The sequence below is a fragment of the Geomonas silvestris genome, from assembly GCF_014193515.1.
In the GTDB taxonomy this organism is placed as follows: domain Bacteria; phylum Desulfobacterota; class Desulfuromonadia; order Geobacterales; family Geobacteraceae; genus Geomonas; species Geomonas silvestris.
This window is the reverse complement of record NZ_BLXX01000015.1, coordinates 1-87,290: the sequence shown is the minus strand read 5'-3', so window position 1 is coordinate 87,290 and position 87,290 is coordinate 1. Positions and strand designations below refer to the sequence as shown.

73 protein-coding genes and 1 tRNA gene are annotated in these 87,290 nt (G+C 64.9%); 25 read left to right on the top strand and 49 right to left on the bottom strand.

Annotated features, from left to right (window positions below; genetic code table 11):
- Positions 1 to 223 precede the first annotated feature (223 nt).
- The gene (locus GMST_RS19370; protein ID WP_183356355.1) at positions 224 to 412 is read left to right on the top strand and encodes a ferredoxin; all 189 of its coding nucleotides are present in this window, start codon (positions 224 to 226) and stop codon (positions 410 to 412) included.
- Positions 413 to 545: 133 nt separating this feature from the next.
- The gene (locus GMST_RS19365; protein ID WP_183356354.1) at positions 546 to 941 is read left to right on the top strand and encodes a pyridoxamine 5'-phosphate oxidase family protein; all 396 of its coding nucleotides are present in this window, start codon (positions 546 to 548) and stop codon (positions 939 to 941) included.
- Between the two features lie 5 nt (positions 942 to 946).
- Here GMST_RS19365 and GMST_RS19360 read toward each other — a convergent pair whose 3' ends face one another.
- The 10 genes from GMST_RS19360 to GMST_RS19315 form a co-directional block, all read right to left on the bottom strand.
- Positions 947 to 1,129, bottom strand: a complete 183-nt coding sequence (locus tag GMST_RS19360; protein ID WP_183356353.1) for a putative signal transducing protein — start codon at positions 1,127 to 1,129, stop codon at positions 947 to 949.
- A gap of 66 nt (positions 1,130 to 1,195) precedes the next feature.
- Positions 1,196 to 2,095 (bottom strand): heme o synthase, encoded by a 900-nt coding sequence (gene cyoE, locus GMST_RS19355; protein ID WP_183356352.1) that lies wholly within the window; start codon positions 2,093 to 2,095, stop codon positions 1,196 to 1,198.
- Positions 2,092 to 2,946, bottom strand: coding sequence for a COX15/CtaA family protein (locus tag GMST_RS19350; RefSeq protein WP_183356351.1), 855 nt, complete (start codon positions 2,944 to 2,946; stop codon positions 2,092 to 2,094). Before GMST_RS19350 ends, cyoE begins: the two co-directional genes overlap by 4 nt.
- 112 nt (positions 2,947 to 3,058) lie before the next feature.
- Positions 3,059 to 3,325 (bottom strand): cytochrome C oxidase subunit IV family protein, encoded by a 267-nt coding sequence (locus GMST_RS19345; RefSeq protein WP_183356350.1) that lies wholly within the window; start codon positions 3,323 to 3,325, stop codon positions 3,059 to 3,061.
- Between the two features lie 7 nt (positions 3,326 to 3,332).
- Complete coding sequence (locus GMST_RS19340) at positions 3,333 to 3,914, bottom strand: cytochrome c oxidase subunit 3 family protein (RefSeq protein WP_183356349.1); 582 nt, start codon at positions 3,912 to 3,914, stop codon at positions 3,333 to 3,335.
- Complete coding sequence (gene ctaD, locus GMST_RS19335) at positions 3,907 to 5,526, bottom strand: cytochrome c oxidase subunit I (protein WP_183356348.1); 1,620 nt, start codon at positions 5,524 to 5,526, stop codon at positions 3,907 to 3,909. Before ctaD ends, GMST_RS19340 begins: the two co-directional genes overlap by 8 nt.
- A gap of 46 nt (positions 5,527 to 5,572) precedes the next feature.
- On the bottom strand, positions 5,573 to 6,520 hold the full coding sequence (gene coxB, locus GMST_RS19330; RefSeq protein ID WP_183356347.1) for a cytochrome c oxidase subunit II: 948 nt from the start codon (positions 6,518 to 6,520) through the stop codon (positions 5,573 to 5,575).
- A 38-nt stretch (positions 6,521 to 6,558) separates the two neighbouring features.
- Positions 6,559 to 7,401 carry an SCO family protein gene (locus GMST_RS19325; protein WP_183356346.1) on the bottom strand — a complete coding sequence of 281 codons (843 nt, stop codon included), beginning with the start codon at positions 7,399 to 7,401 and terminating at the stop codon, positions 6,559 to 6,561.
- 441 nt (positions 7,402 to 7,842) lie between these two features.
- Complete coding sequence (locus GMST_RS19320; protein ID WP_183356345.1) at positions 7,843 to 8,559, bottom strand: PilZ domain-containing protein; 717 nt, start codon at positions 8,557 to 8,559, stop codon at positions 7,843 to 7,845.
- A 27-nt stretch (positions 8,560 to 8,586) separates the two neighbouring features.
- Positions 8,587 to 8,982: a response regulator gene (locus tag GMST_RS19315; RefSeq protein WP_183356344.1), complete on the bottom strand. Its 396-nt coding sequence runs from the start codon at positions 8,980 to 8,982 to the stop codon at positions 8,587 to 8,589.
- A gap of 589 nt (positions 8,983 to 9,571) precedes the next feature.
- Between GMST_RS19315 and GMST_RS19310 the strand changes: the two genes are divergently transcribed.
- Both GMST_RS19310 and GMST_RS19305 read left to right on the top strand, forming a co-directional pair.
- The gene (locus tag GMST_RS19310) at positions 9,572 to 9,934 is read left to right on the top strand and encodes a response regulator (RefSeq protein WP_183356343.1); all 363 of its coding nucleotides are present in this window, start codon (positions 9,572 to 9,574) and stop codon (positions 9,932 to 9,934) included.
- 369 nt (positions 9,935 to 10,303) lie between these two features.
- The gene (locus tag GMST_RS19305; protein WP_183356342.1) at positions 10,304 to 11,185 is read left to right on the top strand and encodes a hypothetical protein; all 882 of its coding nucleotides are present in this window, start codon (positions 10,304 to 10,306) and stop codon (positions 11,183 to 11,185) included.
- A 12-nt stretch (positions 11,186 to 11,197) separates the two neighbouring features.
- Here GMST_RS19305 and GMST_RS19300 read toward each other — a convergent pair whose 3' ends face one another.
- The 3 genes from GMST_RS19300 to GMST_RS19290 all read right to left on the bottom strand — a co-directional run bounded on the left by GMST_RS19300 (position 11,198) and on the right by GMST_RS19290 (position 15,081).
- A complete protein-coding gene (locus GMST_RS19300) occupies positions 11,198 to 11,602 on the bottom strand; it encodes a bacteriohemerythrin (protein ID WP_183356341.1) in 405 nt (134 codons plus the stop codon).
- A 93-nt stretch (positions 11,603 to 11,695) separates the two neighbouring features.
- Positions 11,696 to 13,702, bottom strand: coding sequence for a cache domain-containing protein (locus tag GMST_RS19295; protein ID WP_183356340.1), 2,007 nt, complete (start codon positions 13,700 to 13,702; stop codon positions 11,696 to 11,698).
- A complete protein-coding gene (locus GMST_RS19290) occupies positions 13,702 to 15,081 on the bottom strand; it encodes a sigma-54-dependent transcriptional regulator (protein WP_183356339.1) in 1,380 nt (459 codons plus the stop codon). The genes GMST_RS19295 and GMST_RS19290 overlap by 1 nt, the downstream gene beginning before the upstream one ends.
- Before the next feature lie 425 nt (positions 15,082 to 15,506).
- Between GMST_RS19290 and GMST_RS19285 the strand changes: the two genes are divergently transcribed.
- From GMST_RS19285 to GMST_RS19265, 5 genes are all read left to right on the top strand, one after another.
- On the top strand, positions 15,507 to 18,062 hold the full coding sequence (locus GMST_RS19285) for a PAS domain-containing hybrid sensor histidine kinase/response regulator (RefSeq protein ID WP_183356338.1): 2,556 nt from the start codon (positions 15,507 to 15,509) through the stop codon (positions 18,060 to 18,062).
- Between the two features lie 279 nt (positions 18,063 to 18,341).
- Positions 18,342 to 21,038 carry a UPF0182 family membrane protein gene (locus tag GMST_RS19280; RefSeq protein ID WP_183356358.1) on the top strand — a complete coding sequence of 899 codons (2,697 nt, stop codon included), beginning with the start codon at positions 18,342 to 18,344 and terminating at the stop codon, positions 21,036 to 21,038.
- A gap of 72 nt (positions 21,039 to 21,110) precedes the next feature.
- A complete protein-coding gene (locus tag GMST_RS19275) occupies positions 21,111 to 23,816 on the top strand; it encodes a cation-translocating P-type ATPase (protein WP_183356337.1) in 2,706 nt (901 codons plus the stop codon).
- A gap of 133 nt (positions 23,817 to 23,949) precedes the next feature.
- Entirely contained in the window at positions 23,950 to 26,460 is a 2,511-nt protein-coding gene (locus tag GMST_RS19270) for a glycogen/starch/alpha-glucan phosphorylase (protein ID WP_183356336.1), read from the top strand.
- A 237-nt stretch (positions 26,461 to 26,697) separates the two neighbouring features.
- Entirely contained in the window at positions 26,698 to 27,192 is a 495-nt protein-coding gene (locus GMST_RS19265) for a chemotaxis protein CheW (RefSeq protein ID WP_183356335.1), read from the top strand.
- Positions 27,193 to 27,587: 395 nt separating this feature from the next.
- Here the strand turns inward: GMST_RS19265 and GMST_RS19260 are convergent, their stop codons facing one another.
- The 7 genes from GMST_RS19260 to GMST_RS19230 all read right to left on the bottom strand — a co-directional run bounded on the left by GMST_RS19260 (position 27,588) and on the right by GMST_RS19230 (position 32,746).
- Positions 27,588 to 29,150, bottom strand: coding sequence for a Ppx/GppA phosphatase family protein (locus GMST_RS19260; protein WP_183356334.1), 1,563 nt, complete (start codon positions 29,148 to 29,150; stop codon positions 27,588 to 27,590).
- Entirely contained in the window at positions 29,147 to 30,127 is a 981-nt protein-coding gene (locus tag GMST_RS19255) for a CHAD domain-containing protein (protein ID WP_183356333.1), read from the bottom strand. The genes GMST_RS19260 and GMST_RS19255 overlap by 4 nt, the downstream gene beginning before the upstream one ends.
- Before the next feature lie 53 nt (positions 30,128 to 30,180).
- Positions 30,181 to 30,702: a helix-hairpin-helix domain-containing protein gene (locus GMST_RS19250; RefSeq protein WP_183356332.1), complete on the bottom strand. Its 522-nt coding sequence runs from the start codon at positions 30,700 to 30,702 to the stop codon at positions 30,181 to 30,183.
- Positions 30,703 to 30,730: 28 nt separating this feature from the next.
- Positions 30,731 to 31,240, bottom strand: a complete 510-nt coding sequence (locus tag GMST_RS19245; protein ID WP_183356331.1) for a SixA phosphatase family protein — start codon at positions 31,238 to 31,240, stop codon at positions 30,731 to 30,733.
- A gap of 257 nt (positions 31,241 to 31,497) precedes the next feature.
- Positions 31,498 to 32,109, bottom strand: a complete 612-nt coding sequence (locus GMST_RS19240; protein WP_183356330.1) for a hypothetical protein — start codon at positions 32,107 to 32,109, stop codon at positions 31,498 to 31,500.
- Positions 32,110 to 32,186: 77 nt separating this feature from the next.
- Entirely contained in the window at positions 32,187 to 32,480 is a 294-nt protein-coding gene (locus GMST_RS19235) for a hypothetical protein (RefSeq protein ID WP_183356329.1), read from the bottom strand.
- 17 nt (positions 32,481 to 32,497) lie between these two features.
- Positions 32,498 to 32,746: a DNA-binding protein gene (locus GMST_RS19230; RefSeq protein ID WP_183356328.1), complete on the bottom strand. Its 249-nt coding sequence runs from the start codon at positions 32,744 to 32,746 to the stop codon at positions 32,498 to 32,500.
- 272 nt (positions 32,747 to 33,018) lie between these two features.
- On the opposite strand from GMST_RS19230, the gene GMST_RS19225 reads away from it, so the two are divergent.
- From GMST_RS19225 to GMST_RS19215, 3 genes are all read left to right on the top strand, one after another.
- The gene (locus GMST_RS19225) at positions 33,019 to 34,338 is read left to right on the top strand and encodes an amidohydrolase (protein WP_198424583.1); all 1,320 of its coding nucleotides are present in this window, start codon (positions 33,019 to 33,021) and stop codon (positions 34,336 to 34,338) included.
- A 255-nt stretch (positions 34,339 to 34,593) separates the two neighbouring features.
- The gene (locus GMST_RS19220) at positions 34,594 to 35,898 is read left to right on the top strand and encodes an Nramp family divalent metal transporter (protein WP_183356326.1); all 1,305 of its coding nucleotides are present in this window, start codon (positions 34,594 to 34,596) and stop codon (positions 35,896 to 35,898) included.
- Positions 35,899 to 35,902: 4 nt separating this feature from the next.
- Positions 35,903 to 36,808 (top strand): universal stress protein, encoded by a 906-nt coding sequence (locus GMST_RS19215; protein WP_183356325.1) that lies wholly within the window; start codon positions 35,903 to 35,905, stop codon positions 36,806 to 36,808.
- Between the two features lie 86 nt (positions 36,809 to 36,894).
- On the opposite strand, the gene GMST_RS19210 is transcribed toward GMST_RS19215, so the two are convergent.
- The 3 genes from GMST_RS19210 to GMST_RS19200 form a co-directional block, all read right to left on the bottom strand.
- A complete protein-coding gene (locus GMST_RS19210; protein WP_246399898.1) occupies positions 36,895 to 37,815 on the bottom strand; it encodes a DUF2950 domain-containing protein in 921 nt (306 codons plus the stop codon).
- A gap of 114 nt (positions 37,816 to 37,929) precedes the next feature.
- The gene (locus GMST_RS19205) at positions 37,930 to 39,480 is read right to left on the bottom strand and encodes a DUF3300 domain-containing protein (RefSeq protein ID WP_198424582.1); all 1,551 of its coding nucleotides are present in this window, start codon (positions 39,478 to 39,480) and stop codon (positions 37,930 to 37,932) included.
- 269 nt (positions 39,481 to 39,749) lie between these two features.
- Complete coding sequence (locus GMST_RS19200; protein WP_198424581.1) at positions 39,750 to 41,516, bottom strand: SulP family inorganic anion transporter; 1,767 nt, start codon at positions 41,514 to 41,516, stop codon at positions 39,750 to 39,752.
- 228 nt (positions 41,517 to 41,744) lie between these two features.
- On the opposite strand from GMST_RS19200, the gene GMST_RS19195 reads away from it, so the two are divergent.
- Positions 41,745 to 42,560: a hypothetical protein gene (locus tag GMST_RS19195; RefSeq protein WP_183356322.1), complete on the top strand. Its 816-nt coding sequence runs from the start codon at positions 41,745 to 41,747 to the stop codon at positions 42,558 to 42,560.
- Positions 42,561 to 42,865: 305 nt separating this feature from the next.
- On the opposite strand, the gene GMST_RS19190 is transcribed toward GMST_RS19195, so the two are convergent.
- The 10 genes from GMST_RS19190 to GMST_RS19145 form a co-directional block, all read right to left on the bottom strand.
- On the bottom strand, positions 42,866 to 45,283 hold the full coding sequence (locus GMST_RS19190; protein WP_183356321.1) for a PAS domain-containing hybrid sensor histidine kinase/response regulator: 2,418 nt from the start codon (positions 45,281 to 45,283) through the stop codon (positions 42,866 to 42,868).
- Between the two features lie 3 nt (positions 45,284 to 45,286).
- The gene (locus GMST_RS19185; RefSeq protein ID WP_183356320.1) at positions 45,287 to 46,126 is read right to left on the bottom strand and encodes a substrate-binding domain-containing protein; all 840 of its coding nucleotides are present in this window, start codon (positions 46,124 to 46,126) and stop codon (positions 45,287 to 45,289) included.
- 109 nt (positions 46,127 to 46,235) lie between these two features.
- Positions 46,236 to 47,234 carry a hypothetical protein gene (locus GMST_RS19180; RefSeq protein ID WP_183356319.1) on the bottom strand — a complete coding sequence of 333 codons (999 nt, stop codon included), beginning with the start codon at positions 47,232 to 47,234 and terminating at the stop codon, positions 46,236 to 46,238.
- A complete protein-coding gene (locus tag GMST_RS19175; RefSeq protein WP_183356318.1) occupies positions 47,231 to 47,956 on the bottom strand; it encodes an ABC transporter ATP-binding protein in 726 nt (241 codons plus the stop codon). Before GMST_RS19175 ends, GMST_RS19180 begins: the two co-directional genes overlap by 4 nt.
- A gap of 1 nt (position 47,957) precedes the next feature.
- The gene (locus GMST_RS19170) at positions 47,958 to 49,094 is read right to left on the bottom strand and encodes an ABC transporter permease (protein ID WP_183356317.1); all 1,137 of its coding nucleotides are present in this window, start codon (positions 49,092 to 49,094) and stop codon (positions 47,958 to 47,960) included.
- Positions 49,091 to 49,396, bottom strand: a complete 306-nt coding sequence (locus GMST_RS19165; protein ID WP_183356316.1) for a hypothetical protein — start codon at positions 49,394 to 49,396, stop codon at positions 49,091 to 49,093. Before GMST_RS19165 ends, GMST_RS19170 begins: the two co-directional genes overlap by 4 nt.
- Before the next feature lie 34 nt (positions 49,397 to 49,430).
- Positions 49,431 to 49,943, bottom strand: a complete 513-nt coding sequence (locus tag GMST_RS19160) for a nitrous oxide reductase accessory protein NosL (RefSeq protein WP_183356315.1) — start codon at positions 49,941 to 49,943, stop codon at positions 49,431 to 49,433.
- Between the two features lie 322 nt (positions 49,944 to 50,265).
- A complete protein-coding gene (locus GMST_RS19155) occupies positions 50,266 to 50,760 on the bottom strand; it encodes a TlpA family protein disulfide reductase (protein ID WP_183356314.1) in 495 nt (164 codons plus the stop codon).
- A 327-nt stretch (positions 50,761 to 51,087) separates the two neighbouring features.
- Entirely contained in the window at positions 51,088 to 52,038 is a 951-nt protein-coding gene (locus GMST_RS19150; RefSeq protein ID WP_183356313.1) for a metal ABC transporter substrate-binding protein, read from the bottom strand.
- A 254-nt stretch (positions 52,039 to 52,292) separates the two neighbouring features.
- Positions 52,293 to 52,733 carry a Fur family transcriptional regulator gene (locus GMST_RS19145; RefSeq protein ID WP_183356312.1) on the bottom strand — a complete coding sequence of 147 codons (441 nt, stop codon included), beginning with the start codon at positions 52,731 to 52,733 and terminating at the stop codon, positions 52,293 to 52,295.
- 268 nt (positions 52,734 to 53,001) lie between these two features.
- On the opposite strand from GMST_RS19145, the gene GMST_RS19140 reads away from it, so the two are divergent.
- Genes GMST_RS19140 through GMST_RS19130 form a run of 3 tightly spaced genes read left to right on the top strand, consistent with a single transcriptional unit; the run spans position 53,002 to position 55,608 of the window.
- Complete coding sequence (locus tag GMST_RS19140; protein ID WP_183356311.1) at positions 53,002 to 54,057, top strand: energy-coupling factor ABC transporter permease; 1,056 nt, start codon at positions 53,002 to 53,004, stop codon at positions 54,055 to 54,057.
- The gene (gene cbiQ / locus GMST_RS19135; protein ID WP_183356310.1) at positions 54,044 to 54,856 is read left to right on the top strand and encodes a cobalt ECF transporter T component CbiQ; all 813 of its coding nucleotides are present in this window, start codon (positions 54,044 to 54,046) and stop codon (positions 54,854 to 54,856) included. The genes GMST_RS19140 and cbiQ overlap by 14 nt, the downstream gene beginning before the upstream one ends.
- Positions 54,853 to 55,608 carry an energy-coupling factor ABC transporter ATP-binding protein gene (locus GMST_RS19130; RefSeq protein ID WP_183356309.1) on the top strand — a complete coding sequence of 252 codons (756 nt, stop codon included), beginning with the start codon at positions 54,853 to 54,855 and terminating at the stop codon, positions 55,606 to 55,608. Before cbiQ ends, GMST_RS19130 begins: the two co-directional genes overlap by 4 nt.
- Before the next feature lie 115 nt (positions 55,609 to 55,723).
- On the opposite strand, the gene GMST_RS19125 is transcribed toward GMST_RS19130, so the two are convergent.
- Positions 55,724 to 56,089: a hypothetical protein gene (locus GMST_RS19125; RefSeq protein WP_183356308.1), complete on the bottom strand. Its 366-nt coding sequence runs from the start codon at positions 56,087 to 56,089 to the stop codon at positions 55,724 to 55,726.
- A gap of 199 nt (positions 56,090 to 56,288) precedes the next feature.
- Between GMST_RS19125 and lhgD the strand changes: the two genes are divergently transcribed.
- Positions 56,289 to 57,488 (top strand): L-2-hydroxyglutarate dehydrogenase, encoded by a 1,200-nt coding sequence (lhgD, locus tag GMST_RS19120; protein WP_183356307.1) that lies wholly within the window; start codon positions 56,289 to 56,291, stop codon positions 57,486 to 57,488.
- Between the two features lie 214 nt (positions 57,489 to 57,702).
- On the opposite strand, the gene GMST_RS22750 is transcribed toward lhgD, so the two are convergent.
- From GMST_RS22750 to GMST_RS19060, 12 genes are all read right to left on the bottom strand, one after another.
- Complete coding sequence (locus GMST_RS22750; RefSeq protein WP_183356306.1) at positions 57,703 to 58,590, bottom strand: FAD-dependent oxidoreductase; 888 nt, start codon at positions 58,588 to 58,590, stop codon at positions 57,703 to 57,705.
- Positions 58,587 to 59,180 carry an FAD-dependent oxidoreductase gene (locus GMST_RS22745; RefSeq protein WP_183356305.1) on the bottom strand — a complete coding sequence of 198 codons (594 nt, stop codon included), beginning with the start codon at positions 59,178 to 59,180 and terminating at the stop codon, positions 58,587 to 58,589. The genes GMST_RS22750 and GMST_RS22745 overlap by 4 nt, the downstream gene beginning before the upstream one ends.
- Positions 59,181 to 59,282: 102 nt before the next feature.
- Positions 59,283 to 63,863, bottom strand: a complete 4,581-nt coding sequence (gene gltB, locus GMST_RS19105; RefSeq protein WP_246399889.1) for a glutamate synthase large subunit — start codon at positions 63,861 to 63,863, stop codon at positions 59,283 to 59,285.
- Positions 63,864 to 64,286: 423 nt separating this feature from the next.
- Positions 64,287 to 65,726 (bottom strand): sigma-54-dependent transcriptional regulator, encoded by a 1,440-nt coding sequence (locus GMST_RS19100; protein WP_183356303.1) that lies wholly within the window; start codon positions 65,724 to 65,726, stop codon positions 64,287 to 64,289.
- Between the two features lie 31 nt (positions 65,727 to 65,757).
- Positions 65,758 to 66,912, bottom strand: coding sequence for a sensor histidine kinase (locus GMST_RS19095; protein WP_183356302.1), 1,155 nt, complete (start codon positions 66,910 to 66,912; stop codon positions 65,758 to 65,760).
- Between the two features lie 2 nt (positions 66,913 to 66,914).
- The gene (locus GMST_RS19090; RefSeq protein ID WP_183356301.1) at positions 66,915 to 68,267 is read right to left on the bottom strand and encodes a hybrid sensor histidine kinase/response regulator; all 1,353 of its coding nucleotides are present in this window, start codon (positions 68,265 to 68,267) and stop codon (positions 66,915 to 66,917) included.
- Positions 68,268 to 68,278: 11 nt separating this feature from the next.
- Positions 68,279 to 69,346 (bottom strand): chemotaxis-specific protein-glutamate methyltransferase CheB, encoded by a 1,068-nt coding sequence (gene cheB, locus GMST_RS19085; protein WP_183356300.1) that lies wholly within the window; start codon positions 69,344 to 69,346, stop codon positions 68,279 to 68,281.
- A gap of 29 nt (positions 69,347 to 69,375) precedes the next feature.
- Entirely contained in the window at positions 69,376 to 71,637 is a 2,262-nt protein-coding gene (locus GMST_RS19080; RefSeq protein ID WP_183356299.1) for a hybrid sensor histidine kinase/response regulator, read from the bottom strand.
- Positions 71,638 to 71,699: 62 nt separating this feature from the next.
- Positions 71,700 to 73,556: a methyl-accepting chemotaxis protein gene (locus tag GMST_RS19075; RefSeq protein ID WP_183356298.1), complete on the bottom strand. Its 1,857-nt coding sequence runs from the start codon at positions 73,554 to 73,556 to the stop codon at positions 71,700 to 71,702.
- A gap of 49 nt (positions 73,557 to 73,605) precedes the next feature.
- Positions 73,606 to 74,223 carry a chemotaxis protein CheW gene (locus GMST_RS19070; RefSeq protein WP_183356297.1) on the bottom strand — a complete coding sequence of 206 codons (618 nt, stop codon included), beginning with the start codon at positions 74,221 to 74,223 and terminating at the stop codon, positions 73,606 to 73,608.
- Complete coding sequence (locus tag GMST_RS19065) at positions 74,210 to 75,709, bottom strand: CheR family methyltransferase (protein ID WP_183356296.1); 1,500 nt, start codon at positions 75,707 to 75,709, stop codon at positions 74,210 to 74,212. Before GMST_RS19065 ends, GMST_RS19070 begins: the two co-directional genes overlap by 14 nt.
- Entirely contained in the window at positions 75,706 to 76,167 is a 462-nt protein-coding gene (locus GMST_RS19060; protein WP_183356357.1) for a chemotaxis protein CheW, read from the bottom strand. The genes GMST_RS19065 and GMST_RS19060 overlap by 4 nt, the downstream gene beginning before the upstream one ends.
- Positions 76,168 to 76,534: 367 nt before the next feature.
- On the opposite strand from GMST_RS19060, the gene cysD reads away from it, so the two are divergent.
- The 7 genes from cysD to GMST_RS19025 all read left to right on the top strand — a co-directional run bounded on the left by cysD (position 76,535) and on the right by GMST_RS19025 (position 84,539).
- Positions 76,535 to 77,332 (top strand): sulfate adenylyltransferase subunit CysD, encoded by a 798-nt coding sequence (cysD, locus tag GMST_RS19055; RefSeq protein ID WP_183356295.1) that lies wholly within the window; start codon positions 76,535 to 76,537, stop codon positions 77,330 to 77,332.
- 130 nt (positions 77,333 to 77,462) lie between these two features.
- Positions 77,463 to 78,812 carry a sulfotransferase family protein gene (locus GMST_RS19050; RefSeq protein WP_246399886.1) on the top strand — a complete coding sequence of 450 codons (1,350 nt, stop codon included), beginning with the start codon at positions 77,463 to 77,465 and terminating at the stop codon, positions 78,810 to 78,812.
- Between the two features lie 62 nt (positions 78,813 to 78,874).
- Complete coding sequence (locus tag GMST_RS19045) at positions 78,875 to 79,837, top strand: lysylphosphatidylglycerol synthase domain-containing protein (protein ID WP_183356294.1); 963 nt, start codon at positions 78,875 to 78,877, stop codon at positions 79,835 to 79,837.
- A gap of 64 nt (positions 79,838 to 79,901) precedes the next feature.
- Positions 79,902 to 81,146: a BamA/TamA family outer membrane protein gene (locus GMST_RS19040; protein ID WP_183356293.1), complete on the top strand. Its 1,245-nt coding sequence runs from the start codon at positions 79,902 to 79,904 to the stop codon at positions 81,144 to 81,146.
- 32 nt (positions 81,147 to 81,178) lie between these two features.
- Positions 81,179 to 81,469: a hypothetical protein gene (locus tag GMST_RS19035; protein ID WP_183356292.1), complete on the top strand. Its 291-nt coding sequence runs from the start codon at positions 81,179 to 81,181 to the stop codon at positions 81,467 to 81,469.
- A gap of 212 nt (positions 81,470 to 81,681) precedes the next feature.
- Positions 81,682 to 84,114 carry a PAS domain S-box protein gene (locus GMST_RS19030; protein WP_183356291.1) on the top strand — a complete coding sequence of 811 codons (2,433 nt, stop codon included), beginning with the start codon at positions 81,682 to 81,684 and terminating at the stop codon, positions 84,112 to 84,114.
- A 5-nt stretch (positions 84,115 to 84,119) separates the two neighbouring features.
- Positions 84,120 to 84,539 (top strand): response regulator, encoded by a 420-nt coding sequence (locus tag GMST_RS19025; protein ID WP_183356290.1) that lies wholly within the window; start codon positions 84,120 to 84,122, stop codon positions 84,537 to 84,539.
- Between the two features lie 278 nt (positions 84,540 to 84,817).
- Here the strand turns inward: GMST_RS19025 and GMST_RS19020 are convergent.
- Together GMST_RS19020 and GMST_RS19015 are read right to left on the bottom strand one after the other, a co-directional pair.
- Positions 84,818 to 84,904, bottom strand: a tRNA-Leu gene (locus tag GMST_RS19020).
- 375 nt (positions 84,905 to 85,279) lie between these two features.
- Positions 85,280 to 85,768, bottom strand: a complete 489-nt coding sequence (locus GMST_RS19015) for a ferritin-like domain-containing protein (protein ID WP_183356289.1) — start codon at positions 85,766 to 85,768, stop codon at positions 85,280 to 85,282.
- Between the two features lie 188 nt (positions 85,769 to 85,956).
- On the opposite strand from GMST_RS19015, the gene GMST_RS19010 reads away from it, so the two are divergent.
- Positions 85,957 to 86,616: a hypothetical protein gene (locus GMST_RS19010; RefSeq protein WP_183356288.1), complete on the top strand. Its 660-nt coding sequence runs from the start codon at positions 85,957 to 85,959 to the stop codon at positions 86,614 to 86,616.
- Positions 86,617 to 87,191: 575 nt separating this feature from the next.
- On the opposite strand, the gene GMST_RS22675 is transcribed toward GMST_RS19010, so the two are convergent.
- A partial coding sequence (locus GMST_RS22675; RefSeq protein WP_371873112.1) for an IS3 family transposase occupies positions 87,192 to 87,290 on the bottom strand: 99 nt, incomplete at its 5' end.

The window sequence follows — 87,290 nt, the reverse complement described above, 5'->3', positions numbered from 1 at the left end:
GCTGGAACTGAAGACGGTTCATTTTCACGGCACACTCCTATGAGGAAAATTGCCGTGATTATGCATGCTACCAATGGCAGAGAATGTCGCACTAGCCGCAGCAGCGGAAGATTCGCGCTAATCAGGAAACAGTTTAAGATTTTTTCGTTACGGCTGCGATTCTGCTCGCGGCCCAATCAGCTGCAGGCGGGACTGTCAAAGGGCCCGCCAAGGGGGAGAGGAAATGGCACGAGAACCGTACGTCGACAAGAACGTGTGCATCAGTTGCGAGCTGTGTGTCAACATGGTGCCGGACGTCTTCCAGATGGGGGAGGACGGCTTTGCGGAAGTACACGATCCCACCGGTGCTTCGGAAAAGGAAATCCAGGATGCCATCGACAACTGTCCGGTCAACTGCATCCACTGGCAGTAAGGGGAGGGGCTCGCATGGGCGGGCCCTTTCCGCTTTCCTGCTGCAGCGCTCCCGGCACCCTTCACGGAGGTGGCCCATTCGGCTGCGCTGGCACCGGCGGCTCTGCCGCCTGGGAAAGAGGAGATACGTCTATATGGTAACCGACAGCATCAGGTCGTTCGCGGCATCGCTGGGCCATGCCTTCGTGGCCTCCACCGATTCTGAGGGGAACCCCCACCTCGCTGCCGGCCGGGACATCAGGTTTCCCGAGGCGACCCGGCTGGTGTTCGAGGCCTGGTTCTGTGCGACCACGCTGCGCAACATCCAGGCGAACCCGCACATCGCCGTGACCATCGTGGACCCGGCGACCGGGAAGGGGTACCAGTTCCTGGCGCGGGTGGAAAAAAACGAGGAGACCGCGCTTTTGGACGGCTACGCCCCGGAACTGGAGCCCCTGGAACTCCCTCAAGCCCAGTGGCGGCTGGAGGCGCGCATCGAGCAGGTCCTGGCCTTCAGCGCCGAGGCGCACTCAGACCGCCCTCTCGGCTGAACACGCTACCTTGTCTGCTCGCTCAGCAGCAGCTCTTCGGCCTTCGGCACATCCTCTTCTGCCACCTCTATCTCCCAATCACCCCCTCCAGCCGTCCCCGCCAGAAAGAATTCCACTCCCGCCCGCGTCAGCAGGGCCTCGACCCGGGCCAGGTCCTTCTCGTCCTTGGGATCGTAAAAGCGCACCATGGTCGACCTCCTTTTCCTGGAATACCCCTATTCTAATCCTTTTAGGGGTGAGACCCAAGGCTTGCATCAGGGGAAGGCGCGATCGACGATGATTAGGGTAAGGAGGCAGACCAGGTACAGGATGGAGACCGCGAAGGCCGGACGGGTGTCTCCGCCAGGTAACCGCTTCTTAGCCGTGGCCAGGAACCAAGCGCCGAGAACGGCGGCGCCCGCCCCGTAGCCGAGCGAGCAGGGACCGAACCAGCAAAGGCCCAGCGAGGTGGGGATCAGGGCCAAGATAGCGGCAAGGATGGCGCACCTGGTAACGGCGCTGCTGGTGACCAGAGGCAGGACCGGGATCTTCGCGCTGCGGTAATCGGAGAGGTGGGCGAGGGCCAGAAGCCAGAAGTGCGGTGGCTGCCAGCACAGGAGAACCAGGAACAACCAGAACGCCGCGGGGCTGAAATCGGGGGACACCGCCGCACTCCCGATGAGCACCGGCAGGGCTCCGGGGATCCCTCCCAAAACCGCAGCCCAATGACTCGCGGGCTTGAGGAGGCGGGTGTACAGGAGGGCGTAGCTTACCACCGCCACGAGCACCAGGAGCGTCACCTGCGGGTCGAGGGTCTGCCAGGCGAGCACAAGGCCGGCGCAGCAGGCGGTTACCGCTGCGGCGGCCACGGTAGGCACCCCCACAAGCTGCAACGCCGCACTGCGCTGCGCCAGGCGCTGCATCGAGCGGTCCCGGCGGCGGTCCCCAAGGGAGTTGAACAGCGCGGCGCCGAGCGCGGTCAAAAGAAGAGAGGTCGAACCGTACAGGGCGGGGAGGGGATCCGGCAGGCGGTCCCCGGCGAGGACCATTCCCGCGTAGCCGCTCAAAACGACGGCAAGGACGATCCCCGGCTTGGCCAGAAGTAAAAAAGCGCGGCACACCTGGTACGGGTGGCTGCGCTTTTTTGCTGCCGCGCGGGTATCCAGGGCGGTCATGCCGAGCCGGAAGACTGCGTCTGGCCGAGCCACAGGCGCAGCGAGAAGCCGATGATCCCCAGGGTGAGCGCCAGGTGCAGCGAGGTGATCGGGTAGCTCAAGCCGGACTTGACCGTCGCGATCCCGACGCAGACCTGCGCCGCGACCAGGACGGCGAGGACAAAGAAGTGGGACCTGCGCTCCCTTAAACGCCGGTCCACCAGCGAGGCGAGGTAGAGCAGGAGCACGCTCCCCAGGGTCCCCAGCCCGAGCAGGCGGTGGCTTATATTGGTGATAGTCGGCTTGTCCCAGTAGCTGGGGATCAGTTCGCCCCGGCAGGTGGGGAAATCCGGACAGGCGAGGCCGGCTGCCGAGTGGCGCAGGTAGGCACCCAAGGAGGCCTGGGAGAAGACCAGGAGGGTGATGCAGAAAAGCGCCGCCGCGTACCCGGAGAAGCTGAGCTCAACCGGATTCGTGCCGTCGTTGGTCGCCATGTAGAGGACCAGCAGGAAGACGGCCAGGGCGATCATGAAATGGACGGTGGTCGGCTGCACCGGGAGTTCCAGGAGAACCACAGCGGCACCCAGGCCGATCTCGATGGCTACCAGCGCCAGGGCGAGGAGAGGGATGGCGCGCTCCCCGCCGCGGTAGGTACCCAGGCGGCGCCGGGCCAGAAAGAGAAGCAGCACGGTGGCGAGGGCGGCCAGCACACGGTGCAGGAACTCCATCCAGACGTCGAGCCGCAAGGGGGGGAGCACCTCCCCCCGGCAAAGCGGCCAGTCCGGACAGGCCATGCCGGCGTGCATCCCAGCCACCAGGTTCCCCCAGATAAGCAGCACGAAAAATAGTCCAGCTGTTGTGGCGCCGAGCATAAAACCTCCTATGGTAGCCGGAAGGGCGGTGGTGATTTTGAGCGGTCGCCCCACCAAGGTGTCGATCCCCTGCCTCCCGGTGCTCCCTTTCGGCCCCGAAGGCGGGGCGAGGTCAGAAACGGTAGATCGCGTCGACCAGCGTGCCCACGAGGATGAGACCCAGGATCAGAAAGGGGAAGATGGCAAAGCCGAGCACCAGCTTGATCTCGTGGCGCAGGTGCATGAAATAGAGCGCCACCAGCCCGGCCTTCAAGGACGCTATGGCAAGCGCCACCGTCGCGTTCCAAAGCCCCAGGTTTAGGTAGGAAACCGCCACCGTCACTGCCGTGAGAACCAGGAGCGCCCCCCATACCACGAAGTAGATCTTGTACGCTGCCATAGTCACCTCAGCCGATCAGGTAGAGCAGGGGAAACAGGTAAATCCAGACGAGGTCCACGAAGTGCCAGTACAGACCGGTGATCTCCACCGGCGTGTTGTACTCGGCGCTGAAGCTGCCGCGCTGCGCCTTGTAAAGGAGCCAGATCATGACCCCCATGCCGGCCAGGACGTGCAGGCCGTGCAGCCCGGTCATCATGAAGTACAGGCCGAAAAACAGGTTGGTCCTCGGGAACCACCCCATGTGAAAATCGTGGCTCCACTCCAGGTACTTGATGAACAAAAAGCCGCAGGCGAGCGCCAGGGTGAGCGAGAGGCAGACCTTCAAGAGCTTCTGCAGCCCGCGCCGGATGGCCGCGATCCCAATCGCGATGGTGAGGCTCGAGGTCAACAGCACCAGGGTGTTCAGGGCACCCAGGACCCGGTTCAGTTTCAGGTGCTCCTGGTGGAAGAGCTCGGCGTGGGTGATCCTGAACTGGGCGTAGGCGGTGAAAAGGGCGCCGAAGAGGAGCAGTTCGGTGGCCAGGAAGGCCCAGATCCCCAGGCGTGCCGACACCGGTGCGCCGTTGGGTGCTTCGTGGTTATCACTCACGGGGGGCCTCGTTCCTGCTGCCGTAGCCGTAGGGCCAGTCGGTCACCGTCGGGATCTCGTGGAAGTTCTCCTCGGGCGGAGGCGAAGTGGTCTGCCACTCGAGGGTGAGACCGCGCCAGGGGTTGTCCGGCGCCAGGGGACCGTTACGCAGCGACTTTATGAAATTGGCGAACATGATGATGACGCCCAGGGCCAGGAACCAGGAACCGACCGTGGCTACCACATTGAGCGCCTGGTACTTGGCGGGGTACTCGGCGTAGCGCCGGGGCATCCCCTGCATCCCCAGGATGAACATGGGGAAGAAGGTGACGTTGAAGCCGGAGACCACAAGCCACCAGGCGCTTTTGGCCCAGGTCTCGTTGAACATCCGGCCGGTCATCTTGGGAAACCAGTAGTGCAGTCCGGCAAAGAGCCCCATCACGGTCCCCCCCATCATGGTGTAGTGGAAATGCGCCACCAGGAAGTAGGTATCGTGTACGTGCACGTCGGTGGCGAGCGCCCCCAGGAAAAGCCCGGTCAGCCCGCCGATGATGAACAGGAAGATGAAACTCAGCGCGTAGAGCATGGGGGACTCGAAGGTGATGGAGCCCTTGTAGAGGGTGGCGATCCAGTTGAAGATCTTCATCCCCGTGGGCACCGCGACGAAGAAGGTCAAAAACGAGAAGATCACCCCTGCGACGGTGGACATGCCGCTGACGAACATGTGGTGCCCCCAGACCAAGAAGCCGATTAAGGCGATGGCCAGGGCGGAGTAGGCGATCGCCTTGTAGCCGAAGATCGGCTTGCGCGCGAAGACCGGTACCACCTCGGAGACGATACCCATGGCGGGGAGGATCATCACGTAGACCACGGGGTGGGAGTAGAACCAGAAGAAGTGCTGGAACAGCAGGGGATCGCCACCCTTGGCGGGGTCGAAGAAACCGATGCCGAAGACCCGCTCGGCGGCCAAGAGCAGGAAGGTGATGCCGATGACCGGCGTGGAGAGGACCTGGATCACGCTCGTCGCGTACATGGCCCAGATGAAAAGCGGCATCCGGTACCACCCCATCCCGGGAGCCCGCATGGTGTGGATGGTGACGATGAAGTTGAGGCCGGTGAGGATGGAGGACATGCCGATCAGAAAGAGGCCGAAGCTGAGCGCGGTGACGGCTGCCGAGGTCTGGGCCGAGTAGGGGGTGTAGAAGGTCCACCCGGTGTCCATGGGGGCGGCCAGGGTCCCGACCGTCACCGCGATACCCGCCACGAAGATCCAGTAGCTGAAGAGGTTCAAGCGGGGAAAGGCCACGTCCCGGCAGCCGATCAGGAGCGGGATGAAGAAGTTCCCCAGGGCGGAAGGGATGGCGGGGATGATGAAGAGGAAGATCATCATCGCCCCGTGCATGGTGAAGAGGACGTTGTAGGTGTGGTCGCTGAAAAGGGCAGGGCCGGGGACCAGGAGCTTCAGGCGCAGCAGCAGGGCGAGGATCCCTGCGACCACGAAGAAGCCGAGGGTGGTCCAGATGTACATGACCCCGATCCGTTTGTGATCCATGGTGAGGGCCCAGGAGCGAAAGCCGTGCTCGCTCAGGTAGCCCCGGTCCTCGGGGAGGCTCGTATTCGGGTGGTCTGCCATGTGGGTACCCCGTGCCTGTCGGGTGCCGCCGGGTGCGCGGAACCGGTTACTTGAGTGTCTTCATATAGGCGATGAGCGCCGCTATCTCGTCCTGCTTGAGGCTCCCCCTGAAGGAGGGCATGATCGGCTGGAACCCCTGCACCACCTGCTCGTTGGGCTCTTCGAGGGACTCCCTCAGGTACTCCTCGTCGGCCACCACGCTCTGCCCGGTCGTCAGGGTCACCCGACTGCCGAAGATCCCCTTGAGGGTGGGGCCCACCTTGGGCGAGCCGTCGATGCTGTGGCAGCCGCCGCCCCCCGCGCTCTCGAAGAGCGCTTTGCCGCGCTCCGCCGGGGATTGGGCGCCCGCTTGCTGTTTTTGCAGCTCGGCTGCAACCCAGGCCTGGTACTGGGGCTGGGGCATCACGATGAGCGTCGCCCGCATCAGCGAGTGGCCGGTGCCGCAGTACTGGGAACAGTAGATGTCGTAGGTCCCGGCCTGTTTGGGGAGGAGCCAAAGGTAGGTGTAGCTCCCCGGCAGGACGTCCTGTTTCTGGCGGTAGGCGGGGATGAAAAAACCGTGGATCACGTCGCGCGAGATCATGATGAGCTTGACCGGCTGCCCCAGCGGGAGCCGCAGTTCGTTGGCGACGCTGCGGCCGTCGGGGTACTTGAAGCTCCAGGTGAACTGGGAGGCGGTCACCTGGATTTCGGCTGCGTTGGGGAGCGGGGTGCGCATCTTGATAAAGACGGTGAGGCCGTAGACGAAGATGGCCACCAGGAGCAGCGAGGGGATCACGATCCAGACCACCTCGAGTGCGTGGTTCCCGGTGATGTAGGGGGTGGCTTCCTCGACCCCCTTTTTCTTGCGGTAGCGGATCGCGAAGTAGATCAGGAGCCCCTGGGTGAGCACGAAGAAGAAACCGGCGATGGCCAGGATGAAGATGAACACGGCATCGACATCGTGGCTTGCCAGCGAGACTTCGCTTGCTTTGAGGGTTGTTGGGTAGGGCATGCAGCTCCCCTTGGTTCGGGTTGTCTTCGATTAAGCAGTCAAGTGGTCGGCTTCGACGGTCCCGGAGCCCGCGGGCCCCGTTCCTGTTTCCAGAGGAGCGCGATGAGAAGGCCGGTTAGTGCCAGTACTGAAAGCATCACCCAGCTCATCAACCGCGAGGCGAAGAGGACGTACTTCTTGCCGACCGGGTCGTAGTGGAAGCAGTACAAAAGCAGGCGGTTTGCGGCCTGGGAGGAGCCGATCCTGCCGTCGGCCGCCTCGACCAGGGCAAGCTGCAGGTCGCGGGGCCGGACCTCCAGCCCGTACAGGTACCGGGAGACCTTTCCCTCGGGGGTGAGCACCACCAGGACGTTGGGATGGGCGTAATCCCCGCCCTCCTGCCTCAGGTAGCGCACCCCGACGCTGTCTGCCACGGCTTCGATCTCTCTTTGGTTCCCCATCAGGAAGGGCCAAAAGCGTGCCGGTTCCCGCACCTCGTTGAGCATCGCGTAGGTCTTGGTCGCTTTGTCGTGCGCCAGGGCCGCCGATTCCTGCGGGTTGATGCTGAGGGTGACGATCCGGAAATCCCTGCCGAGCTTCAGGTCCCCCAGTCCCGCCAGGGTCGCCGCGAGGTTGCGGAACACCAGCGGACAGAGGGTAGGGCAGGCGTAGTAGTTGAGCGATAGGACCACCGGGACGCCGGCGAAATTATCGGCCAGGCGCACCGGCCGCCCCTGGGGATCCCGGAAACCGGTCTGCAGCGGGACGCTCGCACCAGGGTGCTCGTCCACCCCGATCTGGCCCAGCACCTGGTCCGCCGTGCTGTGCCCCCAGGCAGGGGCGACGAGCAGGGGGAGCTGTAGAAGGACGCCGAAAAGCAGTAGGCGAAAGGCCGGGGTCATCCGCGCCCTGCCGGCTTGTCTTGGACGCCGTAATTCGTCTCGGGCTCTCTCATGGGAATTCCCTCTGCCCCGGCGGGTGCTCAGGCCTTTGCTGGCGCGGCTTGACGCCTAGGTTCGATACCATCAGAAAAAAACTTAGAGTATTCTAATTGACGAGAAGGCATTTGCAAGCGGGTGAGCGGCGCTGAGACCAAAAAAAAGTGCGGCACAAAGGGAGCCGTAATCCGGCAGCGCTTCGTTTGGAACGCAGCTGCTGCAAGCCGGAGCTGGGCCGTGCGAGCCGGAGCGGGGCCGGGCGGGGTGGATGGAGACGGGACTGCGGAGGGGACGGAAGGGGACGGAAGGGGACGGAAGGGGACGGTCCGCGGCAGTGGGAGCCGGGGAAGTGGGCCGGGGTGCGTCGTCTCAGCGCAGCGACCTCGCGCAGGGGCCGGGGTGCGCTCAGCTTGCGTCCTTCAGTTCTCGGACGATTTCCACCTGGCGCTGAAAGGTGTACCGCGAGATTACGGTCTCCTCGCTACCGTCGGAACAGAAGACGAAACTGCAGATGTCGTTTTCGAGGTTGCTGGTTACGTCGAGCAGGCGGGCCGCGATCTCTATATTCTGCAGGGTGTTTTGCAAAAGGTTGGGGATCTTGAGGCGCAGTTTGTACTCGCTGCCTCGTTGGAGCCGGATGTGTCGCTCGGTGCGGATGCAGCACCCCCCAAGCGAGATGTCCGAAAGTTCGCCGGAGCGTTCCCAGGCGCCGAGGATCTCGGCGGGAGTTCGGGGCTCGAGCTGCAGGCGCAAAGACTCCCGGCGCTCCGCCATCACGTCGACAAAAGAGAAATTCTTGAGGGCGGCACTTCTTCGCCTCACGTCGACGTTGACCACGTCGCAAAGAAGCGAGCAGTCGAACTGGTCGCAGGTGATGAAGGCGCGCCGGGCGGCGTCCAGCGCCACGGCCTGTTGCTGGTGCACCTCGAGGTTCAGCACCCCGAAACCGAAGTCGTCGATGGTCGCCGGATAACTGATGGGGAGCCCCTTGTAATAGGTGGAGAGTCGGAATGTGGTGGCCAGCCCCTCCCGTACCAGTTCCTGAAACCTGCTGTTGATCTTGGCGCGGTCCGCGTCGACCGTTTCCTTGGTCCTGGGGCGGTAGTAGTGTGAAAAGTCCATGTCTTCCTCTGTCGCAAGAGTGCCCGGCTAGTTGCTCACCCCGTACCTGCGCAGCATCGCCATCAGGTCAGCCCGCGCGATCGGCTTGACGAGGTAGTCGGTGCAGTCCCCCTCCCAGAGCGCCTCCTCCATGTTCTCGGCGGAGTTGAGGGCGGTGGTCATGATGATGACGGCTTTGTGCTCGGCAGGTCTTTTTTCGCGCTCCGCCTGCCGGATCAGCTTCAGGGCCTGCTGCCCGTCCATCTCGGGCATGACGATATCGAGCATGACCAGGTCGAACGGGGCCCCTTGGTCCAGGGCCTGCTGGAATAGCTGCACCGCCTCGCGCCCGTTGACCGCCTGCTCGATCTCCCCCTGATCCGCCAGAAAGAGCCTGAGCGCTTCGCGTGAAAAGTCGTTGTCTTCGACGATGAGACACCTCATAAATCTGAACCTCTCCTGGTCTGGTTCGTTACGACGAACTGGCCGGGCAACTAGTTGATGGGTAATTCGGGCTGCTGCGGAAGGTTGCCGACTCCCGGCGCACCTGACACCCGCTTTGCCCGCCTGGTGCGCGGACACCTGAAAGAGCGTGCACCTAGGCCTCTCTTCGGTGCGCACCGGGAGAGCTTGAGCGAAAACGGCAGCGTTGCCGCGATTTTACGTAACCGTACAGGCGGAGCTTACGCCAGTACACGGAATTTCGTGGCCCCCATGGCGCAGATCCGGCTATTTCACGGTCCGGCGGTTATTTCGCCGGCCCGATCGGTGGATAACCCGGGGGCTTTTGCGGCGGTTATTCATGATAAACGCCGGCAAGATAATAATGAGAACGCTTGGGCGCTGATGCTCATCAGTCGTGATATCCGCAGTTTGCCGAAGACTGCTGCGGGCAGGGCGCTGGCGTTTGTGCTTAACGAGCGGGTTGTCGGGCCTCTTGGAGGACTTTGGGCATGTTTTAGGCATTGTAGCTGGCAAAGCTTGTGTGCTGGTCGGTCAGTGAATGTGTAGTTGAATGGGAGGGAACTTCGTTGTGAAAAGACGAGTCCTTATTGTTGATGACACGGCTGACATCAGACTCATGCTTCGCTACCTCATAGAGCGTGAGAACTACGAGATCGTCGCCGAGGCGGCCGACGGTGTGGAAGCGGTCGAGCGGTTTTTCGAGTGCCGCCCCGACATAACCATCATGGATATCGATCTCCCCTTCAAGTCCGGGGTCCAGGCGGCCCGGGAGATCCTCTCCCGAAACGGAGGGGCCCGCATCATCTTCTGCAGCGGCACCGCGAAGCACCAGGAACTCTCCGAGCTCGGCTCGGGGGGCGAGTTGCCCAGTTTCATCAGAAAACCGTTTCTCCCGGCACAGCTGTACCGTGCCATGGATATGCAATGCTGATCTTGTTATCTGATGTCATGTAATGCTGTGATGTAGTGCGATGTGATCCTATTGATGTGATGTTGGAGATCCTGCTGTCGTCCTGTGGTGAGTTGTGTGATGTGCAGACCTTTTCAACTTTTTTGCCTGTGATGCTGTGCAATGGTGTCTGCGAGATTTTTTGTAGTTGATGTGCAATGTGATATTGCAGAAAGAAACGGGGGCCTGCGCGGGCCCCCTTTTTTTATAGGCGCCCTAAGCGCTTCTTGGCTCCCGCTGTGCTTGCCGGGGAGCCGGCAAAAAACTTAGTATGAACTTTGCCCCGGCTTGTGGTAGGGTAGAAGGCCGCAAACGGTCCGTTCAAATCAGTAGAATCACAGGATGAAGATCATGACAGCACAGGCCCCGACAACCATTGGCACTCTCTTAGAGCAACTGCACGGACACAGCTACTTCCGGCCCGGCCCCGGCCCGCTGCGCGAGCGCCTGTGCGAGGCGTTGGCCGCGACCATGAAAGAGGAGGAGCTCGGGCGCCTGGAAGATCCGGCGCTCGACCTGGAGGTCAGTGTCGGACGTCACGAGGGGGCCGACGAGATCTGGCTGGGAGCCAGGGCTTCGCTCTCCGGAGCGGCGTACAGCGCCGAACTGGCCCTTGAGGTGCTGGCCGAGCCGGCCCTGCAGGACCTGACCCGCTACCTTGCCGAACTCTTACAGGCGGCACCGGCTCCCCAGGTCGCCGAACCGGGGAAGGCGCCGCAGCACCCCAAACTCGAGGGGGACTACCACGAACAGGCGGCCGCAGCGGCGCGCCTGAAGGTCACCCCGCAGTGGCTCAAGAGCGTGGTTCCCTGCACCGAGTACACCTACGAGGAGATCGAGGGGAAGAAGTACATCCGGGACTACTACTGGTCCAAGGAGCTCATCGAACGCCTGTTCAGGATCAAGTCCTCCAAGACCACCCCGGAAGACCTGCAGTATGTGGCCTCCGAGTGCTGCGAAGGGGACCAGGAGTGGGCACGCGACCTGATCGCCCGCTTGAAGTCGCCGCAGCGCGCCGAGCACCCCCCGCGCGAGCAGGGGGCGAAAGGCCAGGGCCACCAGGCACAGCAGGGGCATGCGAAGGGGGGAGCAAACCCGGCGCAGGCGCAGGGGCAGGGGCAGGGGCAGCAGAAGCAGGGTGAGAAGAACCGCCGGTCCCGGCACCGCAGGGGGCGGGACGGCAACAAGCGCGGCCAGCAGGGGGCGCCGGGGCCCAAACCGCCCCAGCAGTGAGCGTAGCGCTCGCTAGGCCGCCCCTTTGAGGTAGGCGGCGAGTTCCATGTCCACCTTGCTGATGTGCTGCACCAGCCAGGCGGTCAGGGTCTTGTTGGTCATGATTACCAGCGACAGGGTGGCTCCTTCCTCACGGAAGGTGCTGGCCAGCCGCTCCAGGTCCGCGATGAAACGCGCGTGCATGGCCTTGTGCGCCGCGTACTCCGGATACCCCTCGCGAATCTGCAGTTTCTCTTCCGCGGCGAAGTGTTCCCGTACGTAATCCTCCAAGAAATTCAGAAGTTTGAGAACCTCTTCCTTTCCTTTCCCTTCGGCACACGCCTCCGAGAGCCGGTTTACCCTGGCGAAGATCTCGCGGTGCTGGTTGTCGATATCTGCTACTCCGGTTGCGAGATCGTTGGTCCACGCAATTGACATCTGCATCTCTCCCTTTGGTTCTTTTGCCAACTCAAATCATGAGAGGCACGGCGACCGGTAGTGTAGCATACCGGACCTGCCCTGCAAGCGGAATCACTCGAGGATGACCGATTGCGGCTTCTCGGGGGGGAGGATGATCCGGAAGCGGGTTCCCAGCTGGGAACTGGTCACCTGGATGTCGCCGCCGTGGTCCTTGATGATCCCGTAGGAGACCGAGAGACCGAGGCCGGTGCCGGAGTCCTTGGTGGTGAAAAACGGGGTGAAGATCTTCTCCAGGTGCTCGGGAGCGATCCCGGACCCGGTGTCGGCCACGTCGATGCTGCAGCCGGCCCCCGGGCCGAGCGACCTGGTGGAGAGCGTCAGGGTGCCTCCCTCCGGCATCGCCTGGGTCGCGTTCAGGATCAGGTTGCTGAGCACCTGGCGCAGTTGGTCAGCGTCTCCCTTGATGGCGCCCAGGTCGGGGTCGTAGTCGCGCGCGATCCGGACCCGTTCCAGGGAGACCTGGTGGCCGATCTGGGCCAGGATGTCGTCCAAGACCGCGTGCACCTCGACCTGTCTGCGGTCCAGGGACTTCTGGCGGGCGAAGGCGAGCAGGTTCCCGACGATCTTCGCCATGCGCTCGGTCTGGCGGGTGATGATCTCCACCTCTTCGCGGTTGCCGTGCTCCGGGGGAAGGCACATCTCCAGGACCTCGGTGTTGCCGCGGATGATGGCGAGCGGTGTATTGATCTCGTGGGCCACGCCGGCTGCCATGATCCCCAGGTCGGCGAGCTTCTCGGCGCGCGCCAGATCGGCCTGGGTTTCCAGCAACTGCCGGTTTTTCTCGCTCAGCTCCGCGGTGCGTTCCTGGACCTTGAGCTCGAGGCCGCGGTGCAAGAGGTTGATCTCGGCCTCCTGGCGGGTGAGGGCCCGGGTCATCTGGTTGAAGGCCCGCGCCAGGTCGCCCACCTCGTCGGCTGACGGTTCCTCCATCTGCAGGTCGCGCTCGCCCAGGGCCACCCGGTGCGCCAGGCTCTCCAGCTCACGGATCGGCCTGGACAAGAGGGCACCGATGATGCTTGAGAAGGCGATGCCGAGCAGCGAGGTGACCAAGAGCACCAGGTACAGGATGGAGTTGACGTTCTTCTGCATCTGGGTGTAGGGCTTCTCCAGCATCCCCACGTAGAGCGAGCCGACCGCCTCCCCCTTGAGCCCGAGGATCGGCTCGTAGGCGGTGAAGTACCAGTCGTTCACCACGAAGGCCCGGGCGATCCACTTCTTCTTCTCCAAGAGCACCCGGTTGTAGACCTCCTCCGAGAGCCGGGTGCCGATGGCGCGCTGGCCGTTACTGGCCATGACGTTGGTGGCGATGCGGGTGTCGCCCAGAAAGATGGTGGCGGTCCCGACGTCGGTGCCGTGGAACTTCACCCCCTCGTAGACGATCTGCTTGATCCGGTCCACCAGGTGGTTGTTGTTGTTCAAGAGGGTAGCTCCGTACAAGGCGCCGATCACCTCGCCCGAGGCGTTGCGCACCGGAGCGGCGGAGACCATGACCATCCCCGAGTGTTCCTCGGTGCCGGCGCGCGGCCTGGCGTGCGGGGTGGAGACCACGGAGATGGCGGCGCGGCGCGCCAGATCGGGGCTCTCGGCGGCCAGCTGGTTGGCGGTGAGGACGCAGCTGCCGGTAACGGCCGAGCCGGAGAGGGCGCGCTGGACGAAGTAGCACTCCGGGCGGTCCCCCACGCTCACCGGGTTGTGGGCCCGGTAGAGCACCCGGCCCCGGGCGTCGACGGCGGTCAGGATGTCGAGTTTTTTCTGCTGCAGGGGGGTGAGGAGCTGGGCGATCACCCGGCGGTCGCCGGTGGCGAAGGCGGTGGCGGCAAAAGGGCTGCCGGAGGTGAGGTCCACCAGTTCGGCGATGCGGTCCAGTTCGTTCTGGTACACCTCGCGCGCCGAATTAAGGTCGGTGCGCACCTTCTCCTGGGCCTGGTTGGCGATTTTTGCCTTGATGAGGTAGAGGCCGGTGAGGGAGCAGAGGAAGCAGGCGAGGAAGAGCGGGGCCAGGGCGCCGATGGTGAGCTTGGCCCGGATCGGGAAGCGGCGGGGGAGGCGGGTCGGCATCAGAGGGCTCCGACGTCGTCGAGCCCGAACTCCTCGATCTTCCTATCCAGGGTGCGCCGGGCGATATCCAGGATCCGCGCGGCGCGGCTCTTGTTGTTGCCCGAGGCCTTCAAGACGTGCAGGATGTGCTCGCGCTCTATGGTCTCCAGGGAGACCAGCCGTTCGGCGGCCCGGGGCGCTTCGGCGACCGGCGGCAGTCCGTTGCTGCGCCACACCGGCAGGGTCTCGGGGCGGATCAGCGGCCCGCGGGTCAGGATGGCGGCGCGCTCGATGGCATTTTCCAGCTCGCGCACGTTCCCCGGCCAGTTGTAGGTGGTCAAAAGCTGCAGCGCCTCGGGGGTGAAGTCGGAGATGTCGCGCTTCATGCGGGCCGCGTACTTCCTCAGGAAGTGCCGGGCCAAAAGCTCGATGTCCTCGGCGCGCTCCCGTAAGGGCGGGAGGTAGAGCGAAATAACGTTGAGGCGGAAGTAGAGGTCCTCGCGGAAGCGCTTTTGGCGCACCTCCTCCTCGAGGTCCTTGTTGGTGGCGGCCAGAAAGCGGAGGTTCACCGTCTTCGCCTTGGTGTCCCCCACCGGGATGAAGTCCCCCTCCTGGAGGACCCTCAGGAGCTTTGCCTGGATGGCGGGGCTCATGTCGCCGACCTCGTCGAGGAAGAGGGTGCCGTTGTTGGCCGCGTCCAAAAGCCCCTTTTGGTGGTTGATGGCGCCGGTGAAGGCGCCCCGCACGTGGCCGAAGAGCTGGCTCTCCAGGAGGGTGTCGGAGAGCGCCGCGCAGTTGATGGTCAGAAAGCGCTCCGAGGCGCGCTGGGAGTTCTGGTGGATGAGGCTTGCCACCAGCTCCTTGCCGGTCCCCGATTCCCCGAGGATCACCACGTTCGAGTCGCTCTGCGCCACCAGAAGCGCCATGTCGTGCACCTCGGTGAAGCTCGGGCTCGCGAAGATGAGCGGGCTCGCCGCCGGATGCCCCAGTTCGTCCTTGAGGGCCGAGTTCTCCTTGAGGAGCTCCTTTCTCTCCAGCACCTTCTCCAGGATGCCGAAGATCTTCTCCTTGGGAAACGGCTTGGTTACGTAGTCGTAGGCGCCCAGTTTCATCGCCTCGATGGCCGAGTTGATCGAGGCGTAGGCGGTCATGATCACCACCGGGATCTCGAGCTTGAGCGCCTTGATGCGCTGCAGGATCTCGATCCCGTCCAGGTCGGGCATCTTCACGTCCAAAAGGAGCAGGTCGCACTCGTCTGCGCCGCGGTTCTCGAGGCAGGTCATCAGGGCGCTCCCCGAGCTGAAGACTTCCAGGTCGAGCCCCTTGGCCGAGAGAATCTTGCTCAAGTACCGCAGAATCTCGACTTCATCGTCGCAAATGATCACACGTCCGCTATACATACTACGCTGCCACCTCTGACTGCTGCCGCGTCCGGCAAGAGTTGTAACTAATAAGAAGGTTACCGGCTGACGCTCGGTATGCTGCCGCACCGACGCTGCTTGCGCTCGATGGGGCGTGGGGGCTGGCGGGGGTGCCGCTGCCGGGCCTACGTATACATCCGACACTATCTTTCTTCTAGAGCATTATTGTCAAGTACTTTCGCACTATGCAATGTCGTCACAACGCCGCCCGAAGTGACATTCGTTCTGTGACCGGCGTCGGTATGCCTGTTATAGCCGTGTTTCCATAGCGTCCCGTGAGTCCTTCGATGTGGAGTTTCTTAAAACGTAAGAACGTTACTACAGAGTTTACTCCGTCGCACAAGTGTGTTAGTCTCGCCTAACTCGTTCCAGCACCCTAGACTGACCGATGAAGGTAGCGGACCATGGACAGGCTCGTCGAAAAACTGTGGACCTTCGTGAAACACGGAGCTGACGAGATTTCCCTCGAGGTCCGCTTTTTCCGTCTGATCTGCCTGACGGTCTCCTTCGTCGCACTGGTTCTGGTCCTCCCCACCAACCTGATCCAGGACCTCTCCCCCTACCTCAACCTGGTCGTGGTCCTCTACGGCGCCGCGTCGCTCCTCATCTATTACCGCTCCTGGCGCGGCAGCCAGCACTTCGTCGGCTTCTACCTGCTGACCCTGGTGCTGCTCGCCATCGCCTGGTTCCTGAACGCCGGGTCGAGCGGCAGTATCGGCTATTATTTCTTCGCCTGCTCCATGTACCCGGTGATCTTCTTCAGGGGGCGCACCCGGCAGGCGATGTTCCTGTTGCTGGTCCTGGTCGTGTGCGGGCTTTTGCTCCTCGACTTCCGGTCGCCGCAGCTTGTGATCCCGTACAAAAGCGGGCTGGACCGGTTGCTGGATCTCTCCACCGGCTTTTCCTTCAGCGCCCTCATCTTCGCCCTGGTGTTCTGGGTCGTGATCACCACGCTCGAGCGGGAACTCGACGAGCGCCGCAAGGCGGAGGCCGCCGCCCGGCAGGAACGGGACCGCGCCCAGGGGTACCTGGACACGGTGGAGACGCTGATCGTCGCGCTGGACGCCGAGGGGCACATCAGCACCATCAACCGCAAGGCCTGCGAGGTGTTGGGCTACCAGGAAAAGGAGCTGCTCGGCCGGGACTGGTTTGCCAGCTGCCTCCCCCAGCCCTTGGGGAGCGAGCGTGCCGCGATCTACCGCAGGACCATGGCTGCGGGGAGCGCGGCCGAGGTGGCCCACCTGGAGAGCCCGCTTGTCACCCGCACCGGTGGGGTGCGCCAGATCGTCTGGCCCTACTCGGTGCTGCGCGACGAGGCCGGTAACTGTCTCGGCGCCTTAGGTTCCGGAGAGGACATCACCGAGCGCAAGCTGGCCGAAGAGGCCCTGCGCCAAAGCGAGCAGGCCTTGAGGCTCAAGACCGCGCTTCTCGAGGCGCAGTCCGATGCGACCCTCGACGCGGTGCTGGTGGTGGACAACGACAAGCGGATCGCCTTCTACAACCGGCAGTTCCTCGAGGTGTTCGAGGTGCCCGAGCGCGTGCTCGGCGAGCCGGACAACTCCGCCCTGCTCAGGCACGCCCTGGGACTGGTGCGCTGCCCGGATCTCTTCCTGAAGCGGGTCCTCTACCTCTACGATCACCCGCGGGAATCCAGCCGGGACGAGATCGAGATGAAAAACGGCCGGATCCTGGACCGCTACTCCGCGGCAGTCATCTCCAGGGACGGCTACTGCTACGGCAGGATGTGGACCTTCAGGGACGTGACCGAGCGGAGGCGCTTCGAGTCCGAGCGGGTAAAGATCGAAAAGCTCGAGTCGTTGGGGGTCTTGGCCGGCGGTATCGCACACGACTTCAACAACATCCTGGCCGGCATCATGGGGGGGATCAGCTTCGCCCAGGAGTTCATCCCCGAGGACCATCCCGCGCATGGGCCGCTGCAGACTGCCGAGCTCGCCTCGGTGCGCGCCGCCGACCTGGCCCGGCAGCTGATCACCTTCGCGCGGGGGGGCGATCTGGTGAAAAAGCCGGTCGCCCTGCAACTCGTCATCGAGGAGGCGGTTTCCTTTGCCCTGCGCGGCTCCAACGTGAAGGGGTCCGTTACCCTGACGGGCTCGCTGCACCCGGTTCTCGCCGACGAGGGGCAGCTCGGCCAGGCCATCTACAACCTGATCATCAACGCCAAGCAGGCCATGCCCGGCGGCGGCATCGTGACCCTGAGCGCCAACAACGAGACCCTCGGGCCGGATAACCCCTACGGCCTGCCGGGTGGCGACTACGTCAGGGTATGCTGCGCGGACCAGGGGTGCGGCATCGGCCTCGAGGACCAGGTGAAGATCTTCGATCCCTACTTCACCACCAAGAGCTGCGGTACCGGGCTGGGGCTCGCCTCGGCCTATTCCATCGTCAAAAAGCACGGCGGGAGCATCTCCGTCGCCTCCGAGCCGGGAAACGGGGCGGCCTTTACCGTGCTCCTTCCGGCCAGTTCGGCCCCGACGCACTCCCTCTTCAGTTCCCCTCCACCCCAGGAGCTGGTGAGCCACCCCGGCGGCTCGATCCTGGTCATGGACGACGAGCCCCTGGTCCGCGACCTGGCCCGGGAGATGCTGCGCTACATAGGGTACCAGGTGACCACCTGCGAAAACGGCAGCGAGGCGATCTCCCTGTACCAGGCCGCCAAGGAGGCCGGGCACGCCTTCGACGCCATCGTGATGGATCTCACCATCCCCGGCGGGATGGGGGGAAAGGAAGCTGCCCAGCGCATCCTGGCCTACGATCCCGACGCCTGTCTCATCGTTTCGAGCGGTTATTCCAACGATCCCGTCATGGCCGACCACCGCGCCTACGGCTTCCGCGGCGCCGTCGCGAAGCCCTACAAGAACCGGGAACTTTGGCAACTGCTAAGCTCGCTTCTGGGGGGCGCCGGGGGCGCCTGCGCTGGGGGTGGTGGCGAACCGGAATAGGAGAGGGCGACCTCGCGGCAGAGCGTCACGGGCGAGCCCGGTGATGCTCGCACCCCTGCGGGACTCGCGCGAAGCCCGGTTGCCGGCCCGGTCGTAGCTGGCATACTGAACCGGCCCCCGGAAGTGCCAGGGACTCCTGTCGGCCGTTTTGGTTCGCGCAGTCCGTTTGGCTTTTTTGGTCCTGGTGGTCCGCTCGCTCTGCTTGGCCTGCCTAGCCCGGGTAACCCCTGATCGTTCCGAAGTTCCGCTGGTTTCCTCGACACCTGGAGTTGCCCCATGCTGAAGAAAAACCGCTTCGTGGCCTCGCTGATCCTGCTCGCCATCCTGCTCCCCTTTGGCAGCTCCCTCATCGCCCTCTGCACCGACTGGCTCTTCTTCAACCAGACCGGGTACCGCGAGGTCTTTCTCACCAACCTGACCGCGAAATACCTCTCGGCCGGCGGCTTCGCGCTGGCGTTCCTTTTGGTCACCCTCACCAACATGCATTTCGCCAACCGGATCCAACTCCCCCAGCGCGGGGTCTTCTCCCTGGGGGGGAACCTGTACCGGTTGAAAAACGATGAGGCCGCGAAACTGGTGGCACCGCTCAGCATCCTGGCGAGCCTGCTGTTGGCGTTTTTGGCAGGGAAGTGGGGGGCGTTTCAGTGGCAGAACCTGCTCCTCTTTACGAACGCGGTCAAGGTCGGGACGGCCGACCCCGTCCTGGGGAGCGACCTCGGCTTCTACCTGTTTCGCCTCCCCTTGCTGGAGCAGTTGCGCGATTTCGCCGGGGCCGTCATCCTCGCCAACCTGGCGCTCAGCGCCGTGGTGTACTACCTGAGAGGGGGGATCGCCCTGGCGCCCCGCGGCGCCGGCATCGATGCCAAGGTGCAAAGGCACCTCGCGATCTTGGCCGCCCTGTTCTCCCTGGTACTGGCTGCCGGTTTTGCCCTGGCCGGCTACCGGCTCCTGATCGCCGGGCACAGCAGCTTCCAGGCCGCGGGGTACACCGACGTGAACGCCCGGCTGCTCACCTTCCGGGTGCTCACCTGGCTCACCCCGCTCGCGGGGCTGGTCTGCGCGGCCGGCGTCTGGAAAGGGAGGTGGCGGCTTTGCGTGGTTCCGGCGGCGCTCGTTTTCGTCCTCTTCGTGGCGGGGGTCGGCGTCTTCCCCGGGATGCTGCAGAAGTTCAAGGTGGCCCCGAACGAACTCGACCTCGAGGCCCCGTACCTCGCGAACTACATCAACTTCACCCGCCTGGGCTACGGGCTGGACCGGATCGAGACGGTCCCCTTCGACGTCGACCAGCGGCTGAGCGCCTCCGACATCGCGGCCAACCCGGGGACCGTCAAGAACATCCGGCTCTGGGACCACGCGCCGCTGCTCAAGACCTACGGCCAACTGCAGCAGATCCGGACCTACTACAAGTTCTTCGACGTCGACAACGACCGCTACCAGGTGAACGGCCAGTACACCCAGGTCATGCTGTCGCCGCGTGAGCTCTCCTACGGCGACCTCCCCAGCCGCAACTGGATCAACGAGCACCTGATCTTCACCCATGGCAACGGGCTTACCATGGGACCGGTGAGCCGGATCAGCAGGGAAGGGCTCCCCGAGTTCTTCGTAAAGGACATTCCCCCGGTAAGCCTCGCCGACATCAAGGTGACCCGCCCCGAGATCTACTACGGCGAGCTCTCCAACGACTACGTCATCGTGGGGACCAAGATCCCCGAGTTCAGCTATCCGACCGCCACCGGCAACAGCAACACCGTGTACCAGGGGAAGGGGGGCGTCCCCATCGACAGCCTGGCCAAAAAACTCCTTTTCGCCCTGCGCTTTGCTTCCGAGAAGATCCTGCTCTCTTCCGATATCACCGCCAAGAGCCGGATACTCTACTACCGCAACGTCGTGGACCGGGTGCGGGAGCTGGCGCCGTTTCTCACCCTCGATTCCGATCCCTACCTGGTGGTGAACCAGTCGGGGGGGCTCACCTGGATGATCGACGCCTACACGCATTCCGACCGTTTGCCGTACTCCCGGCCGCTCAAGGACGGCACCAACTACCTGAGGAACTCGGTCAAGGTCACCGTCGACGCCTACGACGGCAGCGTCATCTTTTACGTAAGCGATCCGAGCGAGGTGCTTGCCCAGGTCTACGGCCGTATCTACCCGGGGCTCTTCCGGCCCATTTCGGCCATGCCCGAGGACTTGCGGCGCCACGTCCGGTACCCGCACCAGTACCTGGGGCTGCAGGCGGCCGTCTTCGCCGCCTTCCACATGACCGATCCCAAGGTGTTCTACAACAAGGAGAACCTCTGGGAGATCCCGGTTCTGGGGGAGAAGCCGATGGAGCCTTTCTACACCGTGATGAAGCTCCCCGGCGAGGCGCGCGAGGAGTACATCCTGCTCCTCCCGTTCACCCCCTCCAAGCGCGACAACCTGGCGGCCTGGCTCACCGCGCGCTGCGACGGCGCGAACTACGGGAAGATACTCGCCTACACCTTCCCGCGCGACCGCCTGATCTACGGCCCGAAGCAGATCGATGCCCGGATCAACCAGGACGCCTTCATCTCGCAGCAGCTCACCCTCTGGAACCAGCGCGGCTCCGAGGTGATCCGCGGCAGCATGCTGGTCATCCCCATCGAGAAGTCGCTGCTCTACGTGCAGCCGCTCTTTTTGACGGCGGACAAGGGGGGGCTTCCCGAGTTGCGCCGGGTCATCGTCGCCTACGGGGACCAGGTGGTGATGGAGGAAACCCTGGAGCTCGCCCTGCAGCGGATCTTTGGCGGCAAGGCCGAGCAGCAACCCGCAGCACCGGCCGGAACCCCTCCCGGCGCGGCAGCCGCGGCGGCGCCCCTTCCCGGTAACGCCGGCCTCGGCAAAGAGGCGCTGGCCATCTTCCAGAAGGCGCTCACCCTGCAGCGGCAGGGGGACTGGTCCGGGTACGGCGACCAGCTGCGCAAGCTCGAAGAGGTGCTGAAGCGGATGGCCCGCTAGCCTTAGTACCCGGTACGTTAGGTTCCAACTACCGTGCCTTTACAGCCCAACGCGCTGTTTCTGGGGGAATCCATGCTCAAGGAATCGCCGGACTCCGCTCCTTCACCGCAGTGGCACACCCTTGGTGTCGACGAGGTCTACCGTCTTCTCGACAGTTCCGCTGCCGGCCTGACCGGCGCCGAAGCCGCCAGGCGACTGGCGGCACACGGCCCCAACCTTTTGAGCTCCTCCCAGCGCATCTCCCCCTGGCGGATCCTCCTCGAGCAGTTCAAAAACGTCCTGATCATCATCCTCCTCTTGGCCGCAGGGCTCTCCATCTTCCTGGGCCACGCCGTCGAGTCGGCAGCCATCGCGGTCATCGTCGCCTTTGCGGCGCTCCTCGGGTTTTTCCAGGAGTACCGGGCGGAACGCGCCCTCGAGGCGCTGCGCGAAATGGCGGCTCCCACGGCTCGGGTGCTGCGCGACGGCGAGGACCGGGAGATCCCGGCTGCGGAGGTGGTGCCCGGCGACCTGGTGCTGTTGGCGGCGGGGGACCGGATCCCTGCCGACCTCAGGGTCTGCGAGGCGGTGAACCTGCGCACCGAAGAGGCTTCCCTCACCGGCGAATCGAAGGCGGTCGAGAAGACCCGGGAACCCCTGGCCGCCCCGCAGCTGCCGCTTGGGGACCGCAGAAACCTCTGCTTTGCCGGCACCGCGGTAAGCTACGGCCGGGGGAGGGGGGTGGTGGTCGCGACGGGGATGGCGACCGAGTTCGGCAAAATCGCGGGGCTCTTGCAGACCATAGCCACCGAGAAGACGCCGCTGCAAAAGGGGCTGGATCGGGTCGGCGTCCTCTTGGCGCGCGCCGCCCTCGTCGGGGTGCTGATCATCTTCGGGCTCGGGCTCGCGCGCGGCGAAAACTGGCTGGGGATGCTCCTCTTCGCGGTCGCCCTGGGGGTCGCGGTGGTGCCCGAGGCGCTCCCTGCGGTGGTGACCATCTCGCTCGCCCTCGGCGTGCAGCGCCTGGTGCGCCGCCATGCCCTGATGCGCAGGCTCCCGGCGGTCGAGACCCTGGGGTGCACCTCGGTGATCTGCTCGGACAAGACCGGGACGCTTACCCGCGACGAGATGACGGTCCGCTGCTGCCTGGCGGCCGGCACCTGGTACCAGGTCAGCGGCGCGGGATACCACCCCGCAGGGGAGTTTAGCCGGGACGGCTCCCCCGTCGAGCCTCCGGAGGCGCTGCGGGAGCTTTTGCGCGTGGCGGTCCTGGCAAGCGATGCCCGGTTGATCGGGCCCGACGCCGAAGGGCGCTGTCGGATCAAGGGGGATCCCACCGAAGGGGCGCTGGTCGTGGCGGCGGCCAAGGCCGGCCTGGAGGCAACCCTCCTGGCCGCCGATTTCCCGCGTTTCGACGAGATCCCCTTCAGCTCCGAGACCAAGCGGATGACCACCCTGTGCCGCGCTCCTCAGGGGACGCTCGCCTGCGTCAAGGGGGCGCCGGAGGTGCTGCTCGACGCCTGCAGCACTGTTTTGTCGGCAGCAGGCGAGCGGGAACTGGACGAGGTGCAGCGCGAGGAGCTTAAGGAAGCGGCCCGGCAGATGGCGGGGGATGCCCTGCGCGTTCTGGCGATCGCACGGCGGGTTGGGGACCTGGGGCGCGAGGACGCGGAGCACGGTCTCACCCTTTTGGGGCTCGTGGGGATGAGCGATCCGCCGCGTCCCGAGGCGGCCGAGGCGATCCGCACCTGCCGCACGGCCGGGATCCGCCCGGTGCTCATCACCGGCGACCATCCCGGGACCGCGCGTGCCGTGGCGCGGGAACTGGGCCTTTTGCGCGACACGGGGAGGGTAGTGACCGGGCCCGAACTCGAGGCCCTGGACGACCGGGAATTGGACCTCGCCGTTACCGAGATCGACGTCTACGCCCGGGTCGCTCCGGTGCACAAGCTGCGCGTGGTGGCGGCCTGGCAGCGCCAGGGGCAGGTGGTCGCCATGACCGGCGACGGCGTCAACGACGCCCCGGCCCTGAAAAAGGCCGACATCGGGATCGCCATGGGGATCACCGGGACCGCGGTCAGCAAGGAGGCCGCCGCCATGACGCTCACCGACGACAACTTCGCGAGCATCGTCGCCGCGGTCGCCGAGGGGCGGGCCATCTACGACAACATCCGCAAGTACCTGATGTACCTCTTGTCCTCGAACCTGGGCGAGATCGGCCTCATGGCGGGGGCGCTGCTGCTCGGCCTGCCGCTGCCGCTCTCGGCGGTTCAGATCCTCTACGTGAACCTCGCCACCGACGGCCTCCCCGCGCTCGCCCTTGCCGTCGACCCCGCCGACCCCGACCTGATGCGCCGGCCGCCGCGCGACCCCCAGCGCGGCATCTTCACGCGGGCGGTGGTCACCCTCCTGCTGGCAGGCGGCGGCTGGTCCACCCTGGTGAACCTGCTGCTCTTCTCCTGGGCGCTCGCCTCGGGTAAGCCCGACTCCGAAGCGAGGACCATGACCTTCGTCTCCCTGGTCCTCATCGAGTTCTTCAAGGCCTACCACTTCCGCTCCGATCGCGGCTCGGTCTTCCAGCACCCCTTCGCCAACCGCTGGCTCAACCGCGCCATCCTCTGGGAACTCGTTTTGCTCCTGTGCGTCGTCTATATCCCCGTGCTGCAGTCCGCCCTTAGGACCTATCCGCTGTCGCCCCGGGACTGGCTTATCGTCGCAGGGTGCGGCCTCTCCATCCTCCCGGTGCTCGAGCTCGCCAAGTGGTTCGCCCGCCGCGGGAGTTTCGGCGCGCTCTCCTGAGGGTTCGCGCAACCTCTTGTTATTAAAAATTCTTTTGCTTTTGTAAAAAGAAAAAGTAGGTACACTGTACGGGTTGCAACTTCAGGGGGCTGCAGCTGCCAAGCCTGTCCCCGCGCCCACCCAAGGAGTGCCAATGACCGAAAAGAAAAAATACAAGACCATATACAGCCCCGGCCTCACCGACCTGCCGCCGCTTCCCATGGACGTGCCGGGGTTGATTCAGGATTTCCGCCACCACTACGCCCACCACCTGGGGCGCGACAAGTACAGCCGTTCGCCGCGCTACCACTACCAGGCCCTGGCCTACACGGTCCGTGAGCGCCTCATGGAGCGCTGGAGCGCGACCCGCTACGCCTACCACGATTCCGAGTGCAAAAGCGGCTATTACCTCTCCCTCGAGTTCCTGATGGGGCGCGCCCTCGGCAACGCACTTTTGAACCTGGGGATCACCGACCGCGCCTCCACCGCGCTTTTGCAGCTCGGGATCAAGTTGGAAGACCTGGCGGAGCAGGAGATCGACGCCGGGCTCGGCAACGGCGGCCTGGGTCGCCTGGCCGCCTGTTTCCTGGACAGCTGCGCCACGCTGCAGTTGCCGGTCATGGGGTACGGCATCCGCTACGAGTACGGCATGTTCCGCCAGCGCATCGTGGACGGGCGCCAGGTAGAGGAACCGGACCACTGGCTGCGCGACGGCAACCCCTGGGAGGTGGAGCGTCCCGAATACTCGCAGAGGGTGCACTTCCAGGGACGCACCGAGCTCTTCGTGCGTGCCGACGGCTCCACCGGGCGGCGCTGGGTCGACACCCGCGACGTCATCGCCGTACCGCACGACATCCCGATCCCCGGCTACCAAAACGGCACGGTGAACACCTTGAGGCTCTGGAAGGCCGCCCCTACCGACATCTTCGACCTGGGCGAGTTCAACGCCGGGAGCTACCCGGAGTCGGTGGCCGCCAAGAACGAGGCGGAAAACATCACCATGGTGCTCTATCCAAACGACGCCAGCGAGAACGGCAAGGCGCTCCGGCTGCGCCAGCAGTACTTCTTGGCCTCGGCGAGCCTGCAGGACGTCATCGAGCGCTGGCTCGCCCTGAACCGGCGGGATCTTGCCAGCTTCGGCGAGAAGAACTGCTTCCAGCTGAACGACACCCACCCAAGCTGCGCGGTACCCGAACTGATGCGGCTTTTGATGGACGAGCATGGCCTTGGCTGGGACGAGGCCTGGGAGATCACCTCCCACAGCATGGCCTACACGAACCACACCCTGCTCCCCGAGGCGCTGGAGAAATGGCCGGTGGGGCTCTTCCAGCAGCTTTTGCCGCGCCTTTTGGAGATCATCCTGGAGATCAACGCGCGCTTTTTGGGCGAGGTGGCCCAGCGCTGGCCCGGCGACAACGAGCGCCTGCGCCGCATGTCGCTGGTTGAGGAAGGGCCGGTACCGCAGATCCGCATGGCCTACCTCGCCATCGTGGGGAGCTTCTCGGTAAACGGCGTCGCCGCGCTGCACTCCCAACTCCTCGCGCAGGGGCTCTTCCGCGACTTCTACGAGCTGTGGCCCCACAAGTTCAACAACAAGACCAACGGCGTCACGCCGCGCCGCTGGCTGGGGTGGTGCAATCCCGAACTCACCCGGCTCATCTCCGAGAAGATAGGCGAGGGGTTCATCGCGCACCTGGAGCGGATCCAGGAGATCCTCAACTTTTCAGGCGATGCCGACTTCCGCGCCCACTGGCACGAGGTAAAGCAGATGAACAAGGCGCGCCTGGCCGAGCTGGTGCAGGAGAAGTGCGGCGTCGAGTTCCCGATCGTCTCGCTGTTCGACGTGCAGGTCAAGCGCATCCACGAGTACAAGCGCCAGCTCTTGAACGTCTTGCACGTGATCCACCTCTACGACCGGATCAAGCGCGGCGACACGGCCGACTGGACCGACCGCTGCGTGCTGATCGGCGGCAAGGCGGCCCCCGGCTACTACATGGCGAAGCTGATCATCAAGCTCATCAACAACGTGGCGAGCGTGGTGAACAACGACCCCGAGGTGGGGAGCCGCCTCAAGGTCGCCTTCCTCCCCAACTACCGGGTCACCGCCATGGAGGTGGTCTGCCCGGGGACCGACCTCTCCGAGCAGATCTCCACCGCCGGCAAGGAGGCCTCCGGCACCGGGAATATGAAGTTCATGATGAACGGGGCCATCACCATCGGCACCCTGGACGGCGCCAACATCGAGATCCGCGAGGAAGTGGGAGACGACAACTTCTTCATGTTCGGCCTCACCGCCGACCAGGTGGACGAGCTCAGGCCGCACTACAACCCCGCTGCCATCATCGCCGGCGACCCCGACCTGTTCAGGGTCATGCAGCTTTTGCGCAGCGGGCACTTCAGCATGTTCGAATCCGGCATCTTCGACCCGATCATCGACGCCATCGGTAACCCGAGCGACCCCTGGATGGTGGCCGCCGACTTCCGCAGCTTCATCCAAGCGCAGCGCAAGGTGAGCGCTGCCTACCGTGACCGCGAGCGCTGGACCCGGATGAGCATCGTCAACACCGCGCGCAGCGGCAAGTTCTCCACCGACCGCACCATCACCGAGTACCGTAACGAGATCTGGAAACTCACCCCGGTGCCGGTGCCGCCCAAACGCCCCTGATTCCCAGGGAAAAACTGCGACCGCGGGCCCCCCAGCCGGGTTCCCGCGGTCGCACTCCCTCCTTGAGACTCATAAAACATCCGGCCCTGCTTCGACAAAGCCTCTCTTGCGACTTCTTCCTCAAGATTTCCTTCGTACTGCCGATAGGTTCCCCTAGCGAAGGGGGCGGGGCTTTGGGAAGCTCCCCCCGTTTCCGGCAATCAGCTTACGCGCAGGAACGACCTGCAGGAGGAATTCATGTCACGCGCCATCGTACCGCTTGTAAAAGGTGAAACTCAAAACGAACTGATCCAGCTGGTCAGCTTCAACCTGGGGGCCGAAGAGTACGCCGTCGAGGTCCTCAAGGTTCGCGAGATCATCAGGATGACTGCGATCACCCATATCCCCAACACCCCGCCCAGCATCGAGGGGATCATCAACCTGCGCGGCAAGGTCATCCCGATCGTTTCCCTGCGCAGCAGGTTCAACATGATGGAATCCGATACTGACCAGCACACCCGGATCATGGTGATGGACATCGACGGCAAGCTGATGGGCTTCATCGTGGACGGCGTGTCCGAGGTGATCAGGATCTCCAGCGGCGAGATCCAGCCTTCGCCGGCCATGGCAGCGGGCGGCATGGACCAGGACTTCATCTGCGGTGTTATCCAGCGCGGCGAGCAGCTCCTGCTCATGCTGCAGCTGGACCGGATGTTCTCCGGCGAAGAGCAGGACGCCTTCAGCTCGTTCTAGGGAGCCGAACGGGCCCCGCCCCTTTTGCGGGCAACCCGGGGACCGTGCTGCTGCGAACGGTCGGCAACTCCCCCCTTACCGATTTGTAAAGGTTTTTGGGAGGTCCGGGAAGCGTGGAAAAGGGAGTTCTGCAGCACAGTTGGCCTACGTCCTCCCCTTTGCGAAGGGGAGACAGAAGGGATTTCGAGCTCTTCCCGGTTTGATGACTAAGGCGCACGGAGACTGCAGGTGCTCTTAAGTTCCCCCCTTTGGAAAAGGGGGGCCAGGGGAGATTTGCTTTTGTCTTTGGCACCCACCTGCAGTACTTCGGGAGAATAGGCACAACCGATCTTGCGGCCCATAAAAAAAGGCCCCGGTAAAATTCCGGGGCCTTTTTGCGTTCGTGTCGCGCTTGTTCAGGCGCTTTCCGCCTCGGACTCCACCACTCCGGGCGCCTCGATGACGAGTTTCAGGTCGAAGGCTATCTGAAACAGGTCGTTTTTCGCGCGGGCGCCGAAGAGTTCCACCGAGAGGTCCTCTTCGCCCTGCAGGGTGAGCTTCAGGGTGTGCTTGTCGAGCTGGCAGTCAAGCCCCTGCACCACCGAGTTGCGGCGCCTGTCCAGGCCGTCGCACAGGCGCACGATGCCGCCGAAGCGCCCAACCAGCGCCCGGTCCGCTGCCGAGAGCCGCATGTAGGGTTCGTGCTTTTTCTTGGGGAGGGCCTTTCGGTGGTAGCGGGCCATGTTGGCGATCAGCTCCCGCTCGCGCGGGGTGAACCCGAAAAGGTCGGCGTGGCGGATCAGGTGGTAGGAGTGCTTGTGGTGGCTCGAGTAGTTGATGAAGTAGCCGACGTCATGCAAAAGCGCCGCTGCCTCCAGAAGGCGCCGGTCCTTTTCGGTGAAGCTGTAGCGCTTGGCAAGGGCATGGTAGATCTCGAGGGCGAGCCGGGTCACCTGCAGGCAATGCGGCTCGTCGAAGTGGCAGGAACGCCCATATTCCAAAAGCGAGGCGCGCCAGGAGCGCACCGGCTTTTCCCCGGGGAGGAGCTTCAACTTCTGCAGACCGCGCAGGATGAGGCCCTCGCGGATGCCGCGCTCGTTCACCTTCAAAAGGTTCACCCCGAAGAAATCCATCACCTCGTCCACCACCGTCACCCCGGCCACGATGATGTCGGAGCGGTCCGGGTTGAGGCCCGGTATGGCGCGACGCTCCTTGTCGCTCTTTCTCGCGAGGCTCGCCAGAAGGTGCACCACCTCCGAGCGCAACAGCTCGTAGCCGTGGCTTGAATCGTAGTTCTCGCGCCGGGTCGCCATCACCATCGCCGCGATGGAGGTGATGGTGCCGCCGGAACCTACCAGGCACTGCAGGGAGTTGCACTCCTCGGGGGAGAAGGAGGCTTTTAGCGTCTTGCGGATGTGCTTGCGCAGTTTCTGGTGCTCCGGCTCGGTCACCGGGTCGCTCTTCAGGAAGGTCTCGGTGAGAAATACCGCCCCAAGTTCCAGGGAGAGGATCTCCTCGATGTGGGTCCCCTGGGCGCTGATCAGTTCCAGGCTGCCGCCGCCGATGTCGAAGATCAGGTGGCGCACCCCGTCCAGGTCGAAGTTGTGGAAGGCGCTCAGCGCCGCGAGTTCGGCCTCGGCTTCCCCGCTGATCACCTCGACCTCGATCCCCACCTTCTCCTTGATGGCCTCGACGAGCGCCGGGCCGTTCAGCGCCTTGCGCATCGCGCTGGTGGCCACCGCCTCGATACTGCACACGTGGTAGCCGTCGATGATCTTCTTTTGGCGGGAGAGTGCGCTGAGGGCGCGCTCCCAGGCAGCCGGAGAGATGCTCCCGGTCTGGTTAAGCCCCTCGCCCAGGCGGACCATGACCTTCTCATCGTCCAGTATCTTGTACTTACCGGAAGCCGCCACCTCGATGACGATGCTGCGGATGGAGTTGGTGCCGATATCGACGGCTGCCAGGCGGTTTTGTTTCACAAGGCCCTCCTTGCCCTCGGGCCGATGGCGTCTACGGAAATCTGGTCCAGCTTGTGCCGGAATTCTGCGAAAAGCCTACTGCGCCGGGCGGTGATCACCCGCAGCAGGTGCTGCTGGCCGCTGCCGTCCTCGACCCGGTGCAGCACGAGGTCTGCGAAGACGTCGAGATCGTGCAGCTTGCCGAGCACCTCCTGGTACCCCTTGAGTGCGGCGTGCAGTTCCTGGTAGTCGCGGGTGAAGAGCGCTTCCAGGATCTCCAGGCGGTAGCGCAGCCGCTTGATCGCGATGCGCAGCCGGTGCTGGGCGCCGGCGTTGGCCTCGAAGAGCGCCTGGGGCAGGAGATCAGCGACCGGAGCGGCACGCCTGGCAAGCGCCTCGTCGGCGAAAATTGCCAGGGACTGAAACGGGTCGGTGCGCCGGTTGCCGAAGAGTTCCGGTCCGGCGAGCTCGCTGCGGATGGCGCGCTTGAGCGGTGTCGGCCGCAGGTTCCCCAGGTCTTTGGCGAGCTTTTGCCGGGCCGCCTCGCGCTCCTTTTGCAGTTGGGCCGCCAACAGGTCCAGCTCGGCCTGGGCCGGCTCGCGCTCCGTCGAGGAGAGGCTGCCGAAGAAAAGGAGCGCCTCGTCGGTGTTCCTCATTTCGCCCAGGATGCCGGTCACCTGCTTCACCCGTTTGCGCAGGCGTCGCACGGTCTTTTCCGGGAAACAGTCGGCAAAGAGCGCCAGCGCCTCGCGCAGCCGGCGGGAGGCTACCCTCAGGTCGTGGATATCCTCCGCGTCGAAACTCTTGGCGACCTTGCGCCAGTACTTGAAGAATTCCTTGGCGTGAGCCGCGGTAAGCTGGCGCGCCGCGCTCCAAAGCGGCGTCCGGGCAGCTGTCGCCTGGGTCGCATCCCGCTGAGGGGCGGTGTGAGAAGACGGCTGGGGACGCAGCTTGGCTGCCGGGTGTGCCCCTTGCGGTGTTGTCGTTGTAGTAAGCATGATAAAACTCCCGGGCGCTGCGGCGGGATAGGGGAGCGGCATCCCGGCGCCCGTCACAGCGCCTTGGCCAGCGTCTTACGCGCCTTTTTCAGTCTCTTGTGTACCTTTTTCAGGCTGATCCCGTCCAGGTCGGTGACCCGTTTCTCTACTTTGTCCAGCGCCTTTGCCGCTCGTTTTGCCCCTTTCCTGCCGCCGTCCCCCAGGCGGTTCAGAGCGTCGTCGATGCGCACCAGGTCGCCCGCCAGCTTGCGTCCCTGCTTCCCGGCGAGCCGGTCGGCGAACTGCTCCCTAGTCTTTTCGGCCAGAGCCTGCAGGTGCTCTTTGACCTGGTCCAGGCGCTGCTGGAGTGCCTCTTTGGGGGAGTGCGCCTGATCGAGCGGTGCTGCCGTGCGCTGCCGGGCCTGCTCCAGGAGGGAATTGACCCGGCTCGGGCTGATACCCGCTACCCTCTGAAGGCCCGGCGCACCTGCTTCGGCGATGGCGGCGAAACTGCCGAGGCCCGCCTCGCCGAGGCGCTGTGCCAGCACCTTGCCTACACCCTTGAGCTGCAACAGGTCATCCGCTGGCTCTGCCATGAAGCTCTCCCCCTTGGGGCGTCGTTGATCACCCCTGGTTCAGATGTATGATCGCCTTGCCGCGCGAATCGATGAGGTTGGCCCTGCCGTCCACCAAGTGCCGGAACTCCGCCCCGGCGGGTTTCAGCTTGAAGGTCACCGTCGCCCCTTTGTCCAGGGCGCAGGGCCCCTCGGTTTCCAAGAGCAGCCGGGTGACCTCGCCCAGCTCGGGTTCGTGGCCGACCAGCGCGATCTCCCGGGCGTCCGGGTGCTCCTCGAGCAGTCTGTGCAGCTGAGGCTCCCCGAAACCGTGGGCCAAAAGATCGGTGAGCTGGAGCTCCTTCTTGAACTTGAGGGCCTGGGCCAGAATCTCGGCTGTCTGTACCGCGCGGATCAGCGGGCTCGAAAGTATCAGGTCCGGTGCGATTCCGGCCTTCTTGAGCGTGCCGGCTATCTTGCGAAAACGGCTGCGGCCCTTAGGTGTCAGATAACGCTGCTGTTCCTGAACTTCCGGGGTGCGCTCGATCGCCTCAGCGTGTCGTACCAGATGGATTACCATACCAGGCTCCTGTAGTTCGGCAACTGTTCCAGGATTCAACCAGCAAGCTTGCTGTGAGCATATCCTGACACTGAGATAAGTTCTGCCCAATTGTATCATGAGAACCGGATGAGGGAAGCAAGGAAGCGGGATCGATCAGGAAGGGAACATGCTATGGTGCGGCTGATAGAGAAATTCCCGCACGGCCACCGGATTGTTAGGTGGTGGGTCCGGCGGGAATCGTTAAAGGTGCGGCTTAGTAACTGCGCCGTAACGTATCAGATCTGTGGATGATTCGCGGCCACCATCTTCTCCAGGTTTTCCCGGATGGTCTGAGCCAGCGAGTCGGACGGGACCGATCCCCCGACCCCGCGCAACCAAAAGCGGTCCGCCGCGGTATCGCCCAGGGTTTCCACCTTCATCTTCACGGGGAACAGGCAGCGCATGCTGAAAAAATCGAGCAGATCCCCGAGAAAACCGAGGCGGTCGGCACCCCGGATCTCTATGTAGAGGCTCCCCTGGTGCCTGGCGCACGGCTCGATCTTGAGGTCGCGCAGTACGATCGGGGCGAGGGCGTGGTGCGAAGGCTCCGAGTTGGCCAGCGCTGCGTAATCGAGGCTCAACGGGTCGCAGGCGGTGCGTGCGGCCTTCAGCTTGAAGCTGGCCTGCCAGGCGTACGCCGTCACCTTCTCGGCCGCTCCGTTGACGATGCCGATGTGGTGTTGGGCGAGGGAAGCGGCCAGGCGGCCGAGCCATCCGGGCGAGAGGAAGCCCCTGAGGGTAAGGGTGTAGTCGCCGGGCTGCAGTGTGCTTGGCGCGATGTCGAAGCTTACGTCCCTGAGGCCGCCGGTAAAGGTTTCGCTGGTGTCGTTCAGGGCGAGGTTAAACATGTCACTCTCCTTTGAGTAGGTAGGATTCGCAGCGCCGCGCCTTGGCAGTGGCGAGGCCTCCTCGGCTTTTTTGCGCCTCAGAGTTCCAGGAAGTCGCGGGTGGTGCCGGCCAGGTAGCGGAAGACCTCGCCGCGGGTTGTAAAGCTGCGCGGCAGCTCACGGTTCATCAGGTCCTCGATGAGGTGCAGCACCTGCGCGTCATTGCTCCCCAGATCGTCCATCACCGCCTCCAGCATCGCGAGGATGTCGTAGAGGTCGTCGCGGTCGAACGGGGCTGGATCGTCCTTCCCCTGCAATTTCGCCTCGTTCCGGGTCGCTACCACCCGGGGATACTTGTACTTCAAGTCTGATGGCTTGATGGTGATCCCCATGGTTCCTCCAGGGCGTTTCAACTGCCGCTGTAGTGGCAGGCGCAGGTCGATGCGCTGCAACTGGTGCGGCAGGAAGGCTCGAGCGGTGCAGAGACACGATCCGGGCCTAAGCCTGCGACGGAGCTTTGGTAGATGAACCAGCACCCGTCCACCAATTCCCCTTCCAGGGCGCCCTGCTTGAGCAGCATCAGGATACGCGTCTCGGTGGTCCCAAGCTGCCGAGCCACCTCGGCGAGGGAGTAGAATGCCTCGTTGCCAACGGTCATGGGTGGTCCTCCCTTTGTTTGAACTGGCTACCCCGTTTCATGGAGCGTGCCAGCGCCTGTCCGGTCTCCCCGCCGCGACAAATGACCCGGTTACGCCGGTGGAGGTCGGAGTCCCGCTGCGCTTCCTGCCTAATTAATAACCGAGCTGCCCGGTATCCAGGCAGCAGGCGCTCGATCTGCCTTCCCGCCACTTTCCTGTGGCTTCCGGCGCCGGCCTGCAGTAGAATGACGCCGTTTTCCACGACCATCACCTTTACCTCATGAGTACCCCTATGCTGAATCCCCAGAACTTGGAACAATTGGACCGCCTGGTGCGCGGCGAGCTCGGCTCGCTCGTTGACTGCTACAAAAAACTGCACGCAAACCCGGAGCTCTCCGGTCACGAAGAGCAAACCGCGGCGCTTTTGGCCCGGGATCTGCGCGTCTGCGGCTACCAGGTGACCGAAGGGGTCGGTAAATACCTGAAGAACCAGTGGCGCGGCCACGGCGTTTTGGGGCTTTTGGTGAACGGCCCGGGGCCCACGGTGCTGGTGCGGGCCGACCTGGACGCGCTCCCGATAGAGGAACAGACCGGGCTTCCCTACGCCAGCCGGGTGAAGGCGCAGCGGGACGGGCAGGAAGTGGCGGTGATGCACGCCTGCGGTCACGACCTGCACCTCGCCTCGCTCATCGGCAGCGCGCGGGTGCTCGCCCGCATGAAGGAGAACTGGCAGGGGACGCTGGTCCTGGTCGGACAGCCGGGAGAGGAGGGGGGTGGTGGCGCACAGGCCATGCTGAACGACGGTGCCTACCGGCTGGTTCCCCGACCGGATGCCGCACTCGCACTGCATGCCACGGCCCAGCTTCCTGCCGGGGAGGTGGCCTGTGCGGCGGGGAACTTCATGGCGAGCCTCACCGAGGTGGAGGTCACCGTGTACGGGGTCGGCGCCCACGGTTCGGCACCCGAGCGGGCCAAGGACCCGGTGGTCATGGCCGCGCAGCTGGTGCTGGCCCTGCAGACCATCGTGAGCCGCGAGGTGAACCCCCTGGAACCGGCCGTACTCACCGTAGGCTCCATCCACGGCGGCACGGCGAGCAACATCATCCCGGACCAGGTGCGGCTCTTGCTCAGCATCCGCGCCTATGACGACGCGGTGCGCGACGGCATCGTGGCCTCGGTCGAGAGGATGGCAGCGGGGATCGCCCTGGCTGCCGGTGTTCCCGCGGAACGCTCCCCCAACGTGGCGCTCAGGGTGGCACATCCGGCGAACTACAACGATCCGCAGCTGACCCGCCGGGTTACCGAGGCGATGAGCCTTGTGCTGGGCGCGGACCGGGTGCAGCAGGCACAGCCGGTGATGGCCAGCGAGGACTTCGGCTTCTGGGGGTTGAACCGGGAGATTCCCACCTGCATGTTCTGGCTGGGGGCCGCCGATCCCGACCTTTTCCGGAAAAGCCAGGAAAGCGGGGTGCCGCTTCCTTCGCTGCACTCCCCATTTTACGCGCCGCTCCCGGAACCGGCCCTCTACACAGGCGTGCGGAGCACGGTTGCCGCCGTACTCAGTCTGATGGGGCAGGGCCGAGTGGCGCCGAGCGTTGAACCTGGAACTTAGGACCTATATCGCAGAACTCAGAACTCAGAACCTGGAACGTAGAACCTAGAACTTTCCTCAGTTCCTGTTAGACTCTGTGCTATTCGTGAGCCGTCAGCGACTGCCAAGCGCCTTGGCCAATGACATTAATGCTGGAGTGCTGCTTGATACTTCATCGCCTTACTGTCTGAAACTGCATAACATTCAGCCGCCACCGCCACAACACATCCAGTTCGCCGGTACCTAAGGTCCGGCAGCCTCCCGGGAAAACCCAGAATGATCGAGCCTGGACCTGACAGCCTCCCCAGAGCCTCCGACGCCAAGACGGTCGAGAACGCGCTCAACGTGCTGGGAAGCCGGCAGAAGAAGAACCTGCTGGCCCGCCTGCTCCCGTTTCTGGGTCCTGCCTTCATCGCCAGCGTCGCCTACGTCGATCCCGGCAACTTCGCCACCAACATCCAGGGGGGAGCCCAGTTCGGCTACCTGCTGCTCTGGGTCATCGTCGCCTCGAACCTGATGGCCATGCTGATCCAGACGCTTTCGGCAAAGCTCGGGCTGGTCACCCGCAGCAACCTGGCGGAGCACTGCCGCGAGCACTTTCCCAAGCCGGTCGTCATCGGTATGTGGGTGGTGATGGAGATCGTCGCCATGTCCACCGACCTGGCCGAGTTCCTCGGGGCTGCCCTCGGCTTCCAGTTGCTCATGGGGGTACCGCTTTTCGTCGGCGCGCTCTTGACCGGACTCGCTACCGTGCTGATCCTCGGCCTGGAGCGCTTCGGCTTCCGGCCGCTCGAAGCGGTCATCTCGGCCATGGTCGGCCTCATCGCCCTCTGCTACCTTCTGGAAACCACCATCGTGCGCCCGGATCCGCTCCAGGTGCTGCACGCCATCTTCGTGCCGCGCTTTGCCGGGAGCGAGAGCGTCTTTCTGGCCTGCGGCATCCTGGGGGCAACCGTGATGCCGCACGCCATCTTCCTGCATTCGGCTCTCATGCAGGGGCGCATCGTGGTGCGCGACCCGGCCCGCCTGAAGAGCCTGTACCGCTTCGAAATCGCCGACGTGGTCATCGCCATGGGGATCGCGAGCTGCGTGAACGCCGCCATGCTCATGATGGCCGCGACCACCTTCTACCAGACCGGGCACACCTCGGTCGCCACCATCGAGGAGGCCTACCGTACGCTGGAGCCGCTCATGGGGAGCGCCGCCCGCTGGATCTTCGGGCTCTCCCTGCTGGTGTCGGGACTCTCCTCCTCGACCGTGGGGACCAGCGCGGGGCAGGTGATCATGCAGGGCTTTTTGAGCATGCACATCCCGATCTGGATCCGGCGCCTGGTGACCATGGCGCCGCCTCTCGCCGTGATCGCCTGGGGGCTCGACCCGACCCGGACCCTGGTGGTGAGCCAGGTTGTACTCAGTTTCGGGCTCCCCTTCGCCGTGATCCCGCTGGTCATGTTTACCTCGCGCAGTGATATCATGGGCGAGATGGTGAACCGGCGCAGCACTACCGTTGCGGCGGGGCTCATTGCCGCCATCATCGTCGTTCTCAACGTCTACCTGATCTACAAGACCGTTGCCGGGTGAAGCCATGTTCAACCACATCCTAGTACCCATCGATGGATCCCTAATGGCCGAGGCCGCCTTGCCCGCGGCCGCCTTCTGGGCCGAGAAGTTCAAGGCCCGCGTCACCCTGATGCACGTCATCGAGAAGAACGCGCCGGACGCGGTGCACGGCCAGGCGCACCTCAAGCATCCCCAGGACGCCGAACGCTACCTGAAGGAGCTTGCCAAGCGGGCCTTCCCCAAAAGGACCCAGATCGAGTGCCACGTGCACACCAACGAAACCGACGACGTCGCCGGGTGCATCGTCGAGCACGCCGATGAGCTTTCCCACGACCTGGTCATCATGTGCTCCCACGGGCGGGGGGCCGCGCTGCACCTCTTCATGGGGAGCATCGCCCAAAGCGTCATCGCCCGCGGCTCGCAGCCGGTGCTGATCACCCACCCGGACCAGGAGGGGAAGCCGCCCGCCTTTTTCTGCCGGCACATCCTGGTGCCGATGGACAACGACCCCGAGCACGCCGAGGCGCTGCCGATCTCCAAGGAGCTGGCCCGGAGGGCCGGTGCCACCCTGCACCTGGCGGCGGTGGTCGAGCAACTGGCCTCGCTCTCCGGCGACAAGGCGGTGGCGCGGCGGCTTTTGCCCGGTACCACCTCGCGGCTTTTGGAACTGGCGCGCCAGGAGGCCGAGCACTACTTCGAGGAACTGGAAAAGGGGCTGCTTGCCGAGGGGTTCCAGGCGAGCGCGCACGTCTTCCGGGGCGATCCGGCCAGTGTCATCGTCGAGGCGGCGGCCGTCGCCAGCATCGATTTGATCGTCTTGGGGACCCACGGCAGGACCGGGATGGCAGCCTTCTGGTCCGGCAGCGTCACCAACCGCATCGTGAGCCTTTCCCGTATCCCGCTCCTTCTGGTCCCGGTCGGCAAGAGCTAGGGCATATTTAGGCCAGCCACAAAAACAAAACGCCCACCGGCATCTGTCGGTGGGCGTTTCTGCGTCCGGGGATTAGGGGAGGGCGGCTACTGGCCGACCAGCTTCCAGCTCAGGTCGGGGTTGTAGGCGTCGATCTTCTTGACCAGTTCTGCGGTTTTCGGGCCGAGGTTTTTCTGGTAGACCCGGCCGCGCTGGTTCACGATGAAGGTCATCACGCCGGAGACCCCCCAGCGGCTCGGGTAAGCGATGAGCGCGTGACCCGCCACCATGTTGCCGTTGATCACGTAGCTGAACTTCCCACCCGGCGCGCTCTTACCCTGCTTCTTCAGGATCTTGAAGAAGTAGCCGTGGAAGGGGCGCCGGCCCCCTTCGCCGGGTTTGCCGGGGAGAAAGTACCCTTCCTCTTTGGCCTTGGCGACCAGCGGCCCTAAGGGGCTCGGCTTCTCCCCGGGGATCGTGGGCCAGTACAGCCCGTTATGGCGGCCGGGGCGGCTGATCAGGTGCTGGGCGTACTTGGGGATCTGGTCGCCGTCCGGCTCGGGCATGTTGTAGTACTCGCGCTGGGCATCTAGGTAGCTGCGGCAGACGTTGATTGCCAGAAGTTCGTTGTGACCGATGCGCCGGGTCAGGATCTCCTCGCGCCCCTGCACGGTATCGAAAAACCAGTGTTCCCCCTTCTTCACCAGCGGTATCGGGAAGGGCCACTTCTCGTCGCCGATCTTCACGATCACCTTGGTCTCACCCTGGGGTTCCAGGGCCACCGCTTCGCCGACCTCGTGGGCGAAATCCTCGAACTCGGCCGCCTGCTCGACGGGGTCGCCCGGCTCCAGCTCCTGCTGTGCCGGACCGAAGATCGCCGCCAGTTCGGCATGGTTCTTCGCCTGCACCGCGGCGACCAGGGCCTGGCGCGCCTCCTCGGGGGAGGCGAAGCTGCGCTGGGCGGTTCCGGAGCTGGCGGCAAAGGAAGGCGCCGGCAGCAGGGTCAGCGCGAAAAGAACCAACACCACCTGCAAGCTCTTCTGTAACAGTCTGGTACCAACTGACGAATTTATCATCGTTTTATCCTTGTCGCGTAAGACTCGTCGGGGATGGGGAACCGACGCGTCGGATCTCGATATCGCCTACCTGCGCTCTCTATTCCCCTCTGGCTGTGCCGGACGCTCCGCCCCGGCCGGTGCTGCCGGCCTGGGTGCCTGGGGGCGCGGAGCCGGTGCCGCCGCAGGGCGTCGGGACGGCGACGAGGCCGCAGGCCTCGCCGGTGCGGGAGTGGGCTTCACAGCAGCCGGAGCGCCCTGGAACGCCGGACGGGCACCGGATTCGCGCATCTGCTCGCGGCTCGACTGGCCGCGCTCGCGGTAGCTGGTCGCATCCTTGCTCGAGCCGTAGCCGCCGTAGCCCGAGCGCGAGGCCGGCTGGCTGCGCTGGGTATCCCGGCCGCGGTATACGTCGCTGGGGTTCGGTTTCCCTGCCTGCGGGGGAGCAGACGGCGCGGCGGCGGGAGGTGCCGGTGTCGGTGCCGCGGGGTGTGCTGCCGGCGCGGCGGGGCGCGCTCCGGACGGCGGGGTCTGTCCCGCCGGCGGGCGCTGCTCGCCCCGGGAGCCGGGTTGGCCGGCTGCGGGGTGCTGGTCGCCGCGCGGCGCCGGGGTGGCTGCCGGGGCGCCGGGGATTGCCTGCGGGCGCTGCTCGGTGCCCGGGCGTCTGCCCCGGTCCACTTCCGGCTTGTGCCCCTGGTCACCCTGCGGGCGCTGCTCTGCGGCCGGTGCGCGGTGCTCGTCGCGTACTGGCCGCCCCTCGCGGCGCGCCGGCGGCACGGGACGGCCCGGCAACTCGCGCTGGCGCACGGCTTCCTGGCGCAGCTCCTGGCGGAACCGGCTGCTATCGCGCTGCAGCACGCGGCGGTTGATCACGATCGTCGAGGCCCTGTTGTTGATGTAGACCCCGCGCCGGTCGTTGATGTGCGGCCGGGAACGCTCGACCCACCCCCCACGTTTCCAGCCGTGGTAGTAGACCCGGTGGTCCCGCCAGTCGACGTCGCGGCAGAGCCAGGCGCCGATGGCAAACCCGGCCCCGAAGGTGATGAAGCCGTAGGAGGGGCGGCGCTCGAAGTAGATCACCTGGGGGTCGTAGACCGGCACGTAGATGTACTGCGGCACAGCCGGCACGATACTGATCTCCCCGCCGGGGTCCACGATCACCTGCTGCTGGGCGGTGGAGAACAGGTTCCCCCGGTCGCGCGCCTCGGCTCGCAGCACCTGGATCGACTCCATGGCGTCCTGGGGCTGGTCGATGTAGGCCTGTCCGAGCGCCACGGTCCAGTCGTACTTGCGGTCCATCATGAACAGGATGTCGGGGTAGTGGGCGATGGCCCTGACGCTGATATCCCAGGGCTGGTAGTCGATGCGGGGCGAGTTGCCGTAGAGGCGCACAAAGCGCGCCGCCTCGTCGATCTGGTCCACGAAGGTGGCGGCGGGAAGGATCTGCGCCAAGAGGGGATCGGGGTACAGGGCAATGGGGGCGAGCAGGTCGTCGAGTTCCTCGGGACTCAAGAGGTTGTCATAGGGGACATCCGAGGCACTGTAGTAACCAGGCTCGCTCTGGGCAAAGGCCGGGGCACTGAGAGAAACCCCGGCTACGATCGCCAGTACAGGAAGTATGAACAGTAGTTTTCGCATCTGATTCTCCATGAGACGGGCTGCGCTACCCACCTAGTCTAGCAGAAACAGACTGCCTGGCAAAGGGAGCGTGTCAATGTTCATCGTCCTGTGTCTGCCAGAGTGAGTGACGGGACGATACTTCCTCTTCTTGGTCTATCTGTGGCGCTGTAAAAGACGGTGTCGATACTTATCCGACCTGCCGTAATCCCGTTGCTGCTACGGTAGCCATACTAAGAGGAAAAGTGGGAACAATAATGGAGGGATTGTGCAACGAGTGAGGAAAAGGACTAGCCCCTGCCGGGACAGCTGGGGGCGCCGCCTGCCACGCTGCCGATCTGGAACTGCTGGACGATGTCGCCCAGCGAGGTGCGCCGGTCGACCCCTCCCAGGTAGGGGGCGACACCGGTGTCGCGCAGGATGTCGCGCACCGCGGCGTGGGCCTCGGCCACCCGGAAACCGATCCCCTCGAGTTCCAGCTGGTCCACCAGCCGGGCCAGCATCCGGGCGCCGGCGACGTCGATGTAGGGGGAGGTGGAGAGGTCGCAGACCACGAGCTTCACCGGAGCCCGGGAGACGTGCGCCGAATGGATCGCGTCGAGCACCAGGCGCTCCACGGTGTCCACGTTGAAGTAGAGCAGCGGCGCCTCGACCCGGAACAGGAACAGGCCGGGGAAGGGCTCGTTGTCCGGGTGGCGCGCCAGGTCGGCGAAGCGCGAGGTCCCGGGGATGCGGCCAAGGACCGCCACGTGCGGCCTGGCCAGGAAGCGGAGCAGGAACAGGATGGAGGCGACCGCCGAGATGGTGACCCCCTTGAGGATCCCCAGGAGGAGCACCCCGAAGAAGGCGACCAGCGCCACGTGGAACTCGATGCGGCTCACCCGCCACAGGGTGCGGAAATCGGAGATCTTGATGAAGCGCGACACCGCAACGATGACGACCGCAGCGAGCACCGCCTGGGGGAGGTCCCGCAACAGCCCGGTCAGAAAGAAGAGCACGAAACTGAGGCTGATCGAGGCGAAGAACAGGGAGAGCGGGGTGCGCGCCCCGGCCCCCTCGTTGACCGCCGACTGGGACAGCCCGCCGGCCACCGGGTACCCCTGGCCGAAAGCGGCCAAAAGGTTCGCCGCTCCAAGCCCCAGGAGTTCCTGGCGCGGGTCGATGGTGTAGCCGTGCTTGGTCCCGAAGGTGCGGGCCGCAGCGATGCTCTCGACGTAGGAGAGCAGGAAGCAGGCAAAGGCGAGCTCCAGGATCTCCTCCATGTGCTGCATCCCCACGCTGGGGAAGGAGAACTTCGGGAGACCCTTGGGGATCGTCCCGACCACCTGGACCCCCAGGTCCGTCAGGTGGAAGGCGGAGACTGCGGCGGTGGAAAGGGCCACCACCAGAAGCGCGAAGGGGCGCCTGGGGTAGAAACGGTCCCCGGCGAAGAGGACCACGAGCGAGCAGATGCCGATGACAAGCACCACCGGCTGGGTCTCGGGGAGTTGCCGGAAGAGAAACTCGAAGCGCTGGAAGAAGTTGCCGCTGCCGCCGGAAACCCCGAAGAGCTTGGGGAGCTGCGTGATGGCGATGCTGAGCGCGGCGCCGGCCTTGAAGCCGGTCAGGATGGTCTCGGAGATGAAGCTTACGAAGGAACTCAGTTTGAGGGCCCAGGCGAGGAAGCAGAGCAGGGCCACAAGCCCGGCGGTCGCCGAGGCGATGGAGGCGAAGAGCACCGGGTCGCCGGCGGCCATGGTGCCGACCACGCTCGCTACCATTACCGAGATGGCGGCGGTGGGGCCAATGGCCAGGTGGCGCGAGGTGGCGAACAGGGCGTAGACCGCGCCCGAACCGATGTAGCAGTAGAGCCCGACCTGCGGGGTGAGTCCGGCCAAAAGCGCATAGGCCATCGCCACCGGGATGGCGTAGGCGGCCAGGGTCACGCCGGCGAAGAGGTCGTGCAAAAGCCGGGGCGAACGGTACTCCGGCAGCCAGTTGAGGATGGGGAACAGTGCCCGCACGGTGCTGCGCGCGCCCCGCGGACCTCCCGAATTGTTCTCTTTCGACCCTGCCACGACCGATCCTCTCATGAATGCTGCGTGCCAGCTTATCACAGCGGGGCGCAGGAAGCTCGCCCAATGTGTTTCTTCAGGCCCGGTACGGAGCTCGTCAACCGCCTGCATCCCGACCTTGGTTGTTTATATTATAGATATCGGCACTGCCGGGCGGTTTCTTGACGCCGATTTGTCCCATGGTAAGGTAGGTGGTGTTTATTAGCGATAACTAATTGTGGAGGCGCAGCCGTGAAGAAACCTGCCTGCTACCTGGTATCCCTGCTCCTGGTCCTGGCGACCGGTAGCCCGGTTTGGGCCAGGCCCACCTCGATCGTCTGGATCCCCTCCGTCGACGTGCAGCCCTTCAAAACCATGGATCTGGGGATCAACAACTTCTTCAGGGCCTCCGGCGACGTCGATGCGCCGCCGAGCCCCTCGGCGAGCCGCGATTCCAACACCCTGGACCTGGGCCTCACCTTCGGGGTGCTCCCCTTTAGAATGGCGCAGCTGGAACTCGGCGTCGACTACCTGGTGATAGCCAACGACCCCAACGACCAGCACCCCTGGAGCGGCAATGCCAAGCTCGCCGCCCCCGAGGAGGAGCTCTTCCCCTATGCACCGGCCCTGGCGGTCGGGATCTACAACGGTCGGACCGCCAAGGACATCGTGACCGGTGACGCCCCGAAGGTGACCTCGGGGCAGAACATCGTCTATGGGCTGGTGGCGAAGTCGGTTCCCGGACTCGGCCCGCTCCCCGCCCTGGGGCGCCTCTCGGTGGGGTACTACCGCGGGTCGCGCCGGGCGCTCGTCGACGAGCAGGGGAGGGTGCGCAACCACGGAGTGCTGCTTTCCTGGGACCGCACCCTGAGGGAGATCTCGAATAACCTCTGGCTGGGGCTGGACTACATGGGGGGGAACAACTCGAACGGCTCCTTCAACGTAGGTTTTTCCTGGGCCTTTGCCCGCAATGTCACCCTCCTTTTCGGCTACGACATGTACACCCACAGTTCGCTGGCCGGCTCCAACACCCTCACCCTGCAGGTCGATATCAAGGTTCCCGACTGATACCATTCCTACCAGCTTCCCACCCCTTCCGGCACTCAATGCTCCGGCCACCTCTCGGCGTGACACAGCCGGTCTTCGGCTGCGCGCGCCCGGGCCGGACGCGCCGAGGTCCCGCACGCTTCCCAGGTTTACCAGTCCCTTCAGACTGCGCCCAGCCGATCCACCGCTCAGTTTGGGCCCTGCAACAGGAATAGGTGCGCGGGAATCCGGCGCGCTGCTGCGCGGGGCGGCGCCGGCAGCTCTTGGGCGAGGGGGTTGGGAAGCGCCGCGAGTCGACAGCGCTGGGGGCTTGATCCGGCGTACCTTCAGCTGGGGGGGAGGGGAGTGAGGGAGCCCACGGCGGGCACCTGCGGATCCTGGAGCAGCTCCTGGATCTTCCGGTGCAGGACGTTCATGTCGAAAGGCTTCTGGATGAAGTGGATGCCGGCCTCCATGATGCCGCGCTCGGCGACGATCTCCGTCGAGTACCCCGACATGAAGAGCACCTTGAGCCCTGGCCGCAGCTCCGCGATATGCCGCGCCATCTCCTTGCCGTTCATCCCCGGCATCACCACGTCGCTCAGGACCAGGTCGAAGCAGGTCTCCTGTTCGCGGCACAGCGCCAGCGCCTGCTCGGGGGAGGTGGCGCGGGTGACCCGGTAGCCGATCGTTTCCAGCATGTGGGTGGCCATGGAGAGGAGCATGGTGTCGTCTTCCACCACCAGGACCGCTCCGGACCCCGCCGGCTTGGGGGGCTCCTCGTGGGACTCGGCCAGGTTCTCCTCCGGCAGCCGGGGGAGGCGGATGAGGAAGGCGGTTCCCTCCCCGGGTTCGCTCTGGACCTCGATGAACCCGCCGTTTTGGGTCACGATCCCGTATACGGTGGCAAGCCCCAGTCCGGTCCCCTTGCCGATCTCCTTGGTGGTGAAGAAGGGCTCGAAGATGCGCCGTACCAGCTCCCGGTCCATGCCGATCCCGGTGTCCCGGACGGTGAGGCAGGCGTAGTCCCCCGGGTGGGCGTCCAGGTGGTAGCGGCAGAACTCCTCGCCGATCGAGACGTTGGCGGTTTCGATGGTGAGGGTGCCCCCCTCGGGCATGGCGTCGCGGGCGTTCACCGCCAGGTTCATCAGCACCTGGTCCAGTTGCGAGGGGTCGATCTTCACGGTCCAGAGGTTGGTGGAGGGGAGGAAGCTCAAGGTGACCTCCTCGCCGATCAGGCGCCCCAGGGTCTTCTCGGTGGCGATGCAGTGCGCGTTCAGGTTGACGGCCTTGGGGGAGATCAGCTCCTTGCGCGAAAAGGCGAGCAGCTGGCGCACCATGTCGCGGGAGCGCTCGCCGGCCTTGGAGATCTCTTGCAGGTAGGGGGAGAGCGTGCTCTCCTCGCCGGCCTCCATCTGGCAGAGCTGGGTGTAGCCCAGAATCACGCTCAGCATGTTGTTGAAGTCGTGGGCGACCCCGCCCGCCAGCTGCCCGATCGATTCCATCTTCTGGGACTGCCTGAGTTGCGCCTCCACCTTCTTGTGCTCGGTGACGTCGACCCCGAAACAGAGGGTCCCGACCGGTTCGCCGTTCTCCTCGATGGTGCTGGTGCGCCAGGAGATGGTGTGCAGGGAGCCGGATTTGGCGACGATCTGGCTCTCCGAGACGCTTGCCGCGGCACCGCTTGGCCGTAAGTCGTACAGCGCGTCCCGGCTCTCCCCGCTCGCCACCGTCTCGAACCAGTTGAGCCCGACCAGTTCCGCTGCCTGGTACCCGGTTACCTCTTCGGCGGTCCGGTTCACCAGGGTGACCACCCCCTGCCGGTCGAGCCCCACGATGATCACGCTGGCCGCCTGGATCAGCCGCTCGGTGTACTCCTTGGCCCGCTTGAGCTGCTCCGCTGCCTCCCTGCGCTCCCTGATGTCCTCGACCGTGAGCACGATCCCCGCCAGATGCCCCTCCTGGTACAGCGGGGCGGCGCCGCAGGAGATCGGGACCGTGCTGTGGTCCCGGCGCAGCAGGTCGCACTCGAACTTGGTCTCCGCGCCGTACAAAACCGCCTGCAGTTCCTGCCGGACCCGGGCTTCCGTCTCCGGGCCGAAGAGGAGGTCGATCGGCTGGTCCTGGAGGTCCTCGCGGGCATGCCCGCTCAAGGCTGCACAGCGCTCGTTGACCATCTCGATAATGCCGGAGAGCTCGAGCACGATGATGGCGTTGGTGCTGCCCTCCATGACCCGGGTGAGGAAGCTGTGGGAGTCCTCCAGTTGCCCCGCCGCCTGGCTTATGGCGCGGAAGGGGAGCAGGATGAACACCAGGATCCCCAGCCCCAGCCCGAACAGGGCCACGAGCCCCGCGCTTTCCAGGATGGGGACGAGCGAGCGCCTGATCTCGATCCGCCCCACGACCGCCCCGGCGTCGAGAAGTGGCTGCGAGCGGCTGATGGCGGGATCCGGTAGCGCTTGGCCGCTGGAGGCGACCTCCTCGCCCAGCGTGTCGATGATGCGCCGTACCTCGGGCTGTCCGTTTTGGGGGCGGCGCGACAAAAGCGATTCCAGTCGCTCGTGCTCGTAACGCCACATCTCGGGGTTCTGGTTGATGAGGCCGGCGACGATGCGGGCGTTGATCTCGGCTTCGGCTTCCAGGCTTCCGATCGCGTACTGGTAACTCAAGACGAAGTAGCCCAAGGGGAAGAGGAGCCCGACCACGAAGGCGAGGGCGACGGTGAAGTGGGCCGTGAAACGCGAGTTGGTCCGGGACAGCTGCATGGCTCAGCGCTCCTTGGTTGCCAACTGGGGGAGGTTGCCGGCCCGGAAGAGGATCTTTCCCGCTGCGGGCGAGCTCACAAAAGCCGTGAACTCCCGGACCGCCGGGGAGGGGGAGCGCCCCTGGACCAGGTAGTAGTGTTTGCTGAACGGGTAGCTGCCCCGGGCCAGGTTCTTGAGGGTCGGCGCGACCCCGTTGTAGTTTAAGGGGCGCACCGAGCGTTTTTCGGTGACGATATGGGTGAGCGCCGCGGTGCCGAAGGCACCGGGAGTCTTCTCGAGGGCGGTCAGGCAGTCGCTGTCGGTGACCGCCAACAGCATCCCGGGGCGGGCGTGGGCGTTAGCCAGCGCCTGCTCGATCTGTGGGGAAATCTGCGCGATGAGGGTGGTGTCGACGTCACTTTCCGGGCGCAGGACGACGCGCATCCGGGAGCCGTCCGGCCAGACCGGCGACGCCTGGTTGAGCAGGCTCAACAGCTCGTATTCCGTGATCCCGGTCTTGGAAACTTTCTGGTTGGTGACGAACACAAACGGAGTGCGGGCGTATTCCCGGGCGCTCAGCCCCCCCTCCTGCTCGTCGGATTTGAGGGCCCGCGCGCTGACCGCGAGATCGAGCGCCCCTTTTTGGAGGGCGGCTATGCCGCCGGAGCTCCCCAGGTTGGCGACGATGCGGATGGTGGTGTCGGGATGGCGCTTGTGGTAGGCGGCGGCGAGCAGGCGCAGGGCTCCCAGCGCCGAACCGTTGCCGCCGACGCGCAGCTCGCCGGCTGCCCGGGCGGGTACGGCGCCGGCAAGGGTGAGGAACAGCACCAGCAGAGATGCAAAAAGCCGCAGTGCCCCGAACATGGAGTGCCTCCGCTCCCAGGTGGAGCTGGAAAGGTTGTGAGAAAGGAAGGCCGAAACACTACCACCGTTTGCCGGAAAAGGAAAGGGTTCTCACGGGTTGCGGGGGAAATTATCTCCCGAGGCGGAACGGGGAGAAGATCATCTGGTAGGACGCGATCGCCAGAAACACCGCGAACAAGAGGACGCTCGTCGCCGCCAGGCGCCGCTGCAGCCTGGGAATCGCCCGGCTTAGGCTGCCGCGCCGGCGCCAGGGGTGCAGAAACCCGGTCCCCATGCCGGCCAGCGCACCCCCCAAAAGGGTTGCGTAGATCGGGTAGCCGAGGTAGTGGTACTCGCCCTGCAAGATGCAAAACGGGCAGTGGTGGCTGGGGAGCTGGTAGATGTAGAGGCAGATGAAGGAGACCAGTGAGGCGAGGCTCACCAGGAGGGTGGCGAGGCTTAACACCGCGAAAGGATAGCACCCCTTCCCGCTACGCCAGCTGTAGAGGCCGCTTACCAGGGTGGCCGCCAGGGTCCCGAAAAAGGCGAGGCGCATCGGCTCGACCGGCAGCGAGGCGAGGTCGCCGGCGATGCCGGGGCGCTCGAGGCTGAAGAGGCTGCCGCAGCACGAGGTGATCACGTCGGCGTGCAGCCCCGAGAAGTAGGCGAAGAGGTAGCTGAACTCCAGAAGCGACCAGGGGACCAGGGGGACCAGCAAAAGGTACTTGAAGCGGATCAGGGGGTAGTCGTACCCCTGGTTGTCGGCGTGGTTCACGATGAGCCAGATTCCGGCCAAGAGGAAGTTCACCAGCTTGAGGATCAAAAGCGGGTAGCCGAAGCCGTTGGCGTTCAAGGTCCCCGCCGCGCACATGGCGCCGGAGAAGAGCAGGTGCAAGCGGTCCGCGGTGAACACGAAGAGAAAGAGGGAGATGAGCTCGAACCCCAGGGCGTACGTCAACAGGGTGGAGATGAGGTAGGTCCGTTTCTCCAGGGCGAGCTGGAGCTCGCTGCCGCTGGAGAGGTCCCAGTTGCGCAGGATGCGCACCCCGTACCACCCCGCGTAGAGGATCATGGCCGAGGTCAAAAGGGAACCGGTGAAGAGGGCGAGGACCCCCGGGTGCATGATCATGGGCGGGACCCGTCGATGAGGGCGCCGTCGCGCATCTCGATCACCTGGTCGGCCAGGGGGGAGTCGAAGACGATGGGGTCGTGGCTCGCGATCAACACGGTTTTTCCGGCGCTCTTGAACCCCTCGATGAGCGCCATGAACTCCCGCGAGAGCCGGGAATCGAGGTGGGCGGTCGGCTCGTCGGCGATGATCACCGACGGGTCGTTGATGAGCGCGCGGGCGATGGCCACCCGCTGCATCTCGCCCCCCGAGAGGAGCCCGACCTGCGAGCTCGCGTGACGGGCGATGTTGAAGGTCTCCAAAAGCGTAAGGGCGCGCTCCCGGAGCACCTTGTGGTTCACCCCGGTGGGGTAGGCGGGGAGCATCACGTTCTCGAGGACGCTGATCCCCCTCACCAGGTTGAACTGCTGGAAGATGAAGCCGAAGGCGCTGCGCCGGATGCCGGTGAGGAAGCGCTCGGGGAGGCTCGTTATCTCGATCTCCGCGTCGGGCTGCTGGCCGAACAGGGAGCCGGCGCCGATTCCCGAGAGTACGATCCGGCCGGAACTGGGGCGGGCCATGCAGCCGATGAGCGTCATCAGGGTGGTCTTGCCCGACCCGGAGGGACCCTTCAGGATGGTGAGCTCTCCCGGCGCGATGCGGCAGCTCACCCGGCTCACCGCGTCGAACTGGTTCACCTTCCCCACGTTGAAGGACTTGCTGACTTCGATGACTTCGATCACGTCAGGACCTCATGGCGGCATCGGGATCCACGGTCGCGGCCAGCCAGGAGGGGACCACCGTGGCGGCGACGTAGGGACCGACGCTCAAAAGAAAGAGCAGGCAGATCAGGTAGGGATCGATCACCGGCGTCAGCTTGAACTCGGGGTAGAGTACGCTCCACCCCTTGAGGGCGTGCTCGAAAAGCGAGGCGGAAAAGAAGAAGACGTGCAGGTAACCAAGGCTCACCCCGAAGAGGAACGCGCTGAGCGAGATGACGATCCCCTCCCAGGATTTCAGCAGCAAAACGTCGGTGGTCTCCCAGCCGATCGACTTCAGGATGCCGATCTCCTTCTTCTCCTCGGCGGAGAGCCCGGTCGCCTTGTCCCAGGCGAAGATGATGAAGGAGAGCACCGCCACCGCCAAAACGACCAGGACCATCCCGGAGCGCCAGTCGAAGACCGAGTCGTAGGTCCGGATCATCTCGCTTTTGAGAATCGGTCGGGTATCCGGGAAGTCGTGCACGATCTTGGCCGCGATGGTCTCGAGTTCGGCGGGGTTGCCGGCGCTCACCGCGAGGTCGGTGGCGCGTCCGGCGGGGAAGTCGAAGAGCCTCTGGAAGTCCTCCTGGCGCAGCTGGATCAGGTCGGCGGCCACCAGCTCGGACGAACTCGGGAAGATCTTCTGTACCGAGAAGAGGACCGGAGAACCCTTGATGTCCTTGAGCGGCAGGAAGTCGCCGATGCTGATCCGGCTGGTGCGGGCCACCCCCGAGCCGATGGAGATCGCCTCGGGCTTGAGCTCCTGGTCGTCCGAGGCCACCAGGGTGAAGTTCGCGCCGGTCACCGGGTCGTAGTAGTACCCCCAAAAGCGCGGCGTCACCTCGCTCACCCCGCGGATCGCCGCGATCCCCGTGCCGTAGGAGACGGGAATCGGGTCGTGGCGCCCGGCGACCATGCGCTGCACCACCAGGTCGGGGGCGTCCTGGAGGACCAGGTCGGCTTCCCGTTTCAGGGCCTGGGTGAAGAACACGATGGAGGCGATGATGAAGATGATCAGGGTATAGACCGCGAGCAGCGCGAGGTTCTTCCCCTTGCGACGCCACAGCGAGGAGAGCGCGAAATCCAGGATGTTCAGGTGGCGCTGCAGGGATCGGTTCATTTGGCCTCGCGGCGCAGGGCTGGCGGGGAAACCAGGCTGCCGGACGGGAAGTGCTCCAGGGCCAGCGGGTGGTCCTGGAAGGGGGCGTGGCGGTCCGCCATGGCGGGGTGGCGGGTGTAGCGGGCTTCGGTGAAGAGGCAGAGGTCGCTCAGCTTGAGCTGGCGCACCAGCGCGCGGCTTGCGGCGCGCTGGGCGGGAAGCTGCCCGGAGCGCACCTCGGCGTGCAGCGACAGCGCGGCCAGCACCAAGAGGTTCAGGGCGACAAGCAGGAAAAATAGGGTCGATTTGCGCAGGGTCGGCATCGCTCACCTCGCCCGCCAGGGCGATAGCATCAAACTATTCCAGTGATTTCAAAAGGTCGAGGGTGACCTCGGGGAAGCGCAGCACCCGGCGCCCCTGGTGGTCGTTGCGGAACCCCTCGGCGTCCGCCTGGCGGGCAAAGGGAACCAGCTCTTTTCCCATCGGGCCGAGCACCTTGCTGCCGGAAACGAAGTATGCCTTTCTGGCGTCGATGCTGGCAAGGGAATAATAGTCCTTCACCTCGATGCTGACGATGTCGCCCGGTTTCTTGGCCGGATCGTACTTGCGGGGATTCAGGTAGTAGGAAAAGAGATCCTTGGGACCGTCGAAGTAGGCGAAGCTGCCGTCCCGGTAGCCGATGCTGGCGCCCCAGCTCGGGTACTTGGCGACGAACATGCCGCAGACCGGACACTTGGCATCTTTCGGAGGGGCCTTTACCGGGGCCTTGGGTGCTGCGAGGCTCGCCGCGGCGCTCAGCAGCACGACGCAGAGGGCGGCCGCGATGAGGCGACCAAAACGGTTCAGGATGCTGCTCGGCAATAGTGCCATCGGTTCCCCCCTTAGGTGCGATCAACCCCGGGCTCGAGCCGCCAGGGCGCCTGGCGGCAGAATCTCGCGGCACGGAATGCCACCTGGAAAAGCGGATCCAGGTGAGCGGCAGGGTTAACGCCCTCTACTATGTATCATGACCAAGAGAGATTATCAATGAGGGGGGTGCAAAATCCGCACTGGTAGGGATGTGGTGACCGTTTATTCGGGATCAAAGCTCAAAAAGGGGAGGAATGGCGGGGGCAGGTAGCACCGGGCATACGCGTTGTGTCAGAGCGCATGGACCAGGTCCAGTAAACCAAGGAGGGAGATGGGGGCTGTTTCAGCGCTGATAGAGTTCCCTCATCATCTGTTCCAGGTCGCCGGGGAGCTCGCGGCTCTTGTAGCGGACGATCCCCCAGGCATCGACCAGCATGACGGTCGGGGTGTGGTGGATGCCGAAGGACTGGCGCAGCTCCAGGTAGCGATCGAATCCGGCCGCGAAGTGGAAATGGTGCTGTTTCCAGAACGCCCGCGCGCGCTCTTCGCTGTCCAATTGCCCGGTATTGATGGCGAGCACCGTCAGCCCCTGCTGGCCGAACCGCTCGGCAAGCTGGTTCAGCAAGGGGAGGGTGTGCCGGGCACTGCTGCTCCGGGTGCTCCAGAAAAAGATCAGCAGGGGCCTACCCGCGAGGCTGGCGCGGGAGATTACCTCGCCGGCGAGGGTGCGCAATCCGAACTCGGGGACCGGCTCTCCCACCTCGATACTCAGTGCTGCCGGAGCCGCTAGCGCCTGGTACAGCATTGCGGCTACCACAAACATCGCGATCCGTGCCATATCAGGTACCTCGAAAACTGACAACGTCGGGGGCGACCCCTGGGTGAGGGATCCCGCAGACTGTCAGGAGGTTTATGCGTGTCTGTCAGAAGGGTTGCAACATGCAAGCCCTGACCTGCCGCAAGAAGAAGTGACGGTATCGCGTGATGTTACCGAGACAGTGCGAGGGGGGCTGAATGGGAAAGGGTGCGAAAAAATGAGAATGGTTGCCAAGATCTTGTCAGGCGGGGCGGCCCGTTCGGAAGCCCGTCGAGGGGAAGGACGCAGGAAGCGGTGCGCCGGATGCCTGGAGCGGACGAAGCGCCGCCGCTCCAGGCATCCGAACGGTCACTTGCACTGGAGCCCTTGGCGCAGGTTGGCCAGGTTCTCCCGCATCAGGTCGAGAAAGCTCACCTTCTTCTCGAAGTCCTGCCTGCTGATGTTGTGCGCCCCGTTTAACAACAGCACCTTGGCTCCGGTTTCCCGCGCGATCATCTCGGCGGTGGCCGGGGAAAGGAGCTCCTCGCAAAACACGTACTTCAGGCCGTTGGCGCGCATCTCCTTGACCAGCGTGGCAATCTTGGTCGGGGTCGGTTCGGCGTCGGGGTTGACCGCCTGGGCCGAGAGGTACCGCAGGTTGTAGCGCCTGGCCAGGTAGGCGAAGGCGTAGTGCCCGCCGTGCAGGAAGACCCTCTTCTCGCAGTTGCTGAGCCCCGTTCGGTACGCTTCGTCCAGTTTCTTAAGCTCCTGCTGGTAAGCCTGGGCGTTGGCCTGGTAGAAGGAACGGTTTGCCGGGTCCTTCGAACTCAGGCCGTCGGCGATGTTCTGTACCATGATCTGCGCGTTGCCGAAATCGAGCCAGATGTGGGGATCCTTCCCCCCTTGCTCCTCATGGCCGTGCCCCTGGTCCGCCACAGGAGCCGCGGGTTTAAGCTCGACCCCTTTGCTGGCATCCACCACCACCGGTTTGCCGGCCACCGTCTTCAGCATCTTCACGGCCCACGGCTCCATCGCCTCGTTGGTGAAGACCACGACGTCTGCCTTGCTGACGCGCACCATGTCCTCGGGTTTCGGCTCGAAGCTGTGGGGCTCGATCCCAGGCGGCAGCAGCATGGTGACCTCCGCCTTGTCGCCCGCAACGGTGCGGGTGAAGTCGTACAAGGGGTACAGGGTGGTCACCACGCTCAGCCGCGAGCCGGGGGCCGGCTTGGCATTGACCGGTACTTCCCGTTTCTTTTGGCAGGCAAGTAAGGTGATGCTGAAGAGGATCAGCGAAATACCCAGGAGCGCTCGTTTCATGGTTTATCTCCGTTCGGTTCCCCGCGGAACGCGGGGGGCGGTTCAGGTTCGCAGTACTCGCTTAAATAGAAATGATTTTTATTTACTTGTCAAGTGCGCTGTGTCGCGCGATCCGGTCCCCTGGGGGGGCGAGGCAGTGGCAGGGTGCATAAGCGGCGCCGCATCTATGCCGGCAGGTAGTGCACGAGGCTTGCGCGGGGTGAGCCTGTGAGAGGTGAGAGGTGAGAGGTATTGGCGGGGAGCGGAGGATGGGGCTATTGGCAGTGGGCGCAGAGGCCGTAGACCACCACGTTTTTGCTCTCGACCTGACCCCATTCATTTGCCTGCGCGGGGAGCGGGAGCGCATCGATTGAGTGCCACTCGAAATCCGTGATCTGCTTGCACTTGCTGCAGATGAGGTGGTGGTGCTGATGCTGGGTGGCCTCGAAGCGGGCCTGGCTTTCCACCGTGTCCACCTTGTTGATGAGCCGGTGGCAGGCGAGGGTGGCCAGGGTGCGGTACACGGTGTCGAGGGAGAGGGTGGGGATGGAGCGGCGCAGGCGCTGGTGCAGGGTCTCGGCTGAGGGATGGTCTTCGGCGCGTGCCAGCTCGCGGTAGACTTCGAGGCGCTGGTGGGTGAGCCTCAGGCCGGCGCGCCGGCAGGCTGTTTCGAACATCTGGAACTGATCATCGAGCAGGTGGTTGCTACGTTCCATGGTGCGGCACCTTGCGCCTCTCGTGAGTTGCCCCGCATCATACCTATTCGAAACGCTATGTCAAGAATTCTAATGGGTTGTAGGTCTGCTGCTCCGCTGCAGAGACAAGTGCAGCCGGAGCCGGAATCGCCCGAAGATGTTGTATACACAAACCAATTAAAAGCAACTTGACAGGGTAGGGATCATCTAGTATTGGTTCGGTAGCACGATTTATTTATTCGTGCTACGCCATGGTCGGCGTCGTGAAAGGGTAAGGGGAGGGATCAACATGCACATGGCCGACGCCCTGTTATCGCCGGCAGTCGGAGGCTCGATGTGGGCGGCATCTGCGGGTGCCATCGCCTACAGTTCCGCGAAGGTGCGGCGCGAGCTCGATGACCGGAAAGTTCCCCTCATGGGTGTTCTGGGTGCCTTCCTGTTCGCCGCGCAGATGATCAACTTCTCCATTCCGGGTACCGGATCGAGCGGGCATCTGGGGGGCGGCCTGCTGCTCGCCATCCTGCTTGGCCCCCATGCCGCCTTCCTGACCATCGCCTCGGTGCTGATCGTCCAGGCCCTGTTTTTCGCCGACGGGGGGCTGCTCGCCCTGGGCTGCAACATCTTCAACATGGGGTTTTTTCCCGCCTTCGTGGTGTACCCCTTCATCTACCGCAACCTGGCGGGCTCCTGCCCCGGCCGCGGTCGCGAGACCTGGGTCACCGTGCTCTGCGCCGTGATCGGGCTGCAGTTGGGCCCCTTTGCCGTGGTCTTGGAGACCGTCGCCTCGGGGATCGCCGAACTCCCTTTCGGGACCTTCCTGCTGCTCATGCTCCCGATCCACCTCGCCATAGGGGTCGTGGAAGGGGTGGTCACCGCCGCCATCGTTTCCTTTGTCAGAAAGGCCCGCCCCGAGATCCTCGAGCCTGCCGCCACCGCGGCACCGGCTGGCGGTGTCTGGCCGCTGCGCCGGGTACTCCTGGGGTTCCTGCTCCTCGCTGTGGTGACCGGCGGGGTGGTTTCCGCCTTCGCCTCCAAGGACCCGGACGGGCTTGAGTGGGCCATCGCCCGCATCACCGGGGGGAGCGAACTGAAGGCACGGGGCGCTCTGCACCAGAGCCTGGCGCGCCTGCAGGACACGGTGGCGCTTTTCCCCGAATACGATTTCCGCAGCTCTGCGCTGAAGCCGGAACCCGCCGCTGCGCCCCGCGCCGAGCGCCCCCTGTCGGTGCATCCGGGAACCAGCCTGGCCGGCATGATCGGCAGCTTGGCGGTGCTGCTCCTGGTCGTGGCGAGCGGACTCTTTCTGAAGAAAAGGAACCTGCGCAAAGCCTATGGCATCCATTGACGCAGCGCTGCTCGATTTCCAGCGCCTGGACCGCCTGGCCGCCGGCACCAGCGCGCTGCACCGGCTGGACCCGCGGGCCAAGGTGCTGGTCGTCCTGGTCTTCCTGGTGAGCGTCATCTCCTTTGGTCGCTACCAGGTTTCCGCACTCGTCCCCTTTTTCGTTTTTCCCGCCGCGCTGATAGGACTTGCCGACCTCCCCGCCGGCTACCTTGCCCGGAAGGTGGCTCTTCTTTGCCCCTTCGCCCTGGTGGTCGGCGTCTTCAATCCGCTCCTCGACACCGACATCCAGCTTTACCTGGGCCCCGTCGCCATTTCCGGGGGATGGCTCTCCTTTGCCTCCATCCTGGTCCGTACCCTGCTCACCGTGAGTGCTGCGCTCATCCTGCTCGCCACCACCGGTTTTCCCGCGATCTGTAGGGCCTTGGAACAGCTTGGCATGCCCAAGGTGTTCGCCGTACAGCTGCTCTTTCTCTACCGGTACCTTTTCGTGCTGGCCGAGGAGGGGGGGCGGGCCGCGCGGGCCCGGGAACTGCGCAGCTTCGGCACCAAGGGGCAGGGTGTCTCAAGCTACAGCTCGCTTATCGCCACCTTGCTGCTCAAGACCTGGCTGCGCGCAGAGCGGATCCACATGGCGATGCTGGCCCGCGGCTTCACCGGCGCCTTCCAGATCCGCCAGAACTACCGCTTCGGCAGGGCGGAACTCCTCTACCTCTGCGGCTGGTCGGCGCTCTTCATCCTGCTGCGCCTTACTAACCCTGCCGAGCTCCTCGGCTCCTTAGTTACGGGACTGTTTTCATGAGCCATCACATCGTAGCGGTCAAGAACCTGCGCCACGTCTATCCCGACGGCACCGAGGCCTTGCGTGACGTCTCCTTCCGGATCCACCACGGCGAGTCGGTGGCCATCATCGGCGCAAACGGCGCCGGGAAATCGACCCTGCTTTTGCACCTGAACGGCTACCTGGCGCCCACGTCGGGCGAGATCCAGATCGGCGACTTCCCGCTCAACAAGGGGACGCTCCCCCAGATCCGCCGCACCGTCGGCATGGTGTTCCAGGATCCCGACGACCAGCTCTTCATGCCCACCGTCTACGACGATGTTGCCTTCGGGCCGCTCAACCTGGGACTCTCCGGCGGCGACCTGGACCGCTGCGTGATCGAAGCTTTAGAGCGGGTAGGGGCGCGTCACCTGGTCGAAAAGGCTCCCTATCACCTCTCCGGAGGAGAGAAGCGCCGGGTCGCCGTCGCAACCGTGCTCTCCATGTCCCCCGACATCCTGGTGCTGGATGAGCCGACCAACGGGCTCGACCCGTACTCGCGGCGCCAGCTGATCGCCCTTTTGAAGGAGTTCCGGCATACCCGCATCTTCACCAGCCACGACCTCGACATGGTGCTCGACCTCTGCGAGCGGACCATCGTCCTCAAGGACGGCGAGGTGCGCGCCGACGGTCCGACGCTGGAGATCTTCCAGGACCGGGAACTGCTCGAGGAGTGCCGGCTGGAGAAACCGTTGTCGCTGCAGGGATGTCCCGTCTGTGGCACGCGCCGCTAAACGGCTCCCGGCCCTTCGTGTCGGCTTGAGCCGGCGAGCGCGGGCTTAGTGCCACGAAAAAAGGCTATTCCTTCAGCGGGAATAGCCTTTTTGTCGTTTGCGGTGAAAGGTGAGGTTACTCGGCTTTTTTAAGCGGTTTGCCGCAGGCGCAGCTCCCTTCTTTCTGGCTCACGGTATTGCACGGGCAGCCGCAGCTGCAGACGTACTTCCCGGCGGCTGGGGCCGACATCTCGGCGCCGTTCATCTGGTAGTAGACCTTGTTGTCGGCGACCTTGGTGACCGTGGTCTTCACGAGGTTCTTGCCGCAGCCGCATTTGCCGGCTTTGGCGCTCATCGTGCCGCAGTTGCAGCCGGCGCCGCATCCACAGGCGTAGATAGAAGCTCCAACTTTGAACGGGCTCTCCGTATTGCTTTGAGCGAGTGCCACTGCTGCAGTTACCACGAACACTACGCTTGCCAGAACCGCCATAAGTTTGTTCATGTGCTACCTCCCTGTTAATGTAAGCTCACGCCTTTCTAGCAAATTTTCTGTTGTCGGTCAAACCTTTACCTGATCCTGCCGCCGGCGCGGTTTGTCCAGACGCCGCGCCGTGCGATCAGTGGTTGGCAAAAGCACAAAGAGAAGGCATACTTGGGTGATCTTTGCGCCGCAGCGAGCGGTGCCTTGTGCGGGGGGCATTATGAGCTTTGAACGTGCTGAAATACTGATTGTGGGGGCCGGCATCATCGGCCTTACCCTGGCGAGGGAGCTGGTCAGGACCGGGCATGGCGACATCGTCATCATCGAGAAGGAACCGGAACTCGGGCGGCACGCCTCCGGCCGCAATTCCGGCGTGCTCCATGCCGGCATCTACTACGCTCCCGACAGCCTAAAGGCGAAGTCTTGCTTGAACGGCAACTTCCTGATGCGTGCCTACTGCAATGAAAAGGGGTTGCCGCTTCTGGAAAACGGCAAGGTCATCGTCACCAGGACTCCGGAGGAGCTGCCGGTACTCGACGAATTGTACCGGCGCGCGCTCGCCAACGGCGCCAAGGTGGACATGATCGACGCCCGGCAGCTGGCAGAGATCGAACCCCACGCCCGGACCGTGGAACGCGCGCTCTTCTCGCACTACACCGCGGTGGTCGATCCCAAGGCGGTCCTTAAGAGCCTGAAGGCCGACCTGGAGGCGAGCGGGCGCGTCAAGATCCTGCTCGACTGCCGGTTCGAGGGGCTCAAGGGGAGCGGGGTCGCCAGGACCGGGCAGGGGGAGATCGCCTTCAACCGGCTCATCAACGCCTCGGGAGCCCACTGTGACACGGTCGCCCGGCATTTCGGCATCGCCGACCGCTACCGGCTCATCCCCTTCAAGGGGGTGTACCGCCTCCTGCGCAAGGAGGCGCCGATCACGGTGAACTCCAGCATCTACCCGGTCCCGGATATCCGGAACCCGTTTCTGGGGGTGCATTTCACCCGGAGCGTCCACGGCGACGTCTACCTCGGACCGACCGCCATTCCCGCGTTCGGGCGGGAGAACTACGGCATCCTGGCCGGCATGGACAGCGAGGCGCTGGCCATCGCCTGGGAGGACCTGGTGCTTTTCATGGCCAACCCGCTTTTCAGGAACGTGGCGCTCACCGAACCGAAGAAGTACCTGCCGTCCTTCTTCTACCGGGACGCCGCGCGCCTGGTGCAGCGCCTCGACCCCGCGGATCTGGTGGCGGCGACCAAGGTGGGGATTCGCCCGCAGCTGGTGGACTGGCAGACCAAACAGATGGTGATGGATTTCCTGGTGGTAGCGGATGGTCCGGCGCTGCATGTGCTGAACCCCATCTCCCCGGCTTTCACCTCCTCGATGGACCTGGCGCAGGGGATCGTGGCGCAACACTTCAAAAGCTGAAGGCGTTATTGCCACGGAGACACGGAGCACACGGAGGAAAGACGCACCGGCACTGGGAAACCGGGGAGCCCGTGTGAAGCATGCCGCCGGGGCAGGAGGAGCTCGATTTTCCCCTAGTCAGGAAATACGTCGCAAGACGCAAAAAAGGCATGGAGCGCCAGTTGGTCGGCGGCTTACATGCCTTTTTTGTTTAGTAGGGGGATCGTTAGGAAAATCAGGGGAGTTCGCTGTCGCCCATCAAGAAACGGTCGCACTCCCGCGCCGCGCCGCGCCCCTCCCGGATGGCCCAGACCACCAGGCTCTGCCCCCTGCGGCAGTCGCCGGCGGCGAAGACCCCGGGGACGCTGGTTGCGTAATCCTCGAAGTCGGCGCTGATGGTGGTGTTCGGGTCGCGCGCGACGTCGAGCTCCTCGAGCAGCGCCTGTTCCGGCCCCAGAAACCCCATCGCCAAGAGGACCAGTTGAGCCGGGTGCTCCCGGGCGGTCCCCGGAACCTCCCTTGGAATGCGCATCCCGGCATGGTTGAGCTCCCAGCGGACTTCTACGGTCTGCACCCCCTGGACGGCGCCGTCGGCATCTCCCTTGAAGCTGACCGCCGAGGTCGCGTAGCGGCGCGGGTCCGAGCCGAAGCGCGCGGCTACCTCTTCCTGGCCGTAGTCGACGTGGTAGAGCACCGGCCATTCGGGCCAGGGGTTCACCTGCGCGCGGCTTAGGGGCGGTTTGGGGAGGATTTCCAGCTGGGTGACGCTGCGGCAGCCGTGGCGCAGCGCCGTGGCGACGCAGTCCGTACCGGTATCGCCGCCGCCGATGATGATCACGTCCTTACCCTGGGCGCTCACAAAATTCCCACGGCCGTCCAGAAGGGCGCGGGTGTTGGCGGTGAGGAAATCGACGGCGAAGTGGATCCCGCCCAGCTGGCGCCCCTCGATGCGCAGGTCCCTCGGGGCGCCGGCCCCGGTCGCCAGGATCACGGCGTCGAACTCGGCGAGGAGTCGCTGGGCCGGGTACTTGCTCCCCACGCGGGTGTTCAGGCGGAAACGGACACCTTCCTCTTTCATTTGTTTCACCCGGCGCAACAGCACCGCTTCCTTGTCCAGTTTCATGTTGGGGATCCCGTACATGAGGAGCCCCCCGGGCGGTCGGCAGCCTCGAAGACGGTCACCGCGTGGCCGACCCGGTTCAACTGTGCGGCCGCGGCGAGCCCTGCCGGTCCTGAGCCGACTACCGCCACCTTCTTGCCGGTCCTGGCCGCCGGGCATTTCGGGACGATCCACCCCTCCTCCCAGCCGCGTTCCGCGATGGCCGCCTCGATCAGCTTTATGGTGACCGGCGGGTCGATGGACCCGAGGACGCAGGACCCTTCGCAGGGGGCAGGGCAGACCCGCCCGGTGAATTCGGGGAAGTTGTTGGTGCGCTGCAGCCGGTCCAGGGCCTGGCGCCACAGTCCCCGGTAGACCAGGTCGTTCCACTCCGGGATCAGGTTGTTAACCGGGCAGCCGCTCGCCATTCCGCTCACCAGGATGCCCGTGTGGCAGAAGGGGGTGCCGCAGTCCATGCAGCGCGCGCCTTGTTCCCGCAACAGTTCCGGGGGCGGTTTCCGGTGAAACTCCTGCCAGTCCTCGACCCGCTCTTCGCAGCTGCGGTCGGGGGGGAGTGCTCGGGGGTACTCGAGGAATCCGGTTGGTTTGCCCATGGTTCTTCCCGTGGTGCTTCAGGTGTTGTGGGGGAGGTTGCCCTATCAGTTCGATCCGGCCGATCCGACCAAGCCGAACGATCCGACCGATCACGCCTGCAGTTACCCTCCGCCTTGCCGTGCCGCGTCCCGCAGGTTTTCCTCGAAGGCCGCCTCCAGGGCCTCGGCCCCGCTCAGTCCTGCCTCTTCGGCCCGCTCCAGTGCCCCCAGTACCCGCTGGTAGTCCTTGGGCATCACCTTCACGAACTGCCCCAGGGCCTGCTCCCAATCCTGCAAGACTGCTGCGGCGACCGCGCTGCCGGTCAGGTCGCGGCGCCGCTCGACAAGTCCCCTCAACTGTGCGGCGTCCCGGCCTGCAGGCTTTTCCAGCCCGACCATCTGCCTGTTGCAGCGCGTGGCGAAGTCGCCCTGGCGGTCCCAGACGTAGGCTATCCCGCCGCTCATCCCCGCCGCGAAGTTGCGCCCGGTATGCCCCAGAACCACCACGGTCCCGCCGGTCATGTACTCGCAGCCGTGATCGCCCACCCCCTCGACGACGGCTGTCGCCCCGGAGTTTCGTACCGCGAAGCGCTCTCCCGCCTGGCCGCGCAGGTAGATCTCTCCTCCGGTGGCACCGTAGGCCGCAACGTTGCCGGTGACGATGTTCTCCTCGGCGACAAATCCGGCACCCGCCGGGGGATAGACGATCAGCTTCCCGCCGCTTAACCCCTTGCCCAGGTAGTCGTTGGCATCCCCCACCAGCTCCAGGGTCATCCCGTTGGGGAGAAAGGCGCCGAAGCTCTGCCCGGCGCTGCCGGTAAAGCGGAGCCAGATGGTGTCCTCGGCAAGCCCCTCGGCGCCGTGGGCCCGGGTGAGCTCGTTCCCCGCGATGGTCCCGACCACGCGGTTCACGTTGCGGATGGGGAATTCGGCGCGCACCCGCTCCCCCTTCTCCAGCGCGGGACGGCAGGTCTCCAGGAGCCGCGCAAGATCGAGTGATCCCTCAAGCCCGTGGTCCTGGGGGAGGTTGCAGTACTGGCACTGCTCGAGGGTGTGCATCGGGCGGTACAAAAGGTGCCTCAAGTCGAGCCCCCTGGCCTTCCAGTGCTCCAGGGCCTGGCGCGGCTCCAAGAGGTCGCTCCGCCCGACCATTTCGTTCACGGTGCGGCAGCCAAGCTGCGCCATGATCTCGCGCAACTCCTCGGCCACGAACCTGAGGTAGTTCACCACGTGCTCGGGCTTCCCGGTGAAGTTGGCGCGCAGCCGCGGGTCCTGGGTGGCCACGCCGACCGGGCAGGTGTTCTGGTGGCAGACCCGCATCATCAGGCAGCCAAGCGTAACCAGGGGGGCCGTCGCGAAGCCGAACTCCTCGGCGCCCAAGAGGGCAGCGATGGCGACGTCGCGCCCGGTCTTCAACTGGCCGTCGGTCTCCACGACGATCCGGCTGCGCAGCCCGTTCAAAAGGAGGGTCTGGTGGGTCTCGGCGAGCCCGAGTTCCCAGGGGAGCCCGGCGTGGCGGATGCTGGAGAGCGGCGAGGCCCCGGTGCCGCCGTCGTAGCCGCTTATCAGCACCACGTCGGCGTGGGCCTTGGCCACCCCCGCCGCCACCGTCCCGACCCCGGCCTCCGAGACCAGCTTCACGCTGATGCGGGCCCGGCGGTTCGCGTTTTTCAGGTCGTGGATCAGCTCGGCCAGGTCCTCGATGGAGTAGATGTCGTGGTGCGGCGGGGGGGAGATCAGCCCCACCCCCGGGGTGGTGTGGCGGGTACGGGCGATCCAGGGGTACACCTTGAGCCCGGGGAGCTCGCCACCTTCGCCGGGTTTCGCCCCCTGCGCCATCTTGATCTGGATCTCGCGGGCGTTACTTAAGTAGTAGCTAGTCACCCCGAAGCGGGCCGAGGCGACCTGCTTGATGGCGCTGTTCTTGGAATCTCCTTCTTCGTTGGTCCACCGGTAACGCTCCGGGTCCTCGCCCCCCTCGCCGGTGTTGGACTTCCCCCCCAGCCGGTTCATGGCGATCGCCAGGGCCTCGTGCGCCTCCTGGCTTATGGAACCGTAGGACATGGCCCCGGTCTTGAAACGCCTGACGATCTCCTCGACCGGTTCGACCTCCTCGATGGGGACCGGCTCTACCGGCTTGAACCCCAAGAGGCCGCGCAGGGTGCAGTGCTTTACCGTTCGCTCGTTGATGAGCGCCGAGAACGCCTTGTACTGCTGGTAGTCTCCGCTGCGGGCCGCCTGCTGCAGGGTGTGGATCGCCAGCGGGCTGAAGAGGTGCTCCTCGCCGTCGCTGCGCCACTGGTAGGCCCCGCCGGAGGGGAGGGTGACCGGGAGGGCGGGGCGCCCGGGGAAGGCGCGCCGGTGCCTGGTGAGGTACTCGCTGGCGATCTCCGCGAGTCCCACCCCCTGGATGCGCGAGGCGGTCCAGGTGAAGTAGCGGTCGATGACCGAACTCTTGATCCCGAGCGCCTCGAAGATCTGGGCCCCCCGGTAGCTCTGGATGGTGGAGATCCCCATCTTGGCCATGGTCTTCACGATCCCCTTCACCACCGCCTTCAGGTAGTTCTTCTGGGCCGCCTCCACGGTGAGCCCCTCGAGGTTTCCCTGGGCGACCTGGTCGGCGAGGGTCTCCAGTGCGAGGTAGGGGTTGATCGCCGTGGCCCCGTAGCCTATGAGCACCGCGAAGTGGTGCACCTCGCGCGGCTCGGCCGACTCGAGGACGAGCGAGACCCGGGTGCGGGTGCCGCAGCGGATCAGGTGGTGGTGCAGCCCCGCGAGCGCCAAAAGGGCCGGGAGCGCCGCCAGTTCGGCAGAAACCCCGCGGTCCGAGAGGATGAGGATGTTGTACCCGGCGGCAAGCGCTGCGTCGGCGGCCCCGAAGAGCGACTCGAGGGCGGACTCCAGCTGGTCCTGGCCCCCCTTGGCGGGATAGAGCAGGCTCAGGGTGCGCACCTGGAACTCGGGGTGCGGGCAGGCGCGCAGGCGGGCGAGGTCCCGGTCGGTGAGCATGGGGTGCTCCAGGCGGATCAGGCGCGCGCTCTCCGGCTCCGGGTGCAAAAGGTTCCCCTGGTTGCCGAGGTGGGTGACGGTCGAGGTGATGAGCTCCTCGCGGATCGGGTCGATGGGCGGGTTGGTAACCTGGGCGAAGAGCTGCTTGAAGTAGTCGTAGATAAGCTGCGGGCGCAGCGACAGCACGGCGGGAGGGGTGTCGTTCCCCATGGAGCCCAGCGGCTGAACCCCGTCGCGCGCCATCGGCTCCAGGATGGTCCTTACATCCTCGTAGCTGTAGCCGAAACAGAGCTGCCGGTTGATAAGCGGGGCCTTCTCGCGGGGGAGCCGGTCCGTCTCGGGGAGGGCGGCAAAGGGGATCAGGTAGCGCTCCCTCCAGTCGCGGTAGGGGTGGGCGCAGGCGAGCCCCTCCTTTACCTCCCGGTCCGGGACGATGCGCCCCTGCAGGAGGTCGACCAGGAACATCCGGCCGGGCTGGACGCGCCCCTTCTCGACCACGCGCGAGGGGGGGATGGGGAGCACGCCCGCCTCGGAGGCGAGCACCACCAGTCCGTCGCTGGTGACCCAGTAGCGCAAGGGGCGCAGGCCGTTTCGGTCCAGGACCGCGCCCAGGAACCGGCCGTCGCTGAAGGTGAGGGCGGCCGGGCCGTCCCAGGGCTCCATGAGGCAGGCGTGGAACTGGTAAAAGGCCTTCAGCTCCGGGTCCAGCGACTCGTGGTTCTCCCAGGGCTCCGGCACCATCATGAGGATCGCGTGGGGGAGCGGGCGCCCGGACATCACCAGGAGCTCCAGGCAGTTGTCGAACATCGCCGAGTCCGAGCCGTTGGTGTTGATGATCGGCTTCAGCTTGCCGATGTCCGGGCCGAACAGCGGGCTCGCCAAAAGCGACTGGCGCGCGAACATCCAGTTGATGTTGCCGCGCAGCGTGTTGATCTCGCCGTTGTGGGCCAAGAGCCGGTAGGGGTGGGAGCGCTCCCAGAGGGGAAAGGTGTTGGTGGAGAAGCGCGAGTGCACCAGGGCGAGGGCGCTCGCGAAGTCGGGTGCCGAGAGGTCGGGGTAGTAGCGCTCCAACTGCTCCGTGGTGAGCATCCCTTTGTAGATCAGGGGGCGGCTGGAGAGGCTTGCCAGGTACCAGTAGGAGTCGATCCCCGCGCGCCGTATCTCCTGCACCGAGCGCTTGCGCACCACGTAGAGCTTGCGCTCGAAGGCCAGCTGGTCGGCGAGGTGTGCCGGGCGCCCCACGAAGAGCTGGCGCATGCGGGGCTCGCCGTCTCGGGCCGTCCCCCCCAGGGTCGCGTTGTCGGTCGGGATGTCGCGCCACCCCAAAAGCGGCACCCCTTCCTCGACGAGGATCCGCTCCAGGACCGCGCGGGCCCGTGCGCGCTCCTCGGGCTCCGGGGAGGTGAACACCATCCCCACGCCGTAGCGGGTCACCGGGGGGAGCGGGATGCCGATCTCGCCGGCCACCCGGCGCAGGAAGCGATCCGGAATCTGCACCAGGATCCCCGCGCCGTCGCCGGTGTTGGGCTCGCAGCCGCAGCCGCCGCGGTGGTCCAGGTTGACCAGGAGCTCCAGCGACTGGCGGATGATCAGGTGGGTAGCCGCACCGCTTAGGTTGGCCACGAAACCGACGCCGCAGGCGTCGTGCTCGCGTGCCGGGTCGTAGAGACCCTGCGCCTCGGGAAAGCCTCTCATGATCATAGGGTTCCTGTGCAGAAAGGGGCGAGCCGCCAGGGGCGCGGGGCAAAGGGGAGGGGAGGCGGCGTGGAGAGCAGCTGCCGGTTCTCCTCATGGGAACCGGAACGACAGCAAGCATACCACGTGGCGTAGCGTTGCAAACCGGCAGGAGTTTTTTTAAGAGATGGGTGGCAAAGAGGGGAGGGTTCGCGCTGGCGCGGAGCCGATTCCGGTGTCTGGCCTCAAACCGGGAACTGTGGAGACTCAGGGCGCTTCTCCACGAAGCGCCGCGGTTGACTTACGCTCCCCCCTTTTCCAAAGGGGGGAGCGTGCAGCCCTGTTGCCGGCTAAAGATCGTGTCTCCCCGGAATTTCCCGATGAACCTTCGTCAGGGAGGACGTGACGTCGGGCTGTGCTGCCAAGATTGGGGGGAGCCGGGGATCAGGCTTCGGCCGCTGCCGTCCTGCCGTCCCCCTTCAGGCGTTTGTTGAGGGTCTGGCGCCCCATCCCCAGGAGCTTCGCGGCGAGGCCTTGATTTCCCTTGGCGCGGCGCATCGCCTCGCGGATCATGTACTCCTCCACCTCGTCGATGGTCGGGAAGTGGCCGAAGATGGCGTTCAGCGCGCCGCCGACCGTGGCGGCCTCCTGGGGCTCCTGCTTCGAATTCAGGCGCTCGTCGCCGATCACGGCCCGGAAGCTCTCCATGGAGAGGACCCCCCCGGGATGGCGCAAGACGGCGTCGAAGATCATCGCCTCCAGTTCGCGCACGTTCCCCGGGAACGGGTAGAGGCCCAACAGGGTGGCAAGCTCAGGGGGGGGCGTCGGCTTCTTCTTCCCCAGGCAGCTCGCGGCGAGCCCCAGGAAGTGGTCCAGCAGAAGCGGCAGGTCGTCCAGGCGCTCGCGCAGGGGGGGAAGGTGCACCCGGTGCCCGCAGAGCCGGTAGTAGAGGTCGTTTCTGAACTTCCCCTGCTTGATCCGCTCCAAGAGGTCGCGGTTGGTGGCCAGGACGATGCGGGCGTCGCTCTTCTTGATGAAGTCCGAGCCGACCGGGTAGTACTCCTGCTCCTGCAACAGGCGCAGAAGCTTGATCTGGGACATCTCGTTCAGGTCGCCGATCTCGTCGAGGAAGAGCGTGCCGCCGGCGGCCCGGGTGATCAGCCCGTCGCGGGCCTGGTCGGCGCCGGTGAAGGCCCCCTTGCGGTGCCCGAAGAGGGTGTCCGAGAACATGTTGTCGTCGAGCCCCGCCGCGTTGAGCGCCACGAATTCGCCGGTCGAACCGCTTAGCTCGTGGACCGCCCGGGCGATCAGCTCCTTCCCCGTCCCGGTCTCCCCGGTGATCATGATGGGCTGGCGGGTGCCTGAGACCACCTCGAGGTACTGGAAGATGGCCCGCATGTTCTTGTTGCCGGTGACGATGGACCCGAAGGTCTCGGGGTGGTCCAGCCGGTCGGTGAAGAGGTACTGCTTCAGGGTGGAGAGCTCGTTGGTGAGGCTCGAGAGCTCGAGCGCCTTTCTCACCGCGGTGATCAGGCGCTTCACGTCGATCGGTTTCACCAGGTAGTCGAAGGCCCCCTGCTTGATGCAGTTCACCACGGTGTCCACGTCGTTGTTGGCGGTGGCCACCAGGATCGGGATCTCCGGGTACTTGGCGACGATCTGGGGCAGCAGCTCGAGCCCGGTCAGGTTCGGCATGCGCAGGTCCAGCACGATGACGGTCACTTCCTCGCGGGCCAGGAGGTTCATGACCTCCCGGCTGTCGTTTTCGGTGATCACGTCGTGGTAGCCGCTGCTTAGCAGGCAGCGCTGGCAGCTTTCCAGGATCTCGGCTTCGTCGTCGACCAGAAGTATCCGCTGCAGGTTCTTACTCGGTGGCTGTTTCACGTCGCTGCTCCTCGGGTGGCGTTGGCTGCCTTCAGGATGGTTCCGGCAGGGTGAAGTAGAAGGTGGCCCCGCGGTCCGGCTCCCCTTCGGCCCAGACCCGCCCCCCGTGGCGCTGGATGATGCGCTGTACGGTGGCGAGCCCGATGCCGAAACCCTGGAAGGCACCGTCGACGTGCAGCCGCTTGAAGGGGGTGAAGATCTGGCCGGCGTCTTTCATCTCGAAGCCGGCTCCGTTGTCGGCCACGAAGTAGGCGTCGGTGCCGTCAAGGCTGCGGCGGCCGAACTCGATCCGGGCCTTTTCTTTTAGGGCCGAGTACTTGTAGGCGTTCCCCAAAAGGTTGTCCAGCACCACCTTCATGAGGTCCCGATCGCACTCGGTGCTGAGTCCCGGCTCGATCTGAAAGCTCACCTGGCGCTCCCGGTCCGAGAGGATCAGGGTCGAGGCGGCCGCCTGGGCGAGCTCGCTCAGGTTGGTTGGGCTCCGCTTGATCTCGGTGCGGGAGAGCCGGGAGAAGTCGAGCAGGGTCTTTATCAGCTCGCTCATGGAGATGGTTTCCCCGTAGATCACCTCGACGAACTCGCGGCACTTGGGGTCGAGCCCCGCCCCGAAGATCTCCAGGATCACCTGGCAGTAGCCGTTTATGTTGGTAAGCGGCGTCCTGAGGTCGTGGGAGACCGTGAAGCTGAAGGACTCCAGGTCGCGGTTGGCGCTCTCCAGTTCGGCTGCGTGCGCGGCCAACTCCCGGTTCAGCTCGACGATGGCGGCCTGCTGGGCCCGCACCTCCTGCTCCAGGGTGAGCCGTTTCACCATCTCCTTGATGGCGAGGAAAAGCTTCTCCACATCGATCGGCTTCATCACGTAGCGGTTGACGCCGATCTCGATGGAGTCGATGAAGTACTCCATGTCGCCATGCGCGCTGGTGACGATGATCGGGGTCCCCGGATGGATCCCCCTGATGCGGCGGGCCATCTCGATGCCGTGCATGACCGGCATCTTGAGGTCGGTCACCACCAGGTCGCAGCCAAGGCTTTGGAACAGCTCCAGCCCACGGGCACCGTTCTCGGCGCTGTGGACCACGAGCTCCGGAAAACGGCGCCTGATCAGCGCGGCGACCGTGTCCCGGGTGAGCTGCTCGTCCTCCACGTAGAGAAGCGAAAACGGAGCGTGGGGCGCCTGCTTGGTCATGGTCAGACCTCGATCCTGAACTCGGCACCGGCTTGGGTGTTACGCACGGTGAGCGAGCCGTTCATGGTTTTTTCCACGAGCTTCTTGGACATGTACAGGCCGATGCCGGTCCCTTTTCCCTGGTCCTTGGTGGTGAAGTAGGGCTCGAAGACCCGGTCGATGATCTCCTCGGGGATACCCCCCGCGTTGTCCGCGATGGTCACCACCGGCCGGCCCTGCTCCAGGCGTACCCTCACCACGACGCTCGGGTCCTCGATCTGCTGCCCGGCGAAGGCGTCCTTCGCGTTGTTCAGGATGTTCAAGAGCACCTGGGAGAACTCGTTGGGGTAGCCGGTCAATTCCGGCACCGCCTCGGTCTCCAGCTGGATCCGGATCCGCTTGTCCGCGAGGCTCCCCTCGACCAGGTGCAGGGTCTTCTCCACGGTCTTGTTCAGGTCGAAGGGGACCTTGTCGCGCTCGGGGGTGAAGAAGTTGCGGAAGTCGTCGATGGTCTGGGACATGTGTCGGACCAGCTTCATGATCTTCTTGGTGTTGGTGTCCAGGTAATGCTGGTCGAAGTTGCCGTACTCGTAGCAAAGCGAGAGGTCCTGGACCAGGAGTCCCACGGCGTTCAAGGGCTGGCGCCACTGGTGCGCGATGTTCCCGATCATCTCTCCCAGGGCCGCCTGGCGGCTTTGCTGCATCAGGACCTCGTCCTTGCGCCTCAATTCCTCCACCGCCTGGAACCGCTCGGCGGTCTCCGCCTCCAGCTGGGCGGTCCGCTCGCGCACCCGCTGCTCCAGCTGCAGGTTCAGCTCGGAAAGCGCCTGCTTGGCGCTCAAAAGTTCCTGGTTCTTCTCCGCGGCGAGCTCGTAGGTGGCCAAAAGCAGGTCGATGATCTGGGCCTTCGGGGCGCTGATCAGGTACTGCTCGCCGTGGTGCTCGATGGTGACCCGGCCGTCCGGGCTCTCCGTGATGCAGGCGCCCCGGCGCGCGAGTGCGGCGTGGATGCGCGCGAGCAGGAGCTTGTTGTTGTAGGGCTTGGAGATGAAGTAGTCCGCCCCGGCCTCCAGGCTGTGCAGGACGTCGGAGGGGTCGTTTAGGTGGGTGAGCAGGATGACGGGGAGGCATCTGAGCTCGGGGACCTCCCGGACCCGGCGGCAGAGCTCGAAGCCGTCCATCTCGGGCATCAGGATGTCGCTGATCAAAAGGTCCACGGGGTTTTCCAGCAGGTGCCCCAGGGCCTCGGCGCCGTTTTTGCTGACCGCAACCTTGAAGCCGTGGGCCAAAAGGACCTGCTCCAAAAGCTTCGCCTGGGTCGGGCTGTCGTCGACGATGAGGATCTGGGGGAGCTGGCCGGGGTGCGCTTGGTGCATGTACGGTTACCTCACGATCTGGACAAAAGGGCGGGCGCCGGGGCTGCCAGCCTGGTTAGAAGTTCGATGATCTCCTCGGGTGGGAGGACGTAGGAGGCCGCGTCCAGGCGGATCGCCTCGCCGGGCATGCCGAAGACCACGGAGCTCTCCCGGTTCTGCACGATGGTGATCCCGCCGGCCTGGCGCAACAGCTTCAGTTCCTTGGCGCCGTCGCTCCCCATGCCGGTAAGGAGCACCCCGGCGCTCTGCCGGCCGCAGTAGCGGGCCAGGGAGCGGAACAGCGCGGCGACCGAGGGGCGCAGGCCGTTGTCCGGCGGCGCGAGGCTCAGCGCCACCCGGTTCCCCGGGGCCACCTCAAGGTGGTGCCCGTCCGGTGCTACCAGCACCTGGCCCGGCTCGATCGGCATGCCGTCCTGGGCCAGGGAGATGGGGAGCCGCGAGGAGTGCTTGAGCCAGGCCACGAAGTTCTCGGTGAACCCCTCGGCCATGTGCTGCACCAGGAGCACCGCGGCGTTCAGGTCCTCCGGCAGCGAGCTCAGGATGCGCTGCAAGAGCGGCGGCCCCCCGGTCGAGGCCCCGATACCGATCACCTTCACCTGGCCTGCGTTACCCGGGACCGCCGGGCGCGCCGCGGGAAGCGCGGCGAGGGCGCGGGCCTCCGGGAAACTGCGCCGGACCACCTTGATCTCGGACATGAGCTTTAGGTGGTGCACCAGCCGGGCCACCGATTCGGCGTGTTCCGGGGTCCCCGGCGCGGTCGGCTTGCCGAGCACCATGAGCGCCCCGGCCTGCATGACCCGGAACAGGGTGTCCGAGTCGCGCGGGTCCAGTTTCCCGGTCACCACCACGATGGGGGTGGGGCAGTTGGACATGATGGCGCGGGTGGCCTGAAAACCGTCCATGCCCGGGAGGTTGATGTCCATGGTGATCAGGTCGGGCCTCAGGGTGCCGGCTGCCTCGACCGCCTCCTCGCCGCTGTCGGCGGTCCCCACCACGCGCAGCTCCGGGTCCGCCTCCAGGGCTGCCACCAGGGCCTTTTGCACCGTCTTGGAATCTTCTACTACCAGTACTCTGATCATGCTGTTCGCGTTACCCGTCTTCATGCGTTCTAGGTCAATCTCTCGATAACCTCGATGAGGCTCGTCTGGTCGAAACCGCTCTTCACCACGTAGGCGTTGGCCCCCACCTCGATACCGCGTTCCCGGTCGCTGCGCGACTCGAGGCCGGTCACCAGGATCACCGGCAGGTCGGCGAAGCGGGCCTCGGAGCGCAGGGCTGCGGTCAGCTGGAAGCCGTCCAGGCGCGGCATCTCCACGTCGGAGACCACCAGGTCGAAGCTGGCGCTTCTAAGCTGCGTGAGCGCGTCGGCGCCGTCGTAGGCGGTGGCCACCTGGTAGCCGGCCGCCTCGAGGATGTTCTTCAAAAGGGTGCGCGAGGTGATGGAATCCTCGGCGACCAGGATGGAGAGCCGGCGCCCCTTCCCCGGGGGTGCCGCGGCGCGCGCGCCGCTCCCCGCGCTGTGGAGCGCCGAGCGCACCAGGTCGTTCACGTTGAGGATCGGCACCACGCTGCCGTCGCCCAGCACGGTCGCGCCGGAGACGTTGCGCACCCGGGCAAGCTGGCTCCCCAGGGGCTTCACCAGCACCTCCTGCACCCCGAGCACCTGGTCCACGGCGAAGGCGATGCGCCGCTCAGCGGCCCTGACCAGCACCACCTGCTGGTAGGGCTCCTCCCCGGCGCCGGTCTGCTCCCCGAGCTCCAGGACCCCGGAGAGGGAGACCAGGGAGCAGACCTCGCCCGTAAGGAGCACCGTGTCGCGGTTTTCCACCTGGCGGATCTCTTCGCGGGGGAGCCGGGCGGTCAGTTCCACGTTTCCCGCCGGCAGGAGTGCGCTTCTTTTCCCCACCGATACCAGGAGGGCGCGGATCAGGGCGAAGGAGAGCGGCAGGGTCATGGTGAACTCGCAGCCAAGGCCCGGCCGGGAGCTCACCGTTACGTCCCCCCCCAGCCGCTCCAGGGACTCGCGCACGATGGCGAGCCCCACGCCGCGCCCGGAGAGGGAGGTTATCAGCGGGCTCGTCGAGAAGCCCGATTCGAACACGAGCTGGAGCGCGTCCGCGTCGCTTAGCTGCCCGGCCGCCTCCGGCGTCAAAAGCTCCAGCCTGAGCGCGGTCGCCTTCACCTGGGCCGGGTCGATGCCGCGCCCGTCGTCGCGCACCGTGAGGCGCGCGTGGTTTGCATCCAGAAGGCGCAGTTCGATCGCCACGCTGCCGCGGCGCGGTTTCCCCGACTCCTCGCGGCGCAAGGGCGATTCGATGCCGTGGTCCATCACGTTGCGCACCAGGTGCAGCAGCGGCTCCTTCAGCTCGGACAGGATGCGGCGGTCGACTTCCAGCTCGGCCCCCCGGCAGACGAGTTCCGCCTCCTTGCCAAGCTCCCGCCCGAGGTCGCGCACCAGCTTTGAGAAGGGATCGCTCAGCGTGGCGAAGGGGAGCAGCTGCAGCTGTTTCATCTCGGCCAAGAGGGGGGCGATGAGCGCTGCCAGGTTGTGCTGGTTGCGCTCAGCCAGCCGCTCAAGCCCCCTCAGGCGCGCCTCGCTCTCCCGCTCGGTATCGCAGAAATCCTGTAGCAAGGAGGCGACGCGCTGTGGGGAGGGGGGCGGCCCCTGACCCCTGAGGGCGTAGCCGGCAAGCTCCTGGGCGCGCGAGCGTGCCCAGGCCCGCTCCGTTAAAAGCCGCGAGGCCTGGTTCAGCTCCTCCTGGAGCGTGGCGGCGGCAAGCTTCGTCGAGACGAGCTCCTCGGCCTGCAAAAGCAGCGATTCCAAAAGCCGGGTCGGCACCCGCACGGTCTCGCTCCCCGCAATTTCCCGGCGCTCCTGGGGCCGGGGAGCTGCGGCGGGGGGCGCGGGGGGGAGCTCCCCGGGTGCCGGCTGTGCGCAAGCCGCGGCTCCCCTGGGGGGGGCGGGGGGCGCACCATGAGGGGCCCGCTGCGGCTCGGCCGGTGCGACCTGGGTAGCCGCGGGCGGCGAGGCGCCGGGGTGCTGGAAGATGCGCGCGGCCAACAGGTCGATCTCGCGGTGCAGCCGGTCGTAGATGGCGACCTCGAGCGCCAGCTCGCCGCGCTTCACCTCGGAGAGGAGGCTCTCCAGGTCCTGGCAGATGAGGGCCACCTCGCCCAGGTTCACCGCGTGCGCCGCCCCCTTGAGGGTGTGCATGCGCCGCAACAGGCTCTCCACCAGGCGCTGCTTCTCGGGCTGCTCCGGTTCGCGTTCCAGCGAGATGAGGAGCGTGGAGGCCGAGTCGAGGTGGTCCTGCGCCTCGAGACGGAAGGTCTCCAAAAGCTCGCGCAACAGCGCTTCCTGGTCAGCCATGGCCTAAGCCTCGCCCTGAGCCGCCGGCAGGGCCGGGCGGTTATGCGCGCGCTGGCGGAACGTCATGCCAGGGTGTACCGGCTCACCAGCTGCTGCAGCTTCTGGTTCAGCTCGTAAAGGTTGCGCGCGGCGGCCTCGATCTGGCGGGACCCCTCCAGGTTCTGGCCGCTCGCCTGGTTGATGCTCTGCACCGCGATGGCGATCTGGTCCATGCCGATCGCCTGCTCCTGGGTGGAGGTGACGATCTGCAGGGTGGCGTTGGAGGACTCCTCGATGGCGGCGGCGAGCTGGCGGATCGCCTCGCCGGCGGCCCCGGACTGGCGCAACCCGTTTTCCACCGCCTTACTTCCCTGCTCGGTGGCGAGGACCGCGGCGCTGGTCGCCTTCTGGATCACCCCGAGGATGCCGCGCACCTGCGCGGTCGCCTGCTTGGACTGGGTGGCCAGGTTCTTCACCTCCTGGGCCACCACCGCGAACCCCTTGCCGTGCTCGCCGGCCTTGGCCGCCTCGATGGCGGCGTTCACCGCGAGGAGGTTCGACTGCTCGGCGAGGTCGTTCACGGTGGCGATGATCTCGGCGATGGCCTGGCTCTGCTCGGAGAGGTTCACGATGCGCTCGGCGATGAAGCCCATGCGCTCGTCGATGCCGCGCATCCCCCCGATCGCCTCCTCGACGGAGAACTGGCCGTTTTTGGCGACCTGCACCGAATTGCTCGCGCTTTCGTAGACCTGGCGCGACTTCTGCGAGGTGAGGTCGGTGGTCTGGCGCACCTCCTGGACCGTCGCGTTGGTCTCGGAGACCGAGGAGGCGGTCTCGGCGGAACTCGAGGCGAGCTCGCTCACCGTGGTCATGATCTCGCCGGCCGAGGCTGCCAAGACCCCCACCACCTCGCGGATCTCCTGGCTCAGCTCGCGCAGGTTGCGGGACATGGCGGCGAAGGAGTGCCCGAGCTGGTCCTTGTCCGAGGCGGGCTCGAGCTCGACGGTGAGGTCCCCCGCGGCGATCCGGTCGGCGCTGGCGGCGAGCCTTTTCAGGGAGAGCACCATGTTGCGCATGGCGATGCCGAAGACGTCGCGCTCGGAGTTGGGGACCACCTCGAGGTTCAGGTCGCCCAGGGCGATCCGGTTGGCGTTTTCCCCCATGCGGCGCCAGGAGGCGACCATGGTCCCCATGGAGCGCAGCAGTTGGCCGATCTCGTTGTCGCAGCTGCTGCCGATCTCCACGCTCAGGTCCCCCAGGGCCAGCCGGTCGGCGGCCTCCACCGCCTCCTTGAGCGGCCCCAGGATCGAGCGGGTGATCACGTAGGCGATGGCCGCAGCTAAAAGCGCGGCGAGGCAGATCAGGATTCCGGTGAGCGCCAGGGTGGAACGCTGGCTTGACTGCGACTGCTCCATGAAGTTCTTGGCCTTGTTCTTGGAGTACTGCAGCACCCCCTCGACCTCGCTGTCGATGTTGCTCACCAGGTGGCGGGCGAACTCCTTGTGGAAGCGGGCCGCCTCCTCGAGTTTCCCCTGGCGCACCAGGTCCACGGTACGCTCCCGGACCGGCCGCCACTGGTCCATCAGGACCTTGATGCGGTCCATCTTCGCCTTGTCGCCCAAAAAGCGCTCCTTGGCGACGGCGAGCTCGCGGTAGACGATCTGCTCGGAGTTGTCGATGTCTTTGAGGGCGATGGCCAGCTCGCTGCGGTCGCTGCCGTAGAGCACCACGTCCTTCATGCTGCGATGGATGCGGACGATCTGTTCCTGGACCTCCTGGATCGATGCGGTCACCACGAAGGGGTGCTCGAAGAACCGGGTCATCAGGTCCCCCTGCGCCATGAGGTTCCTGAGCGAGATCCCGCCCACCAGGATCAGGAACAACACCACGACCGCAAAGCCTGCGATCAGCCGAGAGCGAATTTTGAGATTGCCGAGCATGAATCCCCCAGGTGCTGGAAATAGTAACGTGTTCGCCGGACGCCCGGCGTTAACCCACCTCTTCGTGTACCACGATCCTGCGGTCGGCCAGGATCTTCCCCAGGTCGAGGACCGCCAGGCGCTCGGCGGTGACCCCGGAGAGGAACTCTTCGCGCAGCCCGGTAAAGGCAGCGGGAGCCGGCTGCAGCTCCGCGACCGGCACCGAGCCCACCCCCACGATGCTGTCGGCCAGGATCCCGACCTCCATGGCGCCGTTGCCCACCACCATCACCCGGTTCAGGTCGGCGAGCCCCACGAGGGGGAGCTCGAAGAAACGGCGCAGGTCGATGATCGAGATGATGCGCCCGCGCAGGATGGTAAGCCCCAGGACGAAGGGGGGCGTGCAGAAGAGCGGGGTGAAATCGGTCAAGGGGAGGGTCTGGATCAGGTAGCGCAGCTCCAGGGCGTAGCGCTCGCCGGAGAGCACGAACTCCAGACAGTCCAGGTACCGGCCGCTGCGGGGCTCGGGGGGCGGCACGGCCAGCTCGGCCGCACGGGCCTCGAGCACTCCCTGGACCTCCCCCGGGTCCTCCTGGCCGGAGAGCTCGCAAGCCAGGAGGCGCTGGCGCTCCAAAAGCGCCGGCCAGTCCAGGGGCTGCCCCGGTTGTTGCGGATTACCTGACGCCATCTCTTCTCCTTGCCGGTGTCATGTCGCGGATCAGCTGGGCCAGCGCGCCGGCGCTCAGCCCCTCGGTATCCGGAAGCAGTTCCTGGGGGTCGCGGCGCTCCAGTAGGCGCAGGGCGTTGGCGTAGTTGCGCTGGCTCTCGGCCGCGTCTCCGCTTACCCGGTAGAGGTTTCCCAGGGCGAAGTAGGCCAAAAGGAACTCCCCGTCGATGAAGAGCACCCTCTTAAGTGCCGCACAGGCCGCCTCGGGCTCCCCCAGGTGTTCCAGGATGATCGCCTTCAGGTAGTGGGCCGGGACGCTCAACGGGTCGGCGGCCAGGGCCTCGTCGCACAGGACCCCCGCCTCGCCGAAGCGGCTTATGTTGGCGAGCGCCCGCGCCCCGAGCATGAGGGTTTCCAGGTCGGCCGGCCCCGCGTCGCGCAGCTGCCGGACCAGATCCGCAGCCAGCTGGTAGCTCCCGGTCCGGTAGTGGCTGAGCGCCTGTTCGAACGCCGGGGGAGCGGCCGGTGCCGGGGCTCCCTTCTTCGGGGCGGGCGACGCCACCTTTGCCGGCTCCCGGTGCCGCTGGCGCGGCAGGGGGGGCGCTGCCACCCGGAGGGGGGGCGCCGCGGCCGGCGGGGGCGGTTGCGGCACCCGGGACTCCTTGCTGAGCACGAAGGCCCCTTCCAGGCGCCGGCAGGAGAAGCCCTCCATCTGGCGCTGGTCCACCTCGGTGGGGCCTACGAACAGGTAGCCCCCCTCGTTCAGGGCCCGGTGGAAACGCCCCATGGTGCGCTCGATCTGGGCCGGCCCGAAGTAGAGCATGACGTTTCTGCAGAAGATGATGTCCAGAACGTCGGTGCCGGTGACCGGTTCGGCTTCTGCCTGCGGCTGGGCAAGGTTCAGGTACTCGAAGCGCACCATGTCGCGGATGCGCGGCACGATCTGGTAGCGGCCGTCCTCCTGGCGCGTGAAGTAGTCCATGAGCCAGGCCGGGGCGTTACGAAACGACCACTTGCTGTAGTTTCCCTGCCGTGCCTTTTCCAGCGACTGCTCGTTGATGTCGGTCCCCACCAGCGAGATCTGCCAGCTACCCAGGTCAGGGATGACGCGGCTGAGCAGGATCGCCAGGGTGTAGGGTTCCTCGCCCGAGGCGCAGCCGGCGCTCCAGAGCCTCAGGGTGCGGTCGCCCTGCCGTTTCCGGGCAATCAGCTCGGGTAGCACCTCGCGCTCGAGGACCTGGTAGCTGCGCGGGTCGCGCAGGAAGTAGGTCTCGCCGATGGTGAGTGCCCGGGCCAGCGGTTTAAGCTGGCTGCGCGACGGCGGGGCGCTCATGACCCCCTTGAGAAACTCGGCCAGGTCAGCCTGGCCTGCCTCCCGGGCCAGCGGGGCGAGCTTTTGCTCCAGCTCCGCCAGCCGGTCCTCCGCGAAGTGCAGGGCCATGTGGCGGGAGATGAACCGGGCAAACTGTGCCAGTGTCTCCGGCAGCCCCGGCTGCCCCTGGTTCATGCCGGGGTCCCCTCGAGGGCCCTGGCGAGGGCCCGGGCCTCCTCGGGGAACAGGAGCGTCCCCAGGTCGTGGATCAGCACGAGCCCCTCCTCGTTGCGGGTGACCCCCTCGAGGAACTCGGTGCCGCTTACGATCCCCCCGGCCTCCTGGATCGCCTCGGGAAGCACCTGCTGCACGCTTTCGGTGCCGTCCACGGCGAGCGCCACGGTAAGCAGGCCGGCGCGCGCGATGACGAACTGATCGCTGGTGCGCAGCTTCCTGGTCGGGAGACCGAAGCGCCGGCGCAGGTCGATGAGCGGGATCACCTGCCCGTGCAGGTCGAGGACCCCGAGCACGATCTCGGGCGCCTTGGGGAGCGGAGTCACCGCCACCGCCCGGATCACCCGGTCGACCGTCTCGACACGCAGCGCATAGCGCTGTTGTTCCAATGAAAAGATGAGGAGCTGTGCTGCGTCTATGGGGAAAACCTCGCTGGTAGCTGGTCGGGGTTGCGGCGCGCTCTAATGTACAGCCCAAAGCGTCTGATATCAAGGAGATTATTCGGGGTTTAAAGGGCGGCCGGCACTTTTTCCGGGGAGGGTAGGGCGTCTTCTGAGCGCCAAGACTCCCGGATTCTGACCCTGGGCGGGTAAAATATGCAGCACCTCATTGAAACTGGTGAATTCTGGTCCTGCACCGGTTGGAGGTGGGTTTTCCGGTGCCGCACCGATAAAAAAAGGGTGCCCACACGGTTGCAATCTCAGACACTGCTTATAGTATTTGCTGTGGCAAATTAACCATGGTGAATCATTCGGGGCGCTTGCACACAGGCAGAGGAAGGGATTGATGAGTCAGTTGGACGAACTGGAAGACCGCTCCATGTACATCCTGCGCGAAGCCTACAAGAACTTCGAGAATCTCTGCATGCTCTGGTCCATGGGGAAGGACTCCACGGTCCTGCTCTGGCTGGTGCGCAAGGCGTTCTTTGGGCACTGTCCCATTCCGTTGGTGCACATCGACACCTCCTATAAGATTCCGGAGATGATCGAGTACCGCGACCGCACCGCCCGCGAGTGGGGGCTCAACCTGGTGGTGGGGCAAAACCGCGCCGCGCTTGCGGACGGGATGCACCCGACCCGGGGCACCTTTGCCTGCTGCTGTGCCCTGAAAACCGAGGCGCTGCGTCAGCTGCTCGCCGAGCACGGCTATACCGGGGTGATCGTCGGGGTCCGTTCGGACGAGGAAGGTACCCGCGCCAAGGAGCGCTACTTCTCCCCCCGGGACAGCAACAACGACTGGGACTTCAAGGACCAGCCGCCGGAGCTGTGGGACCAGTTCAAGACCCGGTTCGAGCCGGGGACCCACCTGCGCATCCACCCTCTTTTGGACTGGAGTGAGATCAACATCTGGGAGTACATCGAGCGCGAGGCGATCCCGGTGATCCCGCTCTATTTCGAGCGGGGTAACGGCCAGCGCTACCGCAGTCTCGGCTGTGCCCCCTGTACGGCACCCATCGCCTCGCGGGCCCGCAGCGTCACGGAGATCATCGCCGAACTGCGCGCCTCGCGGGTTGCCGAGCGCAGCGGCCGCGCCCAGGATGCCGAGCGCGGCATGGAGCGGCTGCACAAGGACGGCTACATGTAAAGGCCTGAGGCGAGGCAGAGGTTGAGGTTGAGCGCGGGCAGGTCGCGCCCGCTGCGGATCGGGTTTTTCAGGCCGCCGTCCTTTTTGGGCGGCCCGGCCTCTTCAATTTCCTGACGTCAAGGAGAACTACGTGAAACAGGACCGTATCGTCGGCGCCGGGCCGGAACTCGCGGTGCCGGGTGGGCGCCCCGAACCAGGCGGCGCCCACCCGGCACCGGGGAGAGGGTTCCGTTTCCCCCCGCTCCTGGCAGCACTGGGACACCGGGCCCTCGCCGGCATGAACAGCTTCGGCCGCCTGCTCCTCAAGGACGGCCGCCCCTTCGTCTCGCTGGACCCGGACCACCTGAGCGCCAAAAGCTGCGAGCTTACCGGGCTCTCCGATTTCGGGGACCCGGACTGCGCCGGCGCCTTCCGGATACTGATGCGCTCCTTCGAGGAGGACGCCCGGCTCAACCTTTTGGGGCGGATCACCGTCGCCACCGAGATGCAGAGGCTGCTCGCCAACCGGCTGCGCCTGACCCGGGACCGCAGCCAGTTTCCCGGGATCGCCCGGGAACGCATCGTCCGGCCGATGTTCATCACCGGCCTCCCCCGAAGCGGCACCACCTTCCTGCACGCGCTCCTCGCCCAGGACCCCGCCTGCCGGGCTCCCCAGGTATGGGAGGTCATGCACCCCTCGCCGCCGCCGGAAACCGCGAGCTACCAAAGCGACCCGCGCATCGCGCGCACCCGCAAGGAACTCGCCTGGATCGACGTCCTGATGCCTGACTTCGACAAGTGCCACACCATCGAGGCGAGGCTTCCCCAGGAGTGCATAGCCATAACGGACCACTCCTTCCTCAGTTACGTCTTCGAGTCGATGTACTTCGTCACCTCCTACCGCCGCTGGCACGACCGCCAGGACAAGACCCCGGCCTACCGCTGCCACCGCAATTTCCTGCAGCATCTGCAGTGGCACTGCCCCGGTTCGCATTGGGTGCTCAAGGCCCCCAGCCACCTGATGGCGCTCGACGCCCTGTTCCGGGTCTATCCCGACGCCCAAGTGGTGGTCACCCACCGCGACCCGCTCAAGGTGCTTCCATCCTGTGCAAGCTTCGCCCAGGTGCTCAGGGCCCCCTTTACCGGCCCCATCGACCTGAAACAGCTGGGTGCCGAGGTGAGCCGGCGCTGGGTGGACAGCGCGAACCTGCTTACCGAGATGCGCGCTGCGCGCGGTGACCTCGACGGCAGCTTCTGCGACGTGGCCTACCCGGAACTGGTCCGCGACCCCATGGCCGTGGTGCGGCGCATCTACCGACACTTCGCTCGCGAGCTCACCCCCGAGGCCGAGGCGGCCATGGGGCGCTTCATCGCGGAGAACCCCAAGGATAAGCACGGGGCGCACCTCTACGCCCTCGAGCAGTTCGGGCTCGACCCGCACCTGGAGCGGGAAAAGTTCCGCCGCTACTGCGAACATTTCGACGTGGCAGTCGAGGGGTGAGTCGCTGGCCGCCATCCGGAGTCCCCATGCCCGCTGAAACCTCCAAGACCGGAGCCAGTCCCATGCGACGCCTGACCCTTCTCCTGCTGGCGGTCGCCTCGTTGGTGCTCTTTCTCATGGTGCGCAACATCGACTGGGACGCCCTGGTGCGCTCCTTTTGGCAAGGGAGCCGCTATTGGCCGCTGCTGCTGATCCCCTACGGGGCGGTCACCCTGCTGTGGACCCTCTCCTGGCACCTGATCCTTTCCTGCCGCGAGGGGGCGCCCCCTTTTGGGCGCCTCTACCTGTTCAGGCTGGCCGGGGAATCGCTGAACCAGTTGACCCCCACCGCCTCGTTGGGGGGGGAGCCCTTCAAGGCGCAGCGCCTGAACGCGGCGGGGGTCTCCTGGCCCGAGGCGACCGCTTCGCTGGTGATCCACAAGGCGCTCATGGTGGTGAGCCTGGTCTTCTACATCCTGATCAGTTTCGCCCTGATCCCGCAGGTGTTGCCCGGGCTCCCGCCGCGCCTTACCCTGTTGAGCTACCTGGGGACCCTTATCCTTGCCGGTGGCGCCGGCGCCTTCCTGCTCGTGCAGCGCCGGCACCCCTGTTCCTCCCTTATCGCGTTTTTGGACCGCATCGGGCTCTGCCCCGCGCTTTTGCGGGCCCGCAGCGCCGAGTGCGCCGCGCTGGACCAGGCGCTCGATCAGTTCTACCGCCGGCAGGCCGGCCTGGGGCTCCTCGCCCTTGCCTGTTACCTGGCGGGATGGGCGCTGCACGCGGTCGAGGTCTGGGTGATCTTCTGGCTTTTGGGGCACCCGATCGGACTGCCGCTCGCCCTCTGTCTCGATGCCCTTTCCCAGCTGGTGGCCGGGCTCGGGTTCATGATCCCGATATCCCTGGGGGTCCAGGACGGCGGCAACATCCTGCTCTCCCTCGGGTTTAACCTGGGGGCCACCCTGGGGACCGGCTTCACCATCCTCAGGCGCTTCAGGGAGGCCTTTTGGCTTCTGCTCGGGCTGGTGGTCGCGGCCCGGGAAAAATGAGCCTAGCCTGCCACCCTGAGGCAGCACGACCGGCCGGATAGCGACCGGCACGCGACGAGGTTTCATGCGCTTTCTTACGCTCCCCATCGCACTGGCAACGCTGGTCCTCCTCAGCTCCTGTACCTACCAGGTTCCCAGAAAGTACCTCCCGTACCCCGTCTCCAACGATAGCTTTGCGGACCCCGCCAAGACCGTGGCGATCCCTTTGCCGGTCATCGCCGCGAGTCCCAACGAGGGGATCACCCACGGCGGCCTGGTCGCGTTCCTTTTGCACAACGCAAAGGACGAGGTCAGCACGCTCATCGTCCCCCAGATGAACTACAACCAGTACTTCGGCGTCACCAGCACGCTCTACGGCGCCTTTTACCCGACAGCCGACCAGACTATCCGGGTCAACCTCTCTCAGGCCACCACCATCAATCACGAGTACCGGCTGCGCTACCTGAACCAGAAGTTCCTCGACGACCGCTTCGAACTGAACGGGATGCTCTTCGACTTCACCGACGGCTCGGCCAGGTTCTTCGGGTTCCAGTCCACCTCCTCCCAAGAAAACGAGACCAACTACGCCTACCACGAGGCGGGATTCAGCTTGGCCGGCGGATACCGGATCACCGACAAGGTGGAGGTGATGCTCGGTGAGCGCTACAAGAAGGTACGCATCCGCCGCGGGGCGGTCCCCGCGGTCCCCTTCATCACCGAGGTTTTTCCTGCCGGCGAGATTCCGGGGATCCCCGGGTACCACGTCAACGACCAGAAGATCTCGCTGCTCTACAACACCCTGGACTCCCAGAGCCTCCCCACCGCCGGCAGGTACTTCAGGTTCTCCATCGACAACAGCGCGAAAGTGTTCGGGAGTTCGGCGACCTACCAGGCCTGCGAGGCCGAGGCGAAGATCTACTACCCCTGGCACAACGGCCGACTCATCACGGTCGCGCGCCTGGCAGGCAAACAGACGGTGGGCTCCCGCGTCCCCTTCCTGGAACAGAGTATCCTCGGCGGGGAAACCACCCTCAGGGGGTATGGCCAAAACCGCTTCATCGACAAGAGTTACCTGCTTTTGAACCTCGAGGAGCGCATCAGGCTTTTTCGCTGGAAGATCTTCAACGTTTTGGCCGATTGGGAGCTGGCACCGTTTATCGACCTGGGTGCGGTGATGTCGACCCTGGTCGAGGCACGGGTGCGCAGCTTCGCGTTCAACCCGGGGCTGGGGCTGCGTACCGTGGTGCGCCCCAACATCGTCGGGCGCATCGATGTGGGGGTTGGCAAGGAAGGGCCGGCGGTCTTCGTGGGGCTTGGCTACCCCTTCTGATCATCCGGCCTACGGGCCGGGGGAGGTGTGACATGGATCAGGCGGCAAGCGAACTGGTCGCGGCGCTCAGAAGGGCCCTGCCCGGAGGTCTCGTGTACTGGGATCCCGAGCCTCGCGAAGGGGACTGGCACGGAGCGGTCCTGACGGCACGACTGGGGGAGCGCACCCTCTCGGTGCAGTTTCAGCGCGGCCCCGGCCTCGCCTCGGGTGCTCCCGGACCAGAGGCCCTGTTCGCGGAACTGGTCGCGGAACTGGTGGCCCAGTTTGCCGACCATTTTTCGCAAAGCATCTATCATAAGGAGCGGTTCACCAGAATATTCTGAGGGGGGGAGGGGGGCAAGCGCCGCGTTTGGCGGGGGAGCACCGCACCCCTAGCTCCGGACCGGTTAATGGCGCGAGTCGCGGCAGGTATCCCGGTTGACAGGTGCAGTAAGCTTTTGACAACTTTGCCTGGGCGGCGTATCCTGTGGCGTCGCCACGGCCGGGCCCGCGCGGCACATTCCCCTCGCGTTGCCGTAGGCTTATTAAAGGAAGCATGATCTCTATCTACCGCTACCGCTCCCTCATCGTCTTCGGGTTTGCCTTCTGCAACCTCATGGTGATCGTGCTTGCCTGGCATTTTCTTCAGGAAAGCAGGGCCCAGCACGAGCAGTACGCCGAGGTGGTTTCGCAGAACCTGGGCAAGGCCATCGACGAGAGCATCTCGGCTGCGATCGACAAGGTCGACCTCTCCCTGCGGGCGTTGGTGGACGAACTCGAGGAAAAGCCGGCCTGGGACGGCCGGGACAAGGACCAGATCGAGGCGCTGCTTGCCAGTTACCAGCGCCGCCTGCCGGGCGGCGAACTGTTAGAGGTCACCGACCGCCAGTGCCGGGTCATCTATCGCAGTAGCAGCACCGGAACTCGTGGCTCCGATTGCCTGGGGCGGGACCATTTCCAGGTTTTGCGCGACCACCCGGATGCCGGCCTGCAGGTTTCCACCCCTCTCGTCGATCCCATAAGCAGGCACCAGGTCCTCGTGGTCGCCCGCCGCTTCCGCGCCCCTAATGGCGGCTTTGGCGGCATGGTCTACTCGACCATGAGGGTGGATCATTTCAATCGGCTGCTGGCCCAGTTCGACTTCGGAGCAAACGGCAGCATTACCCTGCGCAGTACCGATCTCAAGCCCCTCGCCCAGTTCCCGGCGAGCGGAACCAGGCAGGGGCAGGTGGCCGGGCCGGTACCGGCCGAGCTCCCCTCGCTGCTTCGTTCCGGGGTGCGCCGCGCGACCTACCGCACCACGGGGGGCGGCTCCGAGCGGATCGTCACCTTCCACCGGCTCCCCGTAGCCCCGCTGCTCGTGACGGTCTCCCTTGCCAGTGAGGACTACCTGGAGCAGTGGCGCAACGACATGGTTATCACGGGACTCCTGGTCGGCAGTTTCCTTTTGCTTTCGGTGGTCTCCGCCGGTGCCGCTTTTCAGTCGATGAGCCGCATCGGGCGCAAAAACGAAAAACTCTTCGAGGTCAACGAGCACCTGCACCAGGTGATCGACGAGTACCAGATCCTGGCGGAGGAGCTTAGGGAGAGCGAGCGCCGCTACAGCGCCCTTTTTGCCAACCGGCTCAACGCCATCGCCCACTGCCGGATCATCGCCAACGACCAGGGGCAGCCGGTCGACTTCACCGTGTTGAGCGTAAACCAGGCCTACGAGGAGATCATCGGCATCCGCAAGCGCGACGTGGAAGGTCGCAACATCAGCGAAATTTTCCCCGGGTTCGACAGCCTCGGCTTCGACTATATCGGGGTGTTCGGCAAAATCGCGCAGCTTGGCGGTGAAACCCAGTTCGAGGCCTTCTTCGAGCCGACCCAGCAGTACCTCTCCATCTACGCCTACAGTCCGCAGCCGGACGAGTTCACCACCATCATCACCGACGTCACCGAACGCAAGAAGGCCGACGAAGCCCTGAGGGTGAGCGAGAGCAAGTTCCGGATCATCTTCGACAACGAGGTCTACGGGATCATCATCTTCGAAATGGACACCGGGAGGATCATCGACGTCAACCGTTCCCTGGTCCGCATGTACGGCTACCGGCGCGAAGAACTCCTTTCGGGGATGCTGGCCTTCGACCTTTCGGCCGAGCGCGAGGCCTCGGAGTTGCTGGTCCAGGAGGTCGAGAAGAGCAGCAGTACCTTCGTGCCCCTGCGCTACCACCGCAAAAAGGACGGCTCGGTGTTTCCGGTGGAGATCGTCGGCGGAGCCTACCAGTGGAACGGCAGGCGGGTCATGTTCAAGCTGGTGCACGACATAAGCGAGCGGGTAAAGGCGGAGGAGGGGCTGAAAAAGTACGCCCAGCGGCTCATCGTGCAGGAGGAGGACCTGAGAAAGGAGGTTTCGCGCGAACTGCACGACGACATCGGCCAGGAACTGACGGCTCTCGGGCTGAACCTCGCCTACATCGGCAACCTGCTCGCCGACCGGACCGGTGGCGACCTGTGCAACACGCTGGAGGATTCGCGCCAGCTCACCAAGGAGATCAGCCGGACGGTGCGCAACCTGATGGTCGAGTTGCGCCCCTCGCAGCTCGAGGAGTACGGGTTGGGCGGTGCGATCCGTTCCTATGCCGACCAGTACCGCCAGCGTACCGGCCTGGAGGTGCTGGTGGATATCGATGAGAACTTCCCCCGGCTCACCCCCAAGCAGGAGATCGCCCTGTTCCGGATCACCCAGGAGGCGCTCAACAACGTGGCGAAGTACGCCCTGGCGACCCTGGTGACGATCACCCTCTCGCAGGAGGGTGATCTGTTGCAGTTGTGCATTACCGATGACGGCCAGGGGTTCACCCCCTCCGACGAAAGCCTGCAGCTCACCGGTTCGGGGTGGGGGCTTACCATCATGAGGGAGCGGGCCGAACTGGCGGGGGGGACCTTCCGGCTCAGTTCGGAGTCCGGGATGGGAACCACGGTGTTGATCGAGATCAGGGAGTAACCGGTATGAATGTCCGCATACTCGTCGTCGACGACCACGCCATGATCCGGAAGGTACTCCGTCGCCACCTGGAAGAGCAGGAGGGTTTCCAGGTGGTGGGGGAGGCCGGGAACGGTGTCGAGGGGGTAGAGCAGGTCCGCCTGCTGCAACCGGACCTGGTGCTCATGGACGTTTCCACGCCGAAAATGGATGGAATCGAAGCGACGCGGCGCATTCGCTACGAGTTTCCCCAGGTCAAGGTACTGATCCTTTCGGTGTACAATACCAGCGATCACTTGCAGCGGGCGGTGTGTGCCGGCGCCGGAGGGTACGTGCTCAAGGAGCTGGCCGCCGAGGAGGTCGGGATAGCCATCCGCACCATCATGGGCGGTTGCCAGTTCTTCGGTGCCGAGTTGGTGGATCATCTCCAGAATGCCGAGGGGTGAGGCGCGGCGTCGAGGTTTGCGCTTTGGGGGGAGGCCCACTCAGTGCCGTGATGGGGTATCGAGAAAAGGGGGACAGCACGATGCTGTCCCTCTTTTTCTGTTGCCAAGAAAAGAGGCGGCATCCGGCGGTCCTCGGTGCTGTCTCAGAACCTGCAGGGATAAGAGAAGGGTTTCTGTCGCTGGGGGCGACTGGGAGAATAGGGAGATCGGGGGAAGGATACTGCGAGTAGAAAAAGAAAAAGGGGTTGCGGCCTAAACCGTAACCCCTTAGTTCTTTATGGTGCCGAAGACTGGAATCGAACCAGCACACCCTTTCGAGTACTAGAACCTGAATCTAGCGCGTCTACCAATTCCGCCACTCCGGCCAATCAAGTTCCCTATGTATATCATCGAACTTTGAGACTGGCAAGAAAAAAATGCATCAACAGTTATTTTTTTCAGGTGCAGCTTTCGGAGTTCACAGTCGGACACTCATCAAAGGGAAGAGGGTAGGGCGCGCACAAGGAAACATCTTACGGCAGGTCAACTGATTATCGCTCTCTCGCTCTTCTAGTACAGGGGGAGCCGTGGTGAGCATATACCTGAAGACTATGAGGGGGGCGCGGAAACCTGGTGGGCACAATGTCGGCATCGACTCACTCAGCCAACTCAGATAACCCGGAGGGGGGGCTTCGGAAGGTCCAGCATCGGGCACGAAAAAAGGGGGCCTGGGCCCCCTTGGAAGACAGCGTTCCGGCAGGTTACTCCCTGACGAAGGTATCCATGTCCGACTCGTCGACCATGGCCATGATGCGGGCGTACTCGGATTCGATGGTCAGGAAGTGGTTGTGAGTTTCCTTGGCGTTCAATTCGAACACCTCGCGCACCGAGGGATCGCTGATGCGGGCGGCGGTTTCGCGCAGCGCCTTCTCCAGGTTGGTTTCCTTCTCCATGGCAACTTCCAGTGCTTTCTGCTCGCTGAAGTCCGGGCCGATCACCTTCTGGATGGACGTGATCCACACCGACTCATTCTGGGGAGGGGCGGACATGAATTCGTCGAAAGAGCCGAGGTCGTTGCCGTTGTATGCCTTGTAGAAGTGCATCGCATGCTCTCTCTCTTCGCGGGCGAGCTGTTCGAACATGCGCTTGGCTTCCTGGTCTTTCATCTGCTTGGCGCCCAGCTCATAGAAGTTCATCGCGTTCTTTTCAGTCTGGATGGCCTGCTTGATAGCTTCCTGCACGTCGCTCATTACTCCTCCTTTTTACGGTTAACATTGAAAGCGTTGTATACAATATATGCGGCATGGCCCATTGTCAACACGCGATTGGCGCAGGTGGCGCTGCGTAAGAAAATGATGGTTGCCCCCTTGCAAGCGCCCGGCGATCGAGTATAAATAAATTCTAATTCCGGTGCACAAAAAATTCGAAGGAGGTACCTATGCAAACGCAGGCTCAACTACCCATCCTGCTCAACATCAATCTCCTGATGTCGCTCAGTCCGGCGAAGGCATTGACGGTGAAGGACGATGTCATCCTCGCGCTTACCAACCACCCCTTCTTCAAGGAGATCTCTCTGGATGCCTTGGCGCAGGCTGGCGCGAATCTTCAGGAAACCCTGAAGCATACTTCAGCGGGAAACCATGCCCTGATCCCGCTGCGCGACCAACATCATGCAGCTGTCCTAAAAGAGCTCGCCAGGATCGCCTTTCGGGTTCAGCTGCAGGCTATGGACGAGGAAGCCCAGCTGCGGACCGCCGGACTGCCCGTCATCGAGCGACGTACCAGGGTCGCGAAGGCAGAGCGCGCTCCTGTCAAGCAGCTCCAAAGGCTTGAGGTGATAAACCTCGATGGTCCTGGCGAGGTCATGATCAACGCCGACAGCCAGGATGCCGCCTTCGGGTATCAGTTCCAGTACGCCAAGGTGGAGCCGGGTGTCGAACCAAACTGGATCGATGACGCCTCAGGGTTTCATCGTGGCTGCAAGAAGATCTTGATCGCAGATCTCGACCCCCTCAACCGCTACTCCTTCAGAGGGAGGGCCATGGGAGACGACGGTCCCGGTCCCTGGTCGGCAATCGTCACCGTTCCGGTAACCTAAAAAGCAAATCTCGTGGCCCCACGGCAACGTGGGGCCACGCACTCCCTTGAGAACCCATTCGCCACGCCCGGTTAACCTGCGCTGTAACCCCGCCAATAGAACACGTTCTTTCCAGTCCGCAACTAACCTTCCGCTGAAACCAACATGATCGGGCTGATAGCGACTTCCATCTCGATAGTGGCGAGCACCCCCCACGTTATTAGCGACCACCCCTCCGCTAATAGCGACCACCCCCTCGTTATTAGCGACCACCCCTTCGCTAATAGCGACCACCCCTTCGCTAATAGCGACCACCCCTTCGCTAATAGCGACCACCCCTTCGCTAATAGCGACCACCCCTTCGCTAATAGCGACCACCCCTTCGTTAATAGCGACCACCCCCTCCCTAATAACGACCACCCCCTCGCTAATAACGACCACCCCCTCGCTAATAACGACCACCCCTCCGCTAATAACGACCACCCCTTCGCTAATAGCGACCACCCCTTCGTTAATAGCGACCACCCCCTCGCTATTAGCGACCACCCCTTCGTTAATAGCGACCATGGAATTGCCCCGATTTCGTGGACAGTCGGTTAAGCGGCTAGGTTGAGTTGATCGACCTCGAACGGGGTCCGATACCCCAGCGAGGAATGAATCCGTTTGCGGTTGTAGAACCGCTCGATGTAGTCAAA

Bases quoted from the DNA above. Each gene is read 5' to 3' on its own strand.
- GMST_RS19370 (WP_183356355.1), top strand. From the start codon at position 224: ATGGCACGAGAACCGTACGTCGACAAGAACGTGTGCATCAGTTGCGAG.
- GMST_RS19365 (WP_183356354.1), top strand. From the start codon at position 546: ATGGTAACCGACAGCATCAGGTCGTTCGCGGCATCGCTGGGCCATGCC.
- GMST_RS19360 (WP_183356353.1), bottom strand. From the start codon at position 1,129: ATGGTGCGCTTTTACGATCCCAAGGACGAGAAGGACCTGGCCCGGGTC.
- cyoE (WP_183356352.1), bottom strand. From the start codon at position 2,095: ATGACCGCCCTGGATACCCGCGCGGCAGCAAAAAAGCGCAGCCACCCG.
- GMST_RS19350 (WP_183356351.1), bottom strand. From the start codon at position 2,946: ATGCTCGGCGCCACAACAGCTGGACTATTTTTCGTGCTGCTTATCTGG.
- GMST_RS19345 (WP_183356350.1), bottom strand. From the start codon at position 3,325: ATGGCAGCGTACAAGATCTACTTCGTGGTATGGGGGGCGCTCCTGGTT.
- ctaD (WP_183356348.1), bottom strand. From the start codon at position 5,526: ATGGCAGACCACCCGAATACGAGCCTCCCCGAGGACCGGGGCTACCTG.
- coxB (WP_183356347.1), bottom strand. From the start codon at position 6,520: ATGCCCTACCCAACAACCCTCAAAGCAAGCGAAGTCTCGCTGGCAAGC.
- GMST_RS19325 (WP_183356346.1), bottom strand. From the start codon at position 7,401: ATGACCCCGGCCTTTCGCCTACTGCTTTTCGGCGTCCTTCTACAGCTC.
- GMST_RS19320 (WP_183356345.1), bottom strand. From the start codon at position 8,559: ATGGACTTTTCACACTACTACCGCCCCAGGACCAAGGAAACGGTCGAC.
- GMST_RS19315 (WP_183356344.1), bottom strand. From the start codon at position 8,982: ATGAGGTGTCTCATCGTCGAAGACAACGACTTTTCACGCGAAGCGCTC.
- GMST_RS19305 (WP_183356342.1), top strand. From the start codon at position 10,304: ATGACAGCACAGGCCCCGACAACCATTGGCACTCTCTTAGAGCAACTG.
- GMST_RS19300 (WP_183356341.1), bottom strand. From the start codon at position 11,602: ATGTCAATTGCGTGGACCAACGATCTCGCAACCGGAGTAGCAGATATC.
- GMST_RS19295 (WP_183356340.1), bottom strand. From the start codon at position 13,702: ATGCCGACCCGCCTCCCCCGCCGCTTCCCGATCCGGGCCAAGCTCACC.
- GMST_RS19290 (WP_183356339.1), bottom strand. From the start codon at position 15,081: ATGTATAGCGGACGTGTGATCATTTGCGACGATGAAGTCGAGATTCTG.
- GMST_RS19285 (WP_183356338.1), top strand. From the start codon at position 15,507: ATGGACAGGCTCGTCGAAAAACTGTGGACCTTCGTGAAACACGGAGCT.
- GMST_RS19275 (WP_183356337.1), top strand. From the start codon at position 21,111: ATGCTCAAGGAATCGCCGGACTCCGCTCCTTCACCGCAGTGGCACACC.
- GMST_RS19270 (WP_183356336.1), top strand. From the start codon at position 23,950: ATGACCGAAAAGAAAAAATACAAGACCATATACAGCCCCGGCCTCACC.
- GMST_RS19265 (WP_183356335.1), top strand. From the start codon at position 26,698: ATGTCACGCGCCATCGTACCGCTTGTAAAAGGTGAAACTCAAAACGAA.
- GMST_RS19255 (WP_183356333.1), bottom strand. From the start codon at position 30,127: ATGCTTACTACAACGACAACACCGCAAGGGGCACACCCGGCAGCCAAG.
- GMST_RS19250 (WP_183356332.1), bottom strand. From the start codon at position 30,702: ATGGCAGAGCCAGCGGATGACCTGTTGCAGCTCAAGGGTGTAGGCAAG.
- GMST_RS19245 (WP_183356331.1), bottom strand. From the start codon at position 31,240: ATGGTAATCCATCTGGTACGACACGCTGAGGCGATCGAGCGCACCCCG.
- GMST_RS19240 (WP_183356330.1), bottom strand. From the start codon at position 32,109: ATGTTTAACCTCGCCCTGAACGACACCAGCGAAACCTTTACCGGCGGC.
- GMST_RS19235 (WP_183356329.1), bottom strand. From the start codon at position 32,480: ATGGGGATCACCATCAAGCCATCAGACTTGAAGTACAAGTATCCCCGG.
- GMST_RS19230 (WP_183356328.1), bottom strand. From the start codon at position 32,746: ATGACCGTTGGCAACGAGGCATTCTACTCCCTCGCCGAGGTGGCTCGG.
- GMST_RS19225 (WP_198424583.1), top strand. From the start codon at position 33,019: ATGCTGAATCCCCAGAACTTGGAACAATTGGACCGCCTGGTGCGCGGC.
- GMST_RS19220 (WP_183356326.1), top strand. From the start codon at position 34,594: ATGATCGAGCCTGGACCTGACAGCCTCCCCAGAGCCTCCGACGCCAAG.
- GMST_RS19215 (WP_183356325.1), top strand. From the start codon at position 35,903: ATGTTCAACCACATCCTAGTACCCATCGATGGATCCCTAATGGCCGAG.
- GMST_RS19205 (WP_198424582.1), bottom strand. From the start codon at position 39,480: ATGCGAAAACTACTGTTCATACTTCCTGTACTGGCGATCGTAGCCGGG.
- GMST_RS19190 (WP_183356321.1), bottom strand. From the start codon at position 45,283: ATGCAGCTGTCCCGGACCAACTCGCGTTTCACGGCCCACTTCACCGTC.
- GMST_RS19185 (WP_183356320.1), bottom strand. From the start codon at position 46,126: ATGTTCGGGGCACTGCGGCTTTTTGCATCTCTGCTGGTGCTGTTCCTC.
- GMST_RS19180 (WP_183356319.1), bottom strand. From the start codon at position 47,234: ATGATCATGCACCCGGGGGTCCTCGCCCTCTTCACCGGTTCCCTTTTG.
- GMST_RS19170 (WP_183356317.1), bottom strand. From the start codon at position 49,094: ATGAACCGATCCCTGCAGCGCCACCTGAACATCCTGGATTTCGCGCTC.
- GMST_RS19165 (WP_183356316.1), bottom strand. From the start codon at position 49,396: ATGCCGACCCTGCGCAAATCGACCCTATTTTTCCTGCTTGTCGCCCTG.
- GMST_RS19160 (WP_183356315.1), bottom strand. From the start codon at position 49,943: ATGGCACTATTGCCGAGCAGCATCCTGAACCGTTTTGGTCGCCTCATC.
- GMST_RS19155 (WP_183356314.1), bottom strand. From the start codon at position 50,760: ATGGCACGGATCGCGATGTTTGTGGTAGCCGCAATGCTGTACCAGGCG.
- GMST_RS19150 (WP_183356313.1), bottom strand. From the start codon at position 52,038: ATGAAACGAGCGCTCCTGGGTATTTCGCTGATCCTCTTCAGCATCACC.
- GMST_RS19145 (WP_183356312.1), bottom strand. From the start codon at position 52,733: ATGGAACGTAGCAACCACCTGCTCGATGATCAGTTCCAGATGTTCGAA.
- GMST_RS19140 (WP_183356311.1), top strand. From the start codon at position 53,002: ATGCACATGGCCGACGCCCTGTTATCGCCGGCAGTCGGAGGCTCGATG.
- cbiQ (WP_183356310.1), top strand. From the start codon at position 54,044: ATGGCATCCATTGACGCAGCGCTGCTCGATTTCCAGCGCCTGGACCGC.
- GMST_RS19130 (WP_183356309.1), top strand. From the start codon at position 54,853: ATGAGCCATCACATCGTAGCGGTCAAGAACCTGCGCCACGTCTATCCC.
- GMST_RS19125 (WP_183356308.1), bottom strand. From the start codon at position 56,089: ATGAACAAACTTATGGCGGTTCTGGCAAGCGTAGTGTTCGTGGTAACT.
- lhgD (WP_183356307.1), top strand. From the start codon at position 56,289: ATGAGCTTTGAACGTGCTGAAATACTGATTGTGGGGGCCGGCATCATC.
- GMST_RS22750 (WP_183356306.1), bottom strand. From the start codon at position 58,590: ATGAAACTGGACAAGGAAGCGGTGCTGTTGCGCCGGGTGAAACAAATG.
- GMST_RS22745 (WP_183356305.1), bottom strand. From the start codon at position 59,180: ATGGGCAAACCAACCGGATTCCTCGAGTACCCCCGAGCACTCCCCCCC.
- gltB (WP_246399889.1), bottom strand. From the start codon at position 63,863: ATGAGAGGCTTTCCCGAGGCGCAGGGTCTCTACGACCCGGCACGCGAG.
- GMST_RS19095 (WP_183356302.1), bottom strand. From the start codon at position 66,912: ATGACCAAGCAGGCGCCCCACGCTCCGTTTTCGCTTCTCTACGTGGAG.
- GMST_RS19090 (WP_183356301.1), bottom strand. From the start codon at position 68,267: ATGCACCAAGCGCACCCCGGCCAGCTCCCCCAGATCCTCATCGTCGAC.
- cheB (WP_183356300.1), bottom strand. From the start codon at position 69,346: ATGATCAGAGTACTGGTAGTAGAAGATTCCAAGACGGTGCAAAAGGCC.
- GMST_RS19080 (WP_183356299.1), bottom strand. From the start codon at position 71,637: ATGGCTGACCAGGAAGCGCTGTTGCGCGAGCTTTTGGAGACCTTCCGT.
- GMST_RS19075 (WP_183356298.1), bottom strand. From the start codon at position 73,556: ATGCTCGGCAATCTCAAAATTCGCTCTCGGCTGATCGCAGGCTTTGCG.
- GMST_RS19070 (WP_183356297.1), bottom strand. From the start codon at position 74,223: ATGGCGTCAGGTAATCCGCAACAACCGGGGCAGCCCCTGGACTGGCCG.
- GMST_RS19065 (WP_183356296.1), bottom strand. From the start codon at position 75,709: ATGAACCAGGGGCAGCCGGGGCTGCCGGAGACACTGGCACAGTTTGCC.
- cysD (WP_183356295.1), top strand. From the start codon at position 76,535: ATGAGTCAGTTGGACGAACTGGAAGACCGCTCCATGTACATCCTGCGC.
- GMST_RS19045 (WP_183356294.1), top strand. From the start codon at position 78,875: ATGCGACGCCTGACCCTTCTCCTGCTGGCGGTCGCCTCGTTGGTGCTC.
- GMST_RS19040 (WP_183356293.1), top strand. From the start codon at position 79,902: ATGCGCTTTCTTACGCTCCCCATCGCACTGGCAACGCTGGTCCTCCTC.
- GMST_RS19035 (WP_183356292.1), top strand. From the start codon at position 81,179: ATGGATCAGGCGGCAAGCGAACTGGTCGCGGCGCTCAGAAGGGCCCTG.
- GMST_RS19030 (WP_183356291.1), top strand. From the start codon at position 81,682: ATGATCTCTATCTACCGCTACCGCTCCCTCATCGTCTTCGGGTTTGCC.
- GMST_RS19025 (WP_183356290.1), top strand. From the start codon at position 84,120: ATGAATGTCCGCATACTCGTCGTCGACGACCACGCCATGATCCGGAAG.
- GMST_RS19015 (WP_183356289.1), bottom strand. From the start codon at position 85,768: ATGAGCGACGTGCAGGAAGCTATCAAGCAGGCCATCCAGACTGAAAAG.
- GMST_RS19010 (WP_183356288.1), top strand. From the start codon at position 85,957: ATGCAAACGCAGGCTCAACTACCCATCCTGCTCAACATCAATCTCCTG.